Origin of the sequence: Microbacterium sp. SZ1, assembly GCF_002362255.1 — a bacterium.
Taxonomy (GTDB): domain Bacteria; phylum Actinomycetota; class Actinomycetes; order Actinomycetales; family Microbacteriaceae; genus Microbacterium.
In genome coordinates this window covers 1-112,742 of sequence record NZ_LPVV01000010.1, presented here as the reverse complement: position 1 = coordinate 112,742, position 112,742 = coordinate 1, and the positions used below count along the sequence as shown (strand labels likewise).

General features: G+C 69.8%; 110 protein-coding genes and 1 riboswitch (1 of these 111 running past the window's edge). Of the genes, 55 read left to right on the top strand and 55 right to left on the bottom strand.

What is annotated here, in order from left to right; translation table 11 throughout:
- The 5 genes in view from xylB to AUC47_RS07550 are tightly spaced (at most 60 nt apart) and all read left to right on the top strand, a layout consistent with a single transcriptional unit that may run on beyond the window.
- Positions 1 to 364 carry the end of a xylulokinase gene (gene xylB / locus AUC47_RS07570; protein WP_096714596.1) on the top strand. Its footprint begins 1,169 nt before the window's first position, so only the last 364 of its 1,533 coding nucleotides appear in the window; its start codon lies off the left edge, out of view; it ends in the stop codon at positions 362 to 364.
- Positions 364 to 1,320: an NAD(P)-dependent oxidoreductase gene (locus AUC47_RS07565; protein WP_096714595.1), complete on the top strand. Its 957-nt coding sequence runs from the start codon at positions 364 to 366 to the stop codon at positions 1,318 to 1,320. The genes xylB and AUC47_RS07565 overlap by 1 nt, the downstream gene beginning before the upstream one ends.
- A gap of 11 nt (positions 1,321 to 1,331) precedes the next feature.
- Complete coding sequence (locus AUC47_RS07560) at positions 1,332 to 2,276, top strand: shikimate dehydrogenase family protein (protein WP_096714594.1); 945 nt, start codon at positions 1,332 to 1,334, stop codon at positions 2,274 to 2,276.
- Positions 2,273 to 3,229, top strand: coding sequence for a phosphotriesterase family protein (locus tag AUC47_RS07555; protein WP_096714593.1), 957 nt, complete (start codon positions 2,273 to 2,275; stop codon positions 3,227 to 3,229). The genes AUC47_RS07560 and AUC47_RS07555 overlap by 4 nt, the downstream gene beginning before the upstream one ends.
- A 60-nt stretch (positions 3,230 to 3,289) precedes the next feature.
- Positions 3,290 to 3,586 (top strand): putative quinol monooxygenase, encoded by a 297-nt coding sequence (locus AUC47_RS07550; protein WP_096714592.1) that lies wholly within the window; start codon positions 3,290 to 3,292, stop codon positions 3,584 to 3,586.
- A 163-nt stretch (positions 3,587 to 3,749) separates the two neighbouring features.
- Here AUC47_RS07550 and AUC47_RS07545 read toward each other — a convergent pair whose 3' ends face one another.
- The 4 genes from AUC47_RS07545 to AUC47_RS07530 all read right to left on the bottom strand — a co-directional run bounded on the left by AUC47_RS07545 (position 3,750) and on the right by AUC47_RS07530 (position 8,399).
- Complete coding sequence (locus tag AUC47_RS07545) at positions 3,750 to 4,748, bottom strand: ABC transporter substrate-binding protein (protein ID WP_096714591.1); 999 nt, start codon at positions 4,746 to 4,748, stop codon at positions 3,750 to 3,752.
- Positions 4,749 to 4,824: 76 nt separating this feature from the next.
- A complete protein-coding gene (locus AUC47_RS07540; protein ID WP_179297555.1) occupies positions 4,825 to 5,856 on the bottom strand; it encodes an ABC transporter permease in 1,032 nt (343 codons plus the stop codon).
- Positions 5,856 to 7,358, bottom strand: a complete 1,503-nt coding sequence (locus AUC47_RS07535; protein WP_096714640.1) for a sugar ABC transporter ATP-binding protein — start codon at positions 7,356 to 7,358, stop codon at positions 5,856 to 5,858. The genes AUC47_RS07540 and AUC47_RS07535 overlap by 1 nt, the downstream gene beginning before the upstream one ends.
- A gap of 171 nt (positions 7,359 to 7,529) precedes the next feature.
- Positions 7,530 to 8,399 carry a sugar phosphate isomerase/epimerase family protein gene (locus tag AUC47_RS07530; RefSeq protein WP_096714590.1) on the bottom strand — a complete coding sequence of 290 codons (870 nt, stop codon included), beginning with the start codon at positions 8,397 to 8,399 and terminating at the stop codon, positions 7,530 to 7,532.
- Positions 8,400 to 8,592: 193 nt separating this feature from the next.
- Between AUC47_RS07530 and AUC47_RS07525 the strand changes: the two genes are divergently transcribed.
- Entirely contained in the window at positions 8,593 to 9,618 is a 1,026-nt protein-coding gene (locus tag AUC47_RS07525; RefSeq protein ID WP_096714589.1) for a LacI family DNA-binding transcriptional regulator, read from the top strand.
- On the opposite strand, the gene AUC47_RS07520 is transcribed toward AUC47_RS07525, so the two are convergent.
- Both AUC47_RS07520 and AUC47_RS07515 read right to left on the bottom strand, forming a co-directional pair.
- Complete coding sequence (locus AUC47_RS07520; protein WP_096714588.1) at positions 9,605 to 10,570, bottom strand: aldo/keto reductase; 966 nt, start codon at positions 10,568 to 10,570, stop codon at positions 9,605 to 9,607. The two genes, AUC47_RS07525 and AUC47_RS07520, sit on opposite strands and share 14 nt — an antisense overlap.
- The gene (locus AUC47_RS07515; protein ID WP_096714587.1) at positions 10,557 to 11,852 is read right to left on the bottom strand and encodes an L-fuconate dehydratase; all 1,296 of its coding nucleotides are present in this window, start codon (positions 11,850 to 11,852) and stop codon (positions 10,557 to 10,559) included. Before AUC47_RS07515 ends, AUC47_RS07520 begins: the two co-directional genes overlap by 14 nt.
- A gap of 132 nt (positions 11,853 to 11,984) precedes the next feature.
- Between AUC47_RS07515 and AUC47_RS07510 the strand changes: the two genes are divergently transcribed.
- A complete protein-coding gene (locus tag AUC47_RS07510; protein WP_096714586.1) occupies positions 11,985 to 12,845 on the top strand; it encodes a fumarylacetoacetate hydrolase family protein in 861 nt (286 codons plus the stop codon).
- The gene (locus AUC47_RS07505; protein ID WP_096714585.1) at positions 12,827 to 13,600 is read left to right on the top strand and encodes an SDR family NAD(P)-dependent oxidoreductase; all 774 of its coding nucleotides are present in this window, start codon (positions 12,827 to 12,829) and stop codon (positions 13,598 to 13,600) included. Before AUC47_RS07510 ends, AUC47_RS07505 begins: the two co-directional genes overlap by 19 nt.
- 200 nt (positions 13,601 to 13,800) lie before the next feature.
- Here AUC47_RS07505 and AUC47_RS07500 read toward each other — a convergent pair whose 3' ends face one another.
- Positions 13,801 to 14,769 (bottom strand): amidohydrolase family protein, encoded by a 969-nt coding sequence (locus tag AUC47_RS07500; RefSeq protein WP_096714584.1) that lies wholly within the window; start codon positions 14,767 to 14,769, stop codon positions 13,801 to 13,803.
- Between the two features lie 46 nt (positions 14,770 to 14,815).
- Here AUC47_RS07500 and AUC47_RS07495 point away from each other — a divergent pair, with 46 nt between their 5' ends.
- The gene (locus AUC47_RS07495; RefSeq protein WP_096714583.1) at positions 14,816 to 15,493 is read left to right on the top strand and encodes a FadR/GntR family transcriptional regulator; all 678 of its coding nucleotides are present in this window, start codon (positions 14,816 to 14,818) and stop codon (positions 15,491 to 15,493) included.
- A gap of 36 nt (positions 15,494 to 15,529) precedes the next feature.
- Here the strand turns inward: AUC47_RS07495 and AUC47_RS07490 are convergent, their stop codons facing one another.
- On the bottom strand, positions 15,530 to 16,192 hold the full coding sequence (locus AUC47_RS07490) for a transaldolase family protein (protein WP_179297554.1): 663 nt from the start codon (positions 16,190 to 16,192) through the stop codon (positions 15,530 to 15,532).
- 106 nt (positions 16,193 to 16,298) lie between these two features.
- Between AUC47_RS07490 and AUC47_RS07485 the strand changes: the two genes are divergently transcribed.
- The 6 genes from AUC47_RS07485 to AUC47_RS07460 all read left to right on the top strand — a co-directional run bounded on the left by AUC47_RS07485 (position 16,299) and on the right by AUC47_RS07460 (position 21,075).
- Entirely contained in the window at positions 16,299 to 17,249 is a 951-nt protein-coding gene (locus tag AUC47_RS07485; RefSeq protein ID WP_096714582.1) for a ribokinase, read from the top strand.
- Between the two features lie 50 nt (positions 17,250 to 17,299).
- A complete protein-coding gene (gene rbsD, locus AUC47_RS07480) occupies positions 17,300 to 17,704 on the top strand; it encodes a D-ribose pyranase (RefSeq protein WP_096714581.1) in 405 nt (134 codons plus the stop codon).
- A 1-nt stretch (position 17,705) separates the two neighbouring features.
- Positions 17,706 to 18,509 (top strand): GntR family transcriptional regulator, encoded by an 804-nt coding sequence (locus tag AUC47_RS07475; protein ID WP_096714580.1) that lies wholly within the window; start codon positions 17,706 to 17,708, stop codon positions 18,507 to 18,509.
- 75 nt (positions 18,510 to 18,584) lie between these two features.
- Positions 18,585 to 19,472, top strand: a complete 888-nt coding sequence (locus tag AUC47_RS07470) for a hypothetical protein (RefSeq protein WP_096714579.1) — start codon at positions 18,585 to 18,587, stop codon at positions 19,470 to 19,472.
- A 21-nt stretch (positions 19,473 to 19,493) separates the two neighbouring features.
- The gene (locus AUC47_RS07465) at positions 19,494 to 20,552 is read left to right on the top strand and encodes a PLP-dependent cysteine synthase family protein (RefSeq protein WP_096714578.1); all 1,059 of its coding nucleotides are present in this window, start codon (positions 19,494 to 19,496) and stop codon (positions 20,550 to 20,552) included.
- Between the two features lie 16 nt (positions 20,553 to 20,568).
- Complete coding sequence (locus tag AUC47_RS07460) at positions 20,569 to 21,075, top strand: glycine cleavage system protein R (protein WP_096714577.1); 507 nt, start codon at positions 20,569 to 20,571, stop codon at positions 21,073 to 21,075.
- Between the two features lie 148 nt (positions 21,076 to 21,223).
- On the opposite strand, the gene AUC47_RS07455 is transcribed toward AUC47_RS07460, so the two are convergent.
- A complete protein-coding gene (locus AUC47_RS07455) occupies positions 21,224 to 21,916 on the bottom strand; it encodes a FadR/GntR family transcriptional regulator (RefSeq protein WP_096714638.1) in 693 nt (230 codons plus the stop codon).
- A 165-nt stretch (positions 21,917 to 22,081) separates the two neighbouring features.
- On the opposite strand from AUC47_RS07455, the gene AUC47_RS07450 reads away from it, so the two are divergent.
- The 4 genes from AUC47_RS07450 to AUC47_RS07435 are packed head-to-tail and all read left to right on the top strand — an operon-like array spanning position 22,082 to position 26,551.
- On the top strand, positions 22,082 to 23,317 hold the full coding sequence (locus tag AUC47_RS07450) for an aminotransferase class V-fold PLP-dependent enzyme (protein ID WP_096714576.1): 1,236 nt from the start codon (positions 22,082 to 22,084) through the stop codon (positions 23,315 to 23,317).
- 53 nt (positions 23,318 to 23,370) lie between these two features.
- Complete coding sequence (locus AUC47_RS07445; RefSeq protein WP_096714575.1) at positions 23,371 to 24,687, top strand: ABC transporter substrate-binding protein; 1,317 nt, start codon at positions 23,371 to 23,373, stop codon at positions 24,685 to 24,687.
- Positions 24,688 to 24,689: 2 nt separating this feature from the next.
- Positions 24,690 to 25,637 carry a carbohydrate ABC transporter permease gene (locus tag AUC47_RS07440; protein WP_256999482.1) on the top strand — a complete coding sequence of 316 codons (948 nt, stop codon included), beginning with the start codon at positions 24,690 to 24,692 and terminating at the stop codon, positions 25,635 to 25,637.
- Positions 25,634 to 26,551 (top strand): carbohydrate ABC transporter permease, encoded by a 918-nt coding sequence (locus tag AUC47_RS07435; protein WP_218838212.1) that lies wholly within the window; start codon positions 25,634 to 25,636, stop codon positions 26,549 to 26,551. The genes AUC47_RS07440 and AUC47_RS07435 overlap by 4 nt, the downstream gene beginning before the upstream one ends.
- A 139-nt stretch (positions 26,552 to 26,690) precedes the next feature.
- On the opposite strand, the gene AUC47_RS07430 is transcribed toward AUC47_RS07435, so the two are convergent.
- The 3 genes from AUC47_RS07430 to rlmN all read right to left on the bottom strand — a co-directional run bounded on the left by AUC47_RS07430 (position 26,691) and on the right by rlmN (position 30,729).
- A complete protein-coding gene (locus AUC47_RS07430; RefSeq protein WP_096714574.1) occupies positions 26,691 to 27,704 on the bottom strand; it encodes an aldo/keto reductase family protein in 1,014 nt (337 codons plus the stop codon).
- A 48-nt stretch (positions 27,705 to 27,752) separates the two neighbouring features.
- Complete coding sequence (locus AUC47_RS07425) at positions 27,753 to 29,357, bottom strand: DUF4407 domain-containing protein (RefSeq protein ID WP_096714573.1); 1,605 nt, start codon at positions 29,355 to 29,357, stop codon at positions 27,753 to 27,755.
- A gap of 85 nt (positions 29,358 to 29,442) precedes the next feature.
- Positions 29,443 to 30,729, bottom strand: a complete 1,287-nt coding sequence (gene rlmN, locus AUC47_RS07420) for a 23S rRNA (adenine(2503)-C(2))-methyltransferase RlmN (protein WP_179297553.1) — start codon at positions 30,727 to 30,729, stop codon at positions 29,443 to 29,445.
- Positions 30,730 to 30,802: 73 nt separating this feature from the next.
- On the opposite strand from rlmN, the gene AUC47_RS07415 reads away from it, so the two are divergent.
- From AUC47_RS07415 to AUC47_RS07405, 3 genes are read left to right on the top strand one after another with little or no spacing between them, the layout of a single operon-like run.
- Positions 30,803 to 31,303: a hypothetical protein gene (locus AUC47_RS07415; RefSeq protein WP_096714572.1), complete on the top strand. Its 501-nt coding sequence runs from the start codon at positions 30,803 to 30,805 to the stop codon at positions 31,301 to 31,303.
- A gap of 51 nt (positions 31,304 to 31,354) precedes the next feature.
- The gene (locus AUC47_RS07410; RefSeq protein ID WP_096714571.1) at positions 31,355 to 31,993 is read left to right on the top strand and encodes a bifunctional 4-hydroxy-2-oxoglutarate aldolase/2-dehydro-3-deoxy-phosphogluconate aldolase; all 639 of its coding nucleotides are present in this window, start codon (positions 31,355 to 31,357) and stop codon (positions 31,991 to 31,993) included.
- Positions 31,994 to 32,018: 25 nt separating this feature from the next.
- Positions 32,019 to 32,768 (top strand): sulfite exporter TauE/SafE family protein, encoded by a 750-nt coding sequence (locus tag AUC47_RS07405; protein ID WP_179297552.1) that lies wholly within the window; start codon positions 32,019 to 32,021, stop codon positions 32,766 to 32,768.
- Between the two features lie 19 nt (positions 32,769 to 32,787).
- Here AUC47_RS07405 and AUC47_RS07400 read toward each other — a convergent pair whose 3' ends face one another.
- Both AUC47_RS07400 and AUC47_RS07395 read right to left on the bottom strand, forming a co-directional pair.
- Positions 32,788 to 33,618, bottom strand: coding sequence for an SDR family oxidoreductase (locus AUC47_RS07400; RefSeq protein WP_096714633.1), 831 nt, complete (start codon positions 33,616 to 33,618; stop codon positions 32,788 to 32,790).
- A 38-nt stretch (positions 33,619 to 33,656) separates the two neighbouring features.
- Positions 33,657 to 34,418 carry an SDR family NAD(P)-dependent oxidoreductase gene (locus tag AUC47_RS07395; RefSeq protein ID WP_096714570.1) on the bottom strand — a complete coding sequence of 254 codons (762 nt, stop codon included), beginning with the start codon at positions 34,416 to 34,418 and terminating at the stop codon, positions 33,657 to 33,659.
- 150 nt (positions 34,419 to 34,568) lie between these two features.
- On the opposite strand from AUC47_RS07395, the gene AUC47_RS07390 reads away from it, so the two are divergent.
- Entirely contained in the window at positions 34,569 to 35,294 is a 726-nt protein-coding gene (locus AUC47_RS07390) for an aminoglycoside 3'-phosphotransferase (protein ID WP_096714569.1), read from the top strand.
- A gap of 24 nt (positions 35,295 to 35,318) precedes the next feature.
- On the opposite strand, the gene AUC47_RS07385 is transcribed toward AUC47_RS07390, so the two are convergent.
- The 5 genes from AUC47_RS07385 to AUC47_RS16905 form a co-directional block, all read right to left on the bottom strand.
- The gene (locus tag AUC47_RS07385; protein ID WP_373557854.1) at positions 35,319 to 36,632 is read right to left on the bottom strand and encodes a hemolysin family protein; all 1,314 of its coding nucleotides are present in this window, start codon (positions 36,630 to 36,632) and stop codon (positions 35,319 to 35,321) included.
- Between the two features lie 91 nt (positions 36,633 to 36,723).
- The gene (locus tag AUC47_RS07380) at positions 36,724 to 37,764 is read right to left on the bottom strand and encodes a TerC family protein (protein ID WP_096714568.1); all 1,041 of its coding nucleotides are present in this window, start codon (positions 37,762 to 37,764) and stop codon (positions 36,724 to 36,726) included.
- A 225-nt stretch (positions 37,765 to 37,989) separates the two neighbouring features.
- The gene (locus AUC47_RS07375; RefSeq protein ID WP_096714567.1) at positions 37,990 to 38,787 is read right to left on the bottom strand and encodes an energy-coupling factor transporter transmembrane component T family protein; all 798 of its coding nucleotides are present in this window, start codon (positions 38,785 to 38,787) and stop codon (positions 37,990 to 37,992) included.
- Positions 38,784 to 40,244, bottom strand: a complete 1,461-nt coding sequence (locus AUC47_RS07370; RefSeq protein ID WP_256999481.1) for an ABC transporter ATP-binding protein — start codon at positions 40,242 to 40,244, stop codon at positions 38,784 to 38,786. Before AUC47_RS07370 ends, AUC47_RS07375 begins: the two co-directional genes overlap by 4 nt.
- Positions 40,241 to 40,894 carry an ECF transporter S component gene (locus tag AUC47_RS16905; RefSeq protein WP_143740711.1) on the bottom strand — a complete coding sequence of 218 codons (654 nt, stop codon included), beginning with the start codon at positions 40,892 to 40,894 and terminating at the stop codon, positions 40,241 to 40,243. Before AUC47_RS16905 ends, AUC47_RS07370 begins: the two co-directional genes overlap by 4 nt.
- Positions 40,888 to 40,997, bottom strand: a riboswitch (TPP riboswitch). It overlaps the preceding gene by 7 nt.
- A gap of 85 nt (positions 40,998 to 41,082) precedes the next feature.
- Here AUC47_RS16905 and AUC47_RS07360 point away from each other — a divergent pair.
- Positions 41,083 to 42,603: a D-alanyl-D-alanine carboxypeptidase family protein gene (locus AUC47_RS07360; RefSeq protein ID WP_096714565.1), complete on the top strand. Its 1,521-nt coding sequence runs from the start codon at positions 41,083 to 41,085 to the stop codon at positions 42,601 to 42,603.
- Between the two features lie 286 nt (positions 42,604 to 42,889).
- Here the strand turns inward: AUC47_RS07360 and AUC47_RS07355 are convergent, their stop codons facing one another.
- From AUC47_RS07355 to AUC47_RS07345, 3 genes are all read right to left on the bottom strand, one after another.
- The gene (locus AUC47_RS07355) at positions 42,890 to 45,061 is read right to left on the bottom strand and encodes an ABC transporter ATP-binding protein (RefSeq protein ID WP_256999483.1); all 2,172 of its coding nucleotides are present in this window, start codon (positions 45,059 to 45,061) and stop codon (positions 42,890 to 42,892) included.
- A 56-nt stretch (positions 45,062 to 45,117) separates the two neighbouring features.
- Positions 45,118 to 46,845 (bottom strand): ABC transporter ATP-binding protein, encoded by a 1,728-nt coding sequence (locus AUC47_RS07350; protein ID WP_096714563.1) that lies wholly within the window; start codon positions 46,843 to 46,845, stop codon positions 45,118 to 45,120.
- Positions 46,846 to 47,043: 198 nt separating this feature from the next.
- The gene (locus tag AUC47_RS07345; protein WP_096714562.1) at positions 47,044 to 48,105 is read right to left on the bottom strand and encodes an enoyl-CoA hydratase/isomerase family protein; all 1,062 of its coding nucleotides are present in this window, start codon (positions 48,103 to 48,105) and stop codon (positions 47,044 to 47,046) included.
- 122 nt (positions 48,106 to 48,227) lie between these two features.
- Between AUC47_RS07345 and AUC47_RS07340 the strand changes: the two genes are divergently transcribed.
- On the top strand, positions 48,228 to 49,967 hold the full coding sequence (locus AUC47_RS07340) for an ABC transporter ATP-binding protein (protein ID WP_096714561.1): 1,740 nt from the start codon (positions 48,228 to 48,230) through the stop codon (positions 49,965 to 49,967).
- A 73-nt stretch (positions 49,968 to 50,040) separates the two neighbouring features.
- On the opposite strand, the gene AUC47_RS07335 is transcribed toward AUC47_RS07340, so the two are convergent.
- Complete coding sequence (locus AUC47_RS07335) at positions 50,041 to 50,490, bottom strand: hypothetical protein (protein WP_096714560.1); 450 nt, start codon at positions 50,488 to 50,490, stop codon at positions 50,041 to 50,043.
- A 145-nt stretch (positions 50,491 to 50,635) separates the two neighbouring features.
- On the opposite strand from AUC47_RS07335, the gene AUC47_RS07330 reads away from it, so the two are divergent.
- Positions 50,636 to 52,111: an HNH endonuclease signature motif containing protein gene (locus AUC47_RS07330; protein WP_096714559.1), complete on the top strand. Its 1,476-nt coding sequence runs from the start codon at positions 50,636 to 50,638 to the stop codon at positions 52,109 to 52,111.
- 17 nt (positions 52,112 to 52,128) lie between these two features.
- Here the strand turns inward: AUC47_RS07330 and hemL are convergent, their stop codons facing one another.
- The 10 genes from hemL to AUC47_RS07280 all read right to left on the bottom strand — a co-directional run bounded on the left by hemL (position 52,129) and on the right by AUC47_RS07280 (position 60,298).
- Complete coding sequence (hemL, locus tag AUC47_RS07325; protein ID WP_096714558.1) at positions 52,129 to 53,457, bottom strand: glutamate-1-semialdehyde 2,1-aminomutase; 1,329 nt, start codon at positions 53,455 to 53,457, stop codon at positions 52,129 to 52,131.
- Positions 53,458 to 53,574: 117 nt separating this feature from the next.
- A complete protein-coding gene (hemB, locus tag AUC47_RS07320; RefSeq protein ID WP_179297551.1) occupies positions 53,575 to 54,552 on the bottom strand; it encodes a porphobilinogen synthase in 978 nt (325 codons plus the stop codon).
- On the bottom strand, positions 54,549 to 55,340 hold the full coding sequence (locus AUC47_RS07315; protein ID WP_096714557.1) for a uroporphyrinogen-III synthase: 792 nt from the start codon (positions 55,338 to 55,340) through the stop codon (positions 54,549 to 54,551). The genes hemB and AUC47_RS07315 overlap by 4 nt, the downstream gene beginning before the upstream one ends.
- Positions 55,337 to 56,332 carry a hydroxymethylbilane synthase gene (hemC, locus tag AUC47_RS07310; RefSeq protein ID WP_096714630.1) on the bottom strand — a complete coding sequence of 332 codons (996 nt, stop codon included), beginning with the start codon at positions 56,330 to 56,332 and terminating at the stop codon, positions 55,337 to 55,339. Before hemC ends, AUC47_RS07315 begins: the two co-directional genes overlap by 4 nt.
- A 25-nt stretch (positions 56,333 to 56,357) precedes the next feature.
- A complete protein-coding gene (hemQ, locus tag AUC47_RS07305) occupies positions 56,358 to 57,035 on the bottom strand; it encodes a hydrogen peroxide-dependent heme synthase (RefSeq protein WP_096714556.1) in 678 nt (225 codons plus the stop codon).
- Positions 57,036 to 57,106: 71 nt separating this feature from the next.
- Positions 57,107 to 57,412: a hypothetical protein gene (locus tag AUC47_RS07300; RefSeq protein WP_179297550.1), complete on the bottom strand. Its 306-nt coding sequence runs from the start codon at positions 57,410 to 57,412 to the stop codon at positions 57,107 to 57,109.
- The gene (locus tag AUC47_RS07295; RefSeq protein ID WP_179297549.1) at positions 57,399 to 57,806 is read right to left on the bottom strand and encodes a phage holin family protein; all 408 of its coding nucleotides are present in this window, start codon (positions 57,804 to 57,806) and stop codon (positions 57,399 to 57,401) included. Before AUC47_RS07295 ends, AUC47_RS07300 begins: the two co-directional genes overlap by 14 nt.
- Position 57,807: 1 nt before the next feature.
- Positions 57,808 to 58,221 (bottom strand): hypothetical protein, encoded by a 414-nt coding sequence (locus AUC47_RS07290; protein ID WP_096714554.1) that lies wholly within the window; start codon positions 58,219 to 58,221, stop codon positions 57,808 to 57,810.
- A gap of 176 nt (positions 58,222 to 58,397) precedes the next feature.
- Positions 58,398 to 59,906 carry a protoporphyrinogen/coproporphyrinogen oxidase gene (locus AUC47_RS07285; protein WP_096714553.1) on the bottom strand — a complete coding sequence of 503 codons (1,509 nt, stop codon included), beginning with the start codon at positions 59,904 to 59,906 and terminating at the stop codon, positions 58,398 to 58,400.
- 53 nt (positions 59,907 to 59,959) lie between these two features.
- A complete protein-coding gene (locus AUC47_RS07280) occupies positions 59,960 to 60,298 on the bottom strand; it encodes a metalloregulator ArsR/SmtB family transcription factor (protein WP_096714552.1) in 339 nt (112 codons plus the stop codon).
- A 65-nt stretch (positions 60,299 to 60,363) separates the two neighbouring features.
- Here AUC47_RS07280 and AUC47_RS07275 point away from each other — a divergent pair, with 65 nt between their 5' ends.
- Complete coding sequence (locus AUC47_RS07275) at positions 60,364 to 61,272, top strand: NAD(P)H-binding protein (protein WP_096714551.1); 909 nt, start codon at positions 60,364 to 60,366, stop codon at positions 61,270 to 61,272.
- A 6-nt stretch (positions 61,273 to 61,278) separates the two neighbouring features.
- Here the strand turns inward: AUC47_RS07275 and hemE are convergent, their stop codons facing one another.
- Positions 61,279 to 62,301 carry a uroporphyrinogen decarboxylase gene (gene hemE / locus AUC47_RS07270; RefSeq protein ID WP_096714550.1) on the bottom strand — a complete coding sequence of 341 codons (1,023 nt, stop codon included), beginning with the start codon at positions 62,299 to 62,301 and terminating at the stop codon, positions 61,279 to 61,281.
- A 62-nt stretch (positions 62,302 to 62,363) separates the two neighbouring features.
- Here hemE and AUC47_RS07265 point away from each other — a divergent pair, with 62 nt between their 5' ends.
- The 4 genes from AUC47_RS07265 to AUC47_RS07250 all read left to right on the top strand — a co-directional run bounded on the left by AUC47_RS07265 (position 62,364) and on the right by AUC47_RS07250 (position 65,235).
- A complete protein-coding gene (locus AUC47_RS07265) occupies positions 62,364 to 63,671 on the top strand; it encodes a glutamyl-tRNA reductase (protein WP_096714549.1) in 1,308 nt (435 codons plus the stop codon).
- 137 nt (positions 63,672 to 63,808) lie between these two features.
- Entirely contained in the window at positions 63,809 to 64,192 is a 384-nt protein-coding gene (locus AUC47_RS16725) for a response regulator (protein ID WP_096714548.1), read from the top strand.
- Positions 64,193 to 64,237: 45 nt separating this feature from the next.
- The gene (locus AUC47_RS07255; RefSeq protein ID WP_096714547.1) at positions 64,238 to 64,813 is read left to right on the top strand and encodes an HhH-GPD-type base excision DNA repair protein; all 576 of its coding nucleotides are present in this window, start codon (positions 64,238 to 64,240) and stop codon (positions 64,811 to 64,813) included.
- On the top strand, positions 64,810 to 65,235 hold the full coding sequence (locus AUC47_RS07250) for a DUF1801 domain-containing protein (RefSeq protein WP_096714546.1): 426 nt from the start codon (positions 64,810 to 64,812) through the stop codon (positions 65,233 to 65,235). The genes AUC47_RS07255 and AUC47_RS07250 overlap by 4 nt, the downstream gene beginning before the upstream one ends.
- A 40-nt stretch (positions 65,236 to 65,275) precedes the next feature.
- Here the strand turns inward: AUC47_RS07250 and AUC47_RS07245 are convergent, their stop codons facing one another.
- From AUC47_RS07245 to AUC47_RS07235, 3 genes are all read right to left on the bottom strand, one after another.
- The gene (locus tag AUC47_RS07245) at positions 65,276 to 65,764 is read right to left on the bottom strand and encodes a hypothetical protein (protein WP_256999479.1); all 489 of its coding nucleotides are present in this window, start codon (positions 65,762 to 65,764) and stop codon (positions 65,276 to 65,278) included.
- Positions 65,765 to 65,836: 72 nt separating this feature from the next.
- Positions 65,837 to 67,222, bottom strand: coding sequence for a glycine--tRNA ligase (locus AUC47_RS07240; protein WP_096714545.1), 1,386 nt, complete (start codon positions 67,220 to 67,222; stop codon positions 65,837 to 65,839).
- A gap of 71 nt (positions 67,223 to 67,293) precedes the next feature.
- Positions 67,294 to 67,986, bottom strand: coding sequence for a GNAT family N-acetyltransferase (locus AUC47_RS07235; protein WP_096714544.1), 693 nt, complete (start codon positions 67,984 to 67,986; stop codon positions 67,294 to 67,296).
- Positions 67,987 to 68,079: 93 nt separating this feature from the next.
- On the opposite strand from AUC47_RS07235, the gene AUC47_RS07230 reads away from it, so the two are divergent.
- Entirely contained in the window at positions 68,080 to 69,543 is a 1,464-nt protein-coding gene (locus AUC47_RS07230) for a peptide MFS transporter (RefSeq protein ID WP_096714543.1), read from the top strand.
- Between the two features lie 56 nt (positions 69,544 to 69,599).
- Positions 69,600 to 71,042 (top strand): MFS transporter, encoded by a 1,443-nt coding sequence (locus tag AUC47_RS07225; RefSeq protein ID WP_096714542.1) that lies wholly within the window; start codon positions 69,600 to 69,602, stop codon positions 71,040 to 71,042.
- A gap of 28 nt (positions 71,043 to 71,070) precedes the next feature.
- Here AUC47_RS07225 and AUC47_RS07220 read toward each other — a convergent pair whose 3' ends face one another.
- From AUC47_RS07220 to AUC47_RS07190, 7 genes are all read right to left on the bottom strand, one after another.
- Complete coding sequence (locus AUC47_RS07220; protein ID WP_096714541.1) at positions 71,071 to 71,466, bottom strand: hypothetical protein; 396 nt, start codon at positions 71,464 to 71,466, stop codon at positions 71,071 to 71,073.
- A 164-nt stretch (positions 71,467 to 71,630) separates the two neighbouring features.
- Positions 71,631 to 73,514, bottom strand: a complete 1,884-nt coding sequence (locus AUC47_RS07215; protein WP_096714540.1) for an ABC transporter ATP-binding protein/permease — start codon at positions 73,512 to 73,514, stop codon at positions 71,631 to 71,633.
- A gap of 1 nt (position 73,515) precedes the next feature.
- On the bottom strand, positions 73,516 to 74,727 hold the full coding sequence (locus AUC47_RS07210; RefSeq protein ID WP_096714539.1) for a peptidoglycan-binding domain-containing protein: 1,212 nt from the start codon (positions 74,725 to 74,727) through the stop codon (positions 73,516 to 73,518).
- Positions 74,724 to 75,584: a hypothetical protein gene (locus AUC47_RS07205; protein WP_096714538.1), complete on the bottom strand. Its 861-nt coding sequence runs from the start codon at positions 75,582 to 75,584 to the stop codon at positions 74,724 to 74,726. The genes AUC47_RS07210 and AUC47_RS07205 overlap by 4 nt, the downstream gene beginning before the upstream one ends.
- A 794-nt stretch (positions 75,585 to 76,378) precedes the next feature.
- Positions 76,379 to 77,302, bottom strand: a complete 924-nt coding sequence (locus AUC47_RS07200; protein WP_096714537.1) for a serine hydrolase — start codon at positions 77,300 to 77,302, stop codon at positions 76,379 to 76,381.
- A 188-nt stretch (positions 77,303 to 77,490) separates the two neighbouring features.
- Positions 77,491 to 79,455 (bottom strand): M13 family metallopeptidase, encoded by a 1,965-nt coding sequence (locus AUC47_RS07195; protein ID WP_096714536.1) that lies wholly within the window; start codon positions 79,453 to 79,455, stop codon positions 77,491 to 77,493.
- Positions 79,456 to 79,501: 46 nt separating this feature from the next.
- A complete protein-coding gene (locus AUC47_RS07190; protein ID WP_096714535.1) occupies positions 79,502 to 80,071 on the bottom strand; it encodes a J-domain-containing protein in 570 nt (189 codons plus the stop codon).
- Positions 80,072 to 80,161: 90 nt separating this feature from the next.
- Here AUC47_RS07190 and AUC47_RS07185 point away from each other — a divergent pair, with 90 nt between their 5' ends.
- Positions 80,162 to 81,481: an MATE family efflux transporter gene (locus tag AUC47_RS07185; RefSeq protein WP_096714534.1), complete on the top strand. Its 1,320-nt coding sequence runs from the start codon at positions 80,162 to 80,164 to the stop codon at positions 81,479 to 81,481.
- A gap of 132 nt (positions 81,482 to 81,613) precedes the next feature.
- Complete coding sequence (locus tag AUC47_RS07180) at positions 81,614 to 81,934, top strand: hypothetical protein (protein WP_096714533.1); 321 nt, start codon at positions 81,614 to 81,616, stop codon at positions 81,932 to 81,934.
- Positions 81,935 to 81,953: 19 nt separating this feature from the next.
- On the opposite strand, the gene AUC47_RS07175 is transcribed toward AUC47_RS07180, so the two are convergent.
- The gene (locus AUC47_RS07175; protein WP_096714532.1) at positions 81,954 to 82,625 is read right to left on the bottom strand and encodes a TrmH family RNA methyltransferase; all 672 of its coding nucleotides are present in this window, start codon (positions 82,623 to 82,625) and stop codon (positions 81,954 to 81,956) included.
- Positions 82,626 to 82,694: 69 nt separating this feature from the next.
- Here AUC47_RS07175 and AUC47_RS07170 point away from each other — a divergent pair, with 69 nt between their 5' ends.
- The 6 genes from AUC47_RS07170 to AUC47_RS16720 all read left to right on the top strand — a co-directional run bounded on the left by AUC47_RS07170 (position 82,695) and on the right by AUC47_RS16720 (position 86,603).
- On the top strand, positions 82,695 to 83,978 hold the full coding sequence (locus AUC47_RS07170; protein ID WP_096714531.1) for an Nramp family divalent metal transporter: 1,284 nt from the start codon (positions 82,695 to 82,697) through the stop codon (positions 83,976 to 83,978).
- Positions 83,979 to 84,018: 40 nt separating this feature from the next.
- A complete protein-coding gene (locus tag AUC47_RS07165) occupies positions 84,019 to 84,321 on the top strand; it encodes a hypothetical protein (protein WP_096714530.1) in 303 nt (100 codons plus the stop codon).
- A gap of 38 nt (positions 84,322 to 84,359) precedes the next feature.
- Positions 84,360 to 84,992, top strand: a complete 633-nt coding sequence (locus tag AUC47_RS07160; protein ID WP_096714529.1) for a metal-dependent transcriptional regulator — start codon at positions 84,360 to 84,362, stop codon at positions 84,990 to 84,992.
- 63 nt (positions 84,993 to 85,055) lie between these two features.
- Complete coding sequence (locus AUC47_RS07155; protein WP_096714528.1) at positions 85,056 to 85,865, top strand: HAD-IIA family hydrolase; 810 nt, start codon at positions 85,056 to 85,058, stop codon at positions 85,863 to 85,865.
- A gap of 1 nt (position 85,866) precedes the next feature.
- Entirely contained in the window at positions 85,867 to 86,433 is a 567-nt protein-coding gene (locus tag AUC47_RS07150; protein ID WP_096714527.1) for a YdeI/OmpD-associated family protein, read from the top strand.
- Positions 86,430 to 86,603 (top strand): hypothetical protein, encoded by a 174-nt coding sequence (locus AUC47_RS16720; protein WP_179297548.1) that lies wholly within the window; start codon positions 86,430 to 86,432, stop codon positions 86,601 to 86,603. The genes AUC47_RS07150 and AUC47_RS16720 overlap by 4 nt, the downstream gene beginning before the upstream one ends.
- Positions 86,604 to 86,609: 6 nt before the next feature.
- Here the strand turns inward: AUC47_RS16720 and AUC47_RS07145 are convergent, their stop codons facing one another.
- Positions 86,610 to 87,776, bottom strand: coding sequence for an anhydro-N-acetylmuramic acid kinase (locus AUC47_RS07145; RefSeq protein ID WP_096714526.1), 1,167 nt, complete (start codon positions 87,774 to 87,776; stop codon positions 86,610 to 86,612).
- A gap of 242 nt (positions 87,777 to 88,018) precedes the next feature.
- On the opposite strand from AUC47_RS07145, the gene AUC47_RS07140 reads away from it, so the two are divergent.
- A complete protein-coding gene (locus AUC47_RS07140) occupies positions 88,019 to 88,351 on the top strand; it encodes an apolipoprotein A1/A4/E family protein (RefSeq protein WP_256999478.1) in 333 nt (110 codons plus the stop codon).
- 25 nt (positions 88,352 to 88,376) lie between these two features.
- On the opposite strand, the gene AUC47_RS07135 is transcribed toward AUC47_RS07140, so the two are convergent.
- On the bottom strand, positions 88,377 to 89,279 hold the full coding sequence (locus AUC47_RS07135) for an ROK family protein (RefSeq protein WP_096714525.1): 903 nt from the start codon (positions 89,277 to 89,279) through the stop codon (positions 88,377 to 88,379).
- A complete protein-coding gene (gene pyrE, locus AUC47_RS07130; protein WP_096714524.1) occupies positions 89,276 to 89,836 on the bottom strand; it encodes an orotate phosphoribosyltransferase in 561 nt (186 codons plus the stop codon). The genes AUC47_RS07135 and pyrE overlap by 4 nt, the downstream gene beginning before the upstream one ends.
- Before the next feature lie 37 nt (positions 89,837 to 89,873).
- Here pyrE and AUC47_RS07125 point away from each other — a divergent pair, with 37 nt between their 5' ends.
- Entirely contained in the window at positions 89,874 to 90,734 is an 861-nt protein-coding gene (locus tag AUC47_RS07125) for an exodeoxyribonuclease III (RefSeq protein ID WP_096714523.1), read from the top strand.
- A gap of 7 nt (positions 90,735 to 90,741) precedes the next feature.
- Positions 90,742 to 91,557: a Cof-type HAD-IIB family hydrolase gene (locus tag AUC47_RS07120; protein WP_096714522.1), complete on the top strand. Its 816-nt coding sequence runs from the start codon at positions 90,742 to 90,744 to the stop codon at positions 91,555 to 91,557.
- A gap of 52 nt (positions 91,558 to 91,609) precedes the next feature.
- Here the strand turns inward: AUC47_RS07120 and AUC47_RS07115 are convergent, their stop codons facing one another.
- The 5 genes from AUC47_RS07115 to AUC47_RS07095 all read right to left on the bottom strand — a co-directional run bounded on the left by AUC47_RS07115 (position 91,610) and on the right by AUC47_RS07095 (position 96,505).
- Positions 91,610 to 93,319 carry an MSCRAMM family protein gene (locus AUC47_RS07115; protein ID WP_096714521.1) on the bottom strand — a complete coding sequence of 570 codons (1,710 nt, stop codon included), beginning with the start codon at positions 93,317 to 93,319 and terminating at the stop codon, positions 91,610 to 91,612.
- Positions 93,320 to 93,469: 150 nt separating this feature from the next.
- The gene (locus AUC47_RS07110) at positions 93,470 to 94,096 is read right to left on the bottom strand and encodes a dihydrofolate reductase family protein (RefSeq protein WP_096714520.1); all 627 of its coding nucleotides are present in this window, start codon (positions 94,094 to 94,096) and stop codon (positions 93,470 to 93,472) included.
- A 29-nt stretch (positions 94,097 to 94,125) separates the two neighbouring features.
- On the bottom strand, positions 94,126 to 94,827 hold the full coding sequence (locus AUC47_RS07105) for a winged helix-turn-helix transcriptional regulator (protein WP_096714519.1): 702 nt from the start codon (positions 94,825 to 94,827) through the stop codon (positions 94,126 to 94,128).
- Positions 94,827 to 95,276, bottom strand: a complete 450-nt coding sequence (locus AUC47_RS07100) for a VOC family protein (protein ID WP_218838211.1) — start codon at positions 95,274 to 95,276, stop codon at positions 94,827 to 94,829. Before AUC47_RS07100 ends, AUC47_RS07105 begins: the two co-directional genes overlap by 1 nt.
- Positions 95,277 to 95,344: 68 nt before the next feature.
- Positions 95,345 to 96,505 carry an MFS transporter gene (locus AUC47_RS07095; RefSeq protein WP_256999477.1) on the bottom strand — a complete coding sequence of 387 codons (1,161 nt, stop codon included), beginning with the start codon at positions 96,503 to 96,505 and terminating at the stop codon, positions 95,345 to 95,347.
- A 79-nt stretch (positions 96,506 to 96,584) separates the two neighbouring features.
- On the opposite strand from AUC47_RS07095, the gene AUC47_RS07090 reads away from it, so the two are divergent.
- From AUC47_RS07090 to AUC47_RS07065, 6 genes are all read left to right on the top strand, one after another.
- Positions 96,585 to 97,880: a sensor histidine kinase gene (locus AUC47_RS07090; RefSeq protein WP_096714518.1), complete on the top strand. Its 1,296-nt coding sequence runs from the start codon at positions 96,585 to 96,587 to the stop codon at positions 97,878 to 97,880.
- On the top strand, positions 97,877 to 98,584 hold the full coding sequence (locus tag AUC47_RS07085) for a response regulator (protein ID WP_096714517.1): 708 nt from the start codon (positions 97,877 to 97,879) through the stop codon (positions 98,582 to 98,584). The genes AUC47_RS07090 and AUC47_RS07085 overlap by 4 nt, the downstream gene beginning before the upstream one ends.
- A gap of 80 nt (positions 98,585 to 98,664) precedes the next feature.
- Positions 98,665 to 99,873 carry a benzoate/H(+) symporter BenE family transporter gene (locus AUC47_RS07080; protein WP_096714516.1) on the top strand — a complete coding sequence of 403 codons (1,209 nt, stop codon included), beginning with the start codon at positions 98,665 to 98,667 and terminating at the stop codon, positions 99,871 to 99,873.
- 9 nt (positions 99,874 to 99,882) lie between these two features.
- Complete coding sequence (locus tag AUC47_RS07075; protein ID WP_096714515.1) at positions 99,883 to 101,067, top strand: hypothetical protein; 1,185 nt, start codon at positions 99,883 to 99,885, stop codon at positions 101,065 to 101,067.
- A gap of 119 nt (positions 101,068 to 101,186) precedes the next feature.
- Positions 101,187 to 102,080: an ABC transporter ATP-binding protein gene (locus tag AUC47_RS07070; protein ID WP_096714514.1), complete on the top strand. Its 894-nt coding sequence runs from the start codon at positions 101,187 to 101,189 to the stop codon at positions 102,078 to 102,080.
- A 50-nt stretch (positions 102,081 to 102,130) separates the two neighbouring features.
- Entirely contained in the window at positions 102,131 to 103,192 is a 1,062-nt protein-coding gene (locus tag AUC47_RS07065; RefSeq protein ID WP_096714513.1) for an ABC transporter permease, read from the top strand.
- 131 nt (positions 103,193 to 103,323) lie between these two features.
- On the opposite strand, the gene AUC47_RS07060 is transcribed toward AUC47_RS07065, so the two are convergent.
- Entirely contained in the window at positions 103,324 to 106,788 is a 3,465-nt protein-coding gene (locus tag AUC47_RS07060) for a bifunctional proline dehydrogenase/L-glutamate gamma-semialdehyde dehydrogenase (protein ID WP_096714512.1), read from the bottom strand.
- Between the two features lie 142 nt (positions 106,789 to 106,930).
- On the opposite strand from AUC47_RS07060, the gene AUC47_RS07055 reads away from it, so the two are divergent.
- Entirely contained in the window at positions 106,931 to 107,839 is a 909-nt protein-coding gene (locus AUC47_RS07055; RefSeq protein WP_096714511.1) for a LysR substrate-binding domain-containing protein, read from the top strand.
- Positions 107,840 to 107,954: 115 nt separating this feature from the next.
- Positions 107,955 to 108,542: a nitroreductase family protein gene (locus AUC47_RS07050; RefSeq protein WP_096714510.1), complete on the top strand. Its 588-nt coding sequence runs from the start codon at positions 107,955 to 107,957 to the stop codon at positions 108,540 to 108,542.
- A gap of 128 nt (positions 108,543 to 108,670) precedes the next feature.
- On the opposite strand, the gene AUC47_RS07045 is transcribed toward AUC47_RS07050, so the two are convergent.
- Complete coding sequence (locus AUC47_RS07045) at positions 108,671 to 109,390, bottom strand: FadR/GntR family transcriptional regulator (RefSeq protein ID WP_096714509.1); 720 nt, start codon at positions 109,388 to 109,390, stop codon at positions 108,671 to 108,673.
- Positions 109,391 to 109,468: 78 nt separating this feature from the next.
- Here AUC47_RS07045 and AUC47_RS07040 point away from each other — a divergent pair, with 78 nt between their 5' ends.
- Genes AUC47_RS07040 through AUC47_RS07030 form a run of 3 tightly spaced genes read left to right on the top strand, consistent with a single transcriptional unit; the run spans position 109,469 to position 112,720 of the window.
- Positions 109,469 to 110,362 carry a proline iminopeptidase-family hydrolase gene (locus tag AUC47_RS07040; protein ID WP_096714508.1) on the top strand — a complete coding sequence of 298 codons (894 nt, stop codon included), beginning with the start codon at positions 109,469 to 109,471 and terminating at the stop codon, positions 110,360 to 110,362.
- Between the two features lie 16 nt (positions 110,363 to 110,378).
- Positions 110,379 to 111,794, top strand: a complete 1,416-nt coding sequence (locus tag AUC47_RS07035; RefSeq protein ID WP_096714507.1) for an APC family permease — start codon at positions 110,379 to 110,381, stop codon at positions 111,792 to 111,794.
- Positions 111,791 to 112,720, top strand: a complete 930-nt coding sequence (locus tag AUC47_RS07030; protein ID WP_096714506.1) for an acetamidase/formamidase family protein — start codon at positions 111,791 to 111,793, stop codon at positions 112,718 to 112,720. The genes AUC47_RS07035 and AUC47_RS07030 overlap by 4 nt, the downstream gene beginning before the upstream one ends.
- The last annotated feature ends 22 nt before the right edge of the window (positions 112,721 to 112,742 follow it).

Genomic DNA, 112,742 nt, shown 5'->3' with positions numbered 1-112,742 from the left:
CGAGTCGGGCGCCGCGATCGACCGCATCGACGCGGTCGGCGGCGGCGCGCAGAGCGACGTGTGGCTCGGCATCCTCGCCGACGTCTGGGGCGTCCCGGTCCGCCGCCGCACGATCGTCGAGGAGGCCAACAGCCTGGGCGCCGCCGTGACCGGCGCCGTCGGACTCGGCCTCGCCGACTTCTCGGCCGCCCGCGCGCTGAGCGAGGTCACCGCGGAGTTCACTCCGGATGCCGGGCGGCACGCCGTGTACGCACAGCGCCACGCGCGCTTCGCCGCCGCGTACGACGCGCTCGCGCCGTGGTTCGCCGCCGCACTCTCCGCCGCCCCGGCCGCCGCCCCCTCCGCAGCGGACGGGAGCGTCTGATGGGCGTGATCCTCGCCACCAGCAGGTCGTTCTCCGACGGCGACCTCGACCTCGTGGCGCGCGCCAGGGATGCCGGGCACGAGATCGTCCGCGGTCCCGCGCACCACGGGCTCACCGAGCTCGGTCCGCTGCTCGCGGCGGCCGAGGGGTGGATCGCCGGCACCGGACCCGTCACCGACGCGCACCTCGACGCGGCACCGAACCTCAAGGTCATCGCGCGATACGGAGTGGGGACCGAGGCGGTCGACATCGCGGCGGCCGAGCGACGCGGCATACCGGTCACGAACACCCCCGGCGCGAACGCGGATGCCGTCGCCGACCACGCGGTGGGGCTCATGCTCGCGGCGCTGCGGTGCATCGCCGACGGCGATCGTCGCGTGCGCCGGGGCGACTGGAGTGTCCGCCGCGGACGCGAGCTGGGCGCTGCCACCGTCGGGATCGTCGGCTTCGGGCGCATCGGCCAGGGAGTCGCCCGCCGTCTGACCGGCTTCGGCTGCGCGGTGCTCGCCGCCGACCCGTTCCTCGCACCCGAGCGCATCGTCGCGCTCGGCACCGTGCCGATCGCCCTCGACGACCTCTTCCGCACGGCCGACATCATCACGCTGCACGCCCCGGGCGGGCAGACCCTCGTGGATGCGGCGCGGCTCGACGGCATCCGACCGGGCACCGTGCTCGTGAACACCGCCCGTCCGGATCTCATCGACGAGGATGCCGTGGCCGCGGCGCTCCGCGACGGTCGCCTCGGCGCCTACGCGGCCGACACCCTCTCGGGTGACACGGCCGCGAGCGACAGCCCGCTGCTGGCCGCCGACCTCGCCGAACGCGTCACCGTCACGCCGCACCTCGGTGCGCAGACCACGCAGGCCGTCGACAACATGGGCTCGATGTCGCTCGACGACGTGCTCGCCGTCCTCGCCGGCTCGACGCCCGCCCACCTCGTCTCCGCCCGACCCTGAAGGACGCGACCATGACCATCACCGAGAACCCCACCACGACCGGCGGCTACATGGGCTTCGTCGGCGTGAGCACCGGCTCGTCGTCGATCATGCAGGTGTTCCCGCGATGGGCCGAGGTGCTGGGGCTGCCCACCACCGAGCTCGTCGGACACGACCTTCCCATGGACGCCGGACCCGCCCAATACCGGGCCATGGTCGAGCAGATCCGCGACGACCCGCACCACCGCGGGGCCCTCGTGACCACGCACAAGATGAACGTGTTCGCCGCGGCATCCGACCTCTTCGACGAGCTCGACCCGTTCGCGGTGTCGTGCGCCGAGATCTCGAGCATCTCGAAGCGGGGCGACCGTCTGATCGGCCGCGCGAAGGACCCGATCACGGTCGACCTGGCACTGAACGACTTCCTGCCGCACGACCACTTCGCCCGCACCGGCGCCGAGGTTGTCATCCTCGGCGCCGGCGGATCGGGCACAGCGCTCAGCTGGGCGCTCGCCGAGCGGGCTGACGCTCCGGCGGCCGTGACCGTGACCGCGCGCGACGACGAGAAGCTCGAGCACCTGCGCGACGTGCATCGCCAGCACGGCACCCGCGACGGGTTCATCGAGTACGTGCGCACCGACACGGTCGAGCACGCCGCCGCCCTGGTCTCCGCGGCTCCTGCCGGATCGCTGATCGTGAACGCGACGGGGCTCGGAAAGGACCGCCCCGGGTCGCCCCTGCCCGACGACGTCGTCTTCCCCGAGGGCGCCTGGGTGTGGGAGTTCAACTACCGCGGTTCGCTGGAGTTCCTGCACCAGGCCCGCGCGCAGGAAGCGGAGCGAGGACTGCACGTCGTCGACGGCTGGCGCTACTTCATCCACGGCTGGTCGCAGGTGGTCGCCGACGTCTTCGAACTCGACCTCACTCCCGAGATCGTCGAGCGCCTGGCCGAGGCTGCGGAGTCGGCGCGGCGATGATCCGCACGGTTCTCGGCGACATCGACGCGGCGGAGCTCGGCCCGACGAACTATCACGAGCACCTGTTCCAGGTGTCGCCCCTGTTGCAGGGGGACGAGCTCGACGACGAGGAGCGCTCGGGCGCCGAGGCGGCCCTGCTGCGCGACAGCGGCTTCGCGGCGATGGTCGACGCGACACCGTTCGGGCTCGGCCGCGACCCCGAGGCACTCGCGCGGATCAGCGCTTCCACCCGCCTGCGCATCGTCGCGACGACCGGACGGCACCGCGAGGCGCACTACGCCGATGACCATCCGACGCGGTCCGCGGATGCCGAGACGCTCGCCGCGCAGTTCAGCCGTGAGATCGACGAGGGGATGCCACGGGCCGACGCCGACCCGGTCGGTCAGCGTGCGAGCGGACCCGACGGCTCCCCCGTGCGCGCGGGGCTGCTCAAGGGCGGCACCGACTACTGGCGCATCAGTCCCTTCGAGCGCACGACGTTGCTGGCCCTTGCCGCGACGCATCGCGCCACGGGTGCCGCGATCATGGTGCACCTGGAGTTCTGCACCGCCGCGCACGAGGTCCTCGACCTGCTCGCGGGCGAGGGTGTGCCGGCCGACCGCGTCGTGCTGGCCCACGCCGACCGCGACCCGGACCCCGGGCTGCACGCCTCGCTCGCGGAACGCGGCGCCTACCTCGGATACGACGGGTTCGCGCGACCGCGCACACGATCGGATGCCGAGCTGCTCGCCCTGACCGAGGCGGTCGTCGCGGCGGGGGCCCTCGACCGCGTGGTGCTGGGCGGCGACGTCGCCCGCCGCACCCGCTACATCGCGTACGGCGGCATGCCGGGTCTCGCCTACCTCGGCGAGCGGTATCTTCCACGGTTGCGTGCGGCCGTCGGCGACGAGGCCGTCGATCGGATGCTGCGTGCCAATCCGGCCCGCCTCCTCGCCCTCCCTGCGGGTCGATGAGCGAGCGGAGCGAGACGACCCGCGCCACACCCCGCAGAACATCTCACTGAAGGAGACACTGTGTCCGAACCGACCATCCTCCACGCGACCTTCACCGCGCGACCCGGCGAGGGCGATCGCGTCGCCGCGCTCCTCGCCGACTTCGCCGAGGGCGTGCGGGCCGAGGAGGGCAACGTCGTATTCGACGCGACCCGCCTCGTCGACGACCCCGACCGTTTCTTCGTGTATGAGGTGTACCGCGACGAGGCCGCGTTCCAGGCGCACCTCGCCTCCCCCGTCGGGGTCCCGTTCAACGCGGCGTTGCAGGACCTCATCCTGGAGCCGTCGTCGCAGCTCACGTTCCTGCGCCGCGTCTGACGGCATCCCCGCCCCCGTTCAGTTGACACCTCTCGCGGAAATTCCGCGCGGATTGCGGCAGCAGGTGCCAACTGAAGCGCGCGAAAAAGGGGTGGCTCGGCGAAGAGGATGCTGCACGCGAAAGGGCCCCTCACCCGGAGGTGAGGGGCCTTTCGTCAGAGGATCACTCGTACAGGACCGCAGCGATCTTCTCGTCCTCGAGGTTCGACTTGTCGTACCAGTACGAACCCGTGTCGTAGAACTCGTCGACCGAGTCGCCGTTGGCCGCGTCGTACGCGGCCTGGACGACCTGCGCGCCGATGCCGATCGGGTCCTGCGTGATCGCGCCGGCCATCGTGCCGTCCTTGATGGCGTTGATCTGCGCTGCGCCGGAGTCGAAGCCGACGATCGTGATCTTGCCCTTCTCGAGGCCGAGCTCGTTCACGGCGTTGACGACACCGATAGCGGAGCCCTCGTTCGTGCCGTAGATGCCCTTGAGGTCGGGGTGCGCCGCGATGAGGGTCTTCGCGATGTCGGCCGACTTCAGGTGGTCGCCGTCGCCGTACTGGATGTCGACGATCTCGATGTCGGGGTAGTCCGCCTCGATCTTCTCGACGAATCCGTCACGACGCTCGACACCGGTCGAGTTGATCTGCGAGTGGCCGACGATCGCGACCTCTCCCGACCCGCCGATCAGCTCGGCCATGTGCTCGGCGGCCAGCGCGCCGGCGACCTTGCTGTCGGTGGCGGCGAGGCTCAGGCCCACGTCGCCGTTGCAGGGTGCATCGAAGTAGACGACCGGGATGTCCTTCGACTTCGCCTGCTCGAGCGGGGCGACGCACGCCTCGGGGTCGAGCGCGGCGTACGCGATGGCGTTCGGGTTCTTGTCGATCGCACTGGTCAGCATCTCGAGCTGCTGCGCGATCTCGGTCTCGGCCGCGGGGCCCTCGAACGTGATCCGAACGCCGAGTTCCTCGGCCTTCTGCTCGGCGCCCTTCTTGACGGCCTGCCAGAACTGGTGCTGGAAGCCCTTGGACACCAGCGCGATGTACATCTCGCCGTCGCCGCTGCCTGCGTCGCTGCCGCCTTCTTCGATGACGTCACCGCCGCCGGCGCAGCCGGCGAACACGAGGGCGGATGCGGCCACGAGTGCCGCGAACGCGGTCTTCTTGCCGAATTTCATGGAAACTCCATTGTTCTCTGTGGTGGGTGGTTCTCGGGATGGGTCGTGCTGTGGAACGTGGTGCTGCGAGGGAGGGTCAGGTGTGCTGGCGGTTGCGCAGCGAGTCGAGGAACACCGCGAGCAGCACGACGATGCCGACGACGATGTTCTGCCATTCGGTCTGGATCGACATGATGCGCAGGCCGTTGACGAGCACGCTCATGATGAGCGCGCCGATCACGGTGCCGAGGATCGATCCGCGGCCGCCGAGCAGCGAGGTGCCGCCGATGATGACGGCCGCGATGGCCTGCAGCTCGTAGCCCATGCCGATCTGCGGCTGGGCGGAGTCGAGCCGGGAGGCGATGACGATGCCCGCGATGCCCGTGAAGGCGCCGGCGAACATGTAGATGAAGATCGTCCAGCGGCGCGTGTTCACGCCGGAGAGGCGGGTGGCCTCTTCGTTCGAGCCGATCGCGAAGGTGTACCGGCCGAGCAGCGTCTTCGAGAGCACGAGCCAGGCGACGATCGCGAGGGCGGCGGTGATGAGCACGGCGTTCGGGATGCCGGGGATGATCACGCCGAGGGCGATCTTCTTGAAGTCCGGGGCGGAGGTCGAGAAGTAGATCGGAGCGACGTTCGAGATGACGAGGGCCAGACCGCCGGCGATCATCATCATCGCGAGCGTCGCGATGAACGGCGGCAGTCGCAGGAACGTGATGTTGATGCCGTTCACGAGCCCCATCAGCACACCCGTCAACACGCCGCCGATGACGCCGATCCAGACGGGGAGCCCCATGTTCGTCACGATCACACCGGTCATCACGGCGCACAGCGCCATGCCGGTTCCGATCGACAGGTCGATGCCGCCGGTGATGATGACGAACGTGGTGCCGAGGGCGAGGATGCCGATGACGGCCGTCGAGAGCAGCACCGTCGCGATGTTGCTGAAGGTGAAGAAGTTCGGGCTGGCGATCGAGAAGAAGATCACGAGCACGATCAGCGTGCCGAACGCGAGCGACTGCTGGACCTGGCGCTTGAGGAAACCGACGACGTCACGCTTGTCGGTGTTCTCGTCGATGGCCGTCTGGATGATCGTCGTCGTGGACGATCCGTTCTGCGGAGCGCTCATCAGTCTTCCTCTCCGTGTGCTGCGAGTTGCATGATCTTCTCCTGGCTGGCGTCTTCGTTGCGGAGGGTTCCGGTGATGCGACCGTTCGCGAAGACCGCGATGCGGTTCGCGACGCGGAGGATCTCCGGCAGTTCCGACGAGATGACGATGATGGACTTGCCCGCGTCAGCGAGCTGCTGCATGAGGCGGTAGATCTCTTCCTTCGCGCCGACATCGATGCCCCGTGTCGGCTCGTCGAAGATGAGGATGTCGCAGTCGCGCATCAGCCACCGGGCGATGACGACCTTCTGCTGGTTGCCTCCGGAGAGGAGCTTGACGACCTGGTTCACCGAGGGCGTCTTGACCCGCAGCTGCTGGACGTAGTCCTTGGTACGGTTCTTGGCCTTGCCGTCGCCCATCCACCCGATCGCGTTCGCGTAGGAGCCGAGCGAGGCGAGAACGGTGTTGAACGTCACGTCCTGCTCGAGCATGAGGCCGAGGAGCTTGCGGTCCTCGGAGAGGTACCCGAGACCGTGGCGCACGGCATCCGACGGCTGGGAGATGCGCACGGAGCGCCCGGCGATCGTGATGGTGCCGCCGTCGCGGCGGTCGGCCCCGATCACCGCGCGCGCGGTCTCGGTGCGTCCCGCGCCCATGAGTCCGGCGAAGCCGAGGATCTCGCCGCGGTGCAGCTGGAACGAGACGTCCTTGAGCAGGCTCTTGGTCGACAGCCCCTGGACGTCGAGAACCACCGGGTCGTTCGCGTGCTCGCGGGCCTGCGGGCGAGTCCCCTCGTCGATCGCGCGTCCGACCATCATCTCGATGATCTTCGGGATGCTCACCTCGGATTTCTCCAGTGATCCGATGTATGCGCCGTCACGGAGCACGGTGACCCGGTCGGCGAGGCGGCGCAGCTCGTCCATGCGGTGCGAGATGTAGACGATGCCGGTGCCGGAGGCCTTGAGCTGCTCGATGAGCACGAAGAGCGTCTCTACCTCCGAGTCGGTCAGGGCCGAGGTGGGCTCGTCCATGATGAGCACCTTGGCGTTGAACGACAGCGCCTTCGCGATCTCGACCATCTGCTGCTCGGCGACCGTGAGCTCGCCGACCTTCTGACGGGGGTCGAGGCGGATCTCGAGGCGCTTCAGCAGTTCGGCGGTCTGGGAGTTGAGCCGGCGTTCCGAGAGGAACGGCCCGACTTTCGGCTCCCTGCCCACGAAGATGTTCTGCGCGACGGTGAGGTCGGGCATCAGGTTGAGCTCCTGATGGATGATCGTGACGCCGAGCTGCTGCGCCTGCAGCGGGCTGGTCAGCTCGACCTCCCGGCCCTCGAACGTGATCGTGCCCTCGTCCTTGGTGTAGATCCCGGAGAGGATCTTCATAAGCGTCGACTTGCCCGCGCCGTTCTCGCCGACGAGGACGAGAACCTCGCCCGGGCGCACCTCGAGGTGCACGTCCTTGAGCGCCTGCACGCCGGGGAATCCCTTGCTGATCCCCTCGACTCTGAGGATGGGCTCACCCATGTGCTCACCTGCTTCCTTGAAGGTCGTGTGTCCGATGTCCCCGGTCGGGCCCGGAAACATCGGATCAATTCTGCGTCCTCCGGTGTCTCCACCGCAAGATGTATCTAAATGTATCTACTCGGCGCCCGAAACGGAACGGCCTGTAATAACAAGTCGAGAACGGTGGGTCGATCAGTGCAGCCGGATCGACTCGACGGCCGTGAGCTTGTCGCGGATGAACGAGTTGGCGTGTGCGCCGAGCTCGTCGTTGTCGGTCCACAGGTTGCGCCAGATCCCCAGCATCCGACTTAGGTCGGGCGCGACGACCGCCGACGAGAACGACTCGAAGACGATCGGCCCGTCGTAGTCGATGCGACCGAGCGCCTTGAAGAAGGTGTCGAAGTCGACCGTGCCAGTGCCGAGGTACCCGCGGTGGCTCTCCCCGATGTGCACGTACCGCAGGGCGGGAGCGGCATCGAGGACCGGCGCGAACATGTCCGACTCCTCGATGTTCATGTGGTACGTGTCGAGGTGGATGCCGAGGTTCGGCCGATCCACCTCCGCGAGGTAGCCGAGCGCCTGCCGCGCGGTGTTCAGCACGTTGGTCTCGTAGCGGTTCACGACCTCGAGCGATACGGCGATGCCGCGCTCCGCCGCGTGATCGGCGACGCGGGCGATCGTGCGCCGGCTGCTCTCGAGCCCCTCGGCGGTGACGGGCTCCATGTACTTCTTCATGGCGCTGTAGATCACGCCGCAGAAGTTCTCGCCGCCGAGCTCGGCGACCACGTCGACCGCTCTCAGCAGCAGCTCCTCCCCCGCCTTCGCCACGGCGGGGTCGGCGCTCGTGATGTCGGTCGCCTCGGAGAGTCCCAGCGACGCACTGACGGCGAGCTCATGCTCGGCGAGCGCGCTCTTCGCGGCGTCGACCTCGAAGGCGAACGGGTCCATGAGCGGGAACTCGATGAGGTCGAAGCCGGCCTGCTTCGTCTTCTCGACCGACAGGCGGATGCCCTCGGCGTCGAAGCGTCCTGTCCAGACCAGCCCGTGGCATCCGATGTTCATGCGACCCCTCGGAGGCGGGTGTGCGGCACCGTCGCCTCGATCTGATTGGCACGTGCCAATCCGATCCGGAGGCCCACGCTACGGTCGACGGACCAGGGTGTCAAGAACTTTCTTGGCACGTGCCAATACGCCGCACTAGGCTGGTCCGGCCGCCGTCGGATGCCGTGCGCCGGCGCACCCGAGGAGGAACCGCATGCCCGCCAGCGTCAAAGACGTCGCAGCCCTCGCCGGCGTCTCTTCGTCGACGGTGTCGAACTACCTGAACCACCCGCACGTGCTGGGAGCGCAGAGCGCCGAAAGGGTCCGCGCCGCGATCGAGCAGCTCGGATATGTGCCCAACGAGTCCGCCCGACAGCTGCGCGCGGGGGCGAGCCGCACGCTCGCGCTGATCCTGCTCGACGCGTGGATCCCCTATTTCCAGGAGCTCTCCCGCGGCGTCGAGGATGTCGCGAGGGAGGGCGGCTGGTCGCTGTTCTTCAGCAACAGCAGCCGCGACGGCGAGCTCGAGCGCCGCAACATCGACATGTTCGAGGCGCACCGCGTGCAGGGCCTCGTCATCTATCCGCTGGGCGACGTCGTGCCCCGCCTCGAGCAGCTCGCGGAGCGCGGCATCCGCTCGGTCGTCGTCGGACCGATCCGCGAGTCGGCGACGGTGGGATCCGTGCTGTTCGACGACCGAGGCGGCGGCCGGCTCGCGGGCGAGCACCTGCTGGGCATCGGACGGCGGCGGCTGCTCTTCGTCGGCGCGCCGACCGTCAGTCAGTCGAACGACCGCCTGCAGGGGATCCGTGATACCCTCGACGGCAGCGATGCCTCGATCGAGGTCGTCGACGTCGTCCACCTCGCCACCGAGGACGGCCTGGAGATCGGAGAGCGCATCGCCGCCCTGCCGCCGCAGGAACGACCGGATGCCGTGTTCGCCGCCAACGACATGGTGGCGATCGGCGTGATGACGCAGCTGCTGCGCCACGGCATCCGTGTTCCCGACGACATCGCGCTCGTGGGCTTCGACGATGTGACCCAGGCCCACCAGACCGTCGTACCCCTCACGAGCGTGCGGCAGCCGGGGTACGAGATCGGTCGCGCGGCGGGCGCGGCGCTGCTGCAGCAGCTCGCCGACCCCACCGCCGACCTGCCCGAGCCGACGCCGTTCGCGGCGGAACTCGTCGTGCGGGCGTCGACGGTCGGCCGTCGAGCCGCCGACCCTAGCCCGGGATGAGCCCCTCCGCCGCCAGCTCCTCCCACAGCGCCTTCGGGATGTCGACCGCCGCGAACTGGGCGTTCTGCCGCAGCTGCTCCGGTCGGCTGCCTCCGACGACGACCGACCGCACGATGTCGGACTGCAGTGGGAACTGCACGGCCGCCGCGGGCAGCGGCACGTCGTGGTTCGCGCAGACGGCCGCGATGCGGACGACGCGGTCCCACAGCTCGTCGGGCAGCTGCCCGTACTCGTACCGGCCGTCGCGCCGTGGCTCACTCGATGCGAGCAGGCCGGAGTTGAAGACGGATGCCGCGACGATGCCGGTTCCGCGCTCCCGGCACGCCGGAAGCACGTCCTCGGCGGCCGGCTGCTCGAGCAGCGTGTAGCGGCCGGCGACCATCACGAGGTCGAGGTCGGCCGCGCGGACCGCCGTGGCGAGAGCATCCGACACCATGGAGCCGATCCCGATCGCCGCGACCTCGCCGTCCGTTCGCAGCTGCTCGAGCGCGGGAAGCGCCTCGGCGACCGCGAGGTCGAGGTCGTGCCGCTCGGGGTCGTGGAGGTACACGAGGTCGATGCGCTCGATGCCGAGTCGCTCGCGGGACTCGTCGAGGCTCGTGCGAATCCCGTTAGCCGAGAAGTCCCACACTCGCTGCAGGTCGTCGGGCACGTGGAAGTCGTTGGCGGTGTCGAGCCCGCCGGCGTACTCGGGGTTGGGTCGCAGCCGGCGCCCGACCTTGGTCGACAGGACGTACTCGTCGCGCGGCTTCGTCTGCAGGAAGGCGCCGAGGCGCCGCTCCGACAGGCCGAGCCCGTAGTGCGGCGCGGTGTCGAAGTAGCGGATGCCGCTGTCCCACGCCGCGTTCAGCACGGCGAGCGCCTCGTCGTCGCTGAGCTCGCGGAACAGGTTGCCGACGTTCGCGGCACCGTAGCCGAGCGCGGGAACGGTCAGCCGATCAGACCGCGACATGCTCGCCCGTCCAGGTGTAGGCCGCGATGCTCTCGGCCTTCATCTCCATGCCGGCCCCCGGCGCCGTGGGCGCCGTGTAGGAGCCGCCCCGGATGTCGGTGGGCACGACGAAGTGCTCGTGCAGGTGGTCGACGAACTCGATCATGCGGCCTTCACGCGTGCCGGTGACCGCGACGAAGTCCAACATCGACAGGTGCTGCACGGCCTCGCACAGGCCGACACCGCCGGCGTGCGGGCATACAGGCACGCCGAACTTGGCCGCGAGCAGCAGGTTGGCGATGTTCTCGTTCACGCCGGCGACACGCACCGCGTCGATCTGCATGACGGAGATCGCGTCGGCCTGCAGCAGCTGCTTGAAGATCACCCGGTTCTGGGCGTGCTCGCCGGTGGCGACGCGGATGGGGGCGACCCCCCGCGCGATCTCGGCGTGACCGAGCACGTCGTCGGGGCTGGTGGGCTCCTCGATCCAGGCGGGGTGGAACTCGGCGAGCGCGTTCACCCATTCGATCGCCTCCGACACCTCCCAGCGCTGATTCGCGTCGATCGCGATGGGGAAGTCGGGACCGCACACCTCGCGCGCCTTGCGGAACCGGCGGATGTCGTCGTCGAGGTCGGCTCCGACCTTCAGCTTGATCTGCGTGAAGCCGTCGGCCATGGCCTCGCGGGCGAGCCGCTCGAGTTTCTCGTCGGAGTAGCCGAGCCAGCCGGGGCTGGTGGTGTATCCGGGGTAGCCGGTCGCGAGCAGCTCCGCTTCGCGCTCGGCGCGGCCGGGTTCGGCTGCGCGGAGGATGTCGAGCGCCTCCGCCGGGGTCAGCGCGTTCGTGAGGTAGCGGAAGTCGACGAGGCCGACCAGCTCCTCGGGCGTCATCCGGGCGAGCAGCTGCCACAGCGGCAGGCCGGCGCGCTTGGCCTTGATGTCCCACAGCGCGTTGATGACCGCGCCGATGGCCATGTGCATGACGCCCTTCTCGGGGCCGAGCCAGCGCAGCTGCGAGTCGCCGATGATGTCACGGAAGGTCGTGCCCATGTCGTCGAGCAGCGGTTCGATCTCCCGCCCGACGAGGTGCCCGGCGAGGGCGTCGATCGCGGCGACCTGCACGTCGTTGCCGCGGCCGATCGTGAAGACGAAGGCGTGCCCGTCGATGCCGTCTTTCGCGTCGGTGCGCACGATCACGTACGCCGCGGAGTAGTCAGGGTCGGGGTTCATGGCATCCGACCCGTCCAGGCTGAGCGAGGTGGGGAAGCGGATGTCGGTGGTGTCGAGGGCGACGATGCGGCTCACGGGTTCCTCTCCGGCACGGCAGGGGTCCGTGCAGATCCCTTGGAGTGTAAACATCCGATGTCTATACTGTCAACGAGGCGGGCCACCGCGACGTGGTCCGGACCGACGACGATCCGACCGAGCAGGAGAGACATGAAGTTCGCACGCCTAGGCGCCCCCGGAGCCGAGATACCCGTCCTCGTCGACGGTGATCGGTATTTTGATCTGCGGGCCGTGACATCCGATGTCGACGGCGCATTCCTCGCCGGTGACGTGCAGGCTCAGGTGCAGGCCGCGCTCGCCGACGGCGGCCTGCCCGAGCTCGAGGACGCCGCGTCGATGCGCATCGGCGCCCCCATCGCGCGCCCGAGCGCCGTCATCTGCATCGGCCAGAACTACGCCGCCCACGCCCGCGAGTCGGGCGCCGTGCCGCCCACCGTGCCGATCATGTTCCTGAAGACCCCGAACACCGTGGTCGGACCGAACGACGCGGTCACCATTCCCCGCGGCAGCGAGAAGACGGACTGGGAGGTCGAGCTCGGCATCGTGATCGGCGCACGCGCGGCGTACCTCGACTCACCCGAGGAGGCCGACGCGCACATCGCGGGATACGTCGTCGCGAACGACGTCTCCGAGCGGGCGTTCCAGATGGAGGTCTCCGGCGGCCAGTGGTCGAAGGGCAAGATCGCCGCGGGCTTCAACCCGACCGGCCCGTGGCTGGTCACCCCCGACGAGGTCGAGGTCGGATCGCTGCGGCTGCGCAGCTGGGTCAACGGCGAGCCCCGGCAGGACTCGAACACGAACGACATGATCTTCGACGTCCGCGCGATCGTGCACCACCTGTCGCAGTACGTCACGCTCGAGCCCGGCGACCTCATCCTCACCGGCACGCCGCAGGGCGTCGCGTTCGGCGGGAAGTTCCCCTATCTGACGGCGGGCGACGTCGTCGACATCGAGATCGAAGGACTCGGGCATCAGCGCCAGGAGTTCGTGGCATGGGAGGCGCAGAAGTGAGCGGAGCACTGGACGGACTCGTCGCGATCGTCACGGGCGGGGCCTCGGGCCTCGGCGCCGCGATCGCCGCGCGGCTGCACGCCGACGGAGCGCAGATCGCGGTGCTCGACCGCGACATCTCGGGGGCGGATGCCGCGTTCGCCGCGTTCACGGCCGACGTCTCCGACCGGGCGTCGGTGGACGCCGCGGTGGCAGCGGTCGGCGAGCGCTTCGGCCGCATCGACATCGTCGTCAACAACGCCGGCATCGGCGCGCAGGGCGATATCACCGCGAACGACGACGACGAGTGGGCGCGCGTGCTGTCGATCAACGTCACCGGCATCGCCCGCGTCACCGCGGCCGCACTGCCGTGGTTGCGGACGTCGCCGAGCGCGTCGGTCTGCAACACGGCGTCGATCGCCTCGACCACTGGCCTCCCGCAGCGGGCGCTGTACAGCGCGTCGAAGGGAGCCGTCGAGGCGCTCACCCGCGCGATGGCGACCGACCACCTGCGCGAGGGCATCCGCGTGAATGCCGTGAACCCCGGCACCGCCGACACTCCCTGGGTGGGGCGCCTGCTCGACACCGCGGCCGACCCCGAGGCCGAGCGGGCGGCGCTCGAAGCGCGCCAGCCGCACGGCCGCCTCGTGTCGCCGGGCGAGGTCGCGGCCGCGGTCGCCTATCTCGTCTCGCCCGACGCCGGTTCGACGACGGGCACCTTCATCGAGGTCGACGGCGGCATGGCGCGGCTGCGCCTCCGCCCCGCCGGCAGCTGACCGCCCGGCGCGACCGTCATCACCCCCCAGGTCACCCCGCCTCCCCCCGCCTCCCCCGCCGTCCAGTTGGCACCTCGTGCCGGAATCCGCGCAGAATTCCGACAGCAGGTGCCAACTCGACGGCGCAGCAGGTGCCGACTCGACGGCGCAGCAGGTGCCAACTCGACGGCGCAGCAGGTGCCAACTCGACGGCGCCCGGATCACTCCCCGCGCAGCCAGCCCAGGATTCCGCGGCGCGGCGACTCGTCGGCATCCTCCGACCGCCGCTCGCCGAGGCCGTAGAACTCCTCGGCATTCCGCCAGAACAGGGCGTCGAGGTCGTGTCCGCGCGCCTGAGCCCAGTCGATCACCGTCTTCGCCCAGCGGTTCCGCGCATGCGGCTGGTAGGTCGCCGAGCCGTCTTCGGGCGCGTGCGGGTCGCCCTCTTCCGCCGGACCGATGACCGACACAGGCCAGTCACTCCCCCACATCAGGCGGTCCCCGCCGAAGGCGTCGGCCGCGGCGTCGAGGAACGGCACGAACTGCTCGGCCGCCCAGTCCCCGCCGGCTTCGGCTGGCAGTCCGGAAAGCTTGCACGAGACCTGCGGATGCCGCGCGAGATCGTCGAGGTCGCGCACCCACTCGGGGCTCGGCCCCACCGGTGCGTCCGCGGTGCCGACGGCGGGCTTGCCGAGGTGGTCGAGCACGATCCTGAGCTCGGGCACGGCTGCGGCGAGGCGCGAGATCTCGGGCAGCTGCGCCTCGCGGATGCAGGCGTCGAAGGTCCAGCCGCGGGCCGCGACCTCACGGGCTCCGGTGATGAATCCGGCGGAGACGGCGAGCCCGTCGGCCTCGTCCTGCAGGATGTGCCGCACCCCGACCACGAGGGGCTCGGTCTCGAGTCCCTCGAGGTGCGCGGTCGTGTCGGTGCCGCGGTCGAGGCGGGCGCCGGCGACGATGCCGGTCACGCCGATCGCGGGTGCGAGGCTCGCCACCCACTGCACCTCGGCGAGGAAGTCCTCGTCGTCGGTGCCCGCCTGCACGAACACGGCGTTCTCCGTGGACGCGCGGGGGATTCGCGCGTGGTCGATCTCGGTGTCGGCGAACCTCCAGGCGAGCGGTCCCTCGAGCCAGGAGTAGTGCAGGATCTCGGGATCCCACAGGTGCAGGTGCGAATCGAGTACGCGCATGCGACCATCCTGCCTCAGACATCGGATGAATCGCTAGGATGACGCCATGGCCGTGACAGACGAGGCGATCGAGAAGATCAAGGCGATGATCGTGTCCGGCGAGCTCGCTCCCGGCGACCGCCTCCCGCCCGAGAAGGAGCTGTCGGAGCGCCTCGGCCTGTCGCGCAACTCGATGCGCGAGGCCGTGAAGGCGCTCGAGGTCATCCGCGTCCTGGACGTGCGCCGCGGCGACGGCACCTATGTCACGAGTCTCGAACCGCATCTGCTGCTGGAGGCCATCTCCTTCGTCGTCGACATGCACGACGACGACTCGATGCTCGAGATCTTCGCGGTGCGACGGATGCTGGAATCGCAGGCCACCGGGCTCGCCGCCTCCCTCGCCACCGACGACGCGATCGCCCGGATCGAGGAGGAGGTCGACTCGATCGACGCGACTGTGAGCATCGAGGAGCTGGTGGAGCACGACATCCGCTTCCACCGCGAGATCGTGGCCATGTCCGGCAACGCCTATCTCGCGAGCCTCATCGAGCACCTCAGCAGCCAGACGGTTCGGGCGCGCATCTGGCGCGGCCTCACCGAAGGGGGCGCAGCGGAGCGCACCCTGTCGGAGCACCGGGCCATCGCCGATGCGATCGCGCAGCACGACCCCGCTCTCGCGACATCGCTCGCGACGGCCCACATCGCGGGTGTCGAGCGGTGGCTGCGCCAGGCGGCATCCGCCTGACCGGGCGGCCGCGGCCGCGCCGGCGACGATCCGAGCTCAGGCCCCGAGGCGCACCATCGCCGCGTCGAACTCTGCCGCCGAGCTGTCGCTCACCTCGTGGTACAGCACCGCGTCGAGCACGTCGGGCGCCGCGGTGAAGTACGGCACGCCGGCGAGCCGCAGACCGGTGATGTCGTCGGGTGAGCGCAGGCTGGCGGCGAGCACGTTCGATCGGCTGCCGGCGCACATCTGCTGCATCTCGGCGATCACGGCGTCACCGTCGAGCCCGGCATCCCGCATCCGCCCGAGGTAGGGGGCGATGTACTGGGCGCCGATGCTCGCACAGGTCAGCGCCTGCGCGACGGAGTAGACGGCGGTGACGAGCACCGTCGCACCGTCGCGGACGAGGGCGGATGCCGCGGCGAAGCCGTCGCGCGTCGCAGGGACCTTCACGGCGACCCGGTCGCCGAGCGCGCGGATGCCGTCGGCGTTGCGCAGGAACGACGCGGTGTCGCCGCCCCAGGTCTGGAAGAACACCTCGCGGGCGCCCTCCTCGGTCCACCGCGCGTAGAGATCGGGGATCTCCGCGGCGGTGCGCCCGCCGCGTTCGAGGATCGTCGGGTTCGTCGTCACACCGTGCACGACGCCGGTGGCGAGAAGCGATGAGACCCGGTCGAGATCGGCGCTGTCGACGTAGAGGCGGGGGGACGACGCAGTCATGGATCTCCTTGCGCGCAACCTGTCGTTACAGGTTCGGATTCGGCTAATGTAATGACAGCCGCGGGGGATGTCAAAGCACCGCGGATCGACGACGATCAGGAGCCCCATGACACCCGCCACTTCGGCCGATCGTTCGGGCGTGGTCATCGTCGGCAGCGTCACCGCCGACGTGACGACCTTCTCCACCAGGCTCCCCGCGCGCGGCGAGACGATCCTCGGCGACGAGTTCACGCTCATGCTCGGCGGCAAGGGCGCGAACCAGGCCGTCGCCGCCGGTCGGTCGGGTGCCAGGACGAGCTTCGTCGGGTGCGTCGGGGACGACCTCTTCCACGACCTCGTCGTGAGCGGGCTGAGCGATGCGGGCGTCGACCTCGCGCATCTCCGCACGGTGCCCGGGCCGACCGGCATCGCGCACATCCGCGTCGACGCCTCGGCGCAGAACGACATCGTCATGGTGCCCCTCGCCAACGCCGCGCTCAGCGCCGAGCAGATCGACGACGCACTGACTGCCCTCGCCCCGACCACCTCGGTGCTGCTCACCCAGCTCGAGACCCCGTCGGCCCTCACCGCGCACATCACGGCGCGCGGACGCGAGCACGGCATGACCGTCATCCTCGACCCGGCCCCCGCCGCTCCGCTGCCCGACGACGTGTGGCGCAACATCGACATCGTGACCCCGAACGAGACGGAGGCGTCGCTGCTGAGCGGCGTCGAGGTCGTCGACGCAGCCACGGCCGAGGAGGCCGGCCGGTGGTTCCTCGACCGGGGCGTGGGCGCAGCGGTCATCACCCTCGCGGGTCAGGGATCATGCGTGGTCACGGCCGAGGGGGCGACCGTCATCCCACCGTTCCCGGTCGAGGCCGTCGACACGACCGCTGCGGGGGATGCGTACGCGGGCTACCTCGGCGCCGCGCTCGCGAACGGCAGCACGCTGTGGGATGCCGTGCGCCTGGCCACCGCCGCCGGAGCCCTCGCCGTCACGAAGCAGGGCGCCTCGCCGAGCCTGCCGCTGCGTGCCGAGGTCGACGCGTTCCTGTCCACCCGCGAAGCCGCCTGACACGGCATCCGATCCGTCGTCCAGAGTCGAACACCGAGTCGAGGAGCACCGTGCGCAAGACCACCACGACCATCAACCCCGCCCTCTCCCGCGTCATCAGCGAGACAGGGCACACCGACCTGATCGTCGTGACCGATGCCGGGCTGCCGATCCCCACCGGGTCGGAGCGCATCGATCTCGCCTACCGTCCCGGCGCTCCGGCGTTCTTGGACGTGCTCGACACCGTGCTCGCCGAGCTGGTGGTCGAGGGCGCGACGGTGTCGGCCGAGGTGGCCGAGAAGAGTCCCGAGGTGCTCGAGGCGCTGCGGGAGCGATTCGCCGATCAGGATTTCGAGATCGAGCTCATCCCGCACGTCGAGTTCAAGGCGCTCTCGCAGAACGCTCGCGCCTTCGTACGGTCGGGCGAGTTCACGCCGTACGCCAACGTGATCCTGCACGCGGGGGTGGCGTACTGACATGGAGGACTCGATCGACCGGCACTCCGCAGCGCCGATGTACGACCAGCTGCGGCAGCTGATCATCGAGGGCATAGAGCGTGACGGGCTGCAGCCGGGTGATCCGCTCCCCGGCGAGCATCGACTGTGCGAGCGCTACGGCATCTCGCGCACGGTCGTGCGGCAGGCGCTCGCGCAGCTTGAGCACGAGGGGCTCGTCGAACGGGTCAAGGGCAAGGGCACGTTCGTGTCGCGCCCGCGCACGAGCGAGAGCCTGGTGCACACGCTGGTCGGTCTGTACGACGACGTGGAGCGCCGCGGCGGACACGTGCACAGCGACGTCCTCCGGCACGAGCAGGCGCTCGCCGACGACGAGATCGCGACCGCGCTCGAGGTCGCCCCCGGCACGCCCGTCGTGGTGCTCGAGCGTCTGCGTCACGTGGACGGAGAGCCGTGGTCGCTCTCCACGACCTGGATGCCGGAGGCCGTCGGCGCGGTGACCCTCGGCGTGGACCTGTCGGAGGCGTCGCTCTACCGCGTGCTCGCTGCGAGCGGCATCGTGGCGACGAGCGGCGTCCGCTCCGCCGAGGCGACCGTGGCGACGCACGAGCAGGCGCAGCACCTCGGCGTGAGCGCGGGTTCGGCCCTGCTGCGGCTGCGCAGCGTGAGTCGGGGCGCCGACGGCATCCCGATGGAGTACTTCGTGGCGCACCACCGCGGCGACCGCTCACGGTTCGAGTTCCAGCTGCAGCAGGAGCAGTCGCAGGCATCTCTTCTGCACATCGACGACGACGGCGCGGCTTCTCGCGCAGGCACGGTCAGCTGATCCGTTCGCGCCGCGGGGGTCGGCGCACGCGGATAGCCTGATCGAAGACCGGCACGGCAGATCAGGGGGAACACGATGGCGCACGACGAGCAGGATGCCGAGGTGCAGGGCGAGCAGGTCGTACCGCCGCCTCCGCCCGGATCGGGCAGGCAGGAGGCGAACGCCTCGCCCACGGTTCCCCTCGCACCGTCGCTGAACGGCGAGCCGTCGCCGACCCGGCCGTACGGGATGCCGCAGCAGCCGCCACTCGGTCCACCGCTGCAGTACGGCGCCCCGCAGCATCCCTCTCACGCGACTCCCCCGCCGCCGTACGCGACTCCGCAGCAGCCCCCGTACGCGACTCCGCAGCAGCCGCCGTACGGGACTGCGCAGCCCAACGGCGGGTACCCGATCTCGTCCGTCGCTCCGCCGGTCGCGCCGTCGAGCGCGCGGGCGAACGGTCTGGTGCTCAGCCTGGTCGGTGGTCTGCTCGCGCTGATCGTCGTGGGCGTGGCCGTTATCATCGGCGCGCTGGTCAACGGGGCGCAGACTCCCGTCGCCGAGCCGACCGGCGTCTCGGCACCCACGCCGCTCCCTTCGGCTGCACCGTCCGATCCGTCCGACGAACCAGGGACCGATCCCGACGCCGAGGCCGGGGCCGAGATCGCCGACCTCCTGCAGGCGAAGGCAGACGAGTACAAGCGTCTCCGCGACTCCGGCGCGCTGTGGCAGACCATCCCCGACACCGAGTTCAACCGCACGGCGGTCACCGCGTTCCTGTACTTCCTCACCGACATGAAGGTGGCGACCATCTGGGGCGTCGATGCGAAGACCGCTGCCGAGTACGAGCAGCGGATGACGATGCTCGAGGAGAAGCTGCTCGCTCAGCAGCCCCTCGGTGACGACATCCAGATCACGCTCGAAGAGGGCAGGGTCTTCCGGTACGACGGCGAGACCGGCGAGGGCGGCTATTTCGAGGAGTAGACCGGGCGTTACGCTCGAGGCATGAGCGACTGGACCAGCACCGCGATCGCCCTGCTGGAAGCCGACGCGAACCGCAGTGCCGACACGCACCTGCACCTGTTCCCGCTGCCGGGCGAGTGGGGCATCGACCTCTACCTCAAGGACGAGTCGGTTCATCCGACCGGGTCGCTCAAGCACCGCCTCGCGCGATCGCTGCTGCTCTACGGCCTCGTGAACGGACGCATCACGCAGGACACGACGCTCGTCGAGTCCTCGAGCGGATCGACCGCCGTGTCCGAGGCGTACTTCGCGCGGATGCTGGGGCTGCCGTTCATCACGGTCGTGCCTCGATCGACGAGCCAGGAGAAGATCGACCTCATCGAGTTCTACGGCGGTACGTGCCACTTCGTCGACCGCGCCGAGGACATGTCACCCGAAGCCCGGCGCCTCGCGAGCGACTGCCACGGTCACTACCTCGACCAGTTCACGTACGCGGAGCGGGCGACCGACTGGCGAGGCAACAACAACATCGCCGAGAGCGTGTTCAGTCAGCTCTCGCAGGAACGGCATCCGATCCCCCGCTGGATCGTGGTGGGCGCCGGCACCGGCGGCACGAGCGCCACGTTCGGTCGCTACGTCAAGTACCGCCGCCACGACACGCAGATCGCGGTCGTCGACCCCGAGGGCTCTGCCTTCTACGACGGCTGGGCCGGAACCGTCGACCCGCCGGCCGGACGCCCGAGCCGCATCGAGGGCATCGGCCGCCCGCAGGTCGAGCCGTCGTTCGTCCCGACGGTGATCGACGAGATGATCCAGGTGCCCGACGCGGGGTCCATCGCCGCGATCCGGATGCTGCGCGAGCGCACCCTTCATCTCGCCGGCGGCTCGACGGGGACGAATCTCTACGGCGCCTTCCAGCTGATCGCCCGTATGCGTGCGGCAGGCGAGACCGGCAGCGTCGTCACGCTCATCTGCGACAGCGGCATCCGCTACGCCGGCACCTACTACTCCGACGAGTGGGTCGCCGCGCAAGGCTGGGATCTCGCACCGCACCGCACCCGCCTCGACCGCTTCCTCGAGACGGGCGAGTGGGCGGAGTGACGGCTACGCTGGCCGCATGACCACTCTCATCCTCACCGTCGCGGGTGCTGATCGTCCGGGCCTCGTGGCCGCCGTCGCCGATGTCGTCGACGCCCACGGCGGCAACTGGGAGACCAGTCAGCTCGCCGAGCTCTCCGGCACCTTCGCCGGGGTCATCGAGGTCTCCGTCTCGCCCGAGCGCTCCCGGGAACTGGAGTCGGCGCTGCGCGGGCTCGACGGCCTGCTCACGGTCGCCGTGCGCACCGGCACCGAGAACGTCCCCGCGCCCGACCGGCTGCTGGAGCTGCGCGTGCTCGGCAACGACCGGCCGGGCATCGTGCGCGAGGTGTCGACCGTGTTGCACGCTCACGCGCTGAGCATCGAGGAACTGTCGACCGAGACCCGCGATGCGGCGATGGCCGGCGGCCGCCTGTTCGAGGCCACGGTCGCGGCGCGCGTTCCGTCGTCCGTCGATCTCGACGCGCTCCGCGCCGATCTGGAGCGCCTCGCGACCGAGATCCAGGTCGACATCACGCTCGCGTAGCCCCCTCCCTCCTTCCCCCTCCCTGAGACGCGACCCACCCCTTTCCGCGCGAGCCACCCCGATGCGTACCGAACACACCGGGGTGGTTCGGTCGTAAGGGGGTGGGTTGGCAGCGCGTTGTGGGCAGCGAAGCAGGCGGAGCTGCGAATCAGGCGGAGGCCTCCTCGCCCTCCGTGTACAGCCGCACCCAGTACTCCGTCGCCGCGACATGCGCCGACGCCGCAGTCGAGGCCGCGACGGGATCCGCGGCGGCGAGCCCGCGCAGGATGGCGCGGTGTCCGGCATCCGAGTTCCGCTTGAGCTCGGCCGCATCATCGGCATCCGGGATGCGATAGGCGCGCGAGCGCGAACGCAGCACCTCGATGAGGCTCGTGAGGGCGTCGTTGCCCGCGACCTCGGAGATGGTCATGTGGAAGGCGTGGTCGAGGCGCGAGTGCTCCTCGAAATCATCGCTCGCCTCGATCTCGGAGAGGATGCCGTCGAGCACCGCCACGGTGTCGTCGTCGATCCGCGCGGCGGCGAGCGCTGCGGCGTGCGGTTCGAGCACCCGGCGCAGCTCCGTGAGCTCGAGCACCCCGGCCATCGGCAGCAGCCCGACCGTGAGAGACAGGCTGCCGATGAGGTCGGCGGCGCGCAGTTCGCCGACGTAGCTGCCCGAGCCGTGCCGCGTCTCGAGCACGCCCAGAGCCGCCAGCATCCGGATCGCCTCGCGCAGCGACCCCCGGGAGACGCCGAGCCGCTCGCACAGCTCGCCCTCGCTGGGGAGGCGGTCGCCGGGGCGCAGCGCGCCGTCGGCGATCAGAGCACGCAGCCCGTGCAGCGCCGTGTCCAGTGCGCTCATCGTCATCCTCTCTGACACCGCCCCGCCCCTCGTGAAGTCTGTCGGAATGTGCCGACCGCGAAAACTCGTATGACAACTATGTTTCATCTTCGCGTTTTCATGGCGCATTCGCAGGCACTGTGGCAAAGTTGTGCAACAACTCGCCCCACTCACCGATGAGGACCGATGCCCGATCCGCTGTTCCCCGCACCGCTCACGCTGAAGTCCGGCGTGCGAGCGCGTGACGCGTGGCCCCTCGACCCCGAGGTGATCCACCTCAATCACGGATCGTTCGGCGCGGTGCCGTCCGCCGTCGTCGCGCACCAGGACGCCCTGCGTCGGCGGGCCGACCTCAGCCCGGTGGAGTGGTTCCCCCGGATCTCGGAGCGGGTGCGCGAGGCCCGCGAGCGCACCGCGCCGTTCGTGGGTGCCCGCGCCGACGACAGCGTCTTCGTGCCCAACGCCTCGGCCGCCGCGACGGTCGTCTACAACGCCCTGCAGCTGGAAGCGGGCGACGAGATCCTCGTGACCGACCAGGGCTACGGCGCCATCACGATGGGCGCCGAGCGCCTGGCCCGCCGCTTCGGCGCGAGCGTCCGCACCGTCGCCCTGCCGCTCCTGGCCTCCGACGACGAGATCGTCGAGCTCTTCGCCGCGGCACTCACCCCGCGCACCCGGCTGATCGTCGTCGACCAGATCACCTCGCCCACGGCGCGCGTGCTGCCGACCCGCCGCATCGCAGACATCGCCGGCGAGAGCGGCGTCCGCACGCTGGTCGACGGCGCGCACGCGCCCGGCCTCATCGCCGACGCGGCGGCCGTCGCCGGCGGCGACTGGTGGTTCGGCAACCTGCACAAGTGGCCCTGCGCCCCGCGCGGATCGGCCCTGCTCGTCACCACGGCCCCCGACCGCGACGAGCTGTGGCCCCTCATCGACTCGTGGGCCGCGCGCGAGCCCTACCCCGAGCGCTTCGACACCCAGGGCACGATCGACGCGACCACCTACCTCGCCACCCCCACCGCGATCGACTTCGTCGAGAACGAGTTCGGCTGGGCGGCCGCGCGCATCGCGATGGCGCAGATCGCGGATGCCGGTGCCGAGATGATCGCCGAAGCGCTGCGGCCGTACGGCGACGAGGACCCCCTGACCCCGCTGCCCTCCCCCGTGCCGTCGATGCGGCTCGTGCGTCTGCCGCTCGGACTCGGCGCCTCCCGCGAGGAGGCGGACGCCCTCCGCATGGACCTGCTCGACGCGGTCGGCGTGGAGACCGCGTTCACCAGTTTCCGCGGCGTCGGCTACTTCCGCCTGTCGGCGCACCTGTACACCGAGCAGTCCGACTTCGAGGCCTTCGTCGACCGCTGCGTTCCGCAGATCCTGAGCCGCGCCGGCATCCGCACCGCCGACCGCGTCATCGTCTCCTGACTCCCGATCCCTTCCCTACCCGACCCACCACACCAGAAATTGAGAGGCACCTCGTGAAGAAGAACCGCATCTTGACGGCCGCCGCGGGTTTCGGCACCGTCGCCGTCCTCGCGCTGACCGGCTGCTCCGGCGGCTCCGGCGGCTCGTCCGCTGGCGGCACGACCACCCTGCAGATGGTCGAGAGCCTGACCAACCCGGCCCGCACCGAGCTGATCCGCGGGCTGCTCGACCAGTTTGAGGAGGAGAACCCCGACATCACCGTCAAGCTCGTGTCGCCCCCGACCGAGCAGGCCGACCAGAAGATCCAGCAGATGCTGCAGTCCGGCAAGGGTGTCGACGTGCTCGAGGTCCGCGACATCACGGTCGGCCCGTTCGCGAACAACGGCTGGCTGTACGACCTCGGCGCCGACCTCGAGAAGTGGGACGGTTGGGACGCCCTGACCGAGAACGCGCAGTCTGCGTCGGTCGCTGCCGATGGCAAGAGCTACTTCGTGCCTTACGGCTTCTACGGCCTGTCGCTCTTCTACCGCACCGACCTCGTCGAGGCGGCCGGCTTCGACGGCCCGCCGCACAGCTGGAAAGACCTGCTCGAGCAGGCCAGCGCGATCCAGGACCCGTCGAACAACATCTACGGCTACGCCTTCCGAGGTGGCGCGAACGCGAACAGCAACGTCGTCGCCGCGATCGAGGCCTACACGATCGACGGCCTGAACACCGAGGACGCGTTCCTCATGGAGGACGGTTCGACGATCTTCGCCGCTCCCGAGGCGCAGGAGGCGGTCGACGACTACTTCGACCTCTTCAAGAAGGCCTCGCCGCCGTCGGCCGTGTCGTGGGGCTACCCCGAGATGGTCGCCGGCTTCACGAACGGCACCACCGCGTTCCTGCTCCAGGACCCCGAGGTCATCGCCACCGTGCAGGACTCCTCGCTCACCGAGGACCAGTGGGACACCGCTCCGCTGCTCGTCGGCCCGTCGGGCAAGGCTGCGCAGCCGCTGGCCGTCGCCGGCTGGGGCGTCGCCGAGAAGAGCGAGAACAAGGAGGCAGCGGTCAAGCTCGTCGAGTTCCTCTCGTCGGCCGAGCCCGCGACCGAGTTCGCGCAGGCCAACAGCCTCGTGCCGATCATCGCCGACGCGGCGGACGACGAGTTCTACTCGACCGGCCCGTGGACGAGCTACGTCACGATGACCGAGGACCCGGAGACGTACGTCAACGTGCGCCAGCCGCGCGGCGTCAGCTGGTGGACCGAGTGGATCCAGAAGTCCGACCAGGACGTGCAGAACGTGCTCCTCGGCAACATGTCGACCAGCGAGCTGCTGGAGTCGTGGGACGCGTTCTGGACCGAGAAGTACGCCGCGGAGAAGGGCTGACCGTGTCATCCGCTCTTCGTGAGAGAGGCTCCGCCGGCACCGCCGGCGGGGCCTCCCCCGGCTCGCGCCGGCGGCCGTTCAAGGCGCGTCACGCTCTCACCCTGCTGGCCTTCATGGCCCCGGCGATCGTGTTCGTCGTGTGGTTCACGTACTGGCCGATGCTGCAGGGCGCGCGCATGGCCTTCCACGACTGGAACCTGTGGGACCTCACCTCCACGCCCTGGGTGGGCTTCGACAACTTCGTCACCGTCTTCCAGGACCCGGCCTTTCCCGTCGTGGCCTGGAACTCGGTGCTCTGGGTCGTCGGCTCCCTCGTGCCGCAGCTGGTGATCGGGTTCCTCATCGCGCTCGCCCTGCGCAAGCGCTTCACGTTCCGCGGGCTCTACCAGGCGCTCGTGTTCTTCCCGTGGGCCGTCTCCGGCTTCCTCATCGGGATGCTGTTCCGCTGGATGTTCAACGCCGAGTTCGGCGTCGTCAACGATCTGCTCATGAAGGCCGGCCTGATCGACGCGCCGCTGCCGTGGCTGGCCGACCCGAAGCTCGCGATGTTCGCGGTCATCGTGGCGAACATCTGGTACGGAGTGACGTTCTTCGCGATCATGATCCTCGCGGCTCTGCAGTCGGTGCCCGACGAGATGCTCGAGGCCGCGAGCCTCGACGGCGCCGGCAAGGTACGCCAGCTGTTCTCGATCATCATCCCGTACATCTCGATGACGCTGCTGCTGACGATCCTGCTGCGCGTGATCTGGATCTTCAACTTCCCCGACATCATCTACGCGATGACGAACGGCGGGCCGGCGAACCAGACGCACATCGTCACCACCTGGATGATCAACTACACCCAGCAGGGCAACTACGGCATCGCGAGTGCGATCGGCCTCATCGTCGTCGCCTTCCTGTTCGTGTTCTGCGCGTTCTACCTGATGGCGATGCGGAGGGCCCAGCGATGACCATCACCACCCCCACCGGAACCACCATCACCGAGACGCGCCGCATCACGGTGCCGGATGCCGCGAAGGCGCCGCGCTCGACGCAGAGGCGCATCACCGTCGGCGGCGTCGTGCGTGTCGTGGGCCTCGGACTGTGGCTGCTCATCACGCTGTTCCCGCTGTACTGGATCGCGCTGACGTCGTTCAAGTCGCCCGGCACGATCAACCGGTTCCCGATCGAGTACTGGCCGAGCGAGCCGTCGCTCGACAACTACACGAGCCTGTTCGAGCAGAGCTCGTTCGGGGTGTTCCTCGCGAACTCGGCGATCGTCGCCGTGGTCGCGGGCGCCGTGGCGACGCTCATCGCCCTGCTCAGCGCGTACGTGATCGCGCGGTTCGAGTTCCGCGGCAAGGGCACGGTGCTCGTGGCGTTCCTGCTCACGCAGATGATCCCCGCATTCATCGCGCTCGGGCCGCTGTACTCGATGATGACCGACCTCGGCCTGGTCGACTCCAAGCCCGGTCTCATCCTCGTGTACATCGCGATCTGCATCCCGTTCTCCACCGTCATGCTCCGCGGGTTCTTCGAGAACGTGCCGGACGCGCTGGAGGAGGCGGCGATGATCGACGGATGCTCCCGCTTCGGCGCCCTGTTCCGGGTGCTCGTCCCGGTGATGACGCCCGGCATCATCGCGGCGTTCATCTTCAACTTCGTCAACTGCTGGAATGAGCTGTTCCTGTCGGTGGTGCTGATGAACACCGACGAGAACCGCACGGTGCCCTCCGCGTTGAACGGCTTCATCTCGACGTTCAACATCGACTGGGGCTCGATGAGCGCGGCCGCCGTGCTGACGATCCTGCCGACGATGGCGATGTTCGCCCTCGCGAGCCGCTGGATCGTGCAGGGTCTGACCGCTGGTGCGGTGAAGGAGTAGCGCGCCCCCACCTGCGCCGAGACCCATCGGAACCGCCGAGACCCACCCCCGCCGACATCGGCAGTGGTGGGTCTCGGCGTTCGAGGTGGGTCTTGGCGTGAAGGGCGAGGGCGCAGCGCGCGGCCCGACAGCCGGGGAGTCAGACCAGGCGGGTCTTCGGCGACGTCTCGTACGTGCGCTCGGCGTCACGGTTGACCGTGTCGCCGAGAGCCTCATCGATCGCGGTGAGGGTGTCGTCGTCGAGCTTCACACCCGACGCCTTGACCGTGTCGGCGAGTTGCTCGGGGCGCGAGGCTCCGACCAGCGCGGCGGCCACGTTCGGGTTCTGCAGCACCCAGGCGATCGCGAGCTGCGGCATCGTGAGGCCGGCCTGCTCGGCGATCGGCTTCAGCTTCTGCACCGCCTCGAGGATGTCGTCCTTGAGGAAGCTCTTGATGAAGTCGGCGCCGCTGTGCGGGTCGGTCGCGCGGGAACCCTCGGGCAGCGGCTGCCCTGGCAGGTACTTGCCGCTGAGCACGCCCTGCGCCATCGGCGACCACACGATCTGCGAGATGCCCAGCTCCTCCGAGGTCGGCACGACCTTGCCCTCGATCACGCGCCACAGCATCGAGTACTGGGGCTGGTTCGAGATGAGCTGGATGCCGAGCTGCTTCGCGAGCGCGTGACCGTCGCGCAGCTGCTCGGCTGTCCACTCCGAGACGCCGATGTAGAGCGCCTTGCCCTGGCGAACGATGTCGGCGAACGCCTGGAACGTCTCCTCGAGCGGGGTCTCGTAGTCGAAGCGGTGCGCCTGGTAGAGGTCGACGTAGTCGGTGCCGAGGCGCTTCAGCGAGCCGTTGATCGACTCCATGATGTGCTTGCGGCTGAGACCGGTGTCGTTCGGGCCCTTCTCGCCGGTCGGGAAGTACACCTTCGTGAAGATCTCGAGACCCTCGCGACGCTGCCCTTCGAGAGCCTTGCCGAGGATGACCTCTGCCGCGGTGTTGGCATAGGTGTCGGCGGTGTCGAACGTGGTGATGCCGGCATCCAGAGCGGCGTGGACCGTCTTGACGGCCGCGTCGTCTTCGACCTGCGATGCGTGGGTGACCCAGTTGCCGTAGGTGATCTCCGAGACCTTGAGACCACTGTTGCCGAGATAGCGATAGTTGACCATGGTCTTACGCTACTCGCGCATACCGGCATGCTGGGCGGGGTTGCGCGCTCACGCCTGCGACTGCAGCATCCGCTCCTGCTCCTCCAGCGTCTGCGCCTGCGCGCGCTGGTCGGTGCGCTCTCGTTCCTGCTCCGCCTCGCGCCGCTCGGCCCGGGTCTGCGGTGCCGCCGCATCCGTCTCGGCCTGGATGCCGGTCGACTGCTCGTTCACGATCGACGCCCGATCGCGGAACCCCTCGGCCGTCACACGATCGAGCGCGACCTGCTTGCGGATCGCGACGGCCCGCTCGTACAGCGAGGGGTCGCCGTAGGAGGTGAGCACCTTCACGAGCACGGGCAGCAGCTCGATCATGAAGAACAGCGCCGCGATGAGGATGTGCGCCCAGAGGATCGCGGGCTCCTTCTCGCTGAGCCGGTTGAGGCCGCTGATCTGACTGAGCAGTCCGGTCGCCCTGGCGTTGCCGGACGCCACGGATTCGGCCCGCGCGTTGTAGGCGGCGAGCGCCGACTCGTACGTGTCGCGGGCGGCCGGCAGCTGGTCCTGCGCCTGTTCGCGGTTCTGCGCCTCCGACGTCGAGGTGTTCTCCTTCGCGGCGGTGCCGGCGGCGGCGAGCTCCTCGTTCGCGGTGCGCAGCTGCGCGGCGAGCGCGTCGTACGTCTGCTGCGCCTCGGCAAGCTGGGCCTGCGCGGCATCCGAGCTCGCACCCTCGCCGTTCACGCCGGTGCAGCCGGGCACGGTGCCCGCGCCCTCGCCGGTCAGCTCGCACTGGTAGAGCAGGCGCGCCTGGTCGATCACGGCCTGCTGCGCGGTCATCTTGGCGGTGAGGTCATCGACCGTCGCCTGCGCGGCCGACTCGGTCGCCGACGACGACTCGGTCCCGGCCACGATGCCCGTCGCGGCCTGGTTCTCGAGCTCGGCGACGCGATCGGATGCCGCGTCGAGGGCCTTCTTCTCGGGTCCGGTCTCCAGGGCCTCCTGATCGGACTGCGCCTGCGTGATGTTCGTGGCGGCGACCTCGCGGGAGATGTCGTTGTGGAAGATCTGCAGCACGAGCGGCTCGGCGACGACGAAGCCGATGATCGCGGCCATGATGACGCGCGGGATGGCGAGGCCGATGAGCTTCCACACGTTGCGGGTCGACGTCATGGTCGAGGTGAGGAACCGGTCGAGGTTGAAGATGATGAGCGCCCACACGACGGCCAGCGGCACGGCCAGCCAGATCGCGGCCTGGACCCCGGTCGTGAGGGCGAAGAGCATCGAGATCGCGGAGACGAGTGCGGTGCCTGCGAGCACGAAGAACATCTGCACGAAGCGCGGGGTCTCGCCGGGGACCCTGTCGAGGATCTCGCCCTCGGCACCGCCGAGGATCGCGAGGGCGCGCAGCCGTGATCCCGGCACCCGGGGCTTGCGCTCGCGGGGCTTGCGGCGCGGCTTCGGGTTGCGAGGAGCGGATGCCGCGGCATCCGTCTCGTCCGTCGGCACTACCTGGTCGTCGATCGGCGCGGTCGGCTGCGCATCGGCATTCCGGTCGGCGCCGCTCGGCTCGTAGGCGCGCAGGAAGTCCAGGTCGTCCGTGTCAGCGTTCGGGTCGCTGTCGAGGATGATCCGGCCCTGAGAATCGAACCGTCCTGGACGGTGAGCGGAATAGGGCATCCCGACAATCTACGAAAGGTCGCCTGAGCATCCGTTGGAAGAAGGCTTTGAACGCCCTCAGCTTCGAGGCCCGAGAACCGGCGGATCAGGCCATCGCGGCCGAGGCCGCCTCATCCTCCGTCGTGGCGACGAGCTGACCGCAGGCGCCGTCGATCTCCTTGCCGCGGGTGTCGCGAAGGGTCGTCGGGATGCCGGCGTCGTTCAGCCGGCGCACGAACTCGTTCTGCACGGAGGTCTCGGACGAGGTCCAGATCGAGCCGGGCGTCGGATTCAGCGGGATCGGGTTGACGTGCACCCAGCCCCGCCCGCGGGCGTTGAGCTTCTCCGCGAGCAGGTCGGCGCGCCACGCGTGGTCGTTCATGTCCTTGATGAGCGCGTACTCGATCGAGACGCGGCGGCCGGTCTTGGCGTAGTAGTCGTACGCGGCGTCGAGGGCCTCGTCGACCTTCCACCGCGAGTTCACCGGGATCAGCTCGTCGCGCAGATGGTCGTCCGGCGCATGCAGCGACAGCGCGAACGTCACGGGGATGTTCTCGTCGGCGAGCTTCTTGATCGCCGGCACGAGGCCGACGGTCGAGACGGTGATGCCGCGCGCGCTCATGCCGAGCCCGTCGGGCTGCGGGGCGACCATGGTGCGCACCGCGTCCATGACGCGCTTGTAGTTCGCGAGCGGCTCGCCCATCCCCATGAAGACGATGTTCGAGACGCGCTCCATCGAGTGGTCGTCGCGGCGCTTGCCGCCCAGCTCGCCGTTCGCGATCGCGCGGTTGGCTCGGACGATCTGCTCGATGATCTCAGCGGTCGACATGTTGCGGGTGAGCCCGGCCTGGCCGGTCGCGCAGAACGGGCAGTTCATGCCGCATCCGGCCTGCGATGAGACGCACAGCGTGATGCGGCCCGGGTAGCGCATGAGCACCGACTCGACGAGCGCGCCGTCGTGCAGGCGCCAGAGGAACTTGATCGTGTCGCCGCGGTCGGTCTCGAGCCGACGGACCTCGGTCATGAGCGGAGGCAGCATGCCCGCCACGAGGTCGTCGCGGATGCCGGCGGGGAGGTCGGTCATGTCCGCAGGGTCGGACGAGTAGTGACGGAAGTAGTGGGTGGCGAGCTGCTTCGCGCGGAACCCGGGGAGTCCGAGCTCCTTCACCTTCTCGATGCGCTCGGCCGGGGTGAGGTCGGCGAGGTGCACCGGCGGCTTGCCGCGCTTCGGGCTCGCGAACTGCAGGAGCGGTCGGCCCTCGGCATCCTTCTGCTGCGTCCATCCCTCGGTCGCCGGGCGCACCTGCGTGCCGCCGGTCGAGCGGATCGCGGTCCCCGAACGGGCGGGCGCGGTCGCGGGGCGCGTCTCGCGCGTGCGGGGATTCTCGGTCATACCCTCCAGGGTACCGGCGGGCGGGTGGGAGGCGGCTGGGGAGCAGCGCCGGACCCTTCTTAGACTGACGACTATGGACCTCGTCTGGATCATCGGAATCGTCGTAGCTACCCTGATCGTCGTCGCCGTGCTGTCACGCGCGTTCCGCGCGATGCGGCCGCGGGTGCCGGTCGCGCCCGGTTCGGCGGCCGGACGCCCGGGCGCTGCCGTCTCCCTCCCGCCGGATGCCGTCACCGAGATCGACCGGCTGGTCGCCGCGGAGCAGAAGATCCAGGCGATCAAGGTCTACCGAGACCACACCGACGTGAGTCTGCGCGAGGCGAAGGGCGCGATCGATCGCTGGGTGGTCGGTTCCGCACCCGCGACCACCGCGATCCGGGTGCCGCGACCGTCGCCGACGGATGCCGCTGCGCTGCGCTCGTCGTTGCCGGCATCCGTCGCCTCCGACATCGATCGCCTCGTCGCGACCGAGCAGCCGATCGCGGCGATCAAGCTCCTTCGCGAGCACAGCGGCCTGGGTCTCAAGGACTCCAAGGACGCGATCGACGCCTGGCCTCCCGCGCCGAGCTTGTAACGACAAGTAGCCGTCCGAGAGAATGGACGCACCCCCACCGAAGGAGCCTTGATGCCCGACCGTCTCGACCGCGCCCGCGCCACCGGCGTCCTCGCTGTTCTCCGCGCCCCCTCCCCCGAGCTCGCACTGGAGGCGTCCGAGGCGATCATCCGCGGCGGCGTGACCGGCATCGAGGTCACGTTCTCGACTCCTGACGCCCCCGCTGTCATCCGCGAGCTCATCGCCCGCCACGGCGACGCCGCCTACGTGGGAGCGGGCACCGTCACGACGGCCGAGCAGGCGACCGCCGCGGCCGACGCGGGTGCCGAGTTCCTGGTGAGCCCTGGCACGCTTCCCGCCCTCACGCGCACCATGCTCGACACCGGTCGCGTGGTGATGACCGGGGCGATGACCCCGACCGAGGTCATGGGGGCGCTGGAACTCGGCGTCGACGTCGTGAAGATCTTCCCCGCCTCGCTCGGCGGCCCCTCCTATCTCGGTGCGCTGCGCGGGCCCTTCCCCGAGGCACCGCTCATGCCGACCGGCGGAGTCACCCCCGACAACCTCGCCGACTGGTTCCGCGCGGGGGCGGTGGCCGTCGGGGCCGGCGGCGACCTCGCGAACGCCGCCTCGATCAAGGACTCCGACTGGTCCGACCTCGAGCAGCGCGCGACGCGCTTCGCCTCGTCTCTCGCGAACGCGCGGAGTTGACCCGTCCGACGGCCGGGGCCTGACGGTGCCCTCGCTCGACCCCTGGGCGTGGGTCGCGCTCGGCGTCGCCGCCGTCACGATCGGCATCTCGAAGACCGCGCTGCCCGGGGCGAACATCCTCGCGATCGCGCTGTTCGCGACCGTGCTCCCTGCGCGCACGTCGACCGCGGCGATGCTCCTGCTGCTCATGGTCGGTGACGTGTTCGCGATCCTCGCGTACCGGCGTCACGCCCACTGGCCGACTCTGCTGCGCCTCGCCCCGGCGGTCGTCGCGGGACTCCTCGTCGGGTTCGCGTTCCTCGCGGTCGCGGGCGACGGCATCGTGCGCCGGGCGATCGGCGTGATCCTGCTGCTCATGATCGCGGTGACCCTGTGGCGGCGCTGGCGCCAGAGTCGGCGGGAGGTGCAGGAGACGCCGCACGGCGGCATCCTCCTCGCCGGCACCTACGGCACGCTCGGCGGCTTCACCACCATGGTCGCGAACGCGGGCGGCCCCGTGATGTCGATGTACTTCCTCGCGACTCGCACGCCGGTGCAGGTGTTCCTCGGGACGTCAGCGTGGTTCTTCGCGATCATCAACGTGACGAAAGTGCCGTTCCTGGCCGGGCTCGGCCTCTTTCATCCGCCGGTGCTGTGGATGGATGCCGCACTCGCGCCGCTCGTGGTGATCGGCGCACTGATCGGCCTGCTCGTGGCGAGGCGACTCGATCAGGCGCTGTTCGACCGCATCGTGATCACCCTGACGGTGGTCGGCGCGGTCTACCTGCTGCTCTGACGGGCCCCCGCGAGCCCCGTCAGTCCAGGAAGATGTCGGGGAACAGGCGGTCGTCAGGCGTGCCGGGAATCGCCGCGTACCGTGAGAAGTCCGTGACGCCGTCGGCCTCGAGCACGTCCTCCACGATGAGCGTCTGTCCGGTGTAGTCGGGGGCGGGCTTGGTGAGCACCGAGTACGCGGCGTCGGCGTAGATGTCGGCGGTGCGGCTCGCGGCCATGACCTTATCGCCGCCGAGGAGGTTCTGCACCGCGGCAGTCGCGATCGTCGTGCGCGGCCAGAGGGTGTTGGCGGCGATGCCGTCGCGCGCGAACTCCGCCGCCAGGCCCAGCGTGACCATGGTCATGCCGAACTTCGCGAGCGTGTAGCCGGTGTGCGCGCCGAGCCACTTCGGCGTCGGGTTCAGAGGCGGCGACAGCGAGAGGATGTGCGGGTTCTCGGCATCCTTGAGCATGGGGATCGCTGCGCGCGACAGCATGAACGTGCCGCGCACGTTGACGTCCTGCATGAGGTCGTACTTCTTGGCGCCGAGCTCGAGCGACCGGGAGAGGTCGATCACGCTGGCGTTGTTGACGACGATGTCGATGCCGCCGAACTCGCCCTGGGTCTTCAGCACGGCTTCGGTGATGTCGTCGTCGTCGCGCACGTCTCCGACGATCGGCAGCGCCTGCCCGCCCGCCGCGCGGATCTGCTCGGCCGCGGTATGCACGGTGCCCTCGAGCTTCGGATGCGGGGTGTCGGTCTTCGCGAGCATCGCGATGTTCGCGCCGTCGGCCGCGGCGCGCAGGGCGATCGCGAGGCCGATGCCGCGGCTCCCGCCCGACATGAGGATGGTCTTGCCTGCGAGGGACATGGGTTCTCCTTCGATGCGTGCGGTCACGTCGCCGCCGGTCACTTCGGCGCCATGCGGATCGCGCCGTCGAGGCGGATCGTCTCGCCGTTGAGGTAGCCGTTCTCGACGATCTGGCGCACGAGCGATGCGTACTCGTCGGGTCGGCCGAGCCGCGAGGGGTAGGGCACCTGCGTGCCGAGAGAGTCCTGCGCCTCCTGCGGCAGCCCCATCAGCATGGGCGTCTCCATGATGCCCGGGGCGATCGTGCAGACCCGGATGCCGTAGCGGGCGAGCTCGCGCGCGACGGGGAGGGTCATCGCGTGCACCCCGCCTTTCGAGGCCGAGTAGGCCGGCTGTCCGATCTGTCCGTCGAACGCGGCGACGCTCGCGGTGTTCACGATGACGCCGCGGTCGCCGCTCTCGGTCGGGTCGTTCTTCGCGATCACGGCTGCGGCCTGCGAGAGCACGTTGAACGTGCCGACGAGGTTGATGCGCACGATGCGCTCGAAGTCGGCGAGCACGGCGGGGTTTCCCTCGCGGTCGAGCACCTTGGCCGGCGGGGCGATGCCTGCGCAGTTCACGACGATCCGCAGCGGGGCGCTCTCCTGTGCGACGCGGGCCGCGGCCGCGGCATCCTCGGCATTCGTCACGTCGCCGGGACTGAAGGCGCCCCCGAGGTCCTCGGCGATCTCCGCGCCCGACGACGACGGGAGGTCGAGGATCGTGACGACGGCTCCCTCGGCGGCGAGCGCCCGGGCGGTGGCGAGGCCGAGGCCTGATGCGCCACCGGTGACGAGAGCGCCGGATCCCTGGATCTGCATGCGGTTCTCCTTCGAACGTGTGCGACTCGGTCTCAGCCTAACTGATTCCCGGTGTCATCCGGATCGCGGCGTCGCGCCATCGATCGCTCCGAGCCTACGACACCCGGCGCGGCGGATCCGAGCTTCCGGCGCGACCGCGAGGATGGACGCATGAGCATCCCCGAGGCGGCGCTGCCGGTGCCCGAGATCGTCCGCTCGCTCGCGGCCGGCGCCGCGCTCACGCCCGTCTGGCGGAACGCGCTCGGCGGCGTGACCTTCCGCACCGACGACGGCCGGGACATCAAGTGGGGACCGCACGACCTCGAGGCGAACATGCGCGACGAGGCGGAGCGCATGCGATGGGCGCGCCATTGGACGACGGGTCCCGAGGTCCTGGAGCAGGGACGGGATGCCGGGCACGAGTGGCTCGTGACGGCGGCTCTCTCCGGACGCAGTGCGGTCGACCCCCGGTGGATCGCCGATCCGGAGACGGCGGTGCGGGCCGTGGGTCGCGGCCTCCGAGAACTGCACGACGCGCTTCCGGTGGCTGAGTGCCCGTGGTCGTGGGACCCGGCGTCGCGCATGGCGAACGCGGCGGTGCGCGGCATCCGCGTCCCTGACGATCTGCGGACTCCCCCGCCCGTCGACGTGCTCGTCGTGTGCCATGGCGACGCCTGCATGCCGAACACCCTGCTCGACGACGACAGCCGCCCGCTCGGCCACGTCGACCTCGCGGCGCTGGGCGTCGCTGACCGCTGGGCGGACATCGCGGTCGCGTCGATGAGCACACAGTGGAACTTCGGCCCGGGGTGGGAGGACGCACTCATCGAGGCGTACGGCGTGGAGCCCGACCGCGCGAGAATCGACTACTACCGGCGGCTCTGGAACGAGACCTGAGCCGCCGGCAGCGGTCGAGCAGGATCAGACGGGAGCGTTCTCGGCGGAGGATTCGCCGGACGCGTCGGACTCGTCGTGCAGCACGACCCTGATCTCGGAGATGCGCCGGCGGTCGACGGCCGTGACCCGGATCGTCGCGCCTGGCACCTCGACCGCGTCGCCCACGACCGCGAGGCGGCCGAGCATCTCCGTCACGAAGCCCGCGACGGTGTCGGACGCGCCGCGGGGCAGAGCGATACCGGTGATCTCGGCGAAGTCGCCGAGGTTGAGGCGACCGTCGAGCGAGCCGCCGGCGGCGGGAATGCGGTCCTCCGTGTCGTACTCGTCGAAGATCTCGCCGACGACCTCCTCCACGAGGTCCTCGAGGGTGACGATGCCGTCGGTGCCGCCGTACTCGTCGACGACGACCGCGATGTGGTGGCCCGCCGCGCGCAGGCGGGTGAGCGTCGGCAGCACCCGCGCGGTCGACGGCAGGTACTCGACCGGTCGGGCGAGGCTGTCGACGGTCCGCGACGCATCGCTCGCAGCGGCCTCGAACAGGTCGCGCACGTGCACGAAGCCCACGATATCGTCGATCGAGGCGTCGACCACCGGGTACCGCGAGAATGGCAGCTCGGTCACCTGCGCCATCGACTCGGCGATCGTGGCGGTGCCGTCGAGCGCGACGACCTCGGGCCTGGGGCGCATGACCTCGCTGACCTGGCGGTCGCGCAGCGACAGCACGTCGTCGAGGATGCGGCGCTCGTCATCGGGGAGGCTCTGGTGCGTCGCGACGATGTCGCGCAGCTCCTCTTCGCTGAGCTCGTCGGCCGTCTTGTGCGGATCTCCGCCGAGCAGACGCACGAGGGCGTTGGTCGAGACCGAGAGCAGCCAGATGACCGGCCGCATCACGGTCGCGAAGCCGTCGAGAACCGGGGCCACGGCGTAGGCGAACTGCGCGTTGCGCTGGATCGCCAGACGCTTGGGCACGAGCTCGCCGAGCACGAGCGACAGGTACGCGATCAGCAGGGTGAGGATGACCGTCGCGAGAGTGAACGACAGCTGCTCGTCGAGGCCGAGCGACTGCAGGAGCGGCGCGACCGACGGTGCGATCGAGGTGGCGCCGTAGGCGGCCGACGCGAAGCCGGCCACGGTGACGCCGATCTGCACGGCCGAGAGGAACGTGTTCGGGTTGCGCGCGAGGCCCGCGACCTTCGCGCCGCGGCGCCCGCGGGCCGCGATCGCGTTGATCTGGCTCTCGCGCAGCGTCACCAACGCCATCTCCGTCGCGGCGAAGACGCCGCCGACGAGCACGAAGACGAGGACGAGAGCGATGTTCCACAGCAGGTCGCCCATCATCGGGTCGACCTCTGCGGTCCGGGGGTGCCCGAGGTCATTCGGGCGCCGGGTCTGTCAGGGTCTGCGGACGCGTCGGAGCGGCGCGACTTGTTCACGAGGGTTCCTTGTCTGTGCGAGGGGTGGTGTCGGCGGGAGTGCCTGCGGAGGAGGAGTCGAGGGCGGCGCGGCGGTCGTCGCGGCGGGTCTTGGCGAGGCTCGCGACCGTCGCGACGGCGATCGTCGCGCCGATGAACACGAGCGAGAACCAGATCGGGATCTCGGGAGCCCACAGCATCGGCTCGCCGCCGTTGATGAACGGCAGCTCGTTGACGTGCATCGCGTGGAGCACGAGCTTGACGCCGATGAAGGCGAGGATGACGGCGAGACCCTGCGCGAGGTACACGAGGCGCTCGAGCAGACCGCCGATGAGGAAGTACAGCTGGCGCAGACCCATGAGGGCGAAGGCGTTGGCGGTGAAGACGATGTACGCCTCCTCCGTCAGACCGTAGATCGCGGGGATTGAGTCGACAGCGAAGATGAGGTCGACGAAGCCGATCGCGATGATGACGAGGAACATCGGCGTCACGAAGCGGCGGCCCGCCTTGACGACCGTGAGACGGTCGCCGTCGTACTCGTCGCTCACGGGGAGGATGCGGCGCACGAAGCGCATGAACCGTCCGTCGGCAGGGTTGTGGTCGCCGCTGACGAAGGCCTGCCGGTATGCGAGCACGAGCAGCAGGGCGCCGAACAGGTAGAAGATCCAGGAGAAGTTCTCGATCAGCGTGGCGCCCACGGCGATGAACGCGCCGCGCATGATGAGCGCGATCACGATGCCGATCATCAGCACCTTCTGCTGGTAGATCTTGGGCACCGCGAACCCGGCCATCACGATGAGGAACACGAAGAGGTTGTCGATCGACAGGGCCTTCTCGGTGAGGTAGCCCGCGAAGTACTCGCCGCCGAACTCCCACCCGGAGACCATGCCGATGCCGACGCCGAACAGCAGCGCGAGGCCGATGTAGAAGGCCGACCAGCGGGCGGACTCGCCGACCGTCGGTTCGTGCGGCTTGCGGACGTGCGCGAAGAACTCGTACACGAAGAAGGCGATCGTGACGAGGATCGTGATGATCCAGACCAGGGGAGTGATGTTCACAGGGGTCTCCGAGAGATGGCGCGACAGGGTCTACGCCAAGGTCTTCTCCATCCTCGAACGAGGACCGGGGACCCGGGATGCAGGGACATCCGTAATGACGAGCCGCCCGTGGCGGAGTACTCCCCTTGGGTTACCTCGATGCTAGCGAATCCGCGGATGCGCTCGCTATGAGAAAGCTGAATATCGGGATGCTGTGCGGTGCTGTGCGCGGTGGGCGGGCGGCGGTCAGGCCGTCGGGCCGAGGATGAAGTTCCACGCCCCCGAGAGCACGGCGACGCCGATCGCGACGACGGGGATGACAGCCGCCACGACGACGAGCGCGGTGTCGCGTCGGTCCCACCGCGACGGGCGCGCCCAGGAACGCGCGCCTGTGCCACCGAATCCTCGCGCCTCCATCGCCGTGGCGAGCGACGAACCGCGCCGGATCGCCAGCACGAACAGTGCGAACGCCATGCCGAACGCGCGGCGCACCCTGCCTTCATCGGCCACGCCGCGCGCCCGCCTGGCCAGGGCCAGGGCACGCCAGTCGTCGGCGAGCAGGCCCAGCATCCGCATCCCGGCCAAAGCACCGACCACGAACCGAGCCGGCAGGCGCAGTCGCTGGGCGAGGTCGTCGGCGAGATCGGTCGGATCGACGGTTACGAAGAGCACGACGGCCGGCAGACCGATCGCGAGCACGCGCACCGCGGTCGCGGCGGCGAGCGCGAGCGATCCGTCGCTGACGCGCATCACGAGCCACTCGAAGTGCACGGTGCCGCTCGTCGCGCCGTAGAGCGCGATCGTGACCGCGCTCAGGGGTGCGGCGACCCACAGCACCGCGGTGCGGAGCCAGAACTCCCGGGCCCGTAGCCCGGCGAGCATCAGCAGCGGGATCTCCAGCAGGAGGGCGACGGATGCCGAGACGACATCGATTGTCAGCACGAGCGGCAGTGCGATGAGCAGCGCGGCGGCGAGCTTCGCGAGCGCCGAGCGCGGCGCGATGGTTCCTGTGCGCTCGACGCGGGCGGTCAGCGGGTCGATCATCGGCCGACCTCGATCCGCCGAGCATGCAGGGCGTCGAGCACGGCCTCGTCGTGACTGATCGCGACGATCGCGGTGCCCTCGTCGCGGAGAGCGGCGATCAGGGCCACCAGCTCGCCCCAGGTCACGGCATCCTGACCGAAGGTGGGCTCGTCGAGCACGAGCATCCGCGGGCGTGTGGCGATCGCCGCGGCCACCGTCAGCCGCCGTTTCTCCCCACCGGACAGTGTGTAAGGATTGGCGTCCGCGAGGGCCCGGAGCCGCAGCCGAACGAGGAGGTCGTCGGTGCGGGCCGCGATCTCGTCCGACGGGAGCCGCAGGGCGCGGGGGCCGACCGCGAGCTCTTCACGCACGGTCTTCGCGAGCAGCTGGTGCTCGGGGGTCTGCAGCACCGTCGCGATGCGCGTCAGCAGCGCCCGCGACGACCATCGGAGCGGATCGGGCGTCTCGCCGTTTGCGAGGGTCGGCGTCGCTCTCACGACGCCCGCTTCGGCGGGGATCAGCCCGGCCAGAGTGAGTCCGAGGGTCGACTTGCCCGCGCCGTTCGGTCCGGTGATGCCCAGCACCTCGCCCGCGCGTACGGCGAGGTCGAACGGGCCCGCCACCGGGAGCCCTCGCCGGCGCGACACCTGCAGGGAGTGCGCCTCGACGAGCGGCTCGCCGGGCGCGGAGAGGGGCGCAGGCGGTAGCACAGGCGGGTGGCCCGGAACCCAGACGCCGGATGCCGCGAGCTCGGCGCCTCGCTCCCCCAGCACGACCTCGGGGCTGCCGTCGGCCAGCACGACCGTGCCGTCATCGCCCGCGCCGAGCACGATCACCCTGGTCACAAGGGGAAGCCAGACGTCGATGCGGTGCTCGATGACCACGAGCGTCGCACCGGTGCGGTCGAGCGCCGCGCCCACGGCATCCCGCACCTCCCTCACCCCGTCCGGGTCGAGGTTCGCGGTGGGTTCGTCCAGCAGGATCGCGCCAGGGCGCATCGCGAGCACGCCGGCCAGCGCGAGACGCTGCTTCTGTCCGCCCGACAGAGCCGCGGTCGAGCGATCGAGCGCGACGTCGAGCTGCACGGCATCCAGCGCCTCCCGCACCCGCGGCCAGATCTCGTCTCTCGGGATGCCGAGGTTCTCACAGCCGAACGCGGCGTCGTCGCCGACCCGGGCGAGGATCGTCTGGGTGTCGGGGTCCTGCAGCACCATGCCGACTCGTCCGCGCGCGTCGACCGGCGCCCGCCCGTCAACGAGCAGGTCGCCGAGGGTCTCGCCCTCGTCCGCTCCGCCGAGCACGCCGCCGAAGCCCTGCAGCAGCGTGGACTTTCCCGAGCCGGATGCGCCGAGCAGCAGCACGTGCTCTCCCGGCTCGATGCGCAGCTCGACATCGCGGAGCACCCAGCGACGTCTCGTGGCGTAGCGCCACCCCCAGCCGCGCGCCTCGAGCGCGGCCGGCTGCACGGGGCTCGTCACACCCGTGCGGTGACCTCGCGGCCAGCGGCGAACCGACCGAGGGCTCCCGTGGCGGCGAGCCCTCGCGCGATCAACCAGCCGCCGAGACCGGCGATGACCGCGCCTGAGATGGTCGTCGACACGATATAGACGACGGTGAACAGAGTGTCGGCACCCGCGTACCAGAGGATGCGGTCGTTGATGCCGCAGGCGAGACCGGCGCCCGCGCCCGCGAGCATTGCGACCGGCAGCCGCCAGACGCCGTAGAGGAAGACGAGGAGGATCAGCTCCGCCCCCAGGCCCTGCACGATGCCGGACACGATCGTGAGCGGCCCCCATGCGTTGCCGACCAGGGCGGAGATGACCGCGGCGACGAGCTCGGTGTAGAGCGCGGCACCGGGCTTGCGGATGATGAGTCCGCCGAGGACTCCGGCGATCAGCCAGGGTCCAGCCAGCAGACCCTGCACGCCCGGCAGGAGCGGCTTGAGCAGGCTGCTGGGAACCTCGTACCCGACGTTCCACAGCAGGAAGATCACGGCGCAGGCGACGGCGATGACGCTGGCGACGACGATGTCGACGACCCGCCAGCGCCAGAGCCCCGGGCGGCCGAGCCCCTTCGCGGGTGCGGTGGCGGCGGATCCGGTGGTGGATCCGGACGTGGATGTGCTCATTGAATGCTCCTCCCTGCGCTGGCATGACCCAGATCAGGTTCGACGGTCGAAGCGCGATTCGCTCCCTCTCAGCCCGGCTCGCCGGACTCCCGTGGTTGTGCTGTCGATCTTACCGAGTCGGCCGACACTTGTGTCGTCTCCGTCCTACGCACCACGGTTCTCGTCGGTGATTCGGTTACCGTGAGGGGGTGACCGCTCCAGACTCCGCCGAGGCCACCTCTGTCGCACCGTCCGCGACCACGAACGAGGCGACCCCTGCTCTGACGCGCCCCGCCCCGCCGGCGGATCGCGACGGCATGGACGAGCTCGGCATGCGAGACATCGACGGAGGTCCGGAAGCGCGCTGGGCCGAGGACGGAACCGCCGCCACCGCGCTCACCTGGGTCGACGCGTCGACCGTCGCGGACGCGACGACGGTGCCGTCGCTGACCGCGGACGCCGAACCGGATGCGGCGAGCACGATCATGAGGGGCGCACGCCTCCGCCCCCGGGCAGCTTCCGCGGGGGTGTTCGTGCCGATCGGCGTGCTCGTCGGCCTCGTCGGCACGTACGCCGGGGCGACGATGCTGTGGCCGCTGCACGAGGTCCCCCCGACCGTGCAGGCCACGGAGTTCGCGTCGACGGCCGCGCCGGCCGCCGGCATCCTCTGGCCTGCGCAGGGAAGCGCCGCGGTCGGTGTGGGCGGCATCAACACGACCGCGTCGACGCTGGACCCCGCCGCGATCGCGAGCGTGACGAAGGTCGTGTCGAGCCTCATGGTGCTCGACAAGATGCCGCTGCAGCCCGGTGAGCAGGGACCCGAGTTCGCGTTCACCCGCGCCGACAACCTCTCGTACTGGCAGTATCGGCGCTCGGATCAGTCTGCGCTCGACGTGCCGGTCGGCGGCACGCTCACGGAGTACCAGCTCCTGCAGGGCACGCTCATGGGGTCGGCCAACAACTACATCGACCGGCTCGCGCGCGAGATCTGGGGATCGGAGGCTGCCTTCGCCTCCGCCGCGCAGGTGTGGCTGCGCGACCGCGGCCTGGAGGGCATCACCGTCGTCACCCCCTCGGGCTTCGACGCCCGGAACACCGCGACCCCCGAGGCGCTCGTCGCCCTCGCGGAGCGCGCCATGCAGAACCCCGTGTTCGCGAGCATCGTCAGCACGACGTCGGTCGACCTGCCCGGCGCGGGGACCGTCGTGAACACGAACGGGATGCTGGCGGATGCCGGAGTCGTCGGCGTGAAGACGGGAACCCTCGGCGAGAGCTGGAACCTGCTGACGGCCAAGGACATCACGGTCGACGACACCACGGTGCGCATGTACGCCGCCGTGCTCGGACAGGCCGACGACGAGCAGCGATTGGCTGAGACGCGGGCGCTGTTCGCCCAGGTCGAGGCCGCCCTCACCGCCCAGGAGCCGGCAGTGCCGAAGGGAACGGTCGTCGGCACCGTCACGACGCTGTGGGGCACGACGATCGACATCGTCACCGCGCAGGACTCCGACGTCGTGCTGTGGAACGGCGCGGGCGCGCAGAGCACCCCCACGTTCGATCTCGGCGACCACCGTGGCGACGGAGACGCGGTCGGGACACTGCTGGTGGCAGGCCCTCTCGACTCGGTCGTCACGCCGCTCGCCCTCGAGGCCGACGTCGAGGGACCGGATCCGTGGTGGCGACTCACGCACCCGTTCGAGCTGTTCGGCATCAGCGAAGCACAGCGCTGACGGCCCGTCGTCGCGCTGTGCTTGACTTGGCACCTGCTGCGGGAATTCTGTACGAATTGCGACATCAGGTGCCAACTCGACGGTGAGCTGCGAGCCCGACGAGACGCGTCCTGCCCTTTGAGTTGGCACCTGCTGCGGGAATCTCGCGCGAATTGCGGCATCGGGTGCCAACTGAGCGCCACCGTTGAGAGCCGCCGCTGAGAGCCGCCGCTGAGAGCCGCCGGCCGGTGCCCCGCACACACGTGAGCGCCGCGCCCCGGAGGGTACGCGGCGCTCGTGCGTGCGCTCAGGCCTGGGACTCGCCGTCCGGCCTCTCGACGACCGCCTTGGCGGCAGCGACCTCGGAGAGAGGCTGCTGTGCACCGACGGTCGCGCCGACCTGCGCGGCCGTGACCTCTTCCGCCTCGCCGCTGACCACGACCGGCGTCGAGCCCGTGAGAGCGTCCTCGGCGTCGATGTCGGTCGCCGCCTGCTCGAACTGCGACTGGTAGAGACGCCAGTATGCGCCCTGCGCCGCGATCAGCTCGTCGTGCGTGCCCTTCTCGACGATGTCGCCGTGCTCCATCACGAGGATGAGGTCGGCATCGCGGATGGTCGACAGACGGTGGGCGATCACGAACGACGTGCGCCCCTGACGCAGCGCCGCCATCGCGTTCTGCAGCAGCAGCTCCGTGCGGGTGTCGACCGCCGATGTCGCCTCGTCGAGGATGAGGATCGACGGCTGGGCGACGAACGCTCGCGCGATCGTGATCAGCTGACGCTCACCCGCCGAGACGTTCGAGGCGTCCTCGTCGAGCACGGTGTCATAGCCCTCGGGGAGCGCGTGGACGAACCGGTCGACGTACGTGGCCTTCGCGGCCTCGAGCACTTCCTCGTCGGTCGCCGTGGAGCGGCCGTACCGGATGTTCTCGCGGATCGTGCCCGCGAACAGCCACGGATCCTGAAGGACCATCCCGGTGCGCGAGCGCAGCTCGTCGCGGGTGATCTCCGAGATGTCCTGGCCATCGAGGGTGATCCGCCCGCCGCTGAGCTCGTAGAACCGCATGATGAGGTTCACCAGGGTGGTCTTCCCGGCCCCGGTCGGACCGACGATCGCCACCGTCTGTCCCGGCTCGACGCGGAACGACAGGTCGGTGATGAGCGGCCGCTCCGGCGTGTAGGAGAACTGCACGTTCTCGAACTCGATGACGCCCTTGCCCTCCTGGAACGGCGGCGCGTCCTGCGCATCCGCCTCCTGCTCGTCGGCGTCGAGGAGCTCGAACACCCGCTCGGCAGACGCCGTGCCGGACTGCACGACCGCAGCCATGCCTCCGAGCTCGGAGAGCGGCTGCGTGAACTGCTGCGAGTACTGGATGAACGCCTGCACGTCGCCGATGCGGAGCTGCCCGCTCGCGACCATGAGGCCGCCGAGCACCGCGATGCCGACGTAGGTGAGGCTGCCGACGAAGGTCATCGCCGGCATGATGATGCCCGACAGGAACTGCGCCTTGAAGCTCGCTTGGAAGAGCTCCTCGTTCTCGTCCTTGAACTTCTGCAGCGCGTCCTGCTCGCGGCCGAAGACCTTGACGAGCGCGTGACCCGAGAACGACTCCTCGACGCGGGCGTTGAGGCGTCCGACCTTGCGCCACTGCGTGCCGAAGGCCTTCTGCGAACGCGGACCGATCACGCCGAAGATCACTCCCATGAGCGGCAGCGCCACGAGAGCGACCAGCGCGAGCTGCCAGGAGATCGAGAACATCAGCACGAGCACGCCGACCACGGTCAGGACCGCGGTGAGCGCACCCGACAGCGACTGCTGCATGGTCTGCGTGATGTTGTCGATGTCGTTCGTCACGCGCGAGATCAGGTCACCGCGCTGCACCTTGTCGAAGTACGAGAGCGGCAGCCGGTTGATCTTCGCCTCGACCCGCTCGCGCAGGCGCCACATGGTGCGGACCATGATCACGTTGATCACGTACCCCTGCACCCAGCTGAGGAACGCCGCGGTGACGTAGATCGCGAGCACCGCGGCGATGATCCATCGCAGCGCGTCGAAGTCGATGCCAGCGCCTACCTGGAAGTCGTGCAGGGCAGCGACCTGGTTCGCGAAGTCGTCCTGCCCGAACGAGCGCAGCTGCTCGACGACTTCCGCCTTCGGCGTCCCCGCGGGGAAGCCCGGGAAATCGCCCTGCGACTGGCCGAGCTGGTTCGCGATGAACCCGGTGTAGATGAGGTTCGTCGCCTCGGCGAGCACCTTGGGTGCTGCCACCGTCAACACGACGCCGATCGCGCCGAGCACCGACACGAAGACGAACCAGACGGCCGATGGCTTGAGCAGGCCGATCATCCGTCCGAAGCTCTTGCCGAAGTTGTCGGCCTTGCCCGGCGCGACGCTGTCCCAGCCGCCGCCGTCCTGACGGGCCTTCTCGGCGAGCTCCGCCTCGTACTTCTCCTCGTCGGTGAGTTCCCGCTCCACCACCGGCGCGGTCGACGCGGCACCGCGCTGACGACGCGTCCTCTGCGGCTTCTGATCGCTCACGCGTCCACCCCCAGCTGCGACTCGACGATCTCGCGATACGTGTCGCTCGTCTCGAGCAGTTCCTCATGGGTGCCGACACCCACCATCGTTCCTCCTTCGAGGACCACGATGCGGTCGGCGTCGGTGATGGTCGACACGCGCTGCGCGACGACGATCTTCGTCACGTGCGGCAGCTCTCGCCACAGCGCCTGCCGCAGCCTCGCATCCGTGGTGAGGTCGAGAGCGGAGAACGAGTCGTCGAACACGAGGATCTGCGGCTGCCGCACGATCGCCCGAGCGATGGCGAGGCGTTGACGTTGACCGCCCGACACGTTCGTGCCGCCCTGCGAGATGCGGGACTCGAGCTTGTCGGGCATGTCCTCGACGAAGTCGCGACCCTGCGCGATCTCGAGCGCCTGCCAGAGCTCCTCGTCGGTGGCGTCCTCGCGGCCGTAGCGGAGGTTCGACGCGACCGTGCCCGTGAACAGGAACGGACGCTGCGGTACCAGGCCGATCGATGCCCACAGCGACTCGACGTCGGCTTCCCGCACGTCCGCGCCGCCGACATACACCGCACCCCCGGAGACATCGAACAGCCGAGGGATGAGCGAGACGAGGGTCGTCTTGCCGGCGCCGGTCGAACCGACGATCGCGACGGTCTCGCCGGGCCGCGCACCGAAGCTGATGCCCGAGAGCACAGGTGCGTCGGCTCCCGGATAGGTGAACGACACGTCGTCGAAGGAGACCGCACCCGGCTCGGCGAACGCCGTGACCCCGTCGACGGGCCGCGACATGCTCGACTCGGTCTCGAGCACCTCGCCGATGCGCTCCGCCGAGACGGCGGCGCGCGGGATCATGATCGCCATGAAGCTGGCCATGATGACGCCGCCCATGATCTGACCGATGTACTGCATGAAAGCGAAGATCGTGCCGACCTGCGCCGTGCCCGCGTTGACCTCGATGCCGCCGAACCAGATCACGGCCACGACCGTCACGTTCAGGATGAGCATGAACAGCGGGAACAGCAGCACGAACAGCGAGCCGACCTTGCGACCGACCACCATGATGTCGGTGTTCGCCCCGCGGAAGCGCTCCTCTTCGATGCGCTCGCGCACGAAGGCGCGCACGACCCGCACCCCGGTGAGCTGCTCGCGCATCACCCGGTTCACGGCGTCGAGCTTGCCCTGGTAGCTGCGGAAGAGCGGCACCATCCGGCTGACGACCAGACCGGCCACGATGAGCAGAAGCGGCACCGAGACGGCGATCAGCCAGCTCAGCCCGACGTTCGTCTGAATGGCGAAGATGATGCCGCCGATCGCGAGCAGCGGAGCGGTGACGAGCATGGTGGCGCCCATCATCGCGAGCATCTGCACCTGCTGCACGTCGTTGGTGTTGCGGGTGATCAGGGAGCCGGCGCCGAACTGCGACACCTCGCGCTCGGAGAACCCGCTGACCCTGCCGAACACGTCGGAGCGGATGTCGCGACCGGCGCCCATGGCCGCCCGGGCCGCGAAGTAGGTCGCGATGATCGAGGCGATGATCTGACCGAGCGACACCGCGAGCATGAACAGGCCGGTGCGCCAGATGTAGCCGGTGTCGGAGAGGGCGACGCCCTTGTTGATGATGTCTTCGTTCAGGCGCGGCAGATAGAGCGTGGCCAGAGCGCTGGCGAACTGGAACACCAGCACGACGAGGAGCAGCCACTTATATCGCGACAGATAGCGGACGAGTATTTTTCCCAGCACAGGCGGACTTTCTAGGAAGGATGACGCGGCGGATCTCCCGGCGGGCGGACGCGGGCCGACGATCGCGCACAAGCAAGAGTGCCACGAACCGCGGACATTCGTATCCCCCTCCGGGAGGACCTTCGCTCACAGCGAACCGGTCGACCGACGCCGCGGATTTGTTGCACCCCGGCGAACAAGCGCCGACAGGGAAGGCGCTCAGAACAGTGCGCGCTCCGGGGTGTATGCACGCGCATCGGCTCCCGCGTCCGGCGGGAGCTCCGCGATCGACGCCGGCCGCCACTGCGGGTTGCGATCCTTGTCGACGACCTGGGCTCTGATGCCCTCGACGAGGTCGGGATGCCGCATGACGAACCACATGACCCGGCGGTACTCGCCCGCGAGGGCGTCCCGCAGACCGTTCATCGCCCGCGCCTCCCGCACGGCGTCCAGGGTCACGGCCAGCGCGGTCGGCGCGAGACCTTCGAGCAGGTCGGCCGTGGCCACGGCATCCTGCTCGTCACGCGCCCGCAGGCGCTCCACGATCCCGGCGACCGTGTCTGCCGCGAACGCGTCGTCGATCCACGCGCGCGACGCCGGCACCGGCGAAGGTTCGGGAGTCTCGTCGAAGAGCAGCACGATCTCGGACGGGCCGGTCGGGTCGGCGCGGTAGGCGAGGGCCTCGCGTAGGGCGTCGAGGCGGTCGGAGGGGACCATGTGGTCGGCGAATCCGAGCAGCACCGCGTCCGCGGCATCCATCGTCGAGCCGGTCAGACCGTAGTACTCGCCGAGCCGACCCGGCATACGGCTGAGCAACCAGGTCCCGCCGACGTCCGGCGTGAAACCGATGCGCGTCTCCGGCATCGCGAGCTTCGAGCGCTCCGTCACGATGCGGATCGCCGCGTGCCCGGAGAGGCCGATGCCGCCGCCCATGGTGATTCCGTCGGCGATGGTCACGACGGGCTTCGGGTACTCCGCGATCAGCGCGTCGAGAGCGTACTCAGAACGGAAGAACTCCGCCGTGACGTCGGTGTCGCCGCCCACGATCTGGGAGTACAGGGCACGGATGTCGCCGCCCGCGCACATCCCGCGCTCGCCCGCACCGTCGATCATCACGATCTGCACGTCGCTGTCATGGCGCCACGCCTCGAGCGCCTCGGTGAGCAGATCGATCATTCCGGGGTCGAGCGCGTTGATCGCCTCGGGGCGGTTGAGGGTGAGCCGTCCCAGCGCCCCCTCCGTGCGGACGAGGACCCGGGAGGCGGCGGTGGAATCGTTCACGCGTGCCAGGCTACCCGTTCGATTCCCGCTTGCCTTCGCACAGGATCGTGCGGTAAATACGCGATCGGACGGCTTTTCCGGCAGGATAGACGGAACTGCCCATTGCAAACGAGAGGTCGCGGATGCCCGACGGACAGGTGCTCGAGTTCACGCGCGTGACGAAGCGCTTCAATGACGTGACGGCGGTGTCCGACTTCTCCGCACGGATCGAGCCGGGAGCCGTCACGGCCTTCCTCGGCCCGAACGGCGCCGGGAAGACCACGACGCTGCGCATCCTGCTCGGCCAGGTCCGCGCCACGAGCGGCACGGCCACCGTCGGCGGCGTCGCCTACTCGGAGCTGCGCCACCCGCTGCGCACGATCGGCTCCGTACTGGAGGAGACGTCGTACCGCCCTCGGCGCAGCGCAGCGCGGCTGCTCACGATGGCGGCGAAGGCCAACGGCATCCCTCTCGCCCGCGTCGGCGAAGTGCTCGCGCTCGTCGGTCTCGAGAACGAGGCCGAGGGGCGCGTCGGAAGCTTCTCCCTCGGCATGCGACAGCGCCTCAGCGTGGCCCATGCTCTGCTCGGCGACCCCGGCGCCCTCGTCTTCGACGAGCCGGCCAACGGACTCGACCCCGAGGGCATCCGTTGGATGCGCCTCCTCATGCGCCGTCTGGCCGACGAGGGGCGCACCGTGCTGGTCTCGTCGCACGTGCTGAGCGAGGTCGAGCAGGTCGCCGACAACGTGCTCGTCCTCTCGAAGGGGCATCTGATGCTCTCGAGCGGCATCGAGAAGCTCGCGGATCCGTCGGCCGGCTCGGTGGTCGTCGACGCCGCCGACCGTGGGGCGCTGCGGACGGCACTGCTCGAGGCGGGGTTCCAGATCGAGGTACTCCGCTCGGGACTCCGCGCGCGCGGGGGTGACGCGGCCAGGGTCGGCGCGGTCGCCGCATCCGCCGGGATCGCCCTCACCACGCTCGTTCAGCGCGGCCCGACCCTCGAAGACGTCTTCATCGAACTCGTGCGCGGCGGCACTCTCGAACCGCGCGCCGCCGTGGCGGCGTCCGAGTACGTCGTCGCGGATGAGGTCGCCGGCAGCGCTGACGCGGATGCTGAGCCGGTCGCGGATGCCGAGCCCGCTGCCGACGATGTCGCGGCGTTCGCGGAGGCTGAGCCGGTCGCGGATGCCGAGCCGAGCGCGGATGCCGAGCCTGCTTCCGCGGACGTCGCGGAGGGGGCGGACGCGACCGATGGCAGGGATGCCGATGCGACGCCCGACGCGCCCGCCGAGGGCGGTCCGTCGTTCGACGACATCCTGTTCGGCGCCGGATCGACGCAGATCGAGGCGGATGCGGCGGGAGACGACGCCGCTGACGACTCTCGCGAATCGGGCGTCGAGGTCTTCGAAGGCCTCGACGCGACGGATGATTCGGACGACGTCGCCGCTGCCGCTGCGCCTGACGAGCAGGGGAACGACGAGTCCGGCGAGCAGGGGAACGACAGGTCCGGCGAGCAGCCCGATGATGACACCGACCCACGCTCGGCTGCGGTGAGCTCGATGCTCGCGGCGGCAGCGCGCGCGTACTACGAGGACGAGCCGCGGGACTACCCGCACGGCGATGCGTCCACCTCGGAGGAGCGCAGCGGCGCCGCAGACGGCGACACGCAGTGGTCCGTCGCGGCCACCGGCGTGATCGATCAGGTTCCGGCCTGGGCGCCGAGCGAGGACGCGGATGCCGAAGCCGGACGTGAGAGCGAGGGCGCGCAGCAGGAGGGTGAGCTCGAGCATCACGCGGGCGAGCAGCCGGGCGACCAGCCCGAGGGCGAGCACGAGCACGAGCACGAGCACCACGAGGGCGAGCACGAGCACCGTCACGGCTGAGCCCTCCAGACACGCGTGACAGTCGAATGCCTCCCCGCCGATCAGCGGGGAGGCATTCCTGTATCCAAATCCATCAGGCCGGACGAGGGCGGATGACCGGACGTTTGCGCGGCTTCGACACCGGCGTGGGCGCCGTGGCGACGATCTCCTCGACGTCGGCGGGCTCCTCGGAGACGGGGAGTCGCAGCGCCTGCGTGAGAGAGAGTCCGTGGCGCGTCGTGAGAATCAATCGGCGAAAGTGCTCGTCGCCGTCGAGGTCGATCACGACGCTCGGACGGTGGCGGCGGATGAGCACGAAATCGGTGCTGCCCGCGGCCTTCCACGTTCCGGCGGCGAGGATCCCCGGGATGTGCGTTCCGGGGTTCGGCACACCGCGCAACCAGGTCCAGGCGTCGTCGGTCAGCTGGACCTTGGTGATGGTCTCCCGCACGATCCGCAGGTTGTCACGGTGGAAGCTCGCGGCTCGTTCGATCGGCGAGAGCACGACCTCGAGTTGCGTCTGGTCCAGCAGCAACGTCACCATGCGTCCAGTCTGCCAGCGGTGCCCTGCCAGTTGTCTGCGTCTTCTTCACAGGACCGCAACGATCCGTTGTGTGCGACCGTCATATGTTCTTCGCTCCATTCCGATGTTCTGCTCACTATTCGAACAAAAATACTAAACTCGAGGCATGGCTTCCACCTCGACGATCGACATCGACCCTCACTCGGGTCTGCTCGACGCGTGGCTGGAGACCCGGCGCCAGATCGCCGTGCTGGAAGCCCAGGCCTCCCATCTCCTTGCCGAACGGATGCGGCTGATGAGCGCGGATGCCGCTGAGCAACCGCATCACCGCGAGATGATCGAGCGGTCGATGATTGCGGAGTTCGCGGCGGCGGGGCGCATCGCGCGTGGCACGATGGACTTCGCCTTCACGGACGCCGCGTTCCTCGAGCAGGGCCAACCCGAGGTCCTAGCCGCCTTCCGTACGGGCGCGATCGGTGCCGCGCATGTACGGGAGATCGTTCGAGCGAGCGGAATCGTCCGCGAGGCGATCACCAACGGCAGGGCGGATGCCGAGGCACTCGCCACCTTCGACACGGCCGCTCGTGTCGAAGCCGAGGCGGAGACACCGGCCCGCACCGCGACGCACCTGCGCCGACTGGCCGCGGCTCTGGCGGGCGACACAGTGGTCGAGCGTCACGAGCGGGCGCGCTCCGAGCGGGTCGTGATGATGCGGCCGGTGGACGATGGGTTGGCGCTGCTCACTGTGGTGCTGCCCGAGCACCTCGCCGTCGCGATCATGGACCGGCTCACGCAACTCGCCCGCGGCGTGGTGGCACCGCGGCGGGCTCCGGAGGCGTCCGCCTCGGAGAGCGATCAAGGGGTCGAGCCCCTCGGTGCGCTCGATCGGACGGCGATCTTCGCTGACGGCACGTTCACGACCGATCCCGGGCGCTTCGCACCCTCAAGCGCCGCCGACGCCGACACCGAAATCGCCATCGTCACTGGCAACGCCTCCTCCACGAGCAACGCGGGTCACGACTTCCGGTACGACTGCGACGCCGGCCCTGACGCCGCGGACACGCGCACGATCGACCAGGTGCGCGCCGATCTGTTGACCGACCTGCTCCTCGCAGCCGAGCCCAGTCCGGCGAACGGCCCCGGGCTCGACAACATCCGGGGGCGCATCCAGGTCACGATCGCGGCGACCACGCTCGCCGGCCTCGACGAACGACCGGCGGAGCTCGACGGGTTCGGCCCCCTGCACCCCGACGTCGCCCGTGACCTCGCCGGCCGGAACCTCGGCTGGTCGCGCCTGTTCCTCGACGCGAGTGGGCTGGTCACCGAGACCGACACGTACACCCCGACCGAGGCGATGAGACGATTCCTCAGGGCGCGAGACCAGCACTGCCGCTTTCCCGGGTGCAGAATGCCGGTGCACCGATGCGAGATCGACCACACGCACGATCACGCGAAAGGCGGGCGCACCGAGGTCCACAACCTCGCGCACCTCTGCCGGGGGCACCACGCGCTCAAGCATCCGGACATCGCCGACGACCATCGATGGTCGGCGCGACAACTGCCGGACGGCACGATCGACTGGCTCAGTCCGTCGGGCCGGAGCTACCGGGATTCTCCCCGCCGACGGGTGATGTTCCTGTGAGTGCTCACGACACCGCGTCAGCTCGCCGAAAGGGCGCCCGCGGCAGCTTCGGCGGCAGCTGGAAGGGCCGCCTCGATGCGCTGCAGGTCGTCCTCGCCATGGGCGGCGGTAAGGAACCAGGCCTCGAAGACGCTCGGCGGCAGCGCGACGCCCTGTTCGCGCATGCTGTGGAAGAACGGGGCGTACCGGAAAGATTCCTGCGCCTGCGCTTGCGCGTAGTCCCGCGGAGCCCCCTCGCGGAACGACGCACTGAACAGGCTTCCGGCGTGCGAGATCGCGTGCGTCACGCCGGCGGCGGACAGCGCCGCACCCAGCGCGTCCGAGATTCGCGACGCCGCCGCATTCACTGCCGTGTAGACCTCGGGAGTCGCCAGACGCAGGGTTGCGAGACCGGCCGCCACCGAGAGCGGATTCCCCGAGAGGGTGCCCGCCTGATAGACCGGCCCGACGGGCGCGAGCATGTCCATGACCTCGGCGCGACCGCCGAGCGCCGCCAGTGGCATCCCGCCGCCGACAACCTTGCCGAACGCGATGATATCCGGGCGGTAATCCTCGCCCGATTCGGCCTGCAACCCCCAGTATCCGGCCGGGTGCACGCGGAATCCGGTGAGCACCTCGTCGAGGATCAGCAGCGCCCCGTGCTGGTGCGCGATGTCGGCGAGGAAACGGTTGAAACCGGGCTCCGGGGTCACGACGCCCATGTTCGCGGCGGCGGCCTCCACGATCACCGCAGCGATGCGGTCGCCGTGCTCGGCGAAGACCGCCTCCAGCGCCGCGCGGTCGTTGTAGTCGATCACGAGCGTCTGCGCGGCGATCGGCGCGGGCACGCCGGCGGAACCGGGCAGCGCCAGCGTCGCGACGCCCGATCCCGCGGCCGCGAGCAGCCCGTCGGAGTGTCCGTGATAGTGACCCGCGAACTTCACGAGCAGGTCGCGTCCGGTCGCGCCGCGCGCCAACCGGATCGCCGTCATCGTCGCCTCGGTGCCCGTCGAGACCAGACGCACACGCTCGACCGGGGCGGCGTCACCCACCCGCACGCGGCCGGCGATCAGCTCGGCCAGCTCGACCTCGCCCTCGGTCGGCGCGCCGAAAGACAGGCCGCGGGTCGCAGCCTCCTGCACAGCGGCCACGACCTCGGGGTGGGCGTGCCCGAGCAGTGCAGGTCCCCACGACGCCACCAGATCGACGTACTCCACGCCAGCCGCATCCGTCACGAGAGCGCCGTGCGCCGACGCGAGGAACCGCGGCGTTCCGCCGACCGACCCGTACGCCCGCACCGGCGAGTTCACACCGCCGGGGATCACCGCGCGGGCAGCGGAGAACAGGTCGTCATTGCGGTCGGTCACAGCACACTCCTCAGACGTCGCACGGCAGGCACCGGCATCCTCCAGGCTAGCCCGCGTGCCTGGGCGCCGGACTCAGGTGCACGCGCTCGCCCCGAGACGGAATCGAATGGCGGGCGGTCAGCCGCGCAGCCAGCGCGCGGCCTCGGTCGCCCAGTACGTGAGCACGGCGTCCGCGCCCGCCCGACGGATCGACAGCAACGACTCCAGGATCGACGCACGACGATCGATCCATCCGTTCGCCGCAGCCGCCTCGATCATCGCGTACTCCCCGGACACCTGGTACGCCCACACGGGCACGTTCACGGTGTCGCGCACCTCGCGCAGCACATCGAGGAAGGCCATCGCCGGCTTGACCATGACGATGTCGGCTCCCTCCTGCTCGTCCACGATGGCCTCGCGCACACCCTCTCGACGGTTGCCCGGATCGAGCTGGTAGGTGCGGCGGTCGCCGCGCAACTGCGAGTCGACCGCCTCGCGGAACGGGCCGTAGAACGCGCTCGCGTACTTCGCGGCGTACGCCAGCAGCAGCGTGTCCGTGAATCCCTCCGCGTCGAGCGCACGTCGGATGACGGCGACCTGGCCGTCCATCATCCCGGAGAGGCCGAGCAGCTGCGAGCCGGCGCGCGCCTGCGACAGAGCCATCGACGTGTAGCGCTCGAGGGTGGAGTCGTTGTCGACCGAGCCGTCCGCCGCGAGCACACCGCAGTGTCCATGATCCGTGAACTCGTCGAGGCAGAGGTCGGTCTGCACCACCAGAGCGTCGCCGACCTCGGCGGCCAGCGCCTCGGTGGCCACGTTGAGAATGCCCTTCGGGTCGTCTGCTCCCGAGCCGCGCGCGTCGCGCACCGCCGGGACGCCGAACAGCATCACACCGCCGACACCGGCCTCCGCGGCCTCCGTCGCCACCGCCCGGAGCGAATCCAGCGAGTGCTGGGCGAGCCCGGGCATGGAACCGATCGGCTGCGCCTCGGTCACCCCCTCGCGCACGAACAGCGGGAGCACGAGCTGGCGCGGCTCCACAGAGGTCTCGCGAACGAGACCGCGCATCGCCGGCGATTGACGCAGCCGGCGCATCCTCACATCGGGGAAGCTCACGGTGCCAACTCGTCCGCCGCGTGCGGAAGCGTGAAGCTCGACACGGCCTCGATCAGGGCATCCACGGTCTGCCGGTCTGCGATCACCGTGATCGGAAGGCCGGCCTTGTCGGCATCCCGCGCCGTACGCGGCCCGATCGCGGCGAGCAGCGTGTCGTCGGGGATCTCCGGGAACTGCTCGCGCACCTGGGCAGCGACGGATCCACTCGTGATGAGGATCGCGTTGATGCGCCCGTTCTCGACGTCGCGCTTGATGCGGTCCGTGACCGGCACACCCACCGTGCGGTACGCGACGACGCTGTCGACATCGTGTCCCGCCTCCTGCAGCAGCACGCTCAGCACCGGCTTCGCGATCTCGCTGCGCAGGGCGAGGATGCGACGCGGCGCGGTCTCGAGCGCGATCAGCTGCTCCGCCATCCCCTCCGCGGAGTTGTCCTGGTCGGGGACGAGCGCGACCTCGTATCCGACCGCCTGCAGAGCGGCGGCGGTCGTCTCGCCCACCGCGGCGATCTTCGTACTGCGCGGCACGACGGCGCGGTGAGCGAACATCACGTCGACGGTCGTCGCGCTCGTGACGGTCAGCCAGTCGTACACGCCGTCGGCGAGCTGAGCGAGCGCCACATCCAGCGCCGCCTGATCGGTCGTCGGCGCGAAGTTGATGAGGGGCGCCACCACGGGAACCGCCCCCTGGGCGCGCAGACTCGCGGCGACGCCATCGCCCCACGGTCCGCCGCGGGGCACGAGGATGCGCCATCCGCTCAGCGGTCGGTCCTGCTTCGAATCAGTCATGAAGAATGCTCTCGGGAGACGAGGTCAGCCGCCCCCTGTTCGAGCAGCCGACGGGCAAGAGTCAACCCGAGCTCGCGCGCTGCGTGCATCGGGTCTGCACCATCGGCAGCATCCGCACCATTGCCACTGCCGTTCCGACGAATATACTCCCCGTTCAGCGACTCGGTGACGTCGAGCCCGATCCGGCGGTCACCATCGGGCGCGTACACGACCGTCCTGACGCGGATCTCGTCGCCGGAGAGGACCGCGTGCGCGGCCATCGGCGCCTGGCATCCGGCATCCAGACCCTCGAGCACCGCGCGCTCGACCGTCACCGCGATGCGCGTGTCGAGATCGTCGAGGGCGCCGAGCGCCTCGAGGAGCTCGGCCGGAGCATCCGATCGGGTCTCCACCGCGAGAGCTCCCTGCCCGGGAGCCGTCGGCCATTCCGCCAGGCCGAGCTCCTCGCGGCGCAGCGGAGAGTCGCTGCCCAGTCGCGTCAGGCCGGCCGCGGCGAGGATCACGGCCTCGAGCTCACCCGACGCCACCCGCGCGAGGCGCGAATCGACGTTCCCTCGGATGTCGACGACCTGCGCGTGCGGAGCGCGGATGCCGACCTGCGCGATGCGACGCGGCGAACCGGTCCCGACGGTGCTGCCGGCGCGGAGCTCGTGCAGCGGTGTGCCGGCGCGGGTGATCGCGACGTCCCGAGCGTCGACGCGCGGCGGAGTCGCCGCGATCGTCAGCCCCGCGGGGATCGCCGTGGGGAGGTCCTTGAGGGAGTGCACCAGGAAGTCGCACTCACCGGCGAGAAGCGCCTCGCGCAGTCGGGTCGCGAAGATGCCCTGGCCGCCGATCTCCGACAGGGAGGCTCGGTTCGTATCACCTTCGCTCGTGATGGGCACGAGCTCGACACGGCGACCCGACACCTTCTCGAGCGCGGCGGCGACGTGACCGGACTGCGCCTGTGCGAGCGCGCTGCGGCGGGTGCCCAGCCGAATCGGGGAGGACAGCGAAGACGAGGTGGTCATGTGAGTCCTACTGCAGCACGTCCGCGATCTCGTCGAAGCGGAGACGGCGGCCGGTGTAGAAGGGCACCTCCTCCTTCACGTAGAGACGCGCGTCGGTGTACCGCAGGTCGCGCATCATGTCGACGAGGTCCGTGAGGTCGTCGGCCTCCATCGGCAGGATCCACTCGTAGTCGCCGAGCGCGAACGCGGCGACCGTGTTCGCGATGACCCCGGTGAACGCGGCACCCTTGCGACCGTGATCGGCGAGCATCGCGCGACGCTCGCCCTCCGGCGCGAGGTACCACTCCGGGGTGCGCACGAACGGGTACAGGCACAGCCAGTCCTTCGGCTCGACGCCGCGCAGGAACCCCGGCACGTGAGCGCGGTTGAACTCGGCATCGCGATGCACGCCCATGACGTTCCACACCGGCAGCAGCGTACGGAGCAGCTCGGTCCGACGCAGACGACGCAGGGCCCGCTGCAGCTCCTCGGCGGTGTCGCCATGCAGCCACACCATCAGGTCGGCGTCCGCCTTAAGCCCGGAGACGTCGTAGAAGCCGCGGACCGTGACGCCGGAGTCCTCGATGTACGAGACGATCGTCTCGAGTTCGGTGGAGTCGGCCTCGGTCACCGGGGCGTCTGGGTTGCGTCGCCACACGGCCCACAGGGTGAAGCCGGACGGGTTCTCTTCGTGCTCAACGGACATGGATCCAGTCTGCCCCCTTTTCCGGAGTGGTGGCGAACGCCCGGGTCACGCCCGGCGGCAGAGCGGGAGCGTCAGCGGGAGACGGCCCTCGCGATGACCCACACAGCTCCACCCACGACCGCAGCCACAGCGACGGCAGCTGCCACTGCGGCCACCGGATTGCGGTCGGCGAAGACGCGCGCGTTGGCGACGGCGCGCTTCGACGCCTTGTCGATGCGCCGGGGGAAGTTCCCCTTGACCTCGATCGCAGCGAGGGCTGCCTTGAGCTCCGCCCGTGCGGATTCGCGTGCGTCGACGATCCCGGCCGGAACGGCGGTCTTCGGCAGCGTGTCCATGGTGGGCGCCGTCCGGCGCCGGGAGATCTCAGAGTTCGTCATCGCCGGCTTCCTTCACGATTCGGATGTCGTCGCCGACCGCCTGGGCGGGATTCTGACGACGGAGCACCTTGCGGAACTTCAGGATGCCGAGCAATGCGAAGAACAGCACGGCGAGGATCAGGATGCCGAGCACGGCGAGCGCCGAGAGCCACACCGGCCACCACGAGGAGAGTCCGGCGATGGCGAAGGTGAGGATCACCGGCACGGCCCAGAACAGGAAGAACAGCGCGACCAGGAACCAGACCGAGCCGATCCCGGCATCCTTCGCCGTCTTCGAGATCCACACCTTCGCCGCGTCGATCTCAGCCTTGACGAGGTTGCCGATGAGCTCGGGCAGGTCGCCGATCAGTGACAGCAGGCTGTCCTCGGCGCGATCGCGGTATCCGCGAGGCACGTCAGCTCCCGGTCTTCGCAGACGGTGACGGCGATGCCGGCTTCTTGGCCGCGGACTTCTCAGCGGGCTTCGAGGCCGCGTCCTTGGCCTCCTCCACCGCGTCTTCGGTCGCATCGACGACGTCTTCCGCCGCCTTGCGACCCGCCGCGACGGCGGAGTCGAGGCGCTGTCCGGCGGTGCCGTTGCCGCTCGCCGACTTCACGACCTTCTGAACGCCGTTCCAGACGGCACCGGGGATGGCCGCGGCCTTGTCTCCGACGAAGTCCTTGACCTTCTCTACCTGCTCCTGCACCGGCTCCTGGTTCCAGACCTTCAGCCACTGCGTCTTGATCTGCTCGTAACGCTCTTGTCCAGCGCGTGTCCCGAGCACGTATCCCACGCCGAGTCCTACGACGAGTCCGATCTTCCCCTTCATGGGGTCTCCTCACGTTGTTCCGGTGTGAACGCCCGAGGGCGAACCGGCGGCTCGGCGCCGCCTGACAGGTGTCCAGCGTAACGCCGTATGCCGTCTTCGGCATCTATAGCGGAGAGGGTTGACAGATCGCCGTCGAGCGGTCACAGACGCGGCGCTCCCGACCGCGGGAAAACGGCTCAGTCCCAGAGCAGCGCGCGACGGAGGCGGTCGGCTTCGCCGACGGCATCCGGCACGACCTGTGCGAGACCCGTGCCCGCCAGCCAAGCGCCCACCGCGGCGAGGCCGGGCACGGCCTGCACGGCGGCGCGCGCGGCCTCACGACGTTCACCGGAGCCGATGATCGACGCGGGCTGCGACTGCACGAACCGCGCCCGGTGTGCCGCCACGAGGTCCTCGTCACGGAGTGGGACGCCGAGCAGCGCCGCCGCCTCACGGAGCGCCAGCCGGGCGGCCCCGTCGTCGTCGAGCGCGGCGGTCGCGGCCGGCTCACCCTGAGTGCCGAAAGACACCCGAACGACGTGGCGGTCGCCGGCCGCCCGACGCACCCACTCCCACTTCGCCGTCGAGTGCGTCAGGGCCTTCGCCGTGTGGCTGCCAGGCACCGTGAGCACGCCCGTGCCCCGAGGAGCGCCGGTGAGGGCCGACGGCCGAAGCATGAGAGTCACGATCTCGATCGCCGGGGCGGTCGCCGTCTCGGTCGTCGCGAGGCCGGGCGCGGCGGCGCCGAGCAGCTCGCGCGCCACCGACTCCGAGGTGGCGACGACGACGCCGTCGGCGGTGAGCTCGGCCAGATCGGCCTGCTCATCCACTTCCGCATCCGTCCGCACACTCCAGGCGGCGCCGCTGCGCGAGACCTCCGTGACGCGGATACCGGTGTGCACGACTCCGCCCAGCTTCTCGATGTCGGCCACGAGCGCCTCGGACAGCACCGACATGCCGCCGACCAGTCCCTCGACAGCCGCCCCGGGCGTCTGCGCCTTCGCAGCTCTCGCTGCACCTTCGTCGCGAAGCGCCTGCACGGCACCCGAGAGGGAGCCGACGCTCGTGAGGGCGGCGTTCAGTCCGGGCGCTGCGACGTCGACGTCGACGTCGTCGGGCGATGCCGAGTACACGCCGGTCGTCACGGGTGCGACGAGACGATCGCGCACCTTCACGCCCATCCGCGATGCGACCAGCCTTCCGAGACTGTGGCTGTGCCCGATCGTCAGCGGGGGGCGGACGCGGTCGAGGTACGCGCGCCACACGCCCGACCATCCGATCACGCGACGGACGTCGTCCTGGAAGGGATTGCTCGGGATGCCGAGGATGCCGCCGGCCGGGAGCGGCGCAGCGCCCACCCCGGGGATTCCGGACACCCAAGCCCCTCCCGCGGCGGGCGTCACGATGCGATCGGCCAGACCCAGTTCCGTCACCAGCGCCCGCACGTGTCCGCCACGGGTGGCGTAGCTCTCGGCACCCGCGTCCAGCACCACCCCGTCGAGCGCCGCTCGACGGATCGCGCCGCCGACCGCATCCGACGCTTCCAGCAGCGTGACGCGCATGCCGACCTTGACGCACTCCCGGGCTGCGATGAGTCCGCCGACTCCGCCGCCGATCACGACGATGTGGCGGTGCGATGCGCGTTCGGCCAGTTCCGCGGGTTCGGGGTGGGGCGTGTGATCCGAGGGGGCGGGCTCGTGGCTCATGCGTTCAATCCTCGCACCGCCGCCTGAACAGCCCGTCCGCGAGGGCCGTGGATTCACGCCTCGGCGGGTGCGACCTCGCTGCGCCCCGATCCGCGCTTGCGGATCTCGCGCAGCACGATCTGCTCCGGGCACACGGTCGAGAGGAAGTCGCCGACCGACAGCGCGAGCCGCTCGCCGACCAGCGAGTAGAGGATGCGGTTCGCGTCGCGCCGTTCGGTGACGAGGCCCGCCTGGCGAAGCACCGAGAGGTGCCGCGAGATGGTGGGACCGCTGGCCGAGAATCGCGAGGCGATCTCGCCGGCCGCGAGCTCGCCTTCCTTCAGATCCTGCAGGATCTGTCGGCGCGTAGGGTGTGCCAGCGCGGCGAAGATGTCGGACGCGCTATCTGTCATGTTTGCAATATAGCACTCCTGCTAGATAGTGTTTAGCCCAAGAGCTAATGAGCGAAGGAGTCATCATGCGAGTCGCGATCACCGGAGGCACCGGGTTCCTCGGGCGCCACCTCGCCGAGCGCCTGCCGGACGCGGTGGCCGTATCTCGTCGCACCGGCGTCGAGATCGACGACGTCGACGCTCTCGCGGCGGCGTTCGCCGGGTGCGAGGTCGTCGCCCACTGCGCCGGGATCAACCGGGAGATCGACGGCCAGACGTTCCGTCGGGTGCACGTCGACGGAACCCGCGCGGTCGTCGAAGCCGCTCGCCGGGCGGGCGTGCGCCGCATCGTGATGGTGAGCTTCCTCCGAGCCCGCCCCGACTGCGGCTCCGGCTACCACGAGACCAAGTGGGCGGCGGAGGAGATCATCCGCCGCTCCGGCATCCCGCACACGATCCTCAAGTTCGGGATGATCTACGGCCCCGGCGATCACATGGTCGATCACGTCACGCGAGCCGTGCGGAGCCTCCCGCTGTTCTGGACGGTCGGATTCCGGGAGCGCACGGCCCGTCCCGTGCCGCTCGACGACGCCGTCGACGTGCTCACGGCCGCCATCGAGGGCCGCATCGCGGAGCCGACCGTCGCGGTGATGGGCGCCGACGAGGTCACGCTCGGCGAAGCGATCCGTCGTATCGCCCGCGTCGCGGGACGGCGACCCGCGTACGTACCCGTCCCGCCCTGGACGATCCGGATCCTCGCGCAGCTCGTCGAATGGGTCATGGTCGTGCCGCTCGTCGCCAAGGCGCAGGCGCGGATGCTGACGGAGGGCGTGAGCGAGGCGGCACCGCCCGCGCCCGAGCTGCCGCCCGGCATCCGCCCCTCCCGCTCCTTCACCGACGAGCGGATCCGCGCGGCGATGCCCGACGGGCGCTTCACGCTCGACGACCTGCGGATCGTGCGGCGGCTGCGTGGCCGCGGTCGAGCGTCCGGGTAGCGTCGATCAGAGCGAGTGGGCGAGTTCCACGATGCGGGTGAGCTGGTCGGGATCGGTCTCCGGCGGCACCCCGTGTCCGAGGTTCAGGATGTGACCGCGCGCAGCGCGGCCCCGCTCGACCACGTCGCGGACGTGAGCCTCGAGCACCGGCCACGGCGCCGAGAGGAGAGCAGGATCGATATTGCCCTGCAGCGAGGTGTCCGGCCCGACCAGTGCGGCCGCCTCGTCCAGCGGCATCCGCCAGTCGACTCCCACCCCGTCGGCGATTCCGTCGAGGCGCATGTCGGCGAGGAACGGGCCGGTGCCGACGCCGAAGTGGATGCTCGGGATGCCGATGCCCTCCAGCGCGGTGCGCGAGTGCGGGGCCACGAAGGCGAGGTAGTCGGCGCGGCTCAGGGAGCCGGCCCACGAGTCGAAGAGTTGGACGACGGATGCCCCGGCGTCGCGCTGGATCTCGAGGAAACGGCGGGATACCTGGGCCAGCCAGCCCGCGAGCCGATTCCAGCCGTCGGGGTCGGCGTGCATCATCGCCCTGGCGCGCAGGTGCTCCTTCGACGGTCCGCCCTCGACGAGGTAGGCGGCGAGGGTGAACGGTGCTCCGGCGAAACCGATCAGCGGCGTCTCCCCCAGCTCGGAGGTGACGATGCCGACCGCCTCGGCGATCGCGTCGCCGTCGAGGGACGCCGGGTCGATCGCGGTGATGCGGTCGACGTCGGCCGCGGTTCGCACGGGGTTCGCGAAGACCGGCCCCCGACCGGGCTCGATCTCGACGTCGACACCGGCGAGGCGCAGCGGGATCACGATGTCGCTGAAGAAGACGGCCGCGTCGACGCCGTGTCGACGCACCGGCTGAAGCGTGATCTCGGCGGCGAGGTCGGGCGTGAGGCAGGCGTCCAGCATCCTCGTACCCACCCGGAGTTCGCGGTACTCGGGCAGCGATCGACCCGCCTGCCGCATGAACCAGACGGGGGTGCGATCGGGGCGGGGACCGGTGAGGGCGCGCACCAGGGGGGCGTCGGAGAGGGCCATGCGTCCATCCTCCCATCCCCCGCGACGGCCGACCTGTGCGCGAGGAGGGGTAGACTGAGTGGGTGCTGCTGTGTGTCACGGCGAGTCACAAGACCGCCTCCTTCGAACTGCTCGAACGCCTGAGCCGCACCCCCGACGACGTCGCCTCCACCGTGGTGGACGCTGCGTCGTGCGTGCAGGGTGCGGTCGTCCTCGCGACGTGCAACCGGTTCGAGGCGTACGTGGAGATGGACGAGCCCGTCACCGCGGCCGGCGCCATCGGCGTCGAGGCCGTGCTCGAAGCAGTCGAGTCGGCCACCGGCATCAGCACCGCAGAGCTCGACGGCGCCTACGAGGTGCATTCAGGTCGGCGCGTCGCCGAGCACCTCTTCTCCGTCGCCTCCGGGCTCGAATCGGTCGTGTCCGGCGAAGGCGAGATCGCCGGTCAGGTCCGCCGGGCTCTCAAGGCCGCTCGCAAGGAGGGCACCACCTCCCCCGAGCTGGAGCGGCTCTTCCAGCGAGCGAGCCAGGCGCAGCGCAAGGTCAAGAACGTCACAGCGCTCGGCCGCGCCGGCCGATCGCTCGTCCGCCTGGCTCTCGAGCTCGCCGACAGCCGTATCGCCGACTGGTCGGCCGAGCGCGTGCTGCTCGTCGGAACCGGCGCGTACGCCGCCGTCACCCTCGCCACGCTGCGGGAGCGCGGCGCCGTCGACATCTCCGTCTACTCGCCCTCCGGCCGCGCGGAGAAGTTCGCCGCGAAGCACGGCATCCGTCCCGTCGCGGCCGCCGACTACGCACGCACGGCCGGTCACTCGAGTCTGCTCATCACCTGCACCACGGCGACCGAGCCCGTGCTGACTCCTGCGCATCTGCAGGCCCCGGCAGGTCTGGCCGCAGCGGGGTGCCCGGTGGGCTCGCACAGCCAGCTCGTCATCGACCTCGGCATGCCGCGGAACGTCGACCCAGCCGTCGCCTCACTCGAGGGGGTGGCGCTTCTCGACCTGGAGACCATCAGCCTGCACGCCCCGCTGGAGGAGCTGCAGGCGACGGATGCCGCACGCACCGTCGTCCGTGAAGCCGCGGACACGTTCCACGTCGTCGGTAGTCGGCAGAGCGTGACACCGTCGGTCATCGCCCTCCGGTCGCACATCTTCGCTCTGCTCGACTCGGAGATCGAGCGAGCCCGCGCCCGCGGAGACGAGGACGGCAAGGTCGAGCAGGCGCTGCGGCACCTCACCGGGGTGCTGCTGCACACGCCCACAGCTCGGGCACACGAGCTCGCCGCCTCCGGTCGCGCGGACGACTTCGCGGCAGCCCTCGCAACGCTGTACGGCATCGAGCCGGTGCAGCCAGCGCAGTCGTCGTTCGATGACGACGCGGCCACCGCCTGACCTTCTCTGCACCGACTCCGCTTCCGCGGACTGTCCACAGAGAACGTGTTCGCGCGCCGTTCCGGTTCTCACACCGTCCGAACGCTTCATATCGTCGTTCCCATGACAAGCGCGGCCGATCCGCGCAGACTGGGAGGATGCTCGTGTCACCGGACCTGATCGGGATCATCGTCTCCCTCGCCGCGTTCTGCGCGACCGTTCTCGGCGGCGTCCGCATCATGCTCTCCCGGCAGACCGCCGCTCTCGATGGTCGCTTCGACCGGATCGACGAGCGGTTCGAGAAGATCGACGGACGGTTCGAGAAGGTCGACGCGCGATTCGAGAAGATCGACGCGCGATTCGAGAAGATCGACGGACGGTTCGAGAAGATCGACGCGCGATTCGAGAAGATGGAAGATCGCTTCGTCCACCTCGAGGAGAAGTTCGACGACAGGTTCGTGCGCATCGAGGAAGAACTGTCCGAGGTGAGGGTGGCGATCGCTCGCCTCGAGGGCCCTCTTCCCCGGCTGCAGCGGCTCTGAGGAGCCGACTCAGCGAGGTTCGGATCACCCTGCCACACTGGAGACATGGCCCTTCACATCACCGGAGACACCGCCGCCGACGCGCTCCTCACAGACAACCCCCTCGCCCTGCTCGTCGGGATGCTGCTCGACCAGCAGGTGCCGATGGAGACCGCGTTCGCAGGTCCCCTCAAGATCGAGCAGCGCACGGGTGCTGCGGATGCCGCATCGATCGCGCACATGGATCCCGACGAGTTCCTGGAGGCATTCAAGACCACTCCCGCCGTGCACCGCTTCCCTGGTTCGATGGCGACGCGCGTGCAGACCCTGTGCCGCGACCTCGTGGACAACTGGGGCGGCGACGCGGCGGCACTGTGGACCGAGGGCGACCCCGACGGCGCGGAAGTGCTGAAGCGGCTGAAGGCCCTGCCCGGATTCGGCGAGCAGAAGGCCAAGATCTTCCTGGCATTGCTCGGAAAGCAGTATGGCTTCACGGGGACGGGCTGGCGCGAAGCTGCAGGTGCCTATGGCGAGGAGGGCTCGTTCCGCAGTGTCGCCGACATCGTCTCGCCCGAGTCACTGACGAAGGTCCGCGAGCACAAGAAGGCCATGAAGGCCGCCGCGAAGACGGCGAAGAAATGAAACCCACCGGCGACGATGTCGCCGGACTGATCGCGCGGGCGAAGCCGGCGATCCGGCGACGGGATGCCGAGACCCTCACCGCCCTCATGCGAGAGGTCTCGGGACGAGAGCCGCAGACCTGGGGCACCATCATCGGATTCGGCTCCTGCCACTACCGCTACCCCACCGGGACGGAGGGCGACAGCGGGCTCCTCGGCTTCGCGCCGAGGGCGGGCGCGACGACGATCTATCTGTTCGACGGCACCGCGGCTCACGCCGAGGAGCTGAGCGTGCTCGGTCCGCACACCACCGGCGCGAGCTGCCTCTACATCAAGGACCTCGAGGCGATCGATCTCGACGTGCTGCGCGGCATCCTCGAACGCTCGCTCGCATGGATGGAGGCGGGCGGCTCGCCGGGGGCGCAGATCACCGTCACCGGCTAGCCCGAGAGAAACGGTCCGATCGGACGGCGGTCCATCGCCCTCAGCGCAGCACCTCCACCAGAGCGACCCACGACACGACGACGGCGGACACCACGGCCAACACGCAGCCGAGGGCGGCGAGGTACATGCCGGCGGGATGCTGCCACAGCACGGCCGCACCCGCGGCGAGGTATGCGACGATCGGCAGGAACCCGACGGCGTACTTGAGCGGCTTCGCGCGGTCGGCGGGACTCGGATCGCGGGCGATGAGCCACGTGGCGTTCACCTGGAACACGGCGGCGATCAGCGTCGCGATGACCGTGAGCGCGCCGAACCAGACGTCGTCGATGCCCGGCACGAGACCGAGAGCCGACACAGAGAGCGCGAGGAGCAGCGCTGCGATACCCGCGAGAAGCCGCGCCGTCAGCGTTCGCGACTTGACGATCTCGGCGATGTTGACGCTCGCTGCGACGATGACGAGGCCGGCGAGCGCCGCGGTGGCGCCGGCCATCGCGACGTGGAACTCGCTCCACTCCCCGATCACGGACATGGGGTCAGCATAGAACCCCCTCGTATCCGCGGACACGAGGGGGTTCTGTGGCTCGACAGAGCGGTGCGAGCGTCAGGCGCCCTTGAGCCGAGCGGCCAGGTAGTCGTGCAGCTCGTCGATGCCGACGCGCTCCTGGGCCATCGTGTCGCGATCGCGCACTGTGACGGCCCTGTCGTCGAGCGAGTCGAAGTCGACCGTGACGCAGAAGGGCGTGCCGATCTCGTCCTGACGACGGTAGCGACGGCCGATGGCGCCGGCGTCGTCGAAGTCGACGGCCCACGAACCGCGCAACGTGTCGGCGACCTCGCGTGCGAGCGGCGACAGGCGCTCGTTGCGGCTCAGCGGCAGCACCGCTGCCTTGACCGGAGCGAGGCGCGGGTCGAGCTTCAGCACGGTGCGCACGTCAGTGCCGCCCTTGGCGTTGGGCACCTGCTCCTCGACGTACGCGTCGACGAGGAAGGCCATCATCGCGCGGGTCAGACCGAACGACGGCTCGATCACATACGGCGTGTACCGCTCGCCCGAGGCCTGGTCGAAGTACGTGAGGCTCTGGCCCGACGCCTCGCTGTGGCTCGACAGGTCGTAGTCGGTGCGGTTCGCGACGCCCATGAGCTCGCCCCACTCCTTGCCCTGGAAGCCGAAGCGGTACTCGACGTCGATCGTGCCGGCCGAGTAGTGCGCGCGGTCCTCCTCGGGCACGTCGAACTGACGCATGTTCTCGGGGTCGATGCCGAGGTCGACGAACCAGTTCCAGCACGCCTCGACCCAGTGGTCGAACCACTGCGGCGCCTCGGCCGGCGGCGTGAAGAACTCGATCTCCATCTGCTCGAACTCGCGCGTGCGGAAGATGAAGTTGCCCGGCGTGATCTCGTTGCGGAACGCCTTGCCGACCTGACCGATGCCGAAGGGCGGCTTCTTGCGGCTCGCCGTCAGCACGTTCGAGAAGTTCACGAAGATGCCCTGCGCGGTCTCCGGGCGCAGGTAGTACAGGCCCGACTCGTCGTCGACGACGCCGAGGTAGGTCTTCACGAGCCCGGAGAAGTCCTTCGGCTCGGTGTACTGCCCCTTGGTGCCGCAGTTCGGACACGGCACGTCGGCGAGGCCGTTCTCGGCCTTGCGACCCTTGCGTGCTTCGAAGTCCTCGATGAGGTTGTCGGCACGGAAGCGCTTGTGGCAGTGCAGGCACTCGACGAGCGGGTCGCTGAACGTCGCGACGTGACCCGACGCCTCCCAGACGCGCTTGGGGAGGATGATGCTGGAGTCGAGGCCGACCATGTCGCCGCGTCCGCGCACGAACGTCTGCCACCACTGCCGCCGGATGTTCTCCTTGAGCTCGGTGCCGAGGGGTCCGTAGTCCCAGGCCGACCGCGAGCCGCCGTAGATCTCACCCGCCTGGAAGACGAACCCGCGGTGGCGGGCAAGGGCGATGACCTTGTCGAGACGGGACTGTTCGGCCACGGTGGCTCCAATGGTCGGATGCGGTGGAGAAGGCCCGTGAGCACGGGCACTCCAATCTTATCCGCGCCGGATTATGCCCGCGTGAACAGGTACCCGCGCTCCACGTCGAAGCCGGCGAGCTGCAGGCCGCTGCCGAGCATCCCCTCCATCTGCGCGCGAAGACGCGTACGCCACTCGTGTGCGGCTGCCGGATCGGACTCCCTCATCGCCTCGATGTCGGTCGGGATCTCGAGCGTCTCGACCACGAGATCGGATGCCGGTGGCTTGGCGATGTCGGCGAGCGCCCACTCCACATCGAGGCGGTCGCTCTCGTCTCCGGCATCCCCTCCCCCGAAGATCCCGTACCGGTTCACCGAGTAGCCGGTCACCCGGGCGCCGAGCACCGAGAGGAAGAAGTGCGCATTGCGCGCGACGAGCGGGTCGTAGGTCCACGTGATGCGGCCGACGTCGCGCGAGAACGCCCACTGTCGCTGGTGCTCCTTGAGCTCCCGTCCCCAGCCGCGTCCGCGGTACTCGGGCAGGAGAGCCGTGATGTGCGAGTGCATCGCACGGGCCGCAGGAGCACCGAAGAACGCGATCGAGGCTCCGACCATCCGCTCTTCATCGCCCTCTCCGTCGAAGAGTCCGACGACGTAGTTGCCCGACTGCTGCAGCGCGCGCAGTGTCCCGGCGTCGATGACGCGCTCGGGACCGCGGATGGAATCCAGCAGGCTCTGCGCGTCGATGATCAGTTCAACGGTGTCGAGGTCACGGATGGTTCGCACGCCCCCAGTCTGCCCCTCTCCGGCGCGATAGCGGAATCCGACGCCCGGAGGGAGACGCTGCCGGGGGCCCGCCCGCGGGCGTACCGTAGGACAATGGCGACACGAGACACGGCGACGACGGCGTCCGACACCCGGTTCTTCGGCCAGCCGTGGGCGCTCGTCCACATCTTCGGCGTGGAGATGTGGGAGCGATTCAGCTTCTACGGCATGCAGGGCATCCTGCTCATCTACCTGTACTTCTCCGTCACCGAGGGCGGACTCGGGCTGTCTAAGGCGGTGGCCGGCGGAATCGTCGGCGCGTACGGCGGCTCCGTCTACCTGGCGACGATCCTGGGGGCGTGGATCGCCGATCGCATGCTCGGCTCGGAGCGCGTGCTGTTCCTCAGTGCGATCGTCATCGTCGCCGGCCACGTGGCGCTCGCGCTCCTGCCCGGCTTCCTGGGCGTCGGCGTCGGACTCGTGCTCGTCGCCCTCGGCTCCGGCGGCCTGAAGGCGAATGCCACCTCGGTGGTCGGCACGCTCTACAGCGCCGACGACGTCCGTCGCGACGCCGGTTTCTCGCTGTTCTACCTCGGCATCAACCTCGGCGCGTTCCTCGGACCGATCCTCACCGGCATCCTGCAGTCGACCCTCGGCTTCCACTATGGGTTCGGCCTCGCGGCGATCGGCATGACGCTGGGGCTCGTGCAGTACTCCTTCGGGCGCAAGGCTCTGCCCGACGAGGCACGGCGCGTGCCCAACCCGCTCCCGCGTGGCCGCTACCCGCTCGTGGCGGTCGTCGCTGCGGCCGCGGTGGTCGTGATCGCCGTGCTCGTGCTGCTCGGGGTCATCAAGGCCGACAACCTCTCGACGATCGTGATCATCGGCACGGTCATCGCGGCCGTCGCCTACTTCGCCGTCATCCTCGGCAGCCGCAGGATCGATGCCACCGAGCGCTCCCGGGTCTGGGCCTTCCTGCCCCTGTTCATCACGAGCGTGGCGTTCTGGTCGCTCTACCAGCAGCAGTTCACGGTGCTCACGGTGTACTCCGACGAGCGCCTCGATCGGAACCTCTTCGGCTTCGAGATGCCCGTGTCGTGGGTGCAGTCGATCAACCCTGTGTTCATCATCATCCTGTCCGGGATCTTCGCGGCGATCTGGACCCGGCTCGGGAAGCGCCAGCCGTCGACGCCGGTCAAGTTCGCCTTCGGCGCGATGATCATGGGGGCCGCCTTCCTGCTCTTCCTGTTCTTCGCGAACGGCAGCGCGAACTCCACGCCGCTGCTCGCGATCGTCGGCATCCTGCTCGTCTTCACGATCGCCGAGTTGCTCATCTCGCCGGTCGGCCTGTCGGTGACCACGAAGCTCGCTCCGAAGGTCTTCCACACGCAGATGGTGGCGCTGTTCTTCCTCTCGGTCGCGCTGGGCACCGCGATCTCGGGATGGCTGGTGCGCTTCTACGACCCGAAGAACGAGGTGCCCTACTTCTCGATCCTCGGTCTGATCGCCATCGCCGTCGGCGCAGGTCTGCTGCTGTCGGTCAAGCCGGTGCTGAAGCTCATGAAGGGCGTCAGCTGAGGGATCCGGCGTGCCCATCGGGCCCCGGCGTCAGACACCGCCGATAGCCTGAAGGGATGGGAGAGACCGATGATCGCGCGCGCAGGAAACTCTCCCGAAAGGTCCCGCGCTGGGCGATCATCGCGGTGCTGGCCTTCGCCGGCCTCTGCTCGTCGTTCATGTTCACGCTCGTCGTGCCGCTGCAGGCGGAGCTCCCCCGCCTGCTGAACGCGTCCCGCGAGGACACCACCTGGGTTGTCACCATCACCCTCCTCGTCGCCGCGGTCGCGACGCCGATATCGGGACGCCTCGGCGACATGTACGGCAAGCGTCGAGTCGTGATCGTGCTGCTCGGCCTGCTCATCGTCGGCTCGGTGATCGCAGCTCTCTCCGGCTCGATCGCCGGCGTCATCATCGGCCGGGCGCTGCAGGGCGCCGTCACCGGCGTCGTGCCGCTCGGCATCGCCATCATGCGCGACGTGCTGCCGCCGGAGCGCCTCGGCACGGCTGTCGCGCTGATGAGCGCGACCATGGGCGTCGGGGGCGCGATCGGGATGCCGGTCGCGGCCCTGCTCGCTGAGAACGCCGACTGGCACTGGCTGTTCTGGCTGGCCGCCGGACTCGGCGTCATCGGCCTCGCGCTCGTGCTGCTGCTCATCCCGGAGGACGTGCTGCGCTTCCCCGGCCGCCTCGACGCGCTCGGCGCCATCGGGCTCGCGATCGGCCTCACCGGCATCCTTCTCTTCGTCTCCCGCGGAGCCGAGTGGGGCTGGACCGCCCCGCTGACTCTCACGAGCATCATCGGCGGCGTCGCCGTGCTGCTGAGCTGGGGCTGGTACCAGCTGCGCACCGACGACCCTCTGCTCGATCTGCGGGTGGCCGCGCGCCCCGCCGTGCTCTTCACGAACATCGCCGCCATCGGCATGGGCTTCGCGCTGTTCGCCTCGAACGTCACGTTCCCGCAGCTGCTCGAGATGCCCGTCGCGACGGGATCGGGCTTCGGCCTCGACATGGTGTCGGCGGCGCTCGTGATCATGCCGGCGGGTCTCGTGATGATGGTCATCTCGCCGCTCTCCGGATGGCTCGAGCGTACGGTCGGGCCGCGGCCGCTCTTCACCGTCGGGGCCGTGGCGATCGTGCTCGCCTATGTGTTCGTGCTGCTGTGGTCGAGCGAGGTCTGGCACATCCTCGTGGCAAACCTCCTGATCGGCGTGGGAATCGGCTTCACGTTCGCCGCCATGCCGATGATCATCATGCGGTCGGTGCCGGCGAACGAGACCGGCGCCTCGAACGGGCTCAACGCTCTGTTCCGCTCGGTGGGCACGTCGAGCGCCTCCGCGGTGATGGGCGGCGTGCTCGCGGCCATGAGCGTCGACGTCGGCGACGTGGCGGTGCCCACGCGCGATGCGTTCGCCGTCTGCTTCTGGCTCGCGATCGCAGCGGGCATCGTCGCGGTCGTGCTGTCGCTGCTCATCCCGCGGCAGCGAGCGACCGAGCAGCACCCGTCCCTGCCCGGCTGAGCGCCGGAGGGCGGGGCCGGGTCGTAGGTCAGAGCACGCGCGGATCGGGGTCGTCGGCGCGTGGCGGGCGCAGACGCGCGGGGATCGGCCATGGCAGCACGTACTGCTGCGTCGGGGGTCGGTTCACATCGCCGAAGTCGTCGATCTTCACCACGATGCGGCCGGGTGCCGCGTCCTCGTCGGGAGTGACCTCGAGGATGCGCACCCGCAGCGGTCCGTCGACCTCGTCCTCGAGCACCCAGGGATCGGCGAGCCAGGCGATTCCACGGTCGTCGAGGGAGGCTTCGGCATCGAGCCAGTCGGTCGGGTCGGAGCAGGTCCTCCCGAGCACGTCGACGGCGACCCAGTCGTCGCCGGAGGGATGGATCCAGCCCAGCAGCTCGCCGTCGTCACGGCGATGCGGAGTCCAGTCGGTGCGCGGCATCCCTCGATGCTAGCGAGCCGATCGCCCTCGGGCCGGGCGCCCGTCGGTCCTAGTGCGTGTGCTCCATGATCTCGACACCCAGCACCCGGAAGGCGTCGTGCGCCCGCAGCCGGTGCGTGATCGAGAGGTCGTCGAAGCACACGATCAGGCCACCGATTCTCGGCTCAGCTGCGGAGGTTCTCCGCCGGGCGCAGACGTGCCGCGCGTATCGACGCGAGCCCCCCACCGCCTGCTCCGACGATCAATCCGACGGCGATGGCCACCGGCAGCAGGACGACATCGAACACGGGCGCCCATCGCTGCGACACCGTCACCACGAGGATCGCGGCCATCCCGAGCACGAGCCCGACGACTCCCCCGCCTATTCCGATGCACGCCGACTCGAGAGTGATGAGCGCGCCGATCTGCCTATCGCGCGCGCCGAGCGCCTTGCGCATGCCGATCTCCCCGCGCCGCGCGTTGACCGCGAGGAGTGTGGCGTTCATGAGAGCGGCGACCGCGACGATCAGGGCGAGCAGCGTGAATGCGGTGAGCGTCGTCTGCACCCCCTGCTCGATCTGGCCGCGCAACTGCGTCGCGTCGGTCGGAGCAGCGAGCGAGACCTTCTCCGGCTGGAACGGGTTGAGCGTGGCGGGCAGTTGACGGGCGACCTGCTGCGCCGCTCCGGATGAGGTCACGGCCAACATGGTCACATCGATCGGGCCCCTCGAGGTGAGATCGTCGCGGGGCCCGACGACCACCTCGCCGCGGAGCAGCGGAAGACGAGAGGACTCCGTGATGACGCCCGCGACGACATAGGCGACGCCGTCGACGAGGATGGTCGGCGCTCCGGCGAGGCTGCTGAGCTGCAGATCACTCGCTAGTAGGTCTCCGATGTACGCCTCACCTGACCTCAGCGGCCCGTGATGCCACGGCGCGTCGTCGATCGAAAGACGCGCCGCACCCTCGATGTCGCCGATCGCGACGTGGGGGCGGACCTGCCGAGCCTCTGCGAAGGTCGAGACCGTGCTGACGTCGAGATCCACCACGACGGCCGCAGCGTCCACACCGCTCAGCGCTTCCACCCTGTCGGAGACATCCTCAGGGGCGAGGGAGTTCTGCACCCCCGTGGACCATGTCGCCGACACCTCGCGATTCAGGTGAGCATCGAAAGTGGCGGAGACCTGCGCACGGGCGGATGCCGAAAGCCCCAGGGTGGTGATCGTCAACGCCACTGCGATGGCGACGGCGAGTCCCTGCCCGATCGACGGGTACTTCCGCGACAACACGGAGGCCCATGCGTCGCGCAGCATGTCGGGGAGGCGGATGCGCCGCTTCCGGGGTTCGTGTTCGCTCTCGCGTACGGGTCGCGACGCGACCGCATCCGTCTGCCCCACATCGGACATGAGGGTGCCGTCCGCGATGTGGATGACTCTCCGGGCGCGCGCTGCGACCTCGGACGAATGCGTCACGACGATGACCGTCGCTCCGTCGCTGTTGAGTCGTTCGAGCTCGTCCAGCACGCGGGAGGCACTGACCGAGTCGAGATTGCCTGTCGGCTCATCCGCGAGGATCAGTTTCGCGTCGGCGGCGATCGCTCGGGCGATCGCGATGCGCTGGCGCTGCCCTCCGGAGAGGGTCGACGTGCTCTGCCAGGCCCGATCGCCGAGACCGACCGACTCGAGGCCGCTCAGGACCCGCGCCTCCCGCTCTGCACGCGAAACACCGCGATAGAGCAGGTTTAACTCCACGCTGTCGAATGCCGGTCTCGCCTCGAGCAGGTGGAACGCCTGGAACACGAAGCCAATCTTGTGCGCGCGGACGCTCGCGGCACGGTGTCCGTCGGCGGCGCGCGTTTCGTCGCCGTCGAGGACGTAGGTGCCTTCGGTCGCATCGTCGAGCAGACCCAGAATGTTCATCAGCGTCGTCTTGCCCCCGCCCGAAGGCCCGACGATGGCGACGAACTCTCCCTGCTCGATGTCGAGGTCGATCCCGCGCAGTGCCTCGACATCCGGGCGGCCCGCCGAAGAGTACGTTCGACGCACTCCGCGCAGCTGGATCAGTGCCACGTCAACCGACTCGAACCCGGTCGCCCGGTGCCAAGGCGCCTTGTTCGACCGGCTCGATCGCGACCTCGCCCTGCAACGTGCCCAGAACGGTGACGGCGACTTCGATGAAGGTTCCGTCCTGCTGCCTCTTCGTCAGCACGTTCTTGTGGGCGCCACGATCCGACACCGCAAGGACCGGAACGATCAAGGCGTCTTCCGCGACAATCTGTTTGACCACGGTCACCCGCGCTCGCCCCGTCGAGACCGGCAACGGTGTCTTCGGCAAGACGGTGAACGTGACTTCCGACTCCGCACTCCCCGCCTGTCCGCCGGGGGTCTCCGTTTCGGGGGTCTCCGCGGCGTCGGAGGAGCGGATGTCGCCCACGGTGCCCTCGACTTCCCCGCCATCCACGGAGATGGTCGCCATGTCCCCGGCGACCACTTCGCCGAGATCGCTGACCGGCACCGTGATTGTGATGACGAGGTCCGCCGACCCGAGTATGAAATCGGGTTGCCCTTCGACGGCCAGCTGCTGCCCGACCTTCAGGCCTTGAACAACCTGGGCATTGCTCGCGGGCATCGCTTGGATCTCGGCGACGGGCACGAAGCCTTCCGTGGGCAGCGGCGGCGTGCTGTCTCTCGCGCCATCGTCGTCTTCCGCGTCATCGGGCTCCGCGACCGTGGAGACGCGGGTGGGCGCCTCGTAGCCGTCATCCCGATACCAGCGCACGACAGCGGCAGCGGTCTCGCTGCCGAAGCGCCCATCCGCCTTGACCGGGTACGAGCGCGCCGCGAGGGCGGACTGCAGCGCCGCGACATCAGGACCGCGGTCGCCGACGCCCATGTCGCGATAGAAGGCGAATGGCGAGTGCACGCCGAAGAGAGGGCGTCCGTTGACTTCGGTGAGCACGTGACCCGATGACGCCGTCTCTCCCACCTGCAGGGGGCGGCCGGTGACGACGGCAAGGGATGCATCGGGAGGAGCGACCACGGTCACCGGAGTCTGGGTCGACGGACCGACCTCGCCGGTGAATCCCACCTCTGCGGCAAGTGATCCCTGCGTGACCTCGGCCAGCACCGCACCGGGTGCAGGAGCCTTCGCGTCGGCCTCCTGCTGCGCTGCCGACTGGAACTGCGTGGCGAACCAGAACCCTACACCGATGACGGAGACGATCGACATCGCGGCGATCGCGACGACCCATCGCGATCGCGCGGCATTCTCCCGCGCGATCACGGAGCTTCCGGCGCGTTCTCCGCCACGATCGTGAGCAGCATCTTCTTCCGCTCGACGGCCTCTGCGCGGATCCGCTCGAGCTTGTCGCGGTTCTCCGCCACAAGCTTCTCCTGCTCCTCCCAGTTCCGTTCATACGCGGCCTCAGTGAGACCGCTGGACTCACGACATTCCGCGTCAGCAACCGCGTCCGCTATCTCAGCGGGGGACGCTCCGTCTTCGTTGGAGCCCCAATTCTTTCGGGCCTCCATGGGAGGCATGCCCTCTCGAGGATTATCGGGCAGCGGGAAGTCGACCTGAGGCTCCAGGCACTCGCGCCATTCGGCGGTCGCCCGGATCACAGACTCGTCTTGGAGCGCGATCCGGTCTGCTTGGACTGCCAGACTCGAGAGATAGTTGACTCCGTCGAAGTTGCTCATGAACTCTGTGTCGATGGAACGCACTTCGTCTGTGCAGTCGAGAAGGGCCTGATCCAGTTCGGCGTTCGGAAAGTAGGAATCGGTGACCTCGACGAACTCTCGCCACAGCCGCGCGCTCTCCTCATTCGCAGGCGGCGCGAAGTCGTAGCCCCATTTCTTGGCTATCTCGACCGTGAACAGGCGGAAACCGATCGAATTGAAGTCCTGGGGCTGCGGATATTCAGTGTTCTGCCACGGAACCGGCCACTCGTACCCGCGGGACTCGATGCAGGTCGAGATCAGGAGTTGTTCCGCATAGTTGTCGAGCTCCGGCGAGTACACGAAGAACTCATTGAGAGGCATCGTCCATTCGGCCTGATTCTTGATTGCAGCGTCTTCCGGCGCGCCTGAGGTAGCGCATCCGGCGAACGTTGAGGCCGCGATCGTGACGAGCGCGGCCACCCCGAGGGATCGGCCGCGCCCGTGCGTACTCATCAGCGGCATAAGGCGGACCCGACGCTGCCGAGCGTTGAAGCGAAGTACCCGGATTCGGCCGTGTCGTTGAACCCGCGATTGCCCAGATTCATCGTTCCGGTCCCCCGTGCGAAGGAGATGGAGTTTCCGGTTTTACTGGTACCTGCGTATAGGTAGGACGTCTGACTGCGACCATTATTGAAAGCGGAGGACGCCACGTTCTTGTAAGTCCTCCACCCGATGTACATGTCGTCCACACAGTTCTCGAACTTGTGCGTGGACGGTTGCTGGAACGCGTCATTACCGTAGTTGTATCCCGAATAGCTGCAATGCAGCCCCGGTCCACAATCGCTCGGCGCTGCCGCGGCCGGCGCCGCGAGTGCGAAAACACCTGCGCCCCCGAGAGCGATCGCGACGAGAGAACTCGTCAATTTTCGCCGCAACCTATTCATGTGCACCACAATTACCCCCCGGCTAGTGATAGATATCATCGATCGGCGCGACCGATCTTTCGACGATAAACTGACCTCGAGCGAGCAAGCAATATTTAGCGATGCGCCGACCCTCCCCATCCGCGCCAGTCGCGGTCTCATTCGCCGCGCACGGGGCCCATCCTGTCGAGGCCCATGAGTGTCGCATCCGATTCGACGTCACCGAACCGTTCCTCTTCGCGCTGATTCAGCCGGTGGCGAGCCCATCGGTCGAAACGGAGAGCTCACTGAACACGGAGCCCCTGCGTGCTCCTCATCGAGTGCGGGCGCGATCAGGACATCTCGTCGCAGTCAGTGCGTGTACTCCATGATCTCGACACCCAGCACCCGGAAGGCGTCGTGCGCCCGCAGCCGGTGCGTGATCGAGAGGTCGTCGAAGCACACGATCAGCGAGTAGGCGACGCCCGCGCGCGGACCCGCGAGCACGCCGGCCTCGGCGCGCACACCCCGGTCTCGGCCGGTCTTGTTGATGAAGAGCAGGCCGTGCGCGTCGTGGTCGTGGGCGAAAGGGTCGAGGCCGGTCGCGGAGGCCACCAGGCTGAGGTCTTGGTTGAGGCTCAGCCATTCCGACACCTGGGCGCTGACCGCAGCCCCGACGACCTGGGAGTTCACGAGCGCCGAGAAGAGACCGGCGAACTCCCTGGCCGAACCGACGGCGACCTGCGGCGCGTCGTCGGGGCCCCGTTCGTCACGGAACCTGTCCAGCAGCGCCGTGCGGCGCAGGCCGAGCTCCTCGATGCGGTGCCGCACGCGGTCATGGCCGACGCGCGTGAGCAGGGCGTTGACGGCGATGGGGTCGCCCGAGGTCGCGGCGAGCACTGCGAGGTCTTCGAGAGGCAGTGCAGGGGCGTGCAGGTGACGCCACACCCCCGACGTCGAGACGGAGTCGACTGCGGACCGGTCGATGATCTCGAGCGGATCGAGCGCGCCGGACTCGAAGGCCGCGGCGACCTCGATCAGCAGCGGGACGACGCCGAGGCCCGCCACGGGCATCGTGACGTGATCGTCGCCGGCCAGTACGTGCACATGGCTGTCGAGATCGATCACGTGCACCGAGACCTGAGCTCCGGCGTCGGCCAGTTCCTCCAGCGCGCGGAGCGTCGACGTGAAGGACCGACGCCCCTCGGCAGCACGTCGAGGCAGACGGCGCCCCGCTCGCTGGGAGCGGCGCAGCGAGGCCAGGGGAGGCCCATCGAGAGGCTCGGGAGCACCCACGCGTGATCCTTACAGGGGGTCGGATTGGCGGGATGCCGGGGGCTCGCGGCCCCACGGCACGGATATCGTAACCCCCGGGGGTGAGGATGCCCTACAGACGACGGTGATCGGTCATCAGAACGTCACATGCCGGATGGCAGAGCATCCCCTCCGGGGAACCGGTCACGCAGAGCCGCGCGACCCGGAGGTCACCAGATGGTGACGCGGGATTCCTCCGGCAGCCACAGCGCGTCGTTCTCCGTCACATCGAACGCCCGGTAGAACGCGTCGATGTTCCGAACGATCTGGTTGCAGCGGAACTCGTTGGGCGAGTGAGGGTCGATCGTGAGCAGGCGCAGCGTCTCGGCCTCCCGGCTCTTCTGCTGCCACACCTGCGCCCACGACAGCAGCAGCCGCTGCACCCCGGTGAGACCGTCGATGACCGGTGCCTCCGCTCCACCGAGCGACAACTCGTAGGCCTTGAGCGCGATGCCGAGGCCGCCGAGGTCACCGATGTTCTCGCCGATGGTCAGGGCGCCGTTCACGTGGTGCTCCGGGTCGAGGCCCTCGGGCACCAGCTCGTCGTACTGCGAGATCAGCGCCGCGGTGCGCTCCTCGAACGCCGCGCGATCGGCATCCGTCCACCAGTCCTCGAGCTTGCCGTCGCCGCCGTACCGGCTGCCCTGGTCATCGAAGCCGTGGCCGATCTCGTGTCCGATCACGGCGCCGATCCCGCCGTAGTTCGCGGCGGCGTCGCGTGAGGCGTCGAAGAACGGGTACTGCAGGATCGCCGCCGGGAACACGATCTCGTTCATGAGCGGGTTGTAGTACGCGTTGACCATCTGCGGCGGCATGTACCACTCGGTGCGGTCGATGGGTGCGCCGACCTTGTCGACGTTGCGATCGTGCTCGAAGATCGCCGCTCGGCGGACGTTGCCGAACAGGTCGTCGCGGTCGATCATCAGCGTCGAGTAGTCGCGCCACACCTCGGGGTGCCCGATCTTCGGCGTGAAGGCGTCGAGCTTCGCGAGAGCGCGCTCGCGCGTCTCGGCCGTCATCCACTCGAGGTCGGTGATGCTCTGTCGGTACGCCTCGATGAGGTTCGCAACGAGCTCGTCCATCGCGGCCTTCGCCGTCGGCGGGTAGTGCCGCTCGACGTAGACCTTGCCGATCGCTTCGCCGAGGGCCCCCTCGGTGACCGAGACGCCGCGCTTCCACCGCTCACGGATCGTCGGGACGCCGGTGAGCTCGGTGCCGTAGAAGGAGAAGTTCTCCTGCACGATCTCCTCCGTCAGGTACGGGGCGGCCGCGTGCACGACCTGCGCGCGCAGCCAGGCCTTCCAGTCGTCGAGGCGGTCGGCGGTGAGCAGCGTGCCCAGTCCTTCGAGGAAGCTGGGCTGGTAGACGACCGCCTCGGCGAAGGCACCGGGGTTCGTCGGAGCCACGGCCTCGCGCCACGGCGAGAGGTCGACACCCACCAGGGACTGGATGTCGTCCCAGGTCTTGAGGTTGTAGGTGGCGACCGCATCGCGGCTTCGGACGTTGTCCCAGTGGTGCGCGGCGAGCTCGCCCTCGATGGCGATGGAGCGATCGGCCTGCGTCGCGGCATCCGCGACCCCGGCCAGGGCGAAGAGGCGCTCGAGGTGAGCGCGATAGGACGCGCGCGTGCCCTCGAAGGTGTCGAGCCGGTAGTAGCTCTCGTCGGGCAGCGACAGGCCCGACTGCACGAGGAACGGCACGTACCGCTCGGGATTCCCGGGGTCCGGCTCGATGTAGAGGCCGATCAGGTGGGCACGCCCGTCGCGGTCGTACTCGCCGACGGTGCGGAGGAACGCGGAGACGTCGTCGATCGCGTCGATCTGTGCGAGCGTGTCGGCCAGGGGCGAGACGCCGGCCGCGGCGATGCGCTCGGTGTCCATGAAGCTCGCGAAGAGATCGCCGATCTTCCGGGCGAGGGTGCCGTCCTCGGCATCCTGCGACTCCTCGATGATGGTGCGGACGTCTTTCTCGGCCTGTTCGGCGAGGAGGTGGAACGAACCCCACCGCGCCTTGTCGCCGGGGATCTCGGTGCGCGCGAGCCACGCGCCGTTGACGTGGCGGTACAGATCGTCCTGCGGACGGATGTCGGAGCTGAACTCGGAGGTCTCAAGGCCAGAGGGAAGCACGTCGGTCATGCGACCAGCCTATGCGGGCGTCCGACATCGGCGGCGGGTGCGTCGGTCACTCGGGGCGTTCGCCCCGCCGACGGAGACGGAACCGCCGCCGACGCGGCTCGACGGATGCCGGAGGGGACGCCGCGGAGGAGCGTGCGGCGCGTCGCTCGCGCCAGGCCGCCACCTCGGCGTCGACGTCGCGCGGGGCCGTGACCACGGGCGGGCCGCCCTGAAGCTGGCGGCGCGCCTCGATCACGCGCCGGTTGAAGTCCTCGAGCACGGAGCGCACGTCGTCCTCCCGCCCGAGCAGGTTGAGCTGGGCGTCGAGCTCGCGATCCTCCGTACGCAGCATGATCGCGGGCGGTCCGAGTCCGGTGAGGTTCTCGGTCTCGATCTTGCGCCGGATCCACCAGTCCGGATCGTGGTGAGCACCCAGCCCCTCGATCGGCTTGCCCGCACCGGGGAGATCGTCGAAGTCGCCGCGGCGGATGGCGACCTGGATCGCCGACTCGATGAACGCCGCTCGGTCGACCGCCGCGGCGGCACCGGGAGTAGTGTCGACGCGGGACTCCTCGTCCCTCTCGTCGGCCTGCCTCTGCGCGCGGTATCTCGCCGCAGCCTCGCGTGGATCCGTCATGGCGCACCTCCGTGCCTCCGGTCCCTCCAGCCTAGAACGCGGGAGCACGCGCGCGGGCCCGGCGTCGGCGCCACCCCATAGGCTCGGAGGATGACCGGGCGCACCCTCAACCGCGAGATCCTGCGGCTCGCGGTCCCCGCGCTCGGAGCGCTGATCGCGGAGCCCGCCTTCCTCATCGTGGATGCCGCGCTCGTCGGCCACCTCGGGACGACCCCGCTCGCCGGTCTCGGCATCGCCGGAGCCGTGCTGCAGACGATCGTCGGCCTCATGGTCTTCCTCGCGTACTCCACGACACCCGCTGTCGCTCGTCACTTCGGTGCCGGACGCCCCGGCGACGCCGTGTCGGTGGGCGTGAACGGCATGTGGCTCGCGCTCGCCCTGGGCGCAGTGCTCGCCGCCGCGGGGGCTGCGTCGTCGCCGTGGCTCGTGTCGTTGTTCGGTGCGAGCGATGCCGTCTCCGAGCACGCCAACGCGTACCTCGTCGTATCGATGTGGGGTCTCCCGGCGATGCTCATCGTGTTCGCCGCGACCGGCCTGCTGCGCGGGATGCAGGACACGGTGACGCCGCTCTGGATCGCCGGGCTCGGCTTCGGCGCCAACGCGCTGCTCAACGTCGTGTTCATCTACGGCCTGGGGTGGGGCATCGCCGGGTCGGCCGCCGGTACCGTCGTGGCCCAATGGGGCATGGTCGGCGCGTACGTGCTTGTCGTCCGACGGCTGGCCGCGAAGCATCGGGCGTCGCTGCGCGTGCAGCGCGAGGGTCTCGGACGCACGGCGCGCTCAGGCGGCTGGCTCTTCCTGCGCACCGTGAGCCTGCGCGTCGCGCTGCTGGCCACCGTCGCCGTCGCCACCGGGATCGGCACGTCGGAGCTCGCGGGCTGGCAGATCGTCTTCACGATCTTCTCGGCGGCAGCGTTCGCCCTCGATGCGCTGGCCATCGCCGCGCAGGCCCTCATCGGCAAGGAGCTGGGCGCCGGCGACGAGCAGCAGATGCACCGCGTCCTGCAGCGCACGGTCGCGTGGGGTGTGTGGTTCGGCGTCATCGTCGGAGCGGTCATCGCGGCGCTCTCGGGGGTGCTGGGCATCGTGTTCACGGGCGACGCGACGATCGCGGCCCTCGTGCAGCCCGCGCTTCTCGTGCTCGCAGTGGCACAGCCCATCGCCGGCGTCGTCTTCGTGCTCGACGGCGTGCTGATGGGGGCAGACGACGCCCGGTACCTCGCGATCGCGGGCGGAGTGAACCTCGTCCCCTTCCTTCCCGCCCTGTGGATCATCGCCGCGACCGGCGTCGAGGGCGTGGCGGGTCTGATCTGGCTCGCGGTCGCCTTCTTCGGCGTCTATCTGCTCGCCCGCCTCGCGACTCTCGGATGGCGCGTGCGATCGGGACGCTGGGTGTCCGCAGCGGCCTGAGCGCGCGTCATTCCTCCTGCACATTCCGGCCTCGAGGTGAGCTTTCCCGATGCGCTGATGTTTTCCGGGATACAGCATCCGCGCGGCTCGCGCCGCCCTGCATCATCGAGGGACACTGAAGGGATGCTGGGGATGAACGAACCACAGGTGTGGACACTGATCGGGGTCTTCGCCGCGGGGATGTGCGGGACTATCACGCTGGTCGTGACGATGTTCGCGCACATCATGAAGACGGAGTTCGCGAGCGTGCGGAAGGAGTTCGCGAGCGTGCGGAAGGAGCTCGCGAGCGAGTTCGCGAACGTGCGCACCGAGATCGCGAGCGTGCGCGCGGAGATGACTCTCGGCTTCGAGGCCGTGCGAACGGAGTTCCGTGCCGTGCACGGCCGCATCGACGCACTCGATCGCGACGTCAACGCGATCTACCGTCACCTTTTCGGCATCGATCGCGGTTGACCCGGCCGGCGCGCCTCGCTCAGCCCGCGTACCTGCGGCACCACTCGTACATGATGACGGCGGCCGCGGCACTCGCGTTGATCGAACGCGTCGAGCCGTACTGAGTGATCTCGACATGAGCGGATGCTGCGGCGAGCGCCTCGGCGGAGAGTCCAGGGCCCTCCTGTCCGAACAGCAGCACGCAACGCGGGGGAAGGTCGGCGCGATCGACCGGCACGGCGCCGTCGACGTTGTCGACCGCGACGATCGGAAGCTCCTGCGTGCGCGCCCATTCGGCGAAGCCCTCCACATCGTCGTGGTGCACCACATGCTGGTACCGGTCGGTGACCATGGCTCCGCGCTTGTTCCAGCGTCGACGGCCGATGATGTGCACCGTGTCGGCCAGGAACGCGTTCGCGCTGCGCACGATCGACCCGATGTTCATGTCGTGCTGCCAGTTCTCGATGGCGACATGGAACGGGTGCCGACGGGTGTCGAGGTCGGCGACGATGGCCTCCAGGCGCCAGTAGCGGTACCGGTCGATGACGTTGCGGGTGTCGCCGGCGGTGAGCAGCTCGGGATCGTACTGCTCACCCTGCGGCCATGCGTCCTCTCCTCCGGGCCATGGTCCGACGCCGTAGCCCGGCTGGGGTGACGCCCCGTCGGTCGACCCGCGCGGCGCGGGGCGCTCGGAAAGGGGCTGCTCGTCCATCCGGCCAGGGTATCCCGGTACCACCCAGTGGATATTTAGGCGCACCGAAATATCCGCTACGATTTCGGCATGCCTAAAAACGATGCGCTCGCGACGCCGACGTCGCGCGAGACCCCGTCCCGCAGCCTGTGGCTTCTGGGTCCCGCCCTCGTCGCCGGGGTGGCGTACCTCGACCCCGGCAACGTCGCCAGCAACATGACGGCCGGCGCCCAGTACGGGTACCTGCTGGTCTGGATCGTGGTCGTCGGCAACGTCATGGCCTGGCTCATCCAGTACCTCTCGGCGAAGCTCGGCGTCGTCACAGGGCAGAGCCTGCCCGAGGTGCTCGGCACGCGGATGCGCCGCTCCTGGGCTCGCCGCACGTACTGGCTGCAGGCCGAGCTCGTCGCCATGGCCACCGACCTCGCCGAGGTCATCGGCGGAGCCGTCGCCCTCAATCTGCTGTTCGACATTCCGCTGCTGCTCGGGGGCCTCATCACGGGCGCGGTCTCGATGGTCCTCCTCGCCGTGCAGAGTCGGCGCGGCCCCCGACCGTTCGAGTTCGTCATCATCGGCCTCATGGCGGTCATCACGGTGGGGTTCGTCGCCGGTCTGTTCCTCGCGCCTCCCGACGGCGCGGCCGTCGTGGGCGGCCTCGTGCCGCGCTTCGAGGACACGGGCTCGGTGCTCCTCGCCGCCTCCATCCTCGGGGCGACCATCATGCCGCACGCGATCTACGCCCACTCGTCGCTCACCCGCGACCGCTTCGGCTCCGCCACCGCGCATGCGCCGACGGAGGCGGCGCGCACCGAGACCTCGCGCATCCGCCGCCTCCTCATCGCGACACGGTGGGACGTCTCGATCGCGATGCTCATCGCAGGGTCGGTGAACCTGAGCATCCTGTTGCTCGCCGCGGCGAATCTCGCCGGCGTCGAGGGGACCGATTCGCTCGAAGGAGCGCACGCCGCGCTCGCCACCGGCCTGGGCCCGATCGTCGCGACGTTCTTCGCGGTCGGCCTGCTCGCCTCGGGCCTTGCCTCGACGTCGGTGGGCGCATACGCGGGGGCCGAGATCATGCACGGGCTGCTGCGCGTGCGGATCCCGCTCCTCGCCCGACGGCTGGTGACGCTGATCCCCGCCCTGGTGATCCTCGGAGTCGGAGTCGACCCGACGCTCGCCCTCGTGCTGAGCCAGGTCGTGCTGTCGTTCGGCATCCCGTTCGCGCTCATCCCGCTCGTGGCACTCACCGCCCAGAAGCGCATCCTCGGCGCGTGGGCGAACCGGGCGTGGACGACCGCGGCCGGGGTGACCGCCTCCGTTCTGCTCATCGCGCTCAACGGCGCGCTGCTCTGGCTGGTGCTCACCGGGGCCTGAGTCACTCGCCGGCTCGCCGCCGACGATTAGGCTCGATGACATGTCTGCCGATTCCGCGCGCCGCACCGTCCGCATCCTCACCTGGATCGGACTCGCGACCGGCGTCATCGGCGGCCTGCTCGTCGCCTTCCCGAAGGTGCTGCCCGTCGGCGGCCCGTGGGTGCAGCTGACGCTCGGCGTCGCGACGCTCGTCCTCGCCTTCCGCGCGCGCAAGACCGGCATCGCCGAGGTCGAGGGCTTCGACGGACGGCTCTCGCTGTTCGCGGCTCTGCTGGGCTTCCTCGTGGTGTTCTTCGCGGGTCAGGTGGCCTTCGGCATCCTCGTCGCGGTCGCCAATCCCTGACCTCTGAGTGCCGAACCGGCCTCACCTAAGCTGGAACGGTGGAATCCCCGGCAGCAGACGACTACCTGAAGACGGTCTACGCGCACACCGAGTGGCAGGACGCGCCGATCACGCCCTCGGTGCTCGCCGCGAAGCTCGGCATCGCACCGTCGTCGGTCACGGAGATGGTGAAGAAGCTCGCCGCCGCAGGTCTCGTCTCCCACGTGCCCTATGGGGCGGTGCGACTGACGGATGCCGGAACGCGGCGCGCGCTCGCCATGGTGCGGCGTCACCGGCTCATCGAGACGTGGCTCGTGCAGGAGTTCGGCTACGGCTGGGACGAGGTGCACGACGAGGCCGAGGTGCTCGAGCACACGATCAGCGACCGCCTGCTCGAGGGCATCGACGAGCGCCTCGGACGCCCGCGGTTCGACCCGCACGGCGACGCGATCCCGGACGCGGAGGGCACGGTGGACCGCGAGCCGTTCGTGCTGCTCGCCGACGCTCCGATCGGTCACACCGGCCGGGTCCTGCGGGTTGACGACCGCGACCCCGAGCTGCTCCGCACCCTCGATGCTCTCGGCCTCGTCGTCGCCGCGACGGTCGAGACGACGACATCCGGCATCCGACTCGACGGCGCGGACGTCGAGCTCCCGCAGGGGGCAGCCGACGTCGTCTGGCTGACCGCCTAGCCCCGGCTCGGACCGCGCGCAGACTGTCACCTCGCGGCAACACTCGCCCAATAGGCTGTGCACATGGGACACCGCGACGACATCGAGTGCTGGCTGACCGACATGGACGGCGTGCTCGTGCACGAGAACACCGCCATCCCCGGCGCCTCCGAGCTGCTCGCCGGGTGGGAGCAGAACGAGATCCCCTACCTCGTCCTCACGAACAACTCGATCTTCACGGCGCGCGACCTGTCCGCCCGGCTTCGCGCCAGTGGCCTCGTCGTGCCGGAGGAGCGCATCTGGACCTCGGCTCTCGCGACGGCGGACTTCCTCAAGCAGCAGCTGCCCGGTGGCTCGGCGTTCGTGATCGGCGAGGCGGGCATCCTCACGGCCCTGCACGAGGCCGGGTTCATCATGACCGAGACGGCCCCCGACTTCGTCGTCGTCGGCGAGACGCGCAACTACTCCTTCGAGGCCATCACGAAGGCCATCCGCCACATCATCAACGGCTCGCGGTTCATCGTCACGAACCCCGACGCGACCGGTCCGTCCGCCGACGGCGTGCTGCCGGCGACCGGCGCCATCGCGGCGCTCATCACCAAGGCGACCGGCAAGGAGCCCTACGTCGTCGGCAAGCCCAACCCGATGATGTTCCGGTCGGCACTCAACAAGATCGGCGCTCACTCGAAGAAGACAGGCATGATCGGCGACCGCATGGACACCGACATCGTCGCCGGCATCGAGGCCGGTCTGCACACCGTGCTCGTGATGACCGGGATCAGCGACGAGGCCGAGATCGAGAAGTACCCGTTCCGCCCCGATGAGGTCGTCGACTCGGTCGCCGACCTGCTGCCCACCGTCACCGAGTCGATCCCGACGCTCGACGAGGACTGACGTGGGCGCGCTCGACGACGGCGAACGGATCTCGGCAGCGGATGCCGCTGCCTGGCGCGCCTGGCTCGAGCAGAACCACGAGAGCACGGCCGGCGTCTGGCTGCTGAGCGTCCGGGGTCGCTCGACGGGCGTCGGCTACGACGACGCGGTGCGTCAGGCCCTGTGCTTCGGCTGGATCGACGGCCCGGTGCGCACGTTCGACGACACGACGGTCGGACAGTGGTTCAGTCCACGACGACGCGGCAGCGGGTGGGCGGCGACGAACAAGGTCCGCATCGCGGAGCTCGAGGCGTCGGGGCAGATGGCACCGGCGGGGGTCCGCGTGCTCGAGGCCGCGCGCGCCGACGGATCGTGGACCGTGCTCGACGGTCCAGAGGCGGGCATCGAGCCGCCGGAGCTCACGGCCGCTCTGGATGCCGTGCCTGCCGCGCGCGAGAATTGGGACGCGTTCCCCAAGTCCGTGAAGAAGTTCGGCCTCACGCACATCGCGATGGCGAAGCGACCGGAGACCCGTGCAGCTCGCATCGCCAGGATCGTCGCCGACGCGGCGGAGGGGAAGCGCCCGTGAACCAGTCCGACCTGCTCTTCCTGACCATCATCGCGATCATGTCGACATCGCTCATCGTGCTCGTCGTGCAGTTCGTGCGCTCGCGCCGCCGCGGACCCGGCGGCAACGAAGGCGATGGTCGCGCCGGCTGGTGGGAAGGCCCGTGGGACGACGACGACCGCAGGCGCTGACGGAGATCAGCCCAGCGTGAGGCTCCGCACGGACTCCACCGGCTCCGGCATCCGCAGCGGAGCCCGTCCGGGCGTGATCGTGCCGAGGATGCGTGCGTCCCGCGCGCCCGTCCCACCCGCTGTGACCGCGGGCACGCCGTGCATGGTGCACCACCCGATGAGGGCGAACAGGATCGCCTCCTTGCTGTCGACGGGCGCCCCGAGCTCGTCGGCGAGCACGACGTCGACACCCGGCAGCGCGTCGCGGAGCCCCTGCAGCAGGAGCGGGTTGTGGCAGCCGCCGCCCGACACGGCGAGGAACCCGATGCCCGCGGCGCGGACGTCCTGCGCGACCGTGCGCACTGTGAGCTCCGTCAGCGTGCGCACGAGGTCGCGTGCGGAGATCTCGCGCCCCTGCCTGCGCGCGTCGTCGACGTGGACGCGCACGTAGTCGAGGTGGAAGTGCTCCTTGCCCGTGCTCTTCGGCGCCGCGAGGGCATAGTACGGGTCAGCGAGCAGGGCGGCGAGCAGTGCGTCGTCGACCGTTCCGGTTCGTGCGATCGCGGCATCCGCGTCGTAGCCCCGTGAGTCGAGCCCCTCGGCGACGACGACCGCGTCGACGAGCGCGTTGGCGGGGCCGATGTCATAGGCGACGAGACCGCCTGGTCCGACGACGGTCATGTTCGCGATGCCGCCGAGGTTCACGGCGGCCGAGACCCCCGCGCGGTCCCGGAGCAGCAGCTCGTCGAGGAACGACACCAGCGGGGCACCGTGACCGCCGACGGTGATATCGCGGATGCGCACGTCCGACACGACCGGAGCGCCGACGCGCTCCGCGATCCATGCGGCCTGGCCGATCTGCAGAGTGCCGAGAGCGTGGTCGCCCTCGACCCAGTGGTAGACCGTCTGGCCGTGCGTGCACACGGCGTCGACTCCACCGACGGCCGCGGATGCTGCGGCAGCGACCTCCGCGAACGCCTGGCCGATCAACGTGTCGAGCTCGCACACCTCGGCCAGCGTGGTCTGCGCGGGAGGGAGGGCGGCCACGAGGCGGGCACGCAGAGCGGGTTCGTACGCGACGCTGTCCGAGTGCAGCACGGTGCCGTGGAGCTCTCCCCCTTCTTCCCGGAAGTCGACGACGGTCGCGTCGATCCCGTCGTGCGAGGTGCCGGAGAGCAGTCCGAGTACGCGCATGAGTGTCCTTCCCGCGGCGGCGGATGTCTTCCTCTGAGCCTACGGCGGATTTGTTAGGGGTGCAGACCGAACCGTCTCATCGCTTCTGCACAGACCGGCATCGCCGTGCGTTCTCCTCACGCGTCGGCCTCAGAGCAGCGGGGCCGGAGGGCAGGCGTCCGGCGCCAGCTAGCATTCTGCGAAACCCGTCGGGCCACCGTCAGAATAGGAGCATGTTCGTGTCCGCAGAGATCATCGCGGTCGTGCTCAGCGCGGTCGGCATCGTGGTGACGCTCGGCGCGAGCATGTTCGTGGGCTTCGCGTGGTGCGTGCGCCGGACGGACGCGGTCGAACGCCGGCTCAACGACCGGATCGACGACGTCGAGCGCAAACTGAGCGACCGCATCGACGCGCTCGACAGCAGGCTCAACGACCGGATCGACGACGTCGAGCGTAAGCTCGGTGCGCGGATCGACGACGTCGAGCGTAAGCTCGGTGCGCGGATCGACGCGCTGGGACACGAGACCACAGAAGTGAAGATCGCCGTCGCCCGCCTCGAGGGACCGGTGCCGCGCCTGCTCACCCGCACCCGCTGACCGGCACTCCGAGGGAGCGCGCGCCTCAGCGGAGCACGAGCGCGGCGGCGCCGATGAGCGGACCCTCGTCGCCCAGCCCCGACCGCACCACGCGGGTGCGTCGGGAGTACTCGTGCGCGGCGCTCGCGGTAAGAGCCTCCTGCACGAGGTCGATGTAGTCGGCGGACACCCGGGAGAACCCGCCGCCGATCGCGACGACGTCGAGGTCGACCAGGGTTGCCGCATCGGCCAGCGCCTGCCCGACCGCCGTCGCCGATCGCTCGATCGCCGCCCGAGCGACCGCGACACCTGCCGCGGCATCCCTGGCGAGGTCCTCGCCGGTCGATCCCGTCCACCCCTGCTGCTGCGCCCAGGCCGCGCTGGCGGGTCCGGAGGCGATCTCCTCGAGCGTCAGCCCACCCTCGCGGCGCACCTGACCGAGATGCCCGGCGTTGCCTGTGGCGCCGGGGATGTACGCGCCGCCCGCGACGAAGCCGCCGCCGACACCGGTCGACACGACGATCGACAGCGAGGCGCCTGCACCCTGCGTCGCTCCGAGCCACGACTCCGCGAGCGCGAGGGCGCCGCCGTCGTGCCCGAGCACCGTGCGCACGTCGACTCCGCGGATCGCGGACGCCGCAGTGTGCACGGATGCCGCGAGACCGTAGCCCCGCGCGAGCGGCATGTTCACGGGCAGGATCGCGCCGGCGACGCGGTCGATCGGCCCGGCGCTGCCGACTCCGGCGCCGACGAGCTCGGCATCCGCCGGCAGGGGCGCGAGCGCCCGCGACACGACGGCGGCGACCGCCAGATCGAGCGACTGGAACGTCGCCTCGCGTCCCGTGCCCTGGCGGCTGCGGCTGCCGTCGACGAGCATGCCGTCCTCGCGGACGAGCGCTGCCTCCATCTTCGTGCCGCCGATGTCGACGGCGAGCGCGTAGCGGGTCACTGGGCGTCGAGCCCGAGGTCGTCGAGGTCGAAGGCCGCTCGCCATTCGAGACCTTCGGCTTCGATGGCGGCCTGTGCGCCGGTCTTGCGGTCGACGATCACGGCGACTGCGACGACCTCCGCGCCCTCCTTGCGGAGCGCTTCGACCGCCGTGAGCGCGGACTGCCCGGTCGTCGACGTGTCCTCGAGCACGACGACGCGCTTGCCCTTCACATCGGCGCCCTCGATCTGACGGCCTCGGCCGTGGTCCTTCGGCTCCTTGCGCACGACGAAGGCGTCGAGCGGGCGCTCAGCCGCGACGGAGGCGTGCAGCACCGAGTTGGCGATCGGGTCCGCGCCGAGCGTGAGTCCGCCGACGGCCGTGACGTCGAGGTCGGCGATCAGGTCGAGCATGATGCGCCCGATGGCCGGCGCCGCGCGATGGTCGAGCGTGAGCTTGCGCATGTCGACGTAGTACGTCGCCTTCTTGCCGCTGGAGAGGGTGAAGTCGCCGTGGAACACCGCCTCGTCGGTGATGAGATCGAGGAGTGTCTGGCGGTCTGCGTCGAGTGCGGTCACGGCATCCAGTGTAGGAGGCACGCCCTAGGCTTGACGCATGCGCTTGGCCACCTGGAACGTCAACTCCATCCGCACCCGCGTCACCCGCACCGTCGAGTTCGCCGTCCGGGAAGACATCGACGTGCTGGCGATGCAGGAGATCAAGTGCAAGCCCGAGCAGTTCCCCTACGGCCCGTTCGAAGAGGCCGGGTATCACGTCGAGGTGCACGGACTGAATCAGTGGAACGGCGTCGCGATCGCGAGCCGCCTCCCCGTCACCGACGTGCGCACATCTTTCGACGGGATGCCGGGCTTCGCGAAGGGCCACGAGGGACCGGATGCTCCGCTCGAGGCCCGTGCACTGGGTGTGCTCGTCGACGGCGTGCGCGTGTGGAGCCTCTACGTGCCCAACGGCCGGTCGCTGGGCGACCCGCACTACGCGTACAAGCTGCACTGGCTCGAAGAGCTCAAGAAGTCGACGGCCGCCGAGCTGTCCGCGAATCCCGACCTGCCACTCGCGCTGGTCGGCGATTTCAACATCATCCCGTTCGATGCCGACAACGGCGACCCCGCCATCGTCGAGGGCGTCTCCACGCATGTCTCGCCGCCCGAGCGCGCGGCGTTCTTCGCCCTCGCCGACGCCGGTGTGACCGACGTCGTGCGCCCGCTGCTCCCCGAGGGGTACACCTACTGGGACTACCAGCGCCTCAAGTTCCCGCGCAACGAGGGCATCCGCATCGACTTCATCCTCGGGTCGAAGACGCTGGCCGACGCCGTGACGGGGGCATCGATCCACCGCGAGGAGCGCAAGGGCGAGCAGCCCAGCGACCACGTTCCCGTCGTCGTCGAGCTCGACAACGGCCGCCTCGGAACGAGCGCCGCGGAGGACGACGACGACCTCCCGATGATCTTCTCGTGACGGTCGCGTGACCCCCCGCCTGATCGCGACCGACCTCGACGGCACACTGCTCACGTCCGCCTCGGACGTGAGCCGGCGCACGAGGGCGGCTCTTGATGCGGCGCGGGAGCGCCGCATCCACGTCGTCCCCGTGACCGCCCGCCAGCCGATCGGCCTGCGGGCGATCGCATCCGGCGCCGGCTTCGACGGGTGGGCGCTGTGCAGCAACGGCGCGTACGCGACCCACCTCGCCGACGGCCGGATGCTGTTCGCCGAGGAGCTGCCGGCCGAGACGATCCGCACGCTGGCCGAGGCGCTGGGGAACAGCATCCCCGATCTGCTGTTCGCGAGCGTGCGGGAGGGTGGGGAGACGTTCGTGGCCCAGCACGGCTACGCAGCGATCGCCGACCTGTCCGACCACAAGCGCGACCCGTCGACGATGGGCGGCGTCGACCTCGCCGAGGTGCTCGCCGCGCCGAGCCTGAAGCTCGTCATCCGGCATCCCGAGCTCGCGCCGGCCGCCGTCTTCGATGCCCTGCGGGCTCTCGGGCTGACCGGCTTCGAGGTCACGCTGTCCGGCGCACCGTTCGTCGAGGTCATGGCCGAGGGCGTCACGAAGGCGACGGGACTCGCGCGCCTCTGCGAGCACCTCGGGATCGACCGGTCCGATGTCGTGGCCTTCGGCGACGCGCTGAACGACATCGAGATGCTGCACTGGGCCGGGCGCGGTGTCGCGATGGCGAACGCGCTGAATGCCGTGAAAGACGCGGCCGACGAGACGACCGCGTCCCATGACGACGACGGTGTGGCACTCGTCGTCGAGCGGATGCTCGCCGCAGGGTGAGACGCCGCGGGCCCGGCCGTCACGACGACGACCGGGCCTGCGGGGTGTGGGGTCAGCCGTGCACGCGCCGGCGACGGACGAGGGCGAGGCCGACGATCGCCAGGAAGAGCCCCGTGAGCAGGGCCGCACCGGGGACGTCGCCACCGGTGTCGGCGAGGCGATCGGCAGCTGTCGCCGGCCCCGTCACGGCTGCACCGGTGGCCGCCGCGGCCGTGACCTGGATCGCGATGCTCGCCTGTACCGTGGCCCCTGCCCCCAGCGCCACGAGGGTGTGCGCGCCGGCGGGTGCGGATGCCGGGATGCGCAGCGTTCCGCCGAGACGGCCGCTCTGGTCGGCGGTCAGCGACCCCAGTGCGATCGGATCGGATCGCAGCTCGAAGGCCACGACCTCGCCGGGCGCGAACCCGCTCCCCGACACGGTGATGTCACCTCCGGCTCGGACGGAGGACGCGGTGAGCGTCAGGGTCGGCGTGGGCTGGGGTTCGGGGGCGACGGTGTCGACGGTGAGCGCGAAGTCCACCCCGGTCACCACCTGGCCCGGTACGACGACAATCGGCGTCGCCTCGTCGGCGGTGGCGACACCGTCGAAGTACTGGGGCTGTGCCGTGATGGTCCCGTCTGCGAACTCGATCCGCGCCACCAGGATGTACGGCCCCTTGGAGACGTGCATCGTGTAGGCCCCGGTGACCGCGTTCGCGCCGATCGTCCTCACGTTCTGGCCGTTCTGCCACGCTTCGACCCGGATCTCCGAAGGAGCCGCGGAATCGACGGTCACGGTACCCGAGATGACGGCGGTGGGCTCGAGAACGGGGTCGATGCCTGCGACCTCCTGACCTGCGGCGACCGTGATCGTCGTGGCGGTCTCCCAGATCTCCGCGTCCTTCCAGTACTCCGGCTTGAGTCCGTCCGAGAGGAAGAGCAGCTTGTACGTCCCGGGCGCGACCGGTGCACGGAACCGGCCATCGAACCCGGCATAGGCGGTCGGCTGGTCGTAGCTCTCGAAGACGTCGTAGACGAGAACCATCCCGGCGACGGGCTGACCGTCGGCGCCGCGGGTCATCGTGCCGCTGAGGTGCCCCGCGATCACGAGCGAGGCGTCGATCCCGGAGACCGTCTGCTTCTCCACCGCTGATACCCGAGCACCGAAGGCGAAGTCGTAGACATCACCCCAGTACTCCGGCATGAGTTCCGGATCGGGAGCGCCGAACCGCACGCGATACTGCCCCTCGGGCAGGCCGCCGAGCCGGTAGGCGCCGGACGCGTCGGTCGTCGTCGCGCCGACGATCTCGTTCAGGGAATCCAGCGCCTGCACCGCGACGGACTCGATCGGGCTTCCGTCGTCCTCTCGAGTCACCGTCCCCTCGATGGCCGCCCCCTCGTCGAGCGAGGCGTCGATGCCGACGACGTCGCCGTCGGCGCCGACGACGACCGGCGTCGCCTGGTCGTAGTCGAACGTCTCCTGCCAGTGTTCGCGCTTCAGATCGGTCCCCTCGGGGAAGAACGTCACGATATAGGAGCCAGACACGAGGCCAGGAAGCGTATAGGCACCGCTCGCGTCCGTCGTGGTCGATGCCCAGGTCGGACCATCCGCCGACACCGTGACACCCTCGACGGGTGCCCCGTCATCGGCCCGCGTGACGGTGCCGCTGATCGACCCGACCGGATCATCCGCCGCAGCGGCCGCTGTCACACCACCGAGTGCGAGCGCGAAAGCCGCGACACCGCCCACAACAGCTCGAATGAAAGCGCGTCGTCGCGCCATGTTCCCACCCTCCGAAAGGAGGTCGCGCAACGATGCGGATGCGGCTGCGATCGACCTCGGGCTCCGTGCCGATCACGCGGCGATGTCGGATCCGAATCTAGGGCACTCGACCGGTGGAAGGGAATAGTCGAGACGAAGGAGATACCAGCGTCAGTCGACGAAGGTGCCGACCTGCGGCGTCCGATCCGTCCGGCCGTAGCGCAGCAGCGTCACGCCCTCGGCATCCGTCACCGGAGATTCGAGCAGCTCCAGCACCGAGGGCAGGGCGCCGTCGTCGAAGACCTTCTTGCCCGCCCCGAGCAGGATCGGGTACACCCAGAGGTTGAGCTCGTCAAACAGCCCCTCGGCGAGCAGGGTGTGCACGAAGTCGATGCTGCCGATCACGTGCACCTCACGGTGACGAGCGCGCAGGTCGGCGATCTCCGCCGCGAGGTCGGCACCGACCCGAGAGCTGCCCTGCCACTCGAGCGCGAGGTCGGCATCGCGCGACGCGACGTACTTGGGCACCCGGTCGAAGAGCTGCCCGATCTCGCCGGACGGCCCCTCGGTGTGCTGCGGCCAGTACGACGCGAAGATGTCGTAGGTGCGTCGACCGAGCAGCAGCGCGTCCAAGCCCTCCATGCCCTTCGCGACCTCGACGCCCATTCCCGACGACGGGTAGCCGGCCTGCCAGCCGCTGAAGGCGAAGTCGCCCGAGGTGTCTTCCCCCACACCGCCGGGCCCCTGGGCGACTCCGTCGAGGGTCATGAAGAGGTCGATGAGAATGCGTCCGGTCATGGGGGTGCTCCTGTGCACGAGAGACAGCGTCATCGCATAGCGACGGGTGCGCCGAGCGGCGCGATGTGGAACGTGCGGGCGAACGACTCGAGGTGCGAGACATCGCCCCGCACGACGGCGAGCACGTCCTGCGCGATCGCCTCATCCGGCGTGATCTCTCCCCCGATGAGGCGACGGATGCCGGGGCCGGCGACGATCACGGCATCCGGCTCTCCCTCGGGCTGCCGCCCGTCGGCGGGCGGCCCGGGCGGAGCCGGTGGGGAGATCTGCGCGACGACCAGGTCTCCCTCGCGCACGGAGGCGCGGAGCGCGACCTCGCCGACGTGCAGTTCGTACTCGGCGTCGTCCGCGGCATCCGCCCGGAAGGCCGTGCGCAGGGCCATGGTGAGCGAGTCGGGCGTGACGACGTCGCCTTCCCGGGGGTCTCCCATGGTCTGGAAGCCCCAGCGCCCGAGCTCGAGGATGACGGACTCGAGCGCCTGCCCGTAGGGCGTGAGCTCATAGGCGAGACCGCGCCGCAGCGGGATCCGCCGCACGACGCCGCCGTCCTGCAGCTCCGTGAGCCGCGAGGACAGGATGTTGGTGGGGATGCGCGGCAGGCCCTGCTTGAGGTCGGTATACCGACGCGGTCCGACGAGCAGGTCGCGAACGATGAGCAGCGCCCACCGCTCCCCGATCAGCTCGACGGCCGTCGTGACCCCGCAGTACTGGCCGTAGCTGCGCGCCGCCATCAGGATGCGGCGTTCTGCTCCGCGGCGTGATCGGCCACGTGGTCGGGGCCGTTCTCGGCGGCCTCCGGGGTCATGTAGAGGAAGCCGAGCGAGTTGCCGTCGGGGTCGTCGAGGTCGCGCGAGTACATGAAGCCGTAGTCCTGGGCGGGCCGCGGCTCGACACCGCCGGCGGCGAGGCCCTTCTCGAGGATCGCGTCGACCTCGTCACGCGAGTCGCGGTTGAACGACACCGAGACCTGCACGACCTCGTTCGGGTCGGCGATCGGCTTGTCGGTGAAGGTCTGGAAGAACTCGCGCTTCAGGACCATGAAGTAGATGTCGTCCGACCAGACCACGCACGCGGCGTTCTCGTCGGTGAAGTTCGGGTTGATCTCGCACCCGAGGGCCGTGTAGAACGCCTTGGCGCGCTCGAGATCGGTGGTGGGCAGGTTGACGAAGACGCTGGTCACGATGACTCCTTTGTCGGGGTGAGGATGACTGATACTTGCAAAAAGCAAGTTAGCTTGTCAAGAGCAAGTCAACCGCCGTGAGAGCGTCTCGTCCCCACCGCCGCCAGCACGCCGGCGCCTGCCGTGAGGACGGCCACCACGCCCAGCCCGATCCCCGGAACGGATGCCGTCGCCACCGCGCCAGCGACCAGCGGCCCGCCCGCGTCGCCGAGCTCGCGCCCCAGCTCGGCGCTGCCCATCGTGCGCCCCATGCGCTCGGGCGGGGTCGAGGCGGCGAGGTGCGAGAACGCCACGGGCGTCGCCGCCCCTACACCGAGCCCGACGAGCAGCGCCGTGGCGAGCAGCGCGGCGGGATGGCCCGTGACGGCCGACAGCGCGATGCCGACCGCGATGAGGAGCAACCCGCCGACCGTGCCGCCGCGTACCGAGATGCGCCCGCGGTCGTGCGCCGACCCCACGAGCGGCTGGGCCACGCTCGACGCGATGGCCAGCACCGTGACGATCGCCATGCTCCCCACTGTGTCGAGCCCGGCCTGGCGACCGAGCAGCGGCAGGAACCCGACGGCCACGGCGAGCGCTCCGGTCGTCGCCGCCAGCACGAGAGTCGGCACGAGGAAACCGGGAGCGATGAGCTCGCGTCCGAGGTCGACGAGGGTCACGCGCTTGCGCGGCAGCACGGGGACGTGCGGCACGGCGACGGCGACCCAGACCGCTGCGCCGAGGCCCAGCGCCGCGAGCGCCCAGAAGAGCACGGGGAGCCCGCCCCACACGACGAGCACCGCCCCGAGCAGCGGACCGAGGGCGTAGCCCAGACTCTTCCACGAGCCGTACCGGCCGAAGAACTTTCCGCGCGTGGCGTCGTCGGTCAGCCGCGCGACGGCCGCCGACGAGGAGGGCGAGAAGGCCGACGCCGCCGCGCCCTGTCCGAAGCGCCCGATCACCAGCCCGACCATCCCCGGCGCCACAGCGCCCACCACCGAGAACGCGGCGAAGGCCAGCAGGCCGCCGATGATCGCCGGCCGCACGCCGACGCGATCGCTCAGCGCGCCGAACAGCGGCTTGAGCAGCACCTCGGCGAGGTCGTACAGGGCGAGAGTGAGGCCGAAGGCGAGGAGGGTCCAGCCGATGTCGTCGGTCTCCGCGCCGAGCGCGGCGGCGATGCCGTGCGCGCCGAAGGCGGTGGTGAAACCCGCGAGGTAGAGAGGGGCGAGGCGCGGCGCGGAGGTCACGCTCGATTGTCGCAGGTCACAAGCATGATCCGTCGCGCGGGGGATGCCGCGGCATCCGTCCCGCCCGTACGGTGGGAGGATGCCCGCCGCGACGTTCACCCGCACGCCGAGCGCCCGCGAGCAGCGCGCCGACCTCGTGCTCGCCGCGATCATGTTCGTCGGCGCGATCCTCAGCGCCGCGCTGTCGACGATCTCCGAGATCTACGGCGACACGCGCGCCGAGCCGTGGACGGCGCTCGTGTATGCGGCGGTCATCACCGTGCCACTCGCCTTCCGTCGCCGCTTCCCGGCCGCCGTGGCCGTGATCGTGTGCCTCGCCTATTTCACCGCGGTCTCCCTCCAGGTGCCGGAGATCTACGTCGGCAACATCGCGATGTTCGTGGCGCTCTACACGGTGGGCGCATGGATGAACGAACGACGGGCCGCGATGATCGTGCGCGTCGCGATCATCGTCGGCATGTTCGTCTGGCTGCTCATCACGATGTACCGCGAGGCGATCGAGCAGGCCGATGAGGCCGAGGTCGCCGCCGGCGTGATGTCGCCGTACGTCGCGTTCATGCTCATCCAGGTGCTGCTCAACGCGCTCTACTTCGGCGGCGCCTACTACTTCGGCGACCGCTCGTGGAACGCCGCGCAGGCGCGCGAGATCCTCGAGCTGCGCACGGCCGAACTGGAACGCGAGCGCGAGGTCACCGCCGCGCAGGCCGTGGCGCTCGACCGGGTGCGCATTGCGCGCGAGCTCCATGATGTCGTCGCCCACCACGTCTCGGTGATGGGAGTGCAGGCCGGTGCCGCGCGGCTCGTGATCGATCAGGATCCGGAGAAGGCCCGCGGCATCCTGTCCGGGATCGAGGGGTCGGCGCGCGATGCGATCCACGAGCTGCGGCAGCTGCTCGAGACCCTGCGCACGCCCGGCGGCGACAGCACCGAGACCGCGTCGACCGTCACCCTCGACGACATCGCCGACCTGGCTCGGGCGTCGTCCGAGGCCGGCCTGCCCACCGACTACGCCGTGATCGGCGACCCGGTCGCCGTGCCGTCGGTCGTCGCCGTGAACCTCTATCGCATCGCGCAGGAGTCGCTGACGAACGCCCGCCGGCACGCGGGCGTCGGCGCCACCGCCGACGTCCGGGTCCGCTACGACGCGGATGCCGTCGAGGTCGAGGTCGTCAACACCGGACGCACTGTCTCGGCCCTCCGCCCGGGACTCGGACAGCTCGGGATGCGGGAGCGCGCCGCCGCATCGGGCGGCACCCTCGAGGTGGCCCCGCGCAGCACCGGCGGTCTGCGCGTGCGGTCGCGGGTGCCGCTCGGCAGTCCGGCCGCGAGCGCTCCCCAGCAGGCCGCCATCGATCGGGAGGACGCTCCGTCATGACCTCGGATCAGACCCGCGTGCTGCTCGTCGACGACCACGCGATGCTGCGCGCCGGCTTCCGCACCATCCTCGACATCCAGCCCGACATCACGGTGGTGGGCGAGGCGGCGACCGGCGCCGACGCGATCGCGCAGGCCAGGGCGCTGCGCCCCGACGTCATCACGATGGACGTGCAGATGCCAGACATGGACGGCATCGAGGCGACCCGCCGCATCGTCGCCGACCCGACCATCGCGGCCGCCATCGCGATCATCACCACGTTCGACCGCGACGACTACCTGTACCAGGCGCTGGATGCCGGAGCGAGCGGCTTCCTGCTCAAGAACGCCGGAGCGGAAGACCTCATCGCCGCGGTCCGGGCGCTGGCCGCGGGCGACGGCATGCTCGCACCGGAGGTGACGCGACGGGTGCTCGCACGGTTCGCCACGGCAGCCGACTCGACGGGGTCTGCGGACGCCGCCGCCCCGCGCCCCGCGTTCTCGGCCCCGGCCACCTCGGCACCTGCCCTCAGCGAGGGGCTCACCGACCGCGAGGCGGAGGTCCTCTCGCTGCTCGCCGATGCCCGCACCAACTCCGAGATCGCGAGCGCGCTGTTCATCGGCGAGGCGACCGTGAAGACGCACGTCTCACGCATCCTGCAGAAGCTCGGCGCTCGGGACCGCGTGCAGGCGGTCGTGCTCGCCTACCGGCTCGGACTCGCCTGACGCGCACGAGTTCGCCTGACGCGCACGGGCCGGCCCGACGCGCTCGGGGCAGCCCGACGGCATCCCGCTACTCTCGGAGGGTGCCCGCCCGCTCGCCTCGATCCGACCAGCCCCGGTCCACCCTGGCCCGACCGGTCCTCGCCGGGATCGTCACCGCACTGGTCGGATTCACCAGCTCCTTCGCAGTCGTGCTCACCGGTCTCGCCGCGGTCGGCGCCTCCCCGGCCCAGGCGGCGAGCGGACTGCTCGCCCTCTGCCTCACGATGGGCCTCGCGTGCATCGTGCTCGCCCGGCGGTACCGCATGCCGATCACGGCCGCCTGGTCGACGCCCGGCGCAGCGCTTCTCGCGGCGACCGGCACCGTCGAGGGCGGCTGGCCCGCGGCGGTCGGCGCCTTCTTCGTCGCCGCGGCGCTCATCCTGCTCACCGCGCTCTGGCCCGCACTCGGCGCGCTCATCGCCCGGATCCCGCCGTCCATCGCGCAGGCCATGCTCGCCGGCGTGCTGCTGCCGCTCTGCCTGGCTCCCGTCACCGGACTCGTCGCGAACCCGTGGGGAGTCGTCCCGGTCGTGGTGACCTGGCTCGTCTTCGCCCGCCTCGCACCCCGATGGGCGGTGCCGCTCGCCTTCGTCGCCGCGGCCGTCGTCGTCGCGGTCTCGCTCATCCAGGCCGGAGCGCCGGTGGATGCCGGTCTGCTGCTCCCCCGCGTCGAGCTCACCGCCCCGGTCTTCACCGTCGGCGCGCTGGTCGGCATCGCCCTGCCCCTCTTCATCGTCACGATGGCCTCACAGAACGTGCCCGGCATCGCCATCATGCGCAGTTTCGGCTACGAGGTGCCGTGGCGGCCGGCCATGCTCATGACCGGCGTCGGCACCGCGGCGGGCGCCGCCGCGGGCGGACACGCGATCAACCTCGCCGCGATCAGCGCCGCGCTCGCGGCCTCCCCCGAGGCCGACCCCGATCACGGGCGCCGTTGGACCGCCGGGGTGTCGACGGGCGCGTCCTACCTCGTGCTCGGCGCGTTCTCGGCGGCGTTCGCGGCGCTCGTGCTGCTGGCACCGGATGCCGTCATCCCCGCCGTCGCCGGGCTGGCGCTGTTCGGGGCGTTCGGCTCGTCGGTGCAGCAGGCCATCGACGATCCCGGCGAGCGCATCCCCGCCGTGGTCACATTCCTCGTCGCGGCATCCGGCATCGCCGTGCTCGGGGTGAGCGCGGCGTTCTGGGCCCTCGTCGCCGGACTTCTCCTGCGCGGAGCGCTGCACGTCGGGCGCCGAGGCGCGGCGGGTTAGCGTGGACGCGTGACCCTTCCTCCGCCCGCCGCCCCGCCGTCCCGGACGCCGGCGGGATTCTTCGACGCCCGGGCGCTGACCGAGCCGGTGAACCCCGCCGAGGTCGACGCGTTCGCCCGCGCGCACCGACGGGCGAATCCGACGACCGCCGGGCAGATCGTCGCGTGGGTGCTCGCGATCGTCGCCCTGCTGCTGATCGTGCCGGTGGCCGGCGTGCTGCTCCTGGGCATCGGCTACGCGATCGGCAGGGACGGCGGCGTGCTGCTCGGCGGCCTCGTCGGTCTGCTCCTGTTCGGCGGTCTCACCGTCGGCGTGATCGCGCTCGTGCGGCGGGCGAATCGGCAGCGCGCGCTCACCCGCTTCCGCCTGTCGCGCTTCGCCGCCGCGAACGCGATGACCTACCTCGACCGGATCGACGCGCCGCCGCTGCCGGGGCTGATCTTCCAGGCCGGATCGGGCCGCATGTCGACCGACGTCCTGCGCGGCACCGCTCCCCGGTTCGTCGAGTTCGGCAACTACCAGTACACGACGAGCAACGGCAAGCAGAGCCAGACCCACCGGTGGGGGTACGTCGCCGTGAAGCTCGACGTGCCACTGCCGAACATCATCCTCGACGCGCTGGGGAACAACACCCTCGGCAGAAGCCTCGCCGCAGGATTCCGCCGCGACCAGCGGCTGTCGCTCGAGGGCGACTTCGACCGCTATTTCTCCCTCTACTGCCCCGAGGGGTACGAGGTCGACGCGCTCTACCTGTTCACCCCCGACGTGATGGCACGCTTCATCGACCATGCGGCCGAGCTCGACGTCGAGATCGTCGACGACTGGCTCTTCCTCTACACGAAGCGTGAGGCGTCGACGCTCGACCCCGCCACCTGGGCATGGCTGTTCGGAGCTGTCGGAGCGCTGCTCGTGAAGCTGGATCAGTGGGCACGCTGGCGCGACGAGCGGCTGCGGGCGCAGGCAGCACCGGCCGCGCCGTCCGCAGCATCGCCGCCGGCCCCCGGCGCACCCGCCCTCCCGTTCACCGCTCCGGCGACGCTGCTCACCCCGCCGCCGGTCGGCGTCGCACCGCCCGGCCGACGTCTGCGCCGACGCAGCCCGTGGATCATCGTGGGCATCGTGCTGGGAGCGGTGTTCCTCGTGACGACGGCGCCGTTCGCCCTCGGCATCCTCGTGATGCTGACCTCGCGCTGAGCGGTGCCCCGAGGGGGAGGGCGCGTCCGCCGCACGGCGGACGACCGTCGCGAACGCCCTCCGACGATCCGCCGCACGGGGGATGCCGCGGCCGATCCCCCCGCCCTAGCGTGAGGGGTATGACAGGACAGCTCGTACTCACCGGCATCACCAAGAGCTACGGCTCTCGGCGCGTGCTCGACGACGTCTCGTTCGAGGTGGCCCCCGGGCGCCTCACGGGTTTCGTCGGCGGCAACGGCGCAGGCAAGACCACCACCATGCGGATCGTGCTCGGGCTGCTCTCGGCCGACGGCGGCACGGTCGCCCTCGACGGCCGCCCCCTCACGGGCGACCAGCGCAGCCACTTCGGCTACATGCCGGAGGAGCGAGGGCTCTACCCCAAGATGAAGGTGCTCGAGCAGATCGTGTACCTCGCGCGTCTGCACGGCTTCGGCAAGGCGGATGCCACGACGCGCGCCACCGCACTGCTCACCGAGCTGGGACTCGGGGAGCGCCTGAACGACACGATCGAGTCGCTGTCGCTCGGCAACCAGCAGCGCGCGCAGATCGCCGCCGCCCTCGTGCACGACCCCGAGGTGCTGATCCTCGACGAGCCGTTCTCCGGTCTCGACCCGCTCGCGGTCGACGTGGTCGCGTCGGTGCTGCAGTCGTCCGCCGCCAAGGGAGCGTCGATCCTGTTCTCCTCGCACCAGCTCGACGTCGTCGAGCGTCTCTGCGACGACCTCGTCATCCTCGCCGGCGGGCAGATCCGCGCGGCGGGCTCTCGCGACGGCCTTCGCGCCGAGCACGCCGGCAACCGCTACGAGCTCGTCTCCTCCGGGGATGCCGGGTGGCTGCGCGCCGAACCGGGCGTCACCGTCGTCGACTTCGAGGGCGGCTACGCCCTGTTCGACGCGGACGGACCCGACACCGCGCAGCGCGTGCTGCGCGCCGCCGTCGAGCGCGGCGACGTCGCGAGCTTCGCGCCGAAGCATCCGTCCCTCGCCCAGATCTTCAAGGAGGTCATCCAGTGAGCACCTCAGTCCCCTCTCGCCGCCCTGCTCGTTCCGGCGCCCAGGCATCGATGATCTGGCTCGTCGCCGAACGCGAGATCGGTTCGAAGCTGCGCAGCAAGGCGTTCCTGATCTCGACCGGAGTGCTGCTGCTCATCGTGCTCGCCGGCATCGTGATCGGCGGCTTCGCGAGCAAGAACGCCGCGGCGGAGACGATGCCCGTCGCGGTGACGTCGGAGACGGCATCCGTCGTATCGGCCCTGCCGAACGTCGAGGCGACCGAGGTCGCCGATGCCGGCGCCGCGGAGGAGCTGCTGCGCTCCGAAAAGGTCGAGGCGGCCGTCGTTCCCGGCGAGGGGCCGACCGGACTCACCGTCATCGCGCTGAAGGACGCGCCGAGCGGTCTCGTCTCGGCGCTGTCGCAGACGCCGCAGATCGAGATCCTGGAACCGGCGACGACCAACCCGCTGCTGCGGTACTTCATCGCGATCGCATTCGGCATCGTGTTCATGGGAGCCGCGGCGACCTTCGGCGGCACGATCGCGCAGAGCGTCGTCGAGGAGAAGCAGACCCGCGTGGTCGAGATCCTGCTGTCGACGATCTCCTCGCGCACGCTGCTCGCGGGCAAGGTCATCGGCAACACGATCCTCGCGATGGGTCAGATCCTCGCGATCGCGGCGATCGCGACGATCGGCCTCACGGCGACCGGCCAGAGCGAGGTGCTGGCGACGCTCGGCGCCCCCATCGTCTGGTTCGCGGTGTTCTTCCTGTTCGGGTTCATCCTGCTCGCGTCCATGTTCGCCGCCGCCGCGTCGATGGTGTCGCGGCAGGAGGACATCGGCTCCACGACGACCCCGATCACGATGCTCATCATGGCGCCGTACGTGCTCGTGATCGTGTTCAACGACAACCCGCTGGTGCTGACGATCATGTCGTACGTGCCGTTCTCGGCGCCCGTGGGCATGCCGATGCGGCTGTTCGTCGGCGAGGCGCAGTGGTGGGAGCCGCTGCTGAGCCTGGTGATCCTGCTCGCGAGCTGCGTGGCGGCGATCGCGATCGGCGCGAAGATCTACGAGAACTCGCTGCTGCGCATGGGCAGCCGGGTCAAGCTGGGCGAGGCGCTGCGCGGCTGAGCATCCGCTCACCCGCTCGCACCCATCCGCCGTCCGCCGACGCCCCTGCTCAGCTCCGAGGCCCCTGCTCATTCACGTGAACGAGCAGGGGCCTCGGCATTCAAGCGGGGCGTCGGCCTCGATGGGTGACCTCAGAGAACTCCCTCGGAGAGCGTCGTCGGGTTGCCGAAGCGGTGGTTCGTGATCGACACGGCCTGCTCGTGCAGGAACGGCAGCATCTCGACCCGGCCGGCCCCGGTCACGGCGTGCGACCACACGGCCACGTCGGGCGTCCCGCCCAGCGCCTCGAACAGCGCAGCGGTGTCGCCGCCGACGAGGCGCACGCGACGCCAGCTGTGCTCGGCCTTCGCGGCGGCCTTGGCGTAGCGCTTCACCCACGCCGCGTCCTTGTCGCTCGACACGGTCACGCCGGCAGCGCGCAGCGCCTTCTCCACGCGAGACGGAAGTGCGGCGGCCGACACCGTGAACGGGCTGCCGCTGCGCAGGGCGGCGGCGATCACGCGAATGCCGTCGGCGAGCGTCGCGCCCTCGGCGATGCGCACGTCGACCTCGACCGGACGGTACCGGAACACGTTGCGCTCCACACCGAGACCGGACTTGTCGGAGGTGACGCCGAACTCGGAGGTCCAGGCGTGCTCGTCGGAGGCGGCAGCGCGGTGCAGCCACTCGATCTCGACCGCGTCGAGATCGGCCGCGGCCGCGCTCAGCACCGACTCGACCACGGGCGTGGTGGCCGCCCCCGTAGCGGCTGCGGGCAGCTCGGCAGGAGCCCAGTCGCCGAGGCCGAACAGGTAGTTGGGCCCACCGGCCTTCGCGCCGGCGCCGACGGCGGAGCGCTTCCAGCCGCCGAACGGCTGCCGCTGCACGATCGCGCCCGTGATGCCGCGGTTCACGTACAGGTTGCCCGCCTCGACCCGGTCGATCCAGGTGGCGACCTCGTCGGAATCGAGCGAGTGGATGCCAGCGGTCAGGCCGTAGTCCACGGCGTTCTGCAGCCGGATGGCCTCGTCGAGATCCTTCGCGCGCATGATGCCGAGCACCGGGCCGAAGAACTCCGTCATATGCGTGGTCGACCCCGGCGCGACGCCGATCTTCACACCCGGCGTCCACTGCCGCCCCTCGGCGTCGAGCTGCTTCGGCTCGACGAGCCACCGCTCGCCCTTGTCGAGCGCGGTGAGCGCGGTGAGCAGCTTGCCGTTCGCCGGCTCGATGATCGGGCCCATCTGGGTCGCCGGATCCTCGGGCAGGCCGACGCGCATCGACGTGACCGCGTCGACGAGCTGGCGCTCGAAGCGCGCGGAGTCGGCGACCGATCCGACGAGGATGGCGAGCGACGCGGCGGAGCACTTCTGCCCCGCGTGGCCGAAGGCGCTGCGCGCGACGTCGGCCGCAGCGAGGTCGAGGTCGGCCGACGGCGTCACGATGATCGCGTTCTTGCCGCTCGTCTCCGCGAGCAGCGGCAGGTCGGAGCGGAACGACCGGAACAGCTGCGCCGTCTCGTACGCGCCCGTGAGGATGACGCGGTCGACCGCGGGGCTCGCCACCAGCTGCGTGCCGAGGTCGCGGTTCGCGAGGTCGACGAGCGCGAGCAGCTCGCGCGGCACACCGGCCGCCCACAGGGCCTCGACCATGACCGCGCCGCACCGCTGGGTGAGCCTCGCCGGCTTGATGATGACGCCCGAGCCCGAGGCGAGGCCGGCGAGCACGCCGCCGGCGGGGATCGCGACGGGGAAGTTCCACGGCGGCGTCACGACGGTGATCTTCGACGGCACGAACTCCGCCCCGGTGATGTTCTCGAGGTCGAGCGCGCGCTCGGCGTAGTAGTGCGCGAAGTCGATCGCCTCGCTCACCTCGGGGTCGGCCTCGGCGATGGTCTTGCCGGCCTCGTGCGCCATGATCTCGATGAGCTGGGCACGACGGGCGGAGAGCTCGTCACCGGCACGGTGCAGGATCTCGGCGCGCTCGGATGCCGGACGCGCAGCCCACTCCGCGGCGGCGCTCTGCACGGTGGCGAAGACGCCGTCGAGCTGCGCCTCGGCGTCGACCCGCGCCGCGGCGATCGCGTCGAGGCCGAGGGGCGACGCGACCGACCGCTGCAGGATCTCGCGGCCCCACGCGCGGTTGGCGGCGATCGCCGGGTCGGTGTCTGCCTGATTGTGGAACCCGGTGGTCCCGGCATCCGTCCGCTCTTCGGCCGCACGGTTCTGCACGCGGTTCGGCGACGGCACCGACGGGTCGGCGACGAGCGCGGCGAGCGACCGCTCGAAGCGCTCGCGCTCGCGGGTGAGCAGCTGCGGGTTCGAGGCGAGCTCGAACACCGCCGACATGAAGTTCTCGGGGCTGGCGTTCTCTTCGAGACGCCGCACGAGGTACGCGATCGCGACGTCGAACTCCGCCGGGTTCACGACCGGCGTGTAGAGCAGCAGGCGGCCGACGTCCTTGCGGACCGCCTCGGCCTGACCCGTCGCCATGCCGAGCAGCATCTCGTACTCGACGGCGTCGGTGACACCGCGGGACTTCGCGAGCAGCCAGGTGTAGGCGATGTCGAAGAGGTTGTGACCAGCGACGCCGATGCGCACGGCATCCAATCGCTCCGGCGTCATGGCCCAGTCGAGCACGCGCTTGTAGTTCGTGTCGGAGTCCTGCTTGGTGCCGTAGGTCGCGAGCGGCCAGTCGTGGATCTTCGAGTCGACCTCCTCCATCGCGAGGTTCGCGCCCTTGACGACGCGCACCTTGATGGGGGCGCCGCCCTTCGCGCGACGGGCGGCGGCCCACTCCTGCAGCCGCTGCATCGCGGCGAGAGCGTCGGGCAGGTAGGCCTGCAGAACGATGCCCGCCTCGAGGTCCTCGAGACCGGGCTGGTCGAGGATGCTGGTGAACGCCGCGATGGTCAGGTCGAGATCGCGGTACTCCTCCATGTCGAGGTTGATGAACTTCGCCTTGCCCTGTGCCTCGGCCTTCGCCGCCAGACGGTACAGAGGCGTGAGCTTCTCGACGACGTCGGCGACCGCCTCGTCGAACGACCACATGGAGAGCTGGCTCACGACGCTGGAGACCTTGATCGAGACGTAGTCGACGTCCTTCCGGGCGAGGAAGTCGTAGGTGCCCTGCAGGCGACGGCCGGCCTCGCGCTCGCCGAGCACCGCCTCGCCGAGGAGGTTCAGGTTCAGTCGGTTGCCGGTCTTGCGCAGCTTCGCGATCGCAGGGCCGAGCTTCGAGGGCGTCGCGTCGAGCACGAGGTGGCCGACCATGGCGCGCAGCACTCGGCGCGAGATCGGCACGACGACGCCGGGGAGCTTCGGCGCGAAGAACCCGCCGGCCTTGATCGCGGCGCGCAGGTAGCCCGGCAGCAGCGTCGGGGTGATGTCGGAGAGCTCGGCGAGCTTGCGACCGGCCACGCCCAGGTCTTCGGGGCGCATGACGCCGTCGACGAAGCCGACCGTGAAGGCGAGGCCGTTCGGATCCTTCAATACCTCGGAGAGGCGCTGGGCGGCCGGCTCGACGGGGTGGGTCTCGCTCTCGGCGAGCCAGCGCTGCACGAGCGCGGCGACCTCTTCGGTGCTCGGGGTGGTGGCGGTGTCGGCGGCGACAGTCATCGGGGACCTTCCAGGGGATCGCGCGTCCGGGTGCGCGCGGCTCGATCATTGTCAGACGGCGCAGTAGGCTACGTCTATCAATCGATTCTCGCGCTGACCGTTCACCCGAGCTGAACAATGGTCGAGCGCGCAAGGAACCCGGATGCTGGACGTCAATCGCCTGCGGATGCTGGTGGAGCTGTCGCGCCTCGGCACGCTCACGGCCGTCGCCGACGCCCTCTCCTACAGCAAGGCGACGGTGTCGCAGCAGCTCGCCGCGCTGGAGCGCGAGGTCGGCGTCCCGCTGCTGCGGCGAGTCGGTCGTGGCGTGCAGTTCACCCCGCAGGGCACCGTGCTCGTGACGGAGGCCGTCGGCATCCTCGACCGCCTGGAGCAGGCCGAGGTCGCGGTCGCCGAGTCGCTCACCGAGGTCACGGGCACCGTGCATCTCGCGGTGTTCCAGTCGACGGCGCACTCTCTGCTCCCCGGAGCGCTCGCGGCGCTCCGGGCCGAGCACCCATCGCTCCGGGTTGAGGTCACCGAGAGCGACCCCGAGACCGGACTCGTGGGCGTCTCGAGCCGCGACTTCGATCTGATCCTCGCCGAGCAGTACCCCGGGCGCACGCGCCCCCTGCACGCCGACCTCGATCGCGTCGTGCTCGCCCACGACGCGATCGCGCTCGCCCGACGGCCCGGCAGCTCGTCGGAGGCGGATGCCGTCGCCGCGCTGTGGTCGACGCGCGACGAACCGTGGGTGCTCGAGCCCGCGGGAACCGCGTCGCGCGCCTGGGCCGAGCAGCTCTGCCGCACGGCGGGCTTCGAGCCGGACGTGCGGTTCGAGGTCGCCGACCTCACCGCGCACGTGCGTCTCATCAGAGCGGGGCTCGCGGTGGGACTGCTGCCCGAGCTCGTGTGGGCGGGCGAGACGCCGACCGTCGACCTGTCCCCGCTTCCCGACGAACCCCGGCGCGAGATCTTCTCGTCCGCGCGGCGGGTCTCGGCGGCCGCGCCGTCGATCCGCGCGGTGCGGCGGGCGCTCGCGTCGACGGCATCCCGCAACCTGCTCGACTGAGAACGGCACTGCGCGTCACAGAACGTCACGGGAATATGCACTCACATACATCCGTTGGCACCCTCGTACGCGGACGACGGAGTCCGGTTCCGACTCCTGTTGAAAGGCACACCCCGTGAGCACTCCCCTGATCGACCGCACCGCCCCCACCGAGCACCCCGTCCTCGACGTGCTCGCCGGACGCTGGAGCCCCCGCGCCTACGACGCCCAGAACGCCATCGACGAGGCCAAGCTCGCGACCGCCCTCGAGGCGGCCCGCTGGAGTCCCTCCGCCAACAACTCGCAGCCCTGGCGCTTCATCGTCGCCCGCCGCGGCACCGCCCTGCACGCGCAGGTCGTCGACTCCCTCGTCGGCTTCAACCAGACCTGGGCGCGCAACGCCGCCGTGCTCGTGGTAGCGATCGCCGAGACCGCGACCGCCGACGGCACCCCCCTCACCCACGCCTTCTACGACCTCGGCCAGGCCGTGGCGCACTTCTCGGTGCAGGCTCACCACGACGGCCTCGTCGTGCACCAGATGAGCGGCTTCGACCCGGAGGTCGTGCGCGAGTTCGCCGACCTCGAGGAGCGCTTCGTGCCGGCCACCGTCTTCGCGGTCGGCGAGTTCGGTGATGTCGAGTCGCTGCCCGAGGTGCTGCAGGAGCGCGAGGTCGCCCCGCGCGTCCGTCGCCCGATCGACGAGACGATCGTCCTCAGCGCCTGAGACACTCGCGCATCGCTTCCGTCGACGCCCCTGCTGATCGTCGACGCCCCTCCTGATCCACGCGAACCATCAGGGGCGTCGGCGGCGAACAGGGGCGTCGATGGTTCCCGCGGGGTTGAGCCGTGCGGTCAGCGCCCGATGGCGCGCCTCCGCACGGCCTCGAGCAGTTCCAGGTCTATCTCGACGTGATGCTGCGCGATGCGGCCGGCATCCTCCGAGCGCCCGTCGACGATCGCGTCGACCAGCTCCGAGTGCTCCCTCGCGGCACGCTTCTCCATCGCAGGGCGACTGTCGGAATCCCCCCACAGATGAGCCGGCGCCACGATCGTGAAGCGCCGCTCGTGCTCGCGCACGACCTCCGACAGCGTCTCGTTGTGCGCCGCGGCGATGATGGCGAGGTGCAGCAGGCTGTCGGCGTGCTGGCGCGCTGCGCCCGTCGCCGCCTCGGCGAAGTCGTCGAGTCGCGCGCGCATCAGGACGATGTCGTCCTCCGTGCGATTCACCGCCGCGAGCCGCGCGATCGCGCCGTGCAGATGGGTGCCGGCGATCGCGGCATCGACCAGCTGCGGCCACTGCTCCTCGAGCCAGCGGGTCACGGCCGCCGCCTCAGAGGTGGGCCATTCCTCCCGCACGAAGGATCCGCCGGTGCGGCCCCGCTGCTTCTCGAGGATGCCGCGCGCGACGAGCCGTTCGAGCGCCGCGCGCGTCGTGGTGCGGCCGACACCGAGTGACACGGCGAGGTCGCGTTCGGCGGGCAGCCGCGTCCCCGGCAGGAACTCTCCGATCGCCACCGCCGTCACCAGTCGGTCGGTGATGCGGTCGATCAGGGTGTCTTCGGTCTCCGTCATATCGGTTCCAGTGTTACATCGATGTGAAATCCGGACGGAATGGTTTACTCGCACACCTTTTAGGTCCACGATGTCCTCATGCATCAGCGCGAATCCACGGTCCCCTTTCGCGAGGGCCACACCTGGTACCGGATCACCGAGCCCGACGAGCCCGGCGACCTCGCTCCGGTCGTCATCCTCCACGGCGGACCAGGCATGGCCCATGACTACGTCCGCAACCTCGACGCTCTCGCCGACCTCACCGGCCGAACGATCGTGCACTACGACCAGATCGGCTGCGGACGCAGCTCTCACCACCCCGAGGCGCCTGCCGAGCATTGGACGCCGGAGCTCTTCGTCGAGGAGTTCCACGCGCTGCGCGCCCACCTCGGCATCGATGAGTATCACGTGCTCGGCCAGTCGTGGGGCGGGATGCTCGGCGCCGAGATCGCCGTGCGGCAGCCCGACGGCATCCTGGCTCTTCTGATCTGCAACTCCCCCGCGTCCATGCCACTGTGGACGAGCGAGGCGGCGCGGCTGCGCGCGGAGCTCCCGGATGCCGCCAGCGTGGCGCTCGACCGGCACGAGGCCGACGGCACGATCGATCACCCCGACTATCTCGCCGCCACGCAGGTCTTCTACGAGCGTCACGTGTGCCGCGTCGCGCCGACGCCGCAGGACTTCGTCGACAGCGAGACGCAGATGCTCGCCGACCCGACGGTCTACCACACCATGAACGGCCCGAACGAGTTCCACGTGGTCGGCACCCTGCGCGACTGGTCGGTCGTCGACCGTCTCGAGCAGGTGCAGTGCCCCACCCTCGTCGTCGCCGGCGAGTTCGACGAGGCCACCCCCGCGACCTGGCAGCCGTTCGTCGACCGCATCCCGGACGTCCGCGCTCACGTCTTCCCGGGCGCGAGCCACTGCGTGCATCTCGAACAGCCCCGCGAGTTCCTCCGCGTCGTCGCGGACTTCCTCGCGCACCACCCGTGACCCGACAGGAGAGACCATGACCACCACCGCATCCGGAGACCAGCCACGGCTGGAGTCGTTCGGCTACAAGCAGGAGCTCAAGCGCTCCGTCTCCACCGTCGACCTCGTCGTCTACGGCCTCGTCTTCATGGTGCCGATCGCGCCCTGGGCGATCTTCGGCGTCGTCTTCAACGAGTCGAAGGGCATGGTGCCCCTCGTCTACCTCGTCGGCCTGATCGCGATGATCTTCACCGCCCTCGGCTATGCGCAGATGGCGAAGTCGTTCCCCCTCGCGGGTTCCGTCTTCTCCTATGTGGGTCGAGGCACGCACCCCGTCGCGGGGTTCTTCGCCGGTTGGTCGATCCTGCTCGACTACCTGCTCGTTCCGACTCTGCTCTACGTGTTCGCGGCGTCGTCGATGCGCGGCATCTTCCCCGAGTCGCCCGAGTGGCTGTGGGCCATCCTCTGCGTGGCCGTCAACACGGTCATCAACGTGCTCGGGATCGGCTCGATCACCGTGGCGAACCGCGTCTTCCTCGCGATCGAGCTGGTCTTCGTCGCGATCTTCGTCGTCATCGCGGTCTCCGCCCTCACCGGCGACACCATCGCCGGCTCGTCCTTCTCGCTCGCGCAGCTGTGGGACCCGGCGAAGGTCGACCCGCCGCTGATCGCCGCCGCTCTGTCGATCGCGGTGCTGAGCTTCCTCGGCTTCGACGGCATCTCGACCCTGTCGGAGGAGACGACCGGCAGGAAGAACCCGGCCGGTCGAGCGATGATCATCGCGCTCTTCATCGTGGCCACCCTGTTCATTCTGCAGACCTGGCTCGCCAGCGCGCTGGCCGCAGGCACGATCGCGTTCGACGACGACGAGGTCAACAACGCGTTCTTCTCGATCATCGCGCAGGCCGCGGGCAGCGGATGGGCGACGGCGTTCCTCGCCGTGAACGTGATCGCCGTCGGCATCGCCAACGCCATCGCCGCGCAGGCGGCCACCTCCCGACTGCTGTACTCGATGAGCCGCGACCGGCAACTGCCGGCGTTCTTCTCGAGGATCAACGCCCGCCAGGTCCCGGTCTTCGCGATCCTCGTCGTCAGCGCGCTCAGCATCGTCCTCGTGCTGTTCTTCGTCGGTCAGATCGGAGTCATCTCGTCACTGGTCAACTTCGGCGCGCTCTTCGGATTCCTCCTGCTGCACGTCTCCGTGTTCTGGCACTACATCGTGCGGCAGAAGTCGCGCAACTGGCTGCTGCACCTGGTCGTGCCGCTGTGCGGGTTCCTCATCATCGGCTACGTCCTGTTCAACGCCTCCGCCGAGGCGAAGATCGGAGGCGCGATCTGGCTCGTCGTCGGCGTCGTCGTGTTCCTCATCTTCCGGATCCGCCACGGCGCCAACCCGGAGCTGCTCTCGGAGCACTCCGCCACCGGCACGACCGGAGAGAAGACGTCGGCATGACCGGCATCGATCACTTCCTCGGCAAGGAGCTGGGCCGCCCGGGTTTCCGTGCCGACGTCGAGCCGGTGCTGCGCATCTCGGCCGGCACCGGCGAGCGGATCGGCTTCGAGACGGATGACGCGGTCTACCGCGAACTGCACGATCACGGCGACCTCGGTGCCCTGTCGGCCCCGATCAACCCCGTCACGGGTCCGGTATGGGTCGATGGCGCCCGCCCCGGCGACACGCTCGCGGTGACCGTGCACGAGATCCGCCTGAAGGAGTGCGGGTGGTCGGTGAGCCTCCCCGGCACGGGCGCGCTGCGCCATCGCATGGGCGACGCGGTGCTCACCCGGCGCATCACGATCGACGAGGCGGGCGTGCACCTCACGGATCGCCACCTGGTCGCTCCTCGGCCCATGATCGGATGCATCGGCACGGCCCCCGCGTCCGGGGTGAACTCGACCGTCATGCCGGCCACGGCGCTCGGCGGGAACATGGACGTCACCGAGGTCGCGCCCGGCTCGACCGTCTACCTCCCGGTCGAGGTCGAGGGCGCCCTGCTGTCGATCGGCGACATCCACGCGATCATGAGCGAGGGCGAGTCGTCGTTCGTCGCGATCGAGGCCGAGGGCATCGCCGTGGTGAGCGTCGACGTGATCCCCGGGCTCGCTCTGCGCGCCCCGCGCATCGAGACGCCGGACGCGTGGTTGTTCGTCGGGCTCGGAGACCCCGTGCAGGAGAGCATCACGCGCGGGTACGAGGACGCGTACGACTTCCTCGTCGACGACCACGGGTGGGACCGGATGGACGCGTTCGCCGTGATGAGCGCCCTCGTCGACTCGAAGCTGGGCGGACCGACGGGGTCGAGCGACCCCGACCCGCTGCATCCGTTCGCGGCGATCGGAGCGGTGACGCTGCATCGCGTGCCGAAGTCGGTGCTGTAGCCGCGTAGTGAAGGAGATCTCA

Coding starts and splice junctions, on each gene's coding strand:
- AUC47_RS07565 (WP_096714595.1), top strand. CDS start 364: ATGGGCGTGATCCTCGCCACCAGCAGGTCGTTCTCCGACGGCGACCTC.
- AUC47_RS07560 (WP_096714594.1), top strand. CDS start 1,332: ATGACCATCACCGAGAACCCCACCACGACCGGCGGCTACATGGGCTTC.
- AUC47_RS07555 (WP_096714593.1), top strand. CDS start 2,273: ATGATCCGCACGGTTCTCGGCGACATCGACGCGGCGGAGCTCGGCCCG.
- AUC47_RS07545 (WP_096714591.1), bottom strand. CDS start 4,748: ATGAAATTCGGCAAGAAGACCGCGTTCGCGGCACTCGTGGCCGCATCC.
- AUC47_RS07540 (WP_179297555.1), bottom strand. CDS start 5,856: ATGAGCGCTCCGCAGAACGGATCGTCCACGACGACGATCATCCAGACG.
- AUC47_RS07535 (WP_096714640.1), bottom strand. CDS start 7,358: ATGGGTGAGCCCATCCTCAGAGTCGAGGGGATCAGCAAGGGATTCCCC.
- AUC47_RS07530 (WP_096714590.1), bottom strand. CDS start 8,399: ATGAACATCGGATGCCACGGGCTGGTCTGGACAGGACGCTTCGACGCC.
- AUC47_RS07525 (WP_096714589.1), top strand. CDS start 8,593: ATGCCCGCCAGCGTCAAAGACGTCGCAGCCCTCGCCGGCGTCTCTTCG.
- AUC47_RS07520 (WP_096714588.1), bottom strand. CDS start 10,570: ATGTCGCGGTCTGATCGGCTGACCGTTCCCGCGCTCGGCTACGGTGCC.
- AUC47_RS07510 (WP_096714586.1), top strand. CDS start 11,985: ATGAAGTTCGCACGCCTAGGCGCCCCCGGAGCCGAGATACCCGTCCTC.
- AUC47_RS07505 (WP_096714585.1), top strand. CDS start 12,827: ATGGGAGGCGCAGAAGTGAGCGGAGCACTGGACGGACTCGTCGCGATC.
- AUC47_RS07500 (WP_096714584.1), bottom strand. CDS start 14,769: ATGCGCGTACTCGATTCGCACCTGCACCTGTGGGATCCCGAGATCCTG.
- AUC47_RS07495 (WP_096714583.1), top strand. CDS start 14,816: ATGGCCGTGACAGACGAGGCGATCGAGAAGATCAAGGCGATGATCGTG.
- AUC47_RS07490 (WP_179297554.1), bottom strand. CDS start 16,192: ATGACTGCGTCGTCCCCCCGCCTCTACGTCGACAGCGCCGATCTCGAC.
- AUC47_RS07485 (WP_096714582.1), top strand. CDS start 16,299: ATGACACCCGCCACTTCGGCCGATCGTTCGGGCGTGGTCATCGTCGGC.
- AUC47_RS07475 (WP_096714580.1), top strand. CDS start 17,706: ATGGAGGACTCGATCGACCGGCACTCCGCAGCGCCGATGTACGACCAG.
- AUC47_RS07470 (WP_096714579.1), top strand. CDS start 18,585: ATGGCGCACGACGAGCAGGATGCCGAGGTGCAGGGCGAGCAGGTCGTA.
- AUC47_RS07465 (WP_096714578.1), top strand. CDS start 19,494: ATGAGCGACTGGACCAGCACCGCGATCGCCCTGCTGGAAGCCGACGCG.
- AUC47_RS07460 (WP_096714577.1), top strand. CDS start 20,569: ATGACCACTCTCATCCTCACCGTCGCGGGTGCTGATCGTCCGGGCCTC.
- AUC47_RS07455 (WP_096714638.1), bottom strand. CDS start 21,916: ATGAGCGCACTGGACACGGCGCTGCACGGGCTGCGTGCTCTGATCGCC.
- AUC47_RS07450 (WP_096714576.1), top strand. CDS start 22,082: ATGCCCGATCCGCTGTTCCCCGCACCGCTCACGCTGAAGTCCGGCGTG.
- AUC47_RS07435 (WP_218838212.1), top strand. CDS start 25,634: ATGACCATCACCACCCCCACCGGAACCACCATCACCGAGACGCGCCGC.
- AUC47_RS07430 (WP_096714574.1), bottom strand. CDS start 27,704: ATGGTCAACTATCGCTATCTCGGCAACAGTGGTCTCAAGGTCTCGGAG.
- AUC47_RS07425 (WP_096714573.1), bottom strand. CDS start 29,357: ATGCCCTATTCCGCTCACCGTCCAGGACGGTTCGATTCTCAGGGCCGG.
- rlmN (WP_179297553.1), bottom strand. CDS start 30,729: ATGACCGAGAATCCCCGCACGCGCGAGACGCGCCCCGCGACCGCGCCC.
- AUC47_RS07415 (WP_096714572.1), top strand. CDS start 30,803: ATGGACCTCGTCTGGATCATCGGAATCGTCGTAGCTACCCTGATCGTC.
- AUC47_RS07410 (WP_096714571.1), top strand. CDS start 31,355: ATGCCCGACCGTCTCGACCGCGCCCGCGCCACCGGCGTCCTCGCTGTT.
- AUC47_RS07400 (WP_096714633.1), bottom strand. CDS start 33,618: ATGTCCCTCGCAGGCAAGACCATCCTCATGTCGGGCGGGAGCCGCGGC.
- AUC47_RS07395 (WP_096714570.1), bottom strand. CDS start 34,418: ATGCAGATCCAGGGATCCGGCGCTCTCGTCACCGGTGGCGCATCAGGC.
- AUC47_RS07390 (WP_096714569.1), top strand. CDS start 34,569: ATGAGCATCCCCGAGGCGGCGCTGCCGGTGCCCGAGATCGTCCGCTCG.
- AUC47_RS07385 (WP_373557854.1), bottom strand. CDS start 36,632: ATGATGGGCGACCTGCTGTGGAACATCGCTCTCGTCCTCGTCTTCGTG.
- AUC47_RS07375 (WP_096714567.1), bottom strand. CDS start 38,787: ATGATCGACCCGCTGACCGCCCGCGTCGAGCGCACAGGAACCATCGCG.
- AUC47_RS16905 (WP_143740711.1), bottom strand. CDS start 40,894: ATGAGCACATCCACGTCCGGATCCACCACCGGATCCGCCGCCACCGCA.
- AUC47_RS07340 (WP_096714561.1), top strand. CDS start 48,228: ATGCCCGACGGACAGGTGCTCGAGTTCACGCGCGTGACGAAGCGCTTC.
- AUC47_RS07335 (WP_096714560.1), bottom strand. CDS start 50,490: ATGGTGACGTTGCTGCTGGACCAGACGCAACTCGAGGTCGTGCTCTCG.
- AUC47_RS07330 (WP_096714559.1), top strand. CDS start 50,636: ATGGCTTCCACCTCGACGATCGACATCGACCCTCACTCGGGTCTGCTC.
- AUC47_RS07315 (WP_096714557.1), bottom strand. CDS start 55,340: ATGACTGATTCGAAGCAGGACCGACCGCTGAGCGGATGGCGCATCCTC.
- hemQ (WP_096714556.1), bottom strand. CDS start 57,035: ATGTCCGTTGAGCACGAAGAGAACCCGTCCGGCTTCACCCTGTGGGCC.
- AUC47_RS07300 (WP_179297550.1), bottom strand. CDS start 57,412: ATGACGAACTCTGAGATCTCCCGGCGCCGGACGGCGCCCACCATGGAC.
- AUC47_RS07290 (WP_096714554.1), bottom strand. CDS start 58,221: ATGAAGGGGAAGATCGGACTCGTCGTAGGACTCGGCGTGGGATACGTG.
- AUC47_RS07285 (WP_096714553.1), bottom strand. CDS start 59,906: ATGAGCCACGAGCCCGCCCCCTCGGATCACACGCCCCACCCCGAACCC.
- AUC47_RS07280 (WP_096714552.1), bottom strand. CDS start 60,298: ATGACAGATAGCGCGTCCGACATCTTCGCCGCGCTGGCACACCCTACG.
- AUC47_RS07275 (WP_096714551.1), top strand. CDS start 60,364: ATGCGAGTCGCGATCACCGGAGGCACCGGGTTCCTCGGGCGCCACCTC.
- hemE (WP_096714550.1), bottom strand. CDS start 62,301: ATGGCCCTCTCCGACGCCCCCCTGGTGCGCGCCCTCACCGGTCCCCGC.
- AUC47_RS16725 (WP_096714548.1), top strand. CDS start 63,809: ATGCTCGTGTCACCGGACCTGATCGGGATCATCGTCTCCCTCGCCGCG.
- AUC47_RS07255 (WP_096714547.1), top strand. CDS start 64,238: ATGGCCCTTCACATCACCGGAGACACCGCCGCCGACGCGCTCCTCACA.
- AUC47_RS07250 (WP_096714546.1), top strand. CDS start 64,810: ATGAAACCCACCGGCGACGATGTCGCCGGACTGATCGCGCGGGCGAAG.
- AUC47_RS07245 (WP_256999479.1), bottom strand. CDS start 65,764: ATGTCCGTGATCGGGGAGTGGAGCGAGTTCCACGTCGCGATGGCCGGC.
- AUC47_RS07230 (WP_096714543.1), top strand. CDS start 68,080: ATGGCGACACGAGACACGGCGACGACGGCGTCCGACACCCGGTTCTTC.
- AUC47_RS07225 (WP_096714542.1), top strand. CDS start 69,600: ATGGGAGAGACCGATGATCGCGCGCGCAGGAAACTCTCCCGAAAGGTC.
- AUC47_RS07220 (WP_096714541.1), bottom strand. CDS start 71,466: ATGCCGCGCACCGACTGGACTCCGCATCGCCGTGACGACGGCGAGCTG.
- AUC47_RS07195 (WP_096714536.1), bottom strand. CDS start 79,455: ATGACCGACGTGCTTCCCTCTGGCCTTGAGACCTCCGAGTTCAGCTCC.
- AUC47_RS07190 (WP_096714535.1), bottom strand. CDS start 80,071: ATGACGGATCCACGCGAGGCTGCGGCGAGATACCGCGCGCAGAGGCAG.
- AUC47_RS07185 (WP_096714534.1), top strand. CDS start 80,162: ATGACCGGGCGCACCCTCAACCGCGAGATCCTGCGGCTCGCGGTCCCC.
- AUC47_RS07180 (WP_096714533.1), top strand. CDS start 81,614: ATGAACGAACCACAGGTGTGGACACTGATCGGGGTCTTCGCCGCGGGG.
- AUC47_RS07175 (WP_096714532.1), bottom strand. CDS start 82,625: ATGGACGAGCAGCCCCTTTCCGAGCGCCCCGCGCCGCGCGGGTCGACC.
- AUC47_RS07170 (WP_096714531.1), top strand. CDS start 82,695: ATGCCTAAAAACGATGCGCTCGCGACGCCGACGTCGCGCGAGACCCCG.
- AUC47_RS07165 (WP_096714530.1), top strand. CDS start 84,019: ATGTCTGCCGATTCCGCGCGCCGCACCGTCCGCATCCTCACCTGGATC.
- AUC47_RS07155 (WP_096714528.1), top strand. CDS start 85,056: ATGGGACACCGCGACGACATCGAGTGCTGGCTGACCGACATGGACGGC.
- AUC47_RS07145 (WP_096714526.1), bottom strand. CDS start 87,776: ATGCGCGTACTCGGACTGCTCTCCGGCACCTCGCACGACGGGATCGAC.
- AUC47_RS07125 (WP_096714523.1), top strand. CDS start 89,874: ATGCGCTTGGCCACCTGGAACGTCAACTCCATCCGCACCCGCGTCACC.
- AUC47_RS07115 (WP_096714521.1), bottom strand. CDS start 93,319: ATGGCGCGACGACGCGCTTTCATTCGAGCTGTTGTGGGCGGTGTCGCG.
- AUC47_RS07110 (WP_096714520.1), bottom strand. CDS start 94,096: ATGACCGGACGCATTCTCATCGACCTCTTCATGACCCTCGACGGAGTC.
- AUC47_RS07105 (WP_096714519.1), bottom strand. CDS start 94,827: ATGGCGGCGCGCAGCTACGGCCAGTACTGCGGGGTCACGACGGCCGTC.
- AUC47_RS07090 (WP_096714518.1), top strand. CDS start 96,585: ATGCCCGCCGCGACGTTCACCCGCACGCCGAGCGCCCGCGAGCAGCGC.
- AUC47_RS07085 (WP_096714517.1), top strand. CDS start 97,877: ATGACCTCGGATCAGACCCGCGTGCTGCTCGTCGACGACCACGCGATG.
- AUC47_RS07070 (WP_096714514.1), top strand. CDS start 101,187: ATGACAGGACAGCTCGTACTCACCGGCATCACCAAGAGCTACGGCTCT.
- AUC47_RS07065 (WP_096714513.1), top strand. CDS start 102,131: ATGATCTGGCTCGTCGCCGAACGCGAGATCGGTTCGAAGCTGCGCAGC.
- AUC47_RS07060 (WP_096714512.1), bottom strand. CDS start 106,788: ATGACTGTCGCCGCCGACACCGCCACCACCCCGAGCACCGAAGAGGTC.
- AUC47_RS07055 (WP_096714511.1), top strand. CDS start 106,931: ATGCTGGACGTCAATCGCCTGCGGATGCTGGTGGAGCTGTCGCGCCTC.
- AUC47_RS07045 (WP_096714509.1), bottom strand. CDS start 109,390: ATGACGGAGACCGAAGACACCCTGATCGACCGCATCACCGACCGACTG.
- AUC47_RS07040 (WP_096714508.1), top strand. CDS start 109,469: ATGCATCAGCGCGAATCCACGGTCCCCTTTCGCGAGGGCCACACCTGG.
- AUC47_RS07035 (WP_096714507.1), top strand. CDS start 110,379: ATGACCACCACCGCATCCGGAGACCAGCCACGGCTGGAGTCGTTCGGC.
- AUC47_RS07030 (WP_096714506.1), top strand. CDS start 111,791: ATGACCGGCATCGATCACTTCCTCGGCAAGGAGCTGGGCCGCCCGGGT.